The 81,740-nt window shown below is 66.5% G+C and carries 79 protein-coding genes and 2 tRNA genes; 50 read left to right on the plus strand and 31 right to left on the minus strand.

Annotation, left to right across the window (positions count from 1 at the left end):
* Window positions 1-154: 154 nt before the first annotated feature.
* The gene (locus tag ASE59_RS13905) at window positions 155-1,075 is read right to left on the minus strand and encodes an NAD(P)/FAD-dependent oxidoreductase (protein ID WP_235515780.1); all 921 of its coding nucleotides are present in this window, start codon (window positions 1,073-1,075) and stop codon (window positions 155-157) included.
* Between the two features lie 94 nt (window positions 1,076-1,169).
* Between ASE59_RS13905 and ASE59_RS19310 the strand changes: the two genes are divergently transcribed.
* Window positions 1,170-1,643: an Rrf2 family transcriptional regulator gene (locus ASE59_RS19310; RefSeq protein ID WP_082458461.1), complete on the plus strand. Its 474-nt coding sequence runs from the start codon at window positions 1,170-1,172 to the stop codon at window positions 1,641-1,643.
* Between the two features lie 90 nt (window positions 1,644-1,733).
* Here the strand turns inward: ASE59_RS19310 and ASE59_RS19315 are convergent, their stop codons facing one another.
* Both ASE59_RS19315 and ASE59_RS13925 read right to left on the minus strand, forming a co-directional pair.
* Entirely contained in the window at window positions 1,734-2,762 is a 1,029-nt protein-coding gene (locus tag ASE59_RS19315) for a serine hydrolase domain-containing protein (protein WP_082458474.1), read from the minus strand.
* Window positions 2,763-3,300: 538 nt separating this feature from the next.
* Window positions 3,301-4,179 carry a LysR family transcriptional regulator gene (locus tag ASE59_RS13925; protein WP_056457392.1) on the minus strand — a complete coding sequence of 293 codons (879 nt, stop codon included), beginning with the start codon at window positions 4,177-4,179 and terminating at the stop codon, window positions 3,301-3,303.
* A 202-nt stretch (window positions 4,180-4,381) separates the two neighbouring features.
* Here ASE59_RS13925 and ASE59_RS13930 point away from each other — a divergent pair, with 202 nt between their 5' ends.
* The 7 genes from ASE59_RS13930 to ASE59_RS13965 all read left to right on the plus strand — a co-directional run bounded on the left by ASE59_RS13930 (window position 4,382) and on the right by ASE59_RS13965 (window position 10,781).
* Window positions 4,382-5,077: a type 1 glutamine amidotransferase domain-containing protein gene (locus tag ASE59_RS13930; RefSeq protein ID WP_056457575.1), complete on the plus strand. Its 696-nt coding sequence runs from the start codon at window positions 4,382-4,384 to the stop codon at window positions 5,075-5,077.
* A 73-nt stretch (window positions 5,078-5,150) separates the two neighbouring features.
* A complete protein-coding gene (locus tag ASE59_RS13935) occupies window positions 5,151-6,257 on the plus strand; it encodes an NADH:flavin oxidoreductase/NADH oxidase (RefSeq protein ID WP_056457395.1) in 1,107 nt (368 codons plus the stop codon).
* Window positions 6,254-7,405 (plus strand): L-dopachrome tautomerase-related protein, encoded by a 1,152-nt coding sequence (locus tag ASE59_RS13940; protein ID WP_056457398.1) that lies wholly within the window; start codon window positions 6,254-6,256, stop codon window positions 7,403-7,405. Before ASE59_RS13935 ends, ASE59_RS13940 begins: the two co-directional genes overlap by 4 nt.
* Before the next feature lie 328 nt (window positions 7,406-7,733).
* On the plus strand, window positions 7,734-8,132 hold the full coding sequence (locus ASE59_RS13945) for a VOC family protein (RefSeq protein ID WP_056457400.1): 399 nt from the start codon (window positions 7,734-7,736) through the stop codon (window positions 8,130-8,132).
* A gap of 66 nt (window positions 8,133-8,198) precedes the next feature.
* Window positions 8,199-9,382 (plus strand): IS3 family transposase gene (locus ASE59_RS13955; RefSeq protein WP_414899190.1). Its coding sequence is split into 2 segments (ribosomal slippage): window positions 8,199-8,481 and window positions 8,481-9,382, totalling 1,185 coding nucleotides; the frame shifts between segments, so codons are not numbered across the junction.
* A 597-nt stretch (window positions 9,383-9,979) separates the two neighbouring features.
* Window positions 9,980-10,213, plus strand: coding sequence for a hypothetical protein (locus tag ASE59_RS13960; protein ID WP_056457406.1), 234 nt, complete (start codon window positions 9,980-9,982; stop codon window positions 10,211-10,213).
* A gap of 10 nt (window positions 10,214-10,223) precedes the next feature.
* Complete coding sequence (locus ASE59_RS13965) at window positions 10,224-10,781, plus strand: hypothetical protein (RefSeq protein ID WP_156360090.1); 558 nt, start codon at window positions 10,224-10,226, stop codon at window positions 10,779-10,781.
* Window positions 10,782-10,902: 121 nt separating this feature from the next.
* On the opposite strand, the gene ASE59_RS13970 is transcribed toward ASE59_RS13965, so the two are convergent.
* A tRNA-Gln gene (locus ASE59_RS13970) sits at window positions 10,903-10,976 on the minus strand.
* 164 nt (window positions 10,977-11,140) lie between these two features.
* Between ASE59_RS13970 and ASE59_RS13975 the strand changes: the two genes are divergently transcribed.
* Window positions 11,141-12,181: a Ppx/GppA phosphatase family protein gene (locus ASE59_RS13975; protein WP_082458462.1), complete on the plus strand. Its 1,041-nt coding sequence runs from the start codon at window positions 11,141-11,143 to the stop codon at window positions 12,179-12,181.
* Window positions 12,178-12,897, plus strand: coding sequence for an RlmE family RNA methyltransferase (locus tag ASE59_RS13980; RefSeq protein WP_056457411.1), 720 nt, complete (start codon window positions 12,178-12,180; stop codon window positions 12,895-12,897). The genes ASE59_RS13975 and ASE59_RS13980 overlap by 4 nt, the downstream gene beginning before the upstream one ends.
* Here ASE59_RS13980 and ASE59_RS13985 read toward each other — a convergent pair.
* Window positions 12,887-13,948, minus strand: a complete 1,062-nt coding sequence (locus tag ASE59_RS13985; protein WP_056457414.1) for an SDR family oxidoreductase — start codon at window positions 13,946-13,948, stop codon at window positions 12,887-12,889. The genes ASE59_RS13980 and ASE59_RS13985 overlap by 11 nt on opposite strands.
* A gap of 103 nt (window positions 13,949-14,051) precedes the next feature.
* Between ASE59_RS13985 and ASE59_RS13990 the strand changes: the two genes are divergently transcribed.
* A complete protein-coding gene (locus ASE59_RS13990) occupies window positions 14,052-14,432 on the plus strand; it encodes a winged helix-turn-helix transcriptional regulator (protein WP_056457417.1) in 381 nt (126 codons plus the stop codon).
* Between the two features lie 219 nt (window positions 14,433-14,651).
* Here ASE59_RS13990 and rpoZ read toward each other — a convergent pair whose 3' ends face one another.
* On the minus strand, window positions 14,652-14,996 hold the full coding sequence (gene rpoZ, locus ASE59_RS13995; protein WP_055758348.1) for a DNA-directed RNA polymerase subunit omega: 345 nt from the start codon (window positions 14,994-14,996) through the stop codon (window positions 14,652-14,654).
* Window positions 14,997-15,121: 125 nt separating this feature from the next.
* On the opposite strand from rpoZ, the gene ASE59_RS14000 reads away from it, so the two are divergent.
* From ASE59_RS14000 to ASE59_RS14010, 3 genes are read left to right on the plus strand one after another with little or no spacing between them, the layout of a single operon-like run.
* Complete coding sequence (locus ASE59_RS14000; RefSeq protein WP_056457420.1) at window positions 15,122-16,270, plus strand: phospholipase D-like domain-containing protein; 1,149 nt, start codon at window positions 15,122-15,124, stop codon at window positions 16,268-16,270.
* A 45-nt stretch (window positions 16,271-16,315) separates the two neighbouring features.
* Window positions 16,316-16,660 carry a hypothetical protein gene (locus tag ASE59_RS14005; RefSeq protein WP_056457423.1) on the plus strand — a complete coding sequence of 115 codons (345 nt, stop codon included), beginning with the start codon at window positions 16,316-16,318 and terminating at the stop codon, window positions 16,658-16,660.
* Between the two features lie 34 nt (window positions 16,661-16,694).
* A complete protein-coding gene (locus ASE59_RS14010; protein ID WP_056457426.1) occupies window positions 16,695-17,030 on the plus strand; it encodes a hypothetical protein in 336 nt (111 codons plus the stop codon).
* 112 nt (window positions 17,031-17,142) lie between these two features.
* On the opposite strand, the gene ASE59_RS14015 is transcribed toward ASE59_RS14010, so the two are convergent.
* Window positions 17,143-17,631 (minus strand): TlpA disulfide reductase family protein, encoded by a 489-nt coding sequence (locus ASE59_RS14015; protein WP_321163230.1) that lies wholly within the window; start codon window positions 17,629-17,631, stop codon window positions 17,143-17,145.
* Between the two features lie 121 nt (window positions 17,632-17,752).
* Between ASE59_RS14015 and argH the strand changes: the two genes are divergently transcribed.
* A complete protein-coding gene (gene argH, locus ASE59_RS14020; protein WP_056457432.1) occupies window positions 17,753-19,114 on the plus strand; it encodes an argininosuccinate lyase in 1,362 nt (453 codons plus the stop codon).
* The gene (locus ASE59_RS14025) at window positions 19,114-19,350 is read left to right on the plus strand and encodes a hypothetical protein (protein ID WP_056457435.1); all 237 of its coding nucleotides are present in this window, start codon (window positions 19,114-19,116) and stop codon (window positions 19,348-19,350) included. The genes argH and ASE59_RS14025 overlap by 1 nt, the downstream gene beginning before the upstream one ends.
* A 4-nt stretch (window positions 19,351-19,354) precedes the next feature.
* Here ASE59_RS14025 and gspN read toward each other — a convergent pair whose 3' ends face one another.
* The gene (gene gspN / locus ASE59_RS14030) at window positions 19,355-20,047 is read right to left on the minus strand and encodes a type II secretion system protein N (RefSeq protein WP_235515781.1); all 693 of its coding nucleotides are present in this window, start codon (window positions 20,045-20,047) and stop codon (window positions 19,355-19,357) included.
* 17 nt (window positions 20,048-20,064) lie between these two features.
* Between gspN and ASE59_RS14035 the strand changes: the two genes are divergently transcribed.
* The 4 genes from ASE59_RS14035 (at window position 20,065) to ASE59_RS14050 (ending at window position 23,134) form a co-directional block, all read left to right on the plus strand.
* The gene (locus tag ASE59_RS14035; RefSeq protein WP_056457438.1) at window positions 20,065-21,084 is read left to right on the plus strand and encodes a hypothetical protein; all 1,020 of its coding nucleotides are present in this window, start codon (window positions 20,065-20,067) and stop codon (window positions 21,082-21,084) included.
* Window positions 21,081-21,614 (plus strand): type II secretion system protein GspJ, encoded by a 534-nt coding sequence (locus tag ASE59_RS14040; RefSeq protein WP_056457441.1) that lies wholly within the window; start codon window positions 21,081-21,083, stop codon window positions 21,612-21,614. The genes ASE59_RS14035 and ASE59_RS14040 overlap by 4 nt, the downstream gene beginning before the upstream one ends.
* A complete protein-coding gene (locus ASE59_RS14045; RefSeq protein WP_056457444.1) occupies window positions 21,611-22,480 on the plus strand; it encodes a general secretion pathway protein GspK in 870 nt (289 codons plus the stop codon). The genes ASE59_RS14040 and ASE59_RS14045 overlap by 4 nt, the downstream gene beginning before the upstream one ends.
* A gap of 147 nt (window positions 22,481-22,627) precedes the next feature.
* Window positions 22,628-23,134: a hypothetical protein gene (locus tag ASE59_RS14050; RefSeq protein ID WP_056457447.1), complete on the plus strand. Its 507-nt coding sequence runs from the start codon at window positions 22,628-22,630 to the stop codon at window positions 23,132-23,134.
* A gap of 106 nt (window positions 23,135-23,240) precedes the next feature.
* Here ASE59_RS14050 and ASE59_RS14055 read toward each other — a convergent pair whose 3' ends face one another.
* The 5 genes from ASE59_RS14055 to ASE59_RS14075 all read right to left on the minus strand — a co-directional run bounded on the left by ASE59_RS14055 (window position 23,241) and on the right by ASE59_RS14075 (window position 29,335).
* On the minus strand, window positions 23,241-23,624 hold the full coding sequence (locus ASE59_RS14055) for a YraN family protein (RefSeq protein WP_056457583.1): 384 nt from the start codon (window positions 23,622-23,624) through the stop codon (window positions 23,241-23,243).
* Between the two features lie 37 nt (window positions 23,625-23,661).
* Window positions 23,662-24,777 carry an alpha/beta hydrolase family esterase gene (locus tag ASE59_RS14060; protein WP_082458464.1) on the minus strand — a complete coding sequence of 372 codons (1,116 nt, stop codon included), beginning with the start codon at window positions 24,775-24,777 and terminating at the stop codon, window positions 23,662-23,664.
* A 222-nt stretch (window positions 24,778-24,999) separates the two neighbouring features.
* A complete protein-coding gene (locus ASE59_RS14065; protein ID WP_056457451.1) occupies window positions 25,000-27,333 on the minus strand; it encodes a GH92 family glycosyl hydrolase in 2,334 nt (777 codons plus the stop codon).
* 17 nt (window positions 27,334-27,350) lie between these two features.
* Window positions 27,351-28,259: an ROK family protein gene (locus ASE59_RS14070; protein WP_235515786.1), complete on the minus strand. Its 909-nt coding sequence runs from the start codon at window positions 28,257-28,259 to the stop codon at window positions 27,351-27,353.
* Between the two features lie 86 nt (window positions 28,260-28,345).
* Window positions 28,346-29,335 (minus strand): LacI family DNA-binding transcriptional regulator, encoded by a 990-nt coding sequence (locus tag ASE59_RS14075; RefSeq protein WP_056457459.1) that lies wholly within the window; start codon window positions 29,333-29,335, stop codon window positions 28,346-28,348.
* A 202-nt stretch (window positions 29,336-29,537) separates the two neighbouring features.
* Between ASE59_RS14075 and ASE59_RS14080 the strand changes: the two genes are divergently transcribed.
* From ASE59_RS14080 to ASE59_RS14110, 7 genes are all read left to right on the plus strand, one after another.
* Window positions 29,538-31,424 carry a sodium:solute symporter family protein gene (locus ASE59_RS14080; RefSeq protein ID WP_200913294.1) on the plus strand — a complete coding sequence of 629 codons (1,887 nt, stop codon included), beginning with the start codon at window positions 29,538-29,540 and terminating at the stop codon, window positions 31,422-31,424.
* Window positions 31,421-34,417, plus strand: a complete 2,997-nt coding sequence (locus ASE59_RS14085) for a GH92 family glycosyl hydrolase (RefSeq protein ID WP_082458466.1) — start codon at window positions 31,421-31,423, stop codon at window positions 34,415-34,417. Before ASE59_RS14080 ends, ASE59_RS14085 begins: the two co-directional genes overlap by 4 nt.
* A complete protein-coding gene (locus ASE59_RS14090) occupies window positions 34,414-36,858 on the plus strand; it encodes a beta-mannosidase (protein ID WP_056457469.1) in 2,445 nt (814 codons plus the stop codon). The genes ASE59_RS14085 and ASE59_RS14090 overlap by 4 nt, the downstream gene beginning before the upstream one ends.
* The gene (locus ASE59_RS14095; protein WP_156360091.1) at window positions 36,855-38,489 is read left to right on the plus strand and encodes an endo-beta-N-acetylglucosaminidase; all 1,635 of its coding nucleotides are present in this window, start codon (window positions 36,855-36,857) and stop codon (window positions 38,487-38,489) included. Before ASE59_RS14090 ends, ASE59_RS14095 begins: the two co-directional genes overlap by 4 nt.
* A gap of 137 nt (window positions 38,490-38,626) precedes the next feature.
* Window positions 38,627-41,695 carry a TonB-dependent receptor gene (locus ASE59_RS14100; RefSeq protein ID WP_056457475.1) on the plus strand — a complete coding sequence of 1,023 codons (3,069 nt, stop codon included), beginning with the start codon at window positions 38,627-38,629 and terminating at the stop codon, window positions 41,693-41,695.
* 100 nt (window positions 41,696-41,795) lie between these two features.
* Complete coding sequence (locus tag ASE59_RS14105; protein ID WP_056457478.1) at window positions 41,796-43,304, plus strand: tryptophan halogenase family protein; 1,509 nt, start codon at window positions 41,796-41,798, stop codon at window positions 43,302-43,304.
* 34 nt (window positions 43,305-43,338) lie between these two features.
* Entirely contained in the window at window positions 43,339-44,814 is a 1,476-nt protein-coding gene (locus tag ASE59_RS14110) for a glycoside hydrolase family 125 protein (protein WP_056457481.1), read from the plus strand.
* A 348-nt stretch (window positions 44,815-45,162) separates the two neighbouring features.
* Here ASE59_RS14110 and ASE59_RS14115 read toward each other — a convergent pair.
* A tRNA-Pro gene (locus ASE59_RS14115) sits at window positions 45,163-45,239 on the minus strand.
* A 164-nt stretch (window positions 45,240-45,403) separates the two neighbouring features.
* On the opposite strand from ASE59_RS14115, the gene lepA reads away from it, so the two are divergent.
* The 7 genes from lepA to ASE59_RS14150 all read left to right on the plus strand — a co-directional run bounded on the left by lepA (window position 45,404) and on the right by ASE59_RS14150 (window position 51,088).
* On the plus strand, window positions 45,404-47,212 hold the full coding sequence (gene lepA, locus ASE59_RS14120; protein ID WP_056457587.1) for a translation elongation factor 4: 1,809 nt from the start codon (window positions 45,404-45,406) through the stop codon (window positions 47,210-47,212).
* 179 nt (window positions 47,213-47,391) lie between these two features.
* Window positions 47,392-47,649, plus strand: coding sequence for a hypothetical protein (locus ASE59_RS19915; RefSeq protein ID WP_156360092.1), 258 nt, complete (start codon window positions 47,392-47,394; stop codon window positions 47,647-47,649).
* Between the two features lie 187 nt (window positions 47,650-47,836).
* Complete coding sequence (locus tag ASE59_RS14130; protein ID WP_056457487.1) at window positions 47,837-48,172, plus strand: phasin family protein; 336 nt, start codon at window positions 47,837-47,839, stop codon at window positions 48,170-48,172.
* Between the two features lie 67 nt (window positions 48,173-48,239).
* Window positions 48,240-48,998, plus strand: a complete 759-nt coding sequence (modA, locus tag ASE59_RS14135; RefSeq protein WP_056457590.1) for a molybdate ABC transporter substrate-binding protein — start codon at window positions 48,240-48,242, stop codon at window positions 48,996-48,998.
* A 59-nt stretch (window positions 48,999-49,057) separates the two neighbouring features.
* Window positions 49,058-49,687: a molybdate ABC transporter permease subunit gene (gene modB, locus ASE59_RS14140; RefSeq protein ID WP_056457591.1), complete on the plus strand. Its 630-nt coding sequence runs from the start codon at window positions 49,058-49,060 to the stop codon at window positions 49,685-49,687.
* Entirely contained in the window at window positions 49,677-50,297 is a 621-nt protein-coding gene (locus ASE59_RS14145; RefSeq protein ID WP_056457490.1) for an ATP-binding cassette domain-containing protein, read from the plus strand. Before modB ends, ASE59_RS14145 begins: the two co-directional genes overlap by 11 nt.
* Window positions 50,298-50,386: 89 nt before the next feature.
* On the plus strand, window positions 50,387-51,088 hold the full coding sequence (locus ASE59_RS14150; protein WP_056457493.1) for a hypothetical protein: 702 nt from the start codon (window positions 50,387-50,389) through the stop codon (window positions 51,086-51,088).
* On the opposite strand, the gene ASE59_RS14155 is transcribed toward ASE59_RS14150, so the two are convergent.
* The 3 genes from ASE59_RS14155 to ASE59_RS14165 are packed head-to-tail and all read right to left on the minus strand — an operon-like array spanning window position 51,079 to window position 52,495.
* Window positions 51,079-51,498 (minus strand): hypothetical protein, encoded by a 420-nt coding sequence (locus ASE59_RS14155; RefSeq protein ID WP_056457496.1) that lies wholly within the window; start codon window positions 51,496-51,498, stop codon window positions 51,079-51,081. The two genes, ASE59_RS14150 and ASE59_RS14155, sit on opposite strands and share 10 nt — an antisense overlap.
* Window positions 51,486-51,935, minus strand: a complete 450-nt coding sequence (locus ASE59_RS14160) for a hypothetical protein (RefSeq protein ID WP_056457499.1) — start codon at window positions 51,933-51,935, stop codon at window positions 51,486-51,488. Before ASE59_RS14160 ends, ASE59_RS14155 begins: the two co-directional genes overlap by 13 nt.
* A complete protein-coding gene (locus ASE59_RS14165) occupies window positions 51,932-52,495 on the minus strand; it encodes a hypothetical protein (protein ID WP_056457502.1) in 564 nt (187 codons plus the stop codon). Before ASE59_RS14165 ends, ASE59_RS14160 begins: the two co-directional genes overlap by 4 nt.
* A 190-nt stretch (window positions 52,496-52,685) precedes the next feature.
* On the opposite strand from ASE59_RS14165, the gene ASE59_RS14170 reads away from it, so the two are divergent.
* Entirely contained in the window at window positions 52,686-55,211 is a 2,526-nt protein-coding gene (locus ASE59_RS14170; protein WP_056457504.1) for a PhoX family protein, read from the plus strand.
* A gap of 59 nt (window positions 55,212-55,270) precedes the next feature.
* On the opposite strand, the gene ASE59_RS14175 is transcribed toward ASE59_RS14170, so the two are convergent.
* The 6 genes from ASE59_RS14175 to gspG all read right to left on the minus strand — a co-directional run bounded on the left by ASE59_RS14175 (window position 55,271) and on the right by gspG (window position 61,965).
* The gene (locus tag ASE59_RS14175; RefSeq protein ID WP_200913296.1) at window positions 55,271-57,490 is read right to left on the minus strand and encodes a TonB-dependent receptor family protein; all 2,220 of its coding nucleotides are present in this window, start codon (window positions 57,488-57,490) and stop codon (window positions 55,271-55,273) included.
* Between the two features lie 132 nt (window positions 57,491-57,622).
* Window positions 57,623-59,668: a type II secretion system secretin GspD gene (gene gspD, locus ASE59_RS14180; protein WP_235515782.1), complete on the minus strand. Its 2,046-nt coding sequence runs from the start codon at window positions 59,666-59,668 to the stop codon at window positions 57,623-57,625.
* Window positions 59,669-59,676: 8 nt separating this feature from the next.
* Window positions 59,677-60,459, minus strand: coding sequence for a type II secretion system protein N (locus ASE59_RS14185; protein WP_056457511.1), 783 nt, complete (start codon window positions 60,457-60,459; stop codon window positions 59,677-59,679).
* Window positions 60,456-60,875, minus strand: coding sequence for a type II secretion system minor pseudopilin GspI (gene gspI, locus ASE59_RS19320; protein ID WP_414899191.1), 420 nt, complete (start codon window positions 60,873-60,875; stop codon window positions 60,456-60,458). Before gspI ends, ASE59_RS14185 begins: the two co-directional genes overlap by 4 nt.
* Window positions 60,876-60,949: 74 nt before the next feature.
* Window positions 60,950-61,405: a prepilin-type N-terminal cleavage/methylation domain-containing protein gene (locus tag ASE59_RS14195; RefSeq protein ID WP_056457514.1), complete on the minus strand. Its 456-nt coding sequence runs from the start codon at window positions 61,403-61,405 to the stop codon at window positions 60,950-60,952.
* 107 nt (window positions 61,406-61,512) lie between these two features.
* A complete protein-coding gene (gspG, locus tag ASE59_RS14200; protein ID WP_056457597.1) occupies window positions 61,513-61,965 on the minus strand; it encodes a type II secretion system major pseudopilin GspG in 453 nt (150 codons plus the stop codon).
* A gap of 67 nt (window positions 61,966-62,032) precedes the next feature.
* Here gspG and gspL point away from each other — a divergent pair, with 67 nt between their 5' ends.
* From gspL to glsA, 5 genes are all read left to right on the plus strand, one after another.
* Entirely contained in the window at window positions 62,033-63,118 is a 1,086-nt protein-coding gene (gene gspL, locus ASE59_RS14205; RefSeq protein ID WP_235515784.1) for a type II secretion system protein GspL, read from the plus strand.
* Window positions 63,115-63,609: a type II secretion system protein GspM gene (gspM, locus tag ASE59_RS14210; protein ID WP_056457516.1), complete on the plus strand. Its 495-nt coding sequence runs from the start codon at window positions 63,115-63,117 to the stop codon at window positions 63,607-63,609. Before gspL ends, gspM begins: the two co-directional genes overlap by 4 nt.
* Complete coding sequence (locus ASE59_RS14215) at window positions 63,606-65,087, plus strand: GspE/PulE family protein (RefSeq protein ID WP_268795287.1); 1,482 nt, start codon at window positions 63,606-63,608, stop codon at window positions 65,085-65,087. The genes gspM and ASE59_RS14215 overlap by 4 nt, the downstream gene beginning before the upstream one ends.
* Before the next feature lie 169 nt (window positions 65,088-65,256).
* Window positions 65,257-66,483: a type II secretion system F family protein gene (locus tag ASE59_RS14220; protein WP_056457519.1), complete on the plus strand. Its 1,227-nt coding sequence runs from the start codon at window positions 65,257-65,259 to the stop codon at window positions 66,481-66,483.
* A gap of 265 nt (window positions 66,484-66,748) precedes the next feature.
* A complete protein-coding gene (gene glsA, locus ASE59_RS14225; protein ID WP_082458472.1) occupies window positions 66,749-67,666 on the plus strand; it encodes a glutaminase A in 918 nt (305 codons plus the stop codon).
* 305 nt (window positions 67,667-67,971) lie between these two features.
* On the opposite strand, the gene ASE59_RS14230 is transcribed toward glsA, so the two are convergent.
* The 3 genes from ASE59_RS14230 to ASE59_RS14240 all read right to left on the minus strand — a co-directional run bounded on the left by ASE59_RS14230 (window position 67,972) and on the right by ASE59_RS14240 (window position 71,112).
* Entirely contained in the window at window positions 67,972-69,300 is a 1,329-nt protein-coding gene (locus tag ASE59_RS14230) for an amidohydrolase (protein WP_056457525.1), read from the minus strand.
* 64 nt (window positions 69,301-69,364) lie between these two features.
* The gene (gene queA, locus ASE59_RS14235; protein ID WP_056457528.1) at window positions 69,365-70,393 is read right to left on the minus strand and encodes a tRNA preQ1(34) S-adenosylmethionine ribosyltransferase-isomerase QueA; all 1,029 of its coding nucleotides are present in this window, start codon (window positions 70,391-70,393) and stop codon (window positions 69,365-69,367) included.
* Between the two features lie 23 nt (window positions 70,394-70,416).
* Window positions 70,417-71,112, minus strand: coding sequence for a peptidylprolyl isomerase (locus ASE59_RS14240; protein ID WP_056457530.1), 696 nt, complete (start codon window positions 71,110-71,112; stop codon window positions 70,417-70,419).
* A gap of 249 nt (window positions 71,113-71,361) precedes the next feature.
* Here ASE59_RS14240 and petA point away from each other — a divergent pair, with 249 nt between their 5' ends.
* Genes petA through ASE59_RS14260 form a run of 4 tightly spaced genes read left to right on the plus strand, consistent with a single transcriptional unit; the run spans window position 71,362 to window position 74,704 of the window.
* A complete protein-coding gene (petA, locus tag ASE59_RS14245) occupies window positions 71,362-71,946 on the plus strand; it encodes a ubiquinol-cytochrome c reductase iron-sulfur subunit (protein WP_056457532.1) in 585 nt (194 codons plus the stop codon).
* Between the two features lie 10 nt (window positions 71,947-71,956).
* Window positions 71,957-73,279, plus strand: a complete 1,323-nt coding sequence (locus ASE59_RS14250; protein ID WP_056457535.1) for a cytochrome b — start codon at window positions 71,957-71,959, stop codon at window positions 73,277-73,279.
* Between the two features lie 10 nt (window positions 73,280-73,289).
* Window positions 73,290-74,156, plus strand: coding sequence for a cytochrome c1 (locus tag ASE59_RS14255; protein WP_056457538.1), 867 nt, complete (start codon window positions 73,290-73,292; stop codon window positions 74,154-74,156).
* A complete protein-coding gene (locus ASE59_RS14260; RefSeq protein ID WP_056457541.1) occupies window positions 74,153-74,704 on the plus strand; it encodes an adenine phosphoribosyltransferase in 552 nt (183 codons plus the stop codon). The genes ASE59_RS14255 and ASE59_RS14260 overlap by 4 nt, the downstream gene beginning before the upstream one ends.
* A gap of 135 nt (window positions 74,705-74,839) precedes the next feature.
* Here ASE59_RS14260 and hisF read toward each other — a convergent pair whose 3' ends face one another.
* From hisF to hisB, 5 genes are read right to left on the minus strand one after another with little or no spacing between them, the layout of a single operon-like run.
* On the minus strand, window positions 74,840-75,610 hold the full coding sequence (gene hisF / locus ASE59_RS14265; protein ID WP_056457543.1) for an imidazole glycerol phosphate synthase subunit HisF: 771 nt from the start codon (window positions 75,608-75,610) through the stop codon (window positions 74,840-74,842).
* Window positions 75,607-76,335 carry a 1-(5-phosphoribosyl)-5-[(5-phosphoribosylamino)methylideneamino]imidazole-4-carboxamide isomerase gene (gene hisA, locus ASE59_RS14270; protein WP_056457546.1) on the minus strand — a complete coding sequence of 243 codons (729 nt, stop codon included), beginning with the start codon at window positions 76,333-76,335 and terminating at the stop codon, window positions 75,607-75,609. The genes hisF and hisA overlap by 4 nt, the downstream gene beginning before the upstream one ends.
* Window positions 76,323-76,922, minus strand: coding sequence for an imidazole glycerol phosphate synthase subunit HisH (gene hisH / locus ASE59_RS14275; protein ID WP_056457549.1), 600 nt, complete (start codon window positions 76,920-76,922; stop codon window positions 76,323-76,325). Before hisH ends, hisA begins: the two co-directional genes overlap by 13 nt.
* Window positions 76,919-77,224 (minus strand): YciI family protein, encoded by a 306-nt coding sequence (locus ASE59_RS14280; RefSeq protein WP_235515785.1) that lies wholly within the window; start codon window positions 77,222-77,224, stop codon window positions 76,919-76,921. The genes hisH and ASE59_RS14280 overlap by 4 nt, the downstream gene beginning before the upstream one ends.
* A gap of 1 nt (window position 77,225) precedes the next feature.
* Window positions 77,226-77,813 (minus strand): imidazoleglycerol-phosphate dehydratase HisB, encoded by a 588-nt coding sequence (hisB, locus tag ASE59_RS14285; RefSeq protein ID WP_056457605.1) that lies wholly within the window; start codon window positions 77,811-77,813, stop codon window positions 77,226-77,228.
* Between the two features lie 81 nt (window positions 77,814-77,894).
* On the opposite strand from hisB, the gene ASE59_RS14290 reads away from it, so the two are divergent.
* From ASE59_RS14290 to gmk, 6 genes are all read left to right on the plus strand, one after another.
* Window positions 77,895-78,377 carry an SspB family protein gene (locus ASE59_RS14290; protein WP_056457552.1) on the plus strand — a complete coding sequence of 161 codons (483 nt, stop codon included), beginning with the start codon at window positions 77,895-77,897 and terminating at the stop codon, window positions 78,375-78,377.
* A complete protein-coding gene (locus ASE59_RS14295) occupies window positions 78,374-78,790 on the plus strand; it encodes a GNAT family N-acetyltransferase (protein ID WP_056457557.1) in 417 nt (138 codons plus the stop codon). The genes ASE59_RS14290 and ASE59_RS14295 overlap by 4 nt, the downstream gene beginning before the upstream one ends.
* A 22-nt stretch (window positions 78,791-78,812) precedes the next feature.
* Window positions 78,813-80,198 (plus strand): class II fumarate hydratase, encoded by a 1,386-nt coding sequence (gene fumC, locus ASE59_RS14300; RefSeq protein ID WP_056457560.1) that lies wholly within the window; start codon window positions 78,813-78,815, stop codon window positions 80,196-80,198.
* 223 nt (window positions 80,199-80,421) lie between these two features.
* Complete coding sequence (locus ASE59_RS14305; RefSeq protein ID WP_056457562.1) at window positions 80,422-80,640, plus strand: hypothetical protein; 219 nt, start codon at window positions 80,422-80,424, stop codon at window positions 80,638-80,640.
* A complete protein-coding gene (locus ASE59_RS14310) occupies window positions 80,637-80,843 on the plus strand; it encodes a hypothetical protein (protein ID WP_056457565.1) in 207 nt (68 codons plus the stop codon). Before ASE59_RS14305 ends, ASE59_RS14310 begins: the two co-directional genes overlap by 4 nt.
* 149 nt (window positions 80,844-80,992) lie before the next feature.
* A complete protein-coding gene (gmk, locus tag ASE59_RS14315; protein ID WP_056457568.1) occupies window positions 80,993-81,655 on the plus strand; it encodes a guanylate kinase in 663 nt (220 codons plus the stop codon).
* Window positions 81,656-81,740 lie beyond the last annotated feature (85 nt).

Genomic DNA, 81,740 nt, shown 5'->3' on the forward strand with positions numbered 1-81,740 from the left:
AAGGCGACAAGCATCCTGACAGCCAGCGCTACCGCAAGGCGGCCTGCTGACCACGCTTACCTTTGGCCCAATCCAAGCGGTGAACGAACGTCCGGTTTTCTGGCAGGCGTCGCAGAGGGCTAGGTGGCGGATTGTGGGTCATCATCGCCCGATATCATCCACCCGTTGCGGATCGCACTCCAGCTTGATGGGCGCCAATACCGGCGAGCACTCCGGCGGCTGACGCAAGGGTAGCATTGTGCATGGGATTAGCAGAGTCACCGGCGGCCCATACGCCGGGCACCGAGGTCGCACCCCATGGGTCGACCTTAACGTACGGTCCGGTCGGGCCTTCCTCGTGCTCACAGCCTAGAAGCTCCGCCAACGGCGTTGCCGGTTTTGTCCGGGGGGCAGTGAACAAAGCCGCTACCTTTACGATCCGTCCGTCAGCCAGACGAACACCTTCCAGCGCTGGTGCGTCCCCTAGCAGCTCGACGACCGGTGTCCGCTCCACCGACACGCGCCGCGCCTCAAAAGCGAGCATGTCGGCGGCCTCAGGATCGTACTCGCCTTGCGTAAAGTACGTTGTCGGCCCCCAGTCAGGAATGAGCAGCACCTGATGCGGCGACATAGGATGCGCTGCGAGTACCCCGAGAGGCTCATCGCGAACCTCATAGCCATGGCAGTAAGGGCAGTGGAGTACGGTTGAACCCCACCGTTCTTGGATGCCCGGAACCGCCGGCAGGTCGTCCGCCACCCCGGTAGCCAGAACAAGCCGCCGCGCAAGCCGCTCACCGCCCGCTGCAAGGTGGAGGCTGAAGCCTCCAGCGACGGCTTGGGCACCCACGACTTGGCCAGACAGAATTTCAGCGGTGGAGTAGCGGCAAAGCTGATGGCGGGCGTCGCGCATGATTGCCGCCGGCGCGCGCCCGTCCTGACCCAAAAAGCCGTGTGCTTCATCTGCAAATCGATTTCGAGGCAGCCCGGCATCGATCACCAGCACATTCTGCCTTGCACGTGCCAACTGTAGGGCGGCCGACAGGCCTGCGAAGCTGCCACCGATTACGATCACATCGAACATGCCGCTACCTTTCATGATACATAGTATGTTACATGAGTAAACATTTGGTGTTTTGCAACAGCAAAAGTGGCGTGATAGGCTATCGAGGACGGTATGGAGGTCGGTATCCTTGGACGCGCGCTTATCGAGAATGCTGCACCTGCTGATCCACATGGCACGAGGCAAGGGACCGCTGACGTCAGACGCAGCTGCGGCTATGCTGAATACCAACCCGGTGGTGGTCCGCAGGACAATGGCTGGCTTGCGTGAGGCCGGGTATGTCACCTCTGTCAAAGGTCACGGAGGGGGGTGGTCGCTCACGCGCGGGCTTGAGAGCATTACGATGCTGGATGTTCACCGGGCGCTTGGAGAAAATCGGATTTTTGCTCTCGGCCCTGCCAATCCCGCGCCTGATTGCCTCGTAGAACAAGCGGTCAACGGATCGCTGGAGGACGCGTTGCGGCAGGCGGAGGCTGTGCTGCTGCGGCGTTTGAGCGAGGTAACGCTCGCTGAAATTGCAACGGACTTCGAGCGACGGATGGCAGGATTATCCTCCGAGAGAGCCGCGGACCGAGGACGTTCCCATCCGCAGGGCTCTGCCTGAACCAACGTCCGGTGTTGAGATGCGCACCGGGACGGCTGAATCACTGATTGTAGGTCTGAATGGTAGTTTCCAATTACGTGTTGGCCGACGTCACGGTTGCAACCAGGTAAAGGCGTCAAACTCGCGTCCGAACCGGACGCGGGCGGCTCGTTCGTAGACCCGCTGCCCCCCGGCGCCGTTCGTCAGCACGACCAGTCCGTTATTGCTGAGGAGGTCGAGAACGAACAGGTTCGCGACGCCGTCGTTAGCGCCCCAGTGCCAAGCAAAGCGGTCCGGCCCCGACTGTTCCAGTCCCCACCCCAAACCCCAGACCAGACTGCCTGCGATCGTGACGGTCGGGGTATTCATGGCCGGGTAGCGGCGCGCAAAGCGGGCGAAGCGGCCATAATCGCTCGCTGTCGTCCACAGTCCCGCCGCCATGTTCGGAGCCATGAAGATGGGCAGGGCCGGCTTGCCGAACGCCTTGGCTGCGGAAACTCGATCGTCCTGGGTCCATGTCTCGACGGACCGGCGAGGGCCGGCGTCCCGGCTCCTCCGGAACTGCGCGGGTCCCTTGTCCGCCATCAACTCGCCGCCGGCATCGTGCGCCCACGCCACCGGAGGTGATTGGCCGGCCAACCAGCCATAGCCGCTCCGGGTCATTCCCGCTGGTGTCAGAATCCGGGAACGGACGACCTCCGCTGCGGTCTGCCCCGTGACTATCTCGGCGAGGCGAGCGAGCAGGGTGTAGCCCTCTCCCGAATAGCGAAAGTCGGAGCCGGGCTTGAAGCTGCTCACCAGATCGCTGCCGGCCTCGGTCCGCCAATTTGGCAGACCACTTGAATGGGATAGCAGGTGACGAGGCGTCGTGGCCCGCGTCGCGACATCCATCGTGAAATCGATATGCTTGGCGACAGGCTCGTCGAGATTAACGCTGCCGTCGCGGACGAGATCGTGGATGGCAGCCGCCAGGACCGGCTTTGACAGGGAAGCGGCTTCGAACAACGTCTCCGTGGTTGCGTTCGCCGCGCCGGCTTTCGCGTATCCTGCTGCAGAGCCGACCGGCTCCGCTTCGCCGTCGAGTACGGCCCAGCTTGCCCCCGGCACTGACGCAAGCGCCAGCCATGACTGGACTGGCATCGCCGTACGCCTCTGGCTCCTGGCCGGCGCCGGCACGGAGGCACCGCAGGCAGCGACTGCAGTGCCGATCAAGATCGTTCGCCGTGTTTGGTTCATTCGGGCATTCGCAAGAAGGTCATCCCATTTCCGATAGTTCGGTGTGTTGTGCCTACAGTACGGTCCGTTATGCGAATTACAATCGACCTTCGTGCGAACCGGAAGAGTAAGCGTGCCTCCTCGGCGTACGGTGTCCTCAGCTCTCAATCTGCCACAGCCCGTGAATTTGGGATTGATGAACAAACGTGCACTTCGCAGCAGCGACGGTGTCGCTGTGAAACCCTCACTTCGAGCGTCAACATCGCCGTCTTCAATATCGGCAATGCGATCAGCGCCTCGGTAGGCGGCATCGCCCTATCGGCGTTCGGCATAGCGGCGATCACTTGGGTCGAGGTGGCCTTCCCGCTCGCGGCGATCGGTATCGCATAGATCGCCACGCATAGTCGCGAAAGAGTGGTTCCGGCATAGGGCGCCGCCCGCCGTCCTCGCCAGGGTAGGAGAGTTAAATTCGAAGCGCAGCAGTCAATGCATCGCGAGCAAGTGCAACACGGGGGTGGCGAAGCGACGATCGCGCCCAGACGAGGTAGAAGGTGTTGCGCGGCACGCTGATCGGCGCAGGTATCTCGATAAGCGTGCAGGCGGCACGCTCGGAATGGGTGAGGTAACCGGGCAGGACCGTCCACCCTAGCCCCGCACACAATCCAGATCGCAGCACGCGAAGGTCGGGTGCGGTCAGGGCGGGCTGACGGGCCAGTTCGATCCGGTTAGCCTCGAGCCAAGTGCGTACCAGCGGGCGGTCGAGGTCGTACGCCAGATGCGGTATGCGTGTCAGCGCGTCGGCCAGCGGCTGGCCCGCCATCCGCTCGGCCACCGCGGGCGACGCGACGGCGCGCAAATCCTCCTCGCCCAGTTCGTGGAAGGCAAGCCGGGCATCGTCAGGCTGCGATGCCGTCACGGCCAGATGCACCTTGTCTTCCAGCAACAGGCTGTACAGCGCGTCCCGCCCGCCGATGTGGAGGCGCAGGTCGAGGCCCGCGTCCAGCAGCGGCCCCAGCCGGGGGGCGATCATCTCGCCCAGCAGATCCGACGGCGCGGCGATATGCACCGTCCCGGACATCCGCGAGGATCGCGCCCGTGCCGTGGCGAGGGCCGTTTCTGCCGTATCGAGGCTGTCGCCGATCGCCGCAGCCAGGTCGTCGGCGATCGCCGTGGCGCGGACGCCGCGGGAATGGCGATCGAACAGGGGGTGGCCGAGCTGCGCCTCGAGCGAGGCGATATGCTGCGACGCGGCGGGCTGGGTGATACCGATTGCGCGGGCTGCGTCGCTCAGCGAGCGGCGGCGATAGACTTCGACAAAGGTGCGCAACTGCAACAGGGGCATTTGGTTTCCATAACCTGTCTTATGGCCGATCGCCATTCCGCTTGGATTTTCTGATGCCGGTGAAGGCCTATCTGAAGGGCACCAGGATGGAAACGAACGCCCGGTCGCCGCTGCCGGACCGCAGAGCCCTATGGCCTCGTTGTCGTGGGTGTGGCGGCGGGCATCCCGCGTTCGCGACGTCCACGCAGCAGGAGTTTTGACGATGACCCGTATCCTCATGGTGACTACGTCCGCCGACCGCATGACCCCGGGGACCGAACCGACCGGTATCTGGCTGGAAGAACTGACCACCCCCTATTACGTCTTCCGTGATGCCGGTGCCGGCGTGACGATCGCCTCGATCAAGGGCGGCGCGGTGCCGGTCGACCAGCGCAGCGTCAATGCGGACGGCGAGAACGATGCCTCGGTCGAACGCTATTTGAAGGACGAGGCGCTGAAGGCCGAGGTTGCCGATACGCCGGTGTTCACCAGCATCGACCCCAACGGCTATGACGCGCTGTTCCTGCCCGGCGGCCACGGGACCATGTTCGACTATCCCGGCAGCGCGGAACTGGCGCAGTTGGTGGAGCGGTTCGACCGCGCGGGCAAGATCGTCGCCGCCGTCTGCCATGGCCCGGCGGGGCTGGTCTCGGCCAAGAAGGCGGACGGCACGCCCTTCGTTGCCGGTCGACGTGTCGCGGGATTTACCGATAGCGAGGAACGCGCAATCGGACTGGACCAGGCCGTGCCCTTCCTGCTCGAAACCCGCCTCAAGGAACTTGACGGCCAGCATGAGGCAGGCCCGGATTTCGCCCCCTTCGCCCTGCGCGACGGCAATCTGGTGACGGGCCAGAACCCGGCGAGCGCGACCCGTACGGCGGAACTCGTGATGGACGCCCTGAAGGATCAGGCGGCGTGATCGTGCGGGATATCCGGACCATACCGCGCGCCGCCGATCCTGCGGCGTCGCTGCTCTCCACAGGAGACGCATAATGGCCCGACTGTTCGAACCGCTGACGCTCGGCGGACTCAACCTCGCCAACCGGATCGTCATCGCGCCGATGTGCCAATATTCCGCCGAGGACGGCGCGATGACCGACTGGCACCAGATTCATCTGGGCCAGCTCGCCATGGCGGGGGCGGGCGCCCTGACGATCGAAGCGACCGCAGTCAGCCCGGACGGGCGGATCACCTACGGCGATGTCGGTCTGTACGACGACCGTACCCAAGACGCGATGCTGCGCGTGATCGACAGTGTGCGCCGCTGGTCGGACGTGCCGCTCGTCGTCCAGCTGGCGCATGCCGGCCGGAAGGCGAGCTGCGCCAAGCCGTGGCATGGAGGCGCGCAGATCGCGCCGGATGCGGACAATGGCTGGCAGACGGTCGCACCGAGCGCGGTGCCCTATGCCGCGACAGATCATGCGCCCATCGCCCTAGACGAGGCGGGACTGGTGCGAATCCGCGATGCCTTTGCCGACGCCGCCCAGCGGGCAGCGCGGCTTGGGCTCGACGCGATCCAGATCCATGCCGCCCACGGCTATCTGCTGCACGAATTCCTCTCGCCTCTCTCCAATCATCGTGATGACGCCTACGGCGGCAGTCTTGCCAATCGCATGCGGTTCCCACTCGAGGTCTTCGATGCCGTGCGCGATGCGTTTCCCACCGACCGGCCTGTCACCGTTCGTGTGTCGGGGACCGATTGGATCGAGGGTGGCTGGACGGCGGACGATACCGCGCAATTCGCCGAAGTGCTGGAACGGCGCGGCTGTGCCGCCATCCACGTGTCGAGCGGTGGCCTCGATCCGCGCCAGCAGATCCCGGTCGGTCCCGGCTATCAGGTGCCGTTGGCACGGACGGTCAAGGACGCGGTCAAGATGCCCGTCATCGCGGTCGGCCTGATCACCGACCCGCACCAGGCCGAACAGATCCTGCAGGAGGGGCATGCGGACGCTATCGCTATCGCGCGCACCGCCTTGTGGGATCCGCGCTGGCCTTGGCACGCCGCGGCCGCACTGGGCGCCTCGGTCAAGGCACCGCCGCAATATCTCCGGTCCGAGCCGCACGAGGCGGGCCGTATCCTGAAGGAGATGGAGCGATGAAATCGCACGCCACATTGCTCCTCGCCACGATTGCCGTCGCTGCGGTCACGCCGGGCGCGATGGCCCGCGATGCGGCTCCGGCTCCCCGGATCGAGCGGGTTGCCGCGTTTGATGGCGCGATGCCGACCGGCGTGACCGTCGCGCCCAACGGCCGCATCTTCGTCAATTTCCCGCAATGGGGCGACCGGGCGCCGTTCACGGTCGCCGAGCTGGTCGACGGCAAGGCGGTGCCCTATCCCGACGCCGTGACCAATCGCCCTGATCCCGCCAACCCGGCCGGTCACTTCATCTCGGTGCAGAGCGTCGTCGCCGATGGCGCGAACCGCCTGTGGGTGCTCGACACGGCGGCGCCGAAATTCGCGCCGCCCCAGGCGGGTGGCGCGAAGCTGGTAGCGATCGACCTCGCGACTAACCGGGTGGTCAAGACGATCGTTCTGCCCCCAAGCGTCGTGCTGCCGACAACCTATCTCAACGACGTGCGCTTCGACCTGCGGCAGGGGGAGCAGGGCACCGCCTATATCACCGACAGCAGCAACGCGGGCGTCGGTGGCATCATCGTCGTCGACATCGCCACCGGGCGGGCAATCCGCCGCCTGTCCAGCCACGCGACGATCAACCCGGAGCCGGGCTTCACGCCGGTCGTCGACGGCGAGGTGCTGATGAACCGTCCGGCCAGCGGGCCCGCGACACCGGTCGCCATCGCCAGCGATGCGATCGCGCTGAGCGCCGATGGTAGCATGCTTTATTACGGGCCGCTTTCGGGCCGCATCTTGCATGCCGTGCCCACGGCACTGCTGCGCGATCCATCGGTTTCCGAGGAGGTACTGGCCCGCGCGGTTCGCAGCATGGGGCACAAGGGGGCGTCCGACGGCATTGCCGAGGACGATCGGGGGCGCGTTTTTGCCGGTGATTACGAACATAATGCGATCCGGGTGCTCGATCGCGGCCAGTGGTCGACCCTGGTCAGCGATCCGCGGATCAACTGGCCCGATACCCTGTCGGTCGGCCCCGATGGCTATCTCTATTTCACCGCGAACCAGCTCCATCGCCAGCCCGGATTTCATCGCGGCCGCGATCTGCGCCGGGAACCGTATGAACTGCTCCGCATCAGGGTCGGTAGCGGCCCGGTGCTTCTGACGCGGCGTTAATAAGGCCACTGCCGGGATGGTCGCGGGGCCGTTGGCGGAGAAAGCGGCCTGGCTCGTCGGGTTGCCATCAAGATGCGTGTCGGCACCGTAGCAGGGGCCGACAATAAATCCGAAACGGCCGCCCTCAGCATGGAACGAGCGGCTGGTCTCTGGACCGAGGGCATCGCCGCTGAACGGCCAGATGGGTGCCCAACCAGCGAGGAGAGGCTCGTTTGCTCGTGCCCAATTGCGGACATCCCGACGACCCGGGGGTGACCGCAGCCTATGGGCAGGTTAGGTGAGAAGGCTAGTGGGGATCGGAAGTCGATCAGCCTCAAGGAGAGTATGCATGCTTTTCCACACCATGGTGGGATCGAACGACATTGAGCGTTCCAAGCGCTTCTACGATACGGTGCTCGGTACCTTGGGTGCAGGGGAAGGGACGAGGAACGTAGCCGACAGCGGCCATATACGTCTGATCTACAATTACGGCGGCGGAACCAACTTCATTGTCAGCCAGCCGATCAACGACGAACCAGCGAGCGTTGCGAACGGGAGCACCGTTGCCTTTTCGTGCAACACGCCCGAACAAGTGAAGCAGCTTCATGATACCGCGGTCGCGAACGGTGGCACCTCGATCGAAGCCCCCCCTGGCCCGCGCAATACAGCATCGCTGGGGACAGTCGAACTTGCCTATTTTCGCGACCCTGACGGCAACAAACTATGTGGAATTCATTTTCCCGCCTGATCTGTCTGATCGTGCCCCGGTTTGACGGACACCGATGATAGGCTCTGCGGAGCCAGGAGGTGTATGATGGCAAGTACGACGAAGCGTCGGTTCACGGACGAGTTCAAGCGCGAGGCGGTGTTGTTGTGGGAGACGAGCGGTCGGCTGCAGACCGAGGTGGCAGCCGAGTTGGGGATCATGCCGACGATGCTGCGTCGCTGGCAGCGCAAGCAGCAGGAAAGCGGCACTCCGCCGGCAAGCCCGGCGGCAAAGCCGTCAGTATCGACGATGGCGTCGCCGGCGGATCGGGCGTCCGAGATCGCGCGGTTGCGTCGCGAACTGGACCGGGTGCGGATGGAGCGCGACATCCTAAAAAAAGCCGTCGGCATCTTTGCGGAGATGCCGCGATGAAGTTCGCTTTCATCGAGCAGCATGCGTCCACCTGGCCGGTGAACGTCATGTGCCGCATGCTCGACGTGTCGCGCAGCGGCTATTACGACTGGCGCGGTCGGGCACCGAGCGCACGGACGACGGCGAACCTGGCGCTGCTCAGCGACGTACCCCGTCTCCAGGCGCGACATCAGGGACGATACGGATCGCCCAGGATGCATGCTGCCCTGCGGGCGGAAGGCTGGCAATGCAGCCGTGGCCGCGTCGAACGACTGATGCGCCGTCATCGTATCCGCGCGCTGGCGGGGCGTCAGTTCCGGCCCTGCACGACCGACAGCCGTCACTATCTGCTGATCGCCCCGAACCTGCTGGCGCAGAACTTTGTGGCGACCGCGCCGAATACGATCTGGCTTGCCGATATCACCTACATCGCGACCGGCGAAGGCTGGCTGTATCTGGCCGCGGTGCTCGATCTGGCAACCCGCAAGATCGTCGGATGGGCGATGCGTGACCATATGCGAACCGAGTTGCCACTTGCTGCCATGATGATGGCCGCTCAGCGGCAGCGTCCAGCGCCCGGCCTCATCTGCCACTCGGATCGCGGGTCGCAATATGCCGCCGGTGCCTATGTGGATTACCTGTCGGCGATCCACGCCGCGCCCTCGATGAGCCGCACCGGCAATTGCTACGACAATGCCCCGATGGAGAGCTTCTTCCACACCCTCAAGGTCGAACTGGTCCATCAATGCCGGTGGGCGACCCAGGCGGAAGCCCGACAGGCGCTGTTCGGATACATCGAAGGCTATTACAACCGGCGCCGCATGCACTCGGCCCTCGGATATCTAACACCCGAGCAAGCCGAACAACGCATGACCGGCTAACCCAGTGTGTCCACCGAAACGGGGGACGATCAAGATCATCATCCTCAAACGAGTGCGCTCGGTTTCTGCCTCGTTCTGACGCCTGAGGTTTTCAGCAAATTGGGCTGCCATTTTAGGCGCGCGCCATGCGACCACCATGGCTGCTACAGCTGCGACCATTGTTAAGACGGCTGCACCCGCGCTTATCGTTTCAGGTGTCATACGGGCGGATGATTCGGGCGATCATGATTGCAACGTATCAGGATCGTTGACGCGCGAAAGCCTCCCCTTTGGCGAGGGAAGGGCTTGCGCAGCGATAATTTGATAGGCATCTAGGTCGGGAGTGTAGAAGCTCGGACCGAGATAGGCAGATTGACCCGTTGGCGCGGTGTCGATCGCCGAATTAGACAGCGTGGATTGGCGTCCGCGGCTGACCGGACTCTTATGTCCGGGAGTTGGACGCCATGCAATAGCCTTCGGGTAAAAACGTCCTACCGGTCTCTCGGCCGGCTTCTACCCTCCCGGCTTCCGGTCCGTCACCGGGAATGGCTGTAGAAGGCCAAACCGAGAGTACCAGCTATGCAACTCCTAGAGGTTTGCTCCACACCACATGCAGCGATGCCGACGCGCACGCCAAGCTCTGACAATCCTTATCTAGCATCCTACCGGAACCCCGTCCTGCAAGAGGTCGAGGCGTTCCTGAGTGCCACTGGCATGACGCCGGCCCGCTTCGGGATGGAGGCGCTCGGCGACCCCCGTGTCGTGTCCGACATGCGTAAGGGCCGCGACCCGCGCAGCAAGACCGTCGCCATGCTCCGCCAGTTCATCGCACGGGAGACGGCAAATGCTTGACCTCCGCATCATGGACAAGGGCCGTCCGATCCCGCTGGCGGACCTCCCGGCGATCGTTGGCCGCATGGTCGCCTATGGCGAGATAGGCGCACAGGTCGACGCCCTTATCGCCATGCTGGACGACATGGCCGGCGACCCCGACCTAGAGGACAATGGCGACCACGAAGGCAGCAACGGCGACGATCAGGACGTGTCATGGGTTGAGTGGCAGGGCCGCGCTACGCCTCCCATGCGCCCGGAATGGCGGCATAACGAAGACGACGAGGAAGACGACGACGACGCCTGCCTAGCCGGCGACGACGATCCGACGCGCGTTGGCGACCCGCACGACGAGGACAGCGATCGGGAGAACCTGACGTGGGAGTGTGGCGAGCGGCAGGGTGAGATTCTGACCAACCGCCAGTCGGACGATACGGAAGACTGCGGTGCTAAAACGCACCCGGCCCGCATCATCCACCGCGACCGCATTCGTGCGACCCGGTGTGTGGTGACGATGGCATGGGGGACGCCGCAGTACCGGCTCAAGCGCAACCGCGCGCCGCTGCCGATTCGCGCCAACGACCTCTAACGCCAGCCTGCCCGGTGCGATCGGGCAGGTACGCCGCCAACGCGAAAGGTGCACCTATGTGGGAGCCAAACGGCATGACTGCCGAGAACTACAATCAATACAGCATGTTAGGCTTGTTCGCTGGATGCCCCGTGAGGATTCGAACCTCAATTAACGGAGTCAGAGTCCGTAGTCTTACCTTTAGACGACAGGGCAGCGTCGCAGCGAGGGCGGTCCGATAGGCTGGACGGGCAAGCGTGTCAACGCCGAATCACACGATTCGTCGCAACCCTTGTCGATCGCGACCGGCTTCGCTAGGTTGATCGTCAGACACCGAGCGGCGTTCGGCCGTGACGGATAGAATATAAGCGAGTGACGGCATGGGGGATATGTCCGCCCGGTTGCCGCACCGGGGAGCGCGCAGCGCTTCCCGCCCGGCATCCAATACGCCAGCGCGTCCGCGCTGGCCGGGCGCGCGTCATTATGCCGCGCTCGACCTTGGCACCAACAACTGCCGGCTGTTGATCGCCCGGCCGCAGGGGGACGGCTTTGCCGTCGTCGATGCGTTCTCGCGGATCGTGCGACTGGGCGAGGGGCTGGCGGCGACCGGTCGCCTGTCCGACCTCGCGATGGATCGCACCGTCGCCGCGCTGAAGATCTGCGCGGAGAAGCTGAAGCGCCGCGACGTGACGCTGGCCCGGTCGGTCGCGACCGAGGCGTGCCGTCGTGCCAGCAACGGCCCGGCCTTTGTCGAGCGCGTATTGGCCGAAACCGGCATCCATCTCGACATCATCACCGCCGAGGAAGAAGCGCGGCTGGCGGTGCTCGGCTGCCATGCCCTGCTCGAACCTGGCACCGGGCCGGCACTGGTGTTCGACATCGGCGGCGGATCGACCGAACTGGTGCTGCTCGACGCCACCGGCCCGGTGCCGCGCGTGCTCGACTGGCATTCGGCGCCGTGGGGCGTGGTGTCGCTCACCGAAAGCCTAGGCGGCGGCCGTGCCGCGCCGATACCGTCGGGCGCCTATGCGCGGATGCGGGCGTGCGTCGAGGAGAGCTTCGCCCCCTTCGCCAAGCGGCTGCCGGATACCGACCAGCCGCGCCGCCTGCTTGGCACCAGCGGCACGGTGACGACGCTCGCCAGCGTCCATCTCGGCCTGCCTGCCTATGACCGGTCGCAGATCGACGGGCTGATCGTGCCGGCCGATGCGATGCTGGCGGTCAGCCAGCGGCTGGCGGGCATGGACTTGGCGCAACGTGGCACGGTGCCGTGCATCGGCAGCGAGCGCGCCGACCTGGTGGTTGCCGGCTGCGCGATCCTCGAATCGATTCTGGCGCTCTGGCCTGCCGAGCGGCTAGGGATCGCCGACCGTGGGATTCGCGAAGGAATCCTGCGTCGTTTGATGGCAGGAACCCGATGACCCGCGGAAGCCCCCCCGGCCGGCAGCGCGTGCGGACCGCACGCGCACGCTCGGCCCAGTCTACACGCTGGCTCGAACGCCAGCTGAACGACCCCTATGTGAAGAAGGCGCGCGCGGAGGGCTATCGCAGCCGCGCCGCGTACAAGCTGATCGAACTCGACGAACGCTTCAAGCTGCTGCGCGGGGTGAAGCGCGTCGTCGATCTCGGCATTGCGCCCGGCGGCTGGACGCAGGTCGTGCGCAAGGTGCGGCCGGAATGTACGGTGGTGGGCATCGACCTGTTGCCGGTCGACCCGATCGACGGCGTGACGATCCTGCAGATGGACTTTCTGGCCGATCACGCGCCCGACCGGCTGCGCGAGGAACTGGGGGGAGAGGCGGACCTCGTCCTGTCCGACATGGCGGCGAACACTGTCGGCCATCCGCAGACCGATCACCTGCGCACCATGGCGCTGGTCGAGGCGGCGGTGATGTTCGCCTGCGAAGTGCTGCGCCCCGGCGGCGATTTCGTGGCGAAGGTGCTGGCGGGCGGCGCCGACAACGCGCTGGTCGCCGAACTGAAGCGTAATTTCCAAGCGGTGAAGCATGCCAAGCCACCGGCGAGCCGCAAGGATTCGTCCGAATGGTATGTCATCGCCACCAACTTCAAGGGGCGGCGCGACACCGGGAGTGGGGCGGGGACGGACGAACCGTCCCCGGACGACATCACGGAATGATCCGGTCGGCGCGCAGCCGTTCGAACAAGGCGAAGAACGCGTCGTCGGTCGCGCGATAGCCGGTGAAGCCCAGCCGCCGGCTTTTCGACATGTCGGCAACCACTTCGATCGGGCGGCCGAGATCGGCGTCGGTGTGCCATGGCGAGGCCAGCCGGTTGAGATCGGTTTCAGCCAGGCCGTGGCGCTCGGCGATCGCTGCCCAGCGCGGTGCATCGCCGGCCATCTGATCTTCCAGCGGGCGCACCGTGCCGTCGAACGGTGCCGCCTCGACACCGAACCAGTCGGCGATGCGTTCCCACATCCATTGCCAGCGGAAGACGTCGCCATTGACGACGTTGAACGCCTGATCGTGTGCGGCGTCGGTCCGTGCGGTCCATAGCAGATGTTCGGCGAGCAGCTCGGCATCGGTCATGTCGGTCAGACCCTGCCACTGTGCCGCCGATCCGGGAAAGACGAACGGCCGCCCGGCGTCGCGGCACAGCGTGGCATAGGCCGCCAGCGTCGTGCCCATGTTCATCGCATTGCCGACCGCCTTGCCGATCACGGTGTGCGGGCGGTGGACGCTCCACGTAAAGCCGTCGCGTGCGGCGGCGGCGAACAGCTCGTCCTCCTGCGCGTAATAGAAATTGGCGATGTCGAGCCGCGGCTGATCCTCGCGGAACGGCGTCTGCGGTAGGGTGCCCTGCCCATAGGCTTCGAACGGCCCCAGATAATGTTTGAGACCGGTGACCAGCGCGACATGGCGCGGACGATCGGGCGCGGGCAGGGCGTCGAGCAGGTTGCGGACCATCGCCCCGTTGACGCGGATATTCTCCGCCTCGCTGTCCTGCCGCGCCCAGGTGGTAATGAACACCGCATGGGGGCGCAGGTCGGCTAGCGCCGTGCGCGTCGCCTGTGCATCGGAAAGGTCGGCGACGACTGGCCGCACGCCCTCCTGCGCGACCGGGCGGCGGGCGAGACCGTGCACGTCCCAGCCGTTTGCGTTCAGCAGCGTCGCGGTCGCGCTGCCGACGATTCCACTCGCCCCTACCACCAAAGCCGTCTTCGCCATGTCCGAACTTCCTTTAACGCATGAAGTCAGCCAGCTAGGCACGATCGCACCGGGGTTGAAGACGGCACCGGTCCCGCCCCCAGGCACCAGAAGGTACCCAGTCATGCAGCCCGGATCGGACGAAACCGAATGGCGCGAGGATTGCGCCCCGCGCCGCGTCCTGTCGCTGTTCGCGACCAAATGGACCAGCATGGTGCTGCACACGCTCCACGCCCGACACGGTGGCGCAGCGCGGACCGGCGTGTTGCTGCGCAGCCTGCCGGGTATATCCAAGAAGATGCTGACGCAGACGCTGCGCGAGATGGAGGCGATCGGCCTGATCGCGCGCGAGGTACAGGCGGTGATACCGCCTGCGGTCGAGTATCGGCTGACGGTGTTGGGGCAGCGCTTCGTCGAGCCGGTGACGCTGCTGTACGACTGGGGCCGGCGCAATGCCGACGCGCTTGACGCGCTAGGCAGTAGGCCGGGGGCGCGGCGGGATTGAAAGCGGGCCGAACCTGCTCCCCTCCCTGACAAGGGAGGGGCTGGGGGTGGGTTGGTTTGCGAGGAAGGGTGCAGTTCCCATAATGGGCCGACCCACCCCCGACCCCTCCCTTGTCAGGGAGGGGAGCAAGTTCATGCTACGATCGCCAGCGCGCAAAACTTCCAACAAAAAAGGGCGGCCCCGCAAGACCGCCCCTTTGATCGCATCGATCCGACAGCGTCAGCCGTCGTAATCGCCACCGACATTCTGGTTGCGCGGCGGCGCGGCGGCGGTGAGGCGCAGTGCCTCGGCCGACGCGGCCAGCGAACCCAGTTCGTCCGGTGCTTCTTCGTCGTCGATCTGCACCTTCTGCATCGACGTGATGACCGATTCGCGCAGGTGATCAGGGGTGATGTTCTCCTCGGCGATCTCGCGCAGCGCCACGACCGGATTCTTGTCGCGGTCGCGATCGAGAGTCAGTTCGGCACCGCCCGAAATCTGGCGGGCGCGCTGGGCGGCCATCAACACCAGGTCGAAACGGTTGGGGATCTTGTCGACGCAATCCTCGACGGTGACGCGCGCCATGAAACGCCTTCCTTGCAAGAACGGAGGGTATCGGAAAGCAGGCTGCCTACGCGGCACCGGTTCGAAAGTCAATGAAACTCGCCACCGCGCCGGCCGTTACGCCATGGCAACGGATGGGAGAGGGCATGGACGGCGCGGGCGAACCTGTTTTTACCGTGGCCGGAAACCGCCTGCAGTTGCTCACCGAAGGGCCGGCGCGGCTCGATGCGTTGCTGGCGATGATCGCCGGTGCGCGCCGCTCGCTGCGCATCCTGTTCTATATCTGGGAAGAGGACACGGCCGGTACTCGCGTCCGCGATGCGTTGGTCGCAGCGGCCAGGCGTGGGGTACGCGTCGCGCTGATCGTCGACGGGCTGGGCGCGGAGGCGGCGGCCAGTCGCGGCTTTTTCGGGCCGCTCAGGGAGGCGGGCGGCGATGTCTGTGTGTTCGTGCCGCGGATCGGGCGGCGCTATCTGTTGCGCAATCACCAGAAACTGGCGCTGGCCGACGAAGCGCGGGTCATCGTCGGCGGCTTCAACATTGAAGACGCCTATTTCGGCACGGTCGAGCAACAGGCGTGGCGCGATCTGGGCCTGCTGGTCGAGGGGCCGGCGGCGGGGCGGCTGGCCGGATATTTTGACGCGCTGAAGGCATGGACCGCGCTGTCCGGCGCACCCTTACGCAAATTGTCGCGGATGCTGCGGCAATGGAGCGAGGATAGCGGCCCGATCCGCTGGTTGCTCGGCGGTCCGTCACGGCGGCTGTCGCCCTGGGCGCGGACGGTGAAGCACGAAATCCGCACCAGCGAGCGTATCGACATGATCGCCGCCTATTTCGCGCCGGGGCCGCTGATGACCCGCCGGCTGGACAAGGCGGCGCAGCGCACCCGCCTGCGGATCGTCGTGCCGGCCAAGACCGACCACGCCATCGCCCTGCTCGCGGCGCGCTTTACCTATCGCAACCTGCTGCGCCACCGGATCGAAGTGTATGAATATCAGCCGACCAAGCTGCACACCAAACTCTTCCTCGCCGACGATGCGGTGCATATCGGATCGGCCAATTTCGACGTGCGCTCGATGTTCCTGAACATGGAACTGATGCTGCGGGTGGAAGATGCGGCGTTCGCGGCGCATCTGCGCGCCTATATGGACGGCGAGGTCGCCCATTCGCAGCGGATCACGCGCGAACTGCACCGCGAACGATCCGGCTGGTGGGCGCGCGTCAAGCAGGCCGGGGCGTATTTCATCATGTCGGTCCTCGACCCACAGGTCACCGCGCGGCTTAACCGGGATTAGCGCAAACCGCTTGTGACTCGCGGCCGTGCGGTCCATCGGGCGCGCATGGATATACCCGCACTCTACGCCCGGCTGATCCAGGCGATCGGCGACGGTACCGGTATGGCCGACAGCCTGCTCCATGTGCATGCCGGCATGGCGGTACTGCTGATCACCCGCATCGTCACCGGCTATCGCCTGTCGACTCCGGTGCCGCTGGCCGTGGTGGCGCTGGCCGAACTGGCCAATGAGGTGCTCGACCGGATCTATTGGGGATCGTGGCGGTGGGAGGATACGTCGCTCGACATTCTGAACACCATGTTCTGGCCGACGATGCTGTTCATCGGCCTGCGCCTGCGCGACCGGTTCGAACCGCGCGCCAAACCGCCGGTCGAAGGGAACGTCGCCTGATCGCAAGCGGTTATGTCGGCCAAGGAGAATTGCCATGGCCGACACCCCCGCGCATCCCGAGGTCGATCCCGAACGCACCGAACCGCTGAACGCCTTCGACCGGGCAGACGGTTATTCGGGGCAGGAATATGATCGCGAACGGCAGGCCGAACAGGCCGCAGCGGAACGCCGTCCCGCCAGCCCGACCCAAGCCGACGACGGCCGTGAAATCCCGCCGGAAGCCGGTAGACGTGCCTCGATCAGCGCCGATGGCGAAGTCCATGGCAGCGGCGCCAATGCCGGCGGCGGTGCGCAGGGCGAGAATTTTGACGACGACGTGCCCGGCGAAGGGGCCGGGGTGCCGCCAGCGGAAAGGGCGCCGGATCGATAATGCCTCGTCGTCACTCTCGCGAAGGCAGGGATCCATGGACGCTGACGTTTCGGCTAAATCCGTTACGATAGCGGCAATGGATTCCCCGCCTGCGCGTGGAATGACGAATTTGTCAGCCCCGTGCCTCGCCGATCAGCTTCGCTGCCTCGGCGCCGGCCCAGTCCATGCCGCCGGTCACCCGCCACACTTCCTTGCCCGCCGCATCGTAGAGGATCGTCGTCGGCAGGCTGACGCCCATGCCGGTCGAAAATTGCAGGTCGGGATCGCGATAGGCGATCAGATTCGTCAGCTTCCGCTCGGTCAGGAACGGCTGGACCTTGGCCGGCTCCATGTCCTGCGACACGGTCAGGACGTGCAACGACGCCTTCTCGCGCGCCGCCAGCGCGTCGAGCGTCGGCATTTCGTGCACGCACGGCGCGCACCACGTCGCCCACAGATTGACCAGCGCCGGCTTGCCGCGGAAATCGGCGAGCGTCACCGCCTTCCCCGCGCCATCCTGGAATGCATAGGCGGGCATCGCCTCGCCCTTGTGGCTGCGATCGACCTTTGCCGCCGCTTGCGGGGCGGCGGTGTCGTTGGCGGGGGCGGTGACGTCGGGCACGGTGCCGTCGCCTTCCGCAGCAGCTTGCTCCGGCGCGGCAGCTCGCTTATCGCAAGCGCCGACGAACAGGCTCAGTCCAAGGAGAAGCGCGATTACCGGGCGCATGGAAGGCTCCAACAGCATGTGGGGCGGGCGCTTCGCCGAAGGCCCGTCGGCGGTGATGCGTGAGATAAACGCATCGATCCCCTTCGACAAGCGGATGTGGCGACAGGATATCGCCGGGTCCAAGGCGCACGCAACGATGCTGGGCGCACAGGGGATCGTCGATGCGGCGGACGTAGCGAAGATCCTCGAAGGGCTGGAGGCCGTGGCGGCCGACTATGCCGAACAGGGCGTGCCCGACGACCTGACGCTCGAAGACATCCACATGCTGACCGAGGCGCGGTTGGCCGAGAAGATCGGCCCCGTCGCCGGGCGACTGCATACCGCACGCTCGCGCAACGATCAGGTCGCGACCGATTTCCGGCTGTGGACCCGCGACGCGATCGACGCGGTCGACGCGGCGCTCGGGCAGTTGCAGGCGGCGCTGCTGGTGCGCGCCGAGGAACATGCCGCCACCGTCATGCCCGGCTTCACGCACCTTCAGGTCGCGCAGCCGGTGACGCTCGGCCATCACCTGATGGCCTATCACACGATGATCGCGCGCGATCGCGGGCGCTTCGCCGATTGCCGGGCGCGGCTGAACTACAACCCGCTCGGATCGGCGGCGCTGGCCGGGACCGGCTTTCCGCTCGATCGCCATGCGACGGCGGCGGCGCTGGGCTTTGCCGGGCCGACGGTCAATTCGCTTGATTCGGTCAGCGACCGCGACTTCGCGATCGAATATCTGACCGCCGCCGTGCAATGCTCGCTGCACCTGTCGCGGCTGGCCGAGGAATTCGTGATCTGGGCGTCGCAGATGTTCGGCTTCGTGTCGCTCAGCGACCAATGGTCGACCGGCAGCTCGATTATGCCGCAAAAGCGCAACCCCGATGCCGCCGAACTGGTGCGCGGCCATTCGGGGCGGATCATGGGCTGCATGACGTCGCTGATGGTGACGATGAAGGGCCTGCCGCTCGCCTATTCGAAGGACATGCAGGACGACAAGCCGCCGGTGTTCGAGGCGACCGACCTGCTCGCGCTATCGATCGCGGCGATGACCGGCATGGTCGAAAGCGCGACCTTCCGCCCGGACCGGATGCGCGCGGCGGCGGAGACCGGCTTTTCGACCGCCACCGACCTTGCCGACTGGCTGGTCCGCGAAGCGGGCGTGCCGTTCCGCGAGGCGCATCACATCACCGGCCGCGCGGTCAAGCTGGCCGAGAAGAAGGGCTGCCGCCTCGACGGGCTGACCATCGACGACCTGACCGGTATCGACGACCGCATCCATGCCGGCATCTTCGACGTGCTGAGCGTCGATGCCTCGGTCGCCAGCCGCAAGAGCTTCGGCGGCACCGCACCCGAACGGGTCCGCGAAGCCATTGCCGTGGCGCGGGGGCAGTGATGCGTGCCGTCGCGCTCCTCGCCGTCGCAATGGCACTGGCCGGGTGCGGGCAGCGGCGCGACCTGCGCCCGCGCGAAAACGCGTCGCTGCCGCCCGCACCCTATGGCGCGACCGCGACGCCGACCTCGGCCGATCTGCTGAACCCGACGACGCAGCAACGCCCGTCGCGCAGCGACGAATTGCTGACCGAGTCGAAGGAACGCGGCGACGACCCCTTCGCCCTGCCGCCGCGCTAACTGGTCAGAAGCTGCCCTGGACGCTGGCGCCCGCGGGCAGGCCGGTAAAGGGCAGCATCGCCGCGCCGTCGCCGGTCATCGCGAAGCGCAGCGTCCCGTCCTCGTTGATCGTCGCGTCCATCAGCGTGCGGCGGCGTTGACCGTCGGGGACGAGGCGGATGCGCGACTGCTGGCCGATATGCTCGGCGGTCAGCAACACCGCCGGGGTCGGCGTCGCGACATTGCCCGGCCGCGTCACGCAACTGCCCGGTTCGATCGCGACGCGACCCTCGGCCATCGCCGACCCGGCGATCGTCGAGAGGACGGGGATGTCGACCTGCCACGGCATGTCGCAGGCAAAGGGGAGATTGGGTTGCAGCGCCGCCAGTAGCGACGCGTCGGCCGACCCCGTAACCCGGTCGAGCCGGACCCCGCCCGGCCGCATCAGCGCCTGCCCGCCCAGATCGGTGTCGGGACCGGTCGCGGTCCAGTCGACCGCGAAGCCAAGGCTGGTCAGGCTGCGAAGCGGCGCGAAATGCCATTCGAGGCGGCTGCCCCCGGCGATGCCGACTTCGCCGTTCCACACGGTGCCGCCGACCCCGCTGCGCCAGTCATTGTTGCCGATCATCAGGCTGGCGGGCAGCGTCGCGACGATCGCGACCACGAACGAGGCTATGCCGAGCGCGGCGAAGCGGATACTGTGCCGGCGTGCCTGCAACCTCGAAAGACTCGGTGATGCGATCGCGACGTTCGACGCTTGGGCTGTTCCGGGATGCGATGCTGCTGTCGTCCGCGGCATGGGCCGCCTCCCCCCTGTTGGCTGCACGCCGGGCCAAGCGCTCCGCCGCGTTGCTGGTTCCGCTGACCGGAGACCGAAGCGGTCTGGGGCTTAGCATAGCGAATGCGGCGAGGCTCGCCGAAACCGATGCCAGCGCGCTGTCGGTCGTCGATACCGGCGGCAGCGCGGCGGGCGCGGTGCGGGCGGCGCGGACGGCGGTGAAGGGCGGGGCGACGATGCTGCTGGGGCCGCTGTCCGCCGAAGAAACGCGCGCGGTGGCGGCTGCGGTGTCGGTGCCGGTCGTGGCGCTGACCAACGATGCGGCGGCGCGCGGCGGTGGGGCGTTCGTGTTCGGCATCACCCCGGCACAGGCGGCGTCGGCGATCCTTGGCTATGCCCGGTCGCGCGGGGTGCGCCGGGTGCTGGCGGTCGATGACGCCACGCCATGGGCGCGGGCATCGGTGGCGGCGGCCAAGGCGGCGGAGGCCGATCTGGGGCTTACCATCACCGTCGTGCCGCTGGCCAACGGCACGCTGCCGGCGGGGCTGGAAGCCGATGCGGCGTTCGTGCCGGGTGCGGCGGTGGCGCTGGCGCCCATGCTGAAGACTCGCGGGATGCAGTTGCTGGCGACGATGCAGGCGCTTGATTATCGCCCCGACGCGGTCGGCGCGCTGGAGGGGGCGTGGATCGCCAGCCCCGATCCCGAACGCTTCGCGACCTTCGCCACCGAATATGCCGCGCGCAACGGCGGCAGGCCCGGGGCGATCGCGGCGCTGGGCAACGACGCGGCGATGATCGCGAAGACGCTGCGCGAGGCCGATGCGATGACCCGCGAAGGGGTGTTGCGCGACGCCGGGTTCGACGGAGTGACCGGACGGGTCCGCTTCCGATCGGACGGGAGCTGCGCGCGCGACTTCGCGATCCTCGTCCCCACCAACGGCGTCTATCAGAAGGTGGCGGAGAGCCGCGGCGCATGACCCCACGGCGGTCGGGGGAAGCGGGCTTCACCCTGCTCGAACTGATGATCTCGCTGGGCCTGTTCGCGCTGATCGCGGTCGCCGGGCTGGCGCTGGTCGACAGCGTGATCGGCGTCGACGGGCGGACCGAGGCGCGGCTCGACCGGGTCGCCGATCTGCAACGTGCGATGGTGGTGATCTCCAGCGACCTCGACCAGATCGCGCCGGGGCCGCTGGGCGGCGATGCGGCGGGGCTGCGGTTCAGGCGCAGTGCGCCGGGGCTGGGCGGGCCGGCGATCAGGGTCGGCTACCGGGTGACAGACGGGCAGTTGCTGCGCGTGGTCGATGGCCGGGCGCAACTGGTGCTCGATCAGGTGACGGCGGCGCGCTGGCGCTATTTCGACGGCGGCTGGCTGGACAGCTGGCCGCCCGCGCCCGACCGCTCGCTCGACTGGCCGCGCGCGGTGGTGGTCGAGTTGCAGGTCGGCGGCCCCGGCGGCGGCAATTTGCGGCGGGTGGTGACGTTGCCGATCCCGGCCAAGGCCGCATGACCCGCCCGGTGCCCGATCGCGAGGCGGGCATGATCCTCGTCAACGTGCTGATGTTCGTGGCGATTGCCAGCGGCCTCGTCCTGCTGATGATCAACCGCGAGGAGGTGGCGCTCGACCGGTCGATCCGTTCGCGTGAGGCTGCGCGGGCGCTGGCGGTGGTGCGTGGCGGCGAACTGTCGGCATTGTCGGCGTTGCAGCGCGACGCGCGGGTCGCGCCCGAGGCGGACTATCCGGGCGAGCCATGGGGCGCGATCAGCGAGAACGGCATCGCGATCGAGGGTGGGCGGTTCGACCTTGCCATCGCCGATGCCGAGGGGCGCTTCAACGTCAATTCGGTGCGACGCGAACTGGACCCGATCCCGCAGCTGCTGTTCCTGCGCATCGCCCGCGCGGCGGGGATCGAGGAGGAGAAGGCGGTCGCGGCGATCGCGCTGATCCGCGAAAAGGGTCCGGTGCAGGACCTGCGGCCGCTCGCCGTCTTCCTGCCGGGCGAACAGGCGGCGCTGCTGGCGCGGATGGTGACCGCGCTGCCCGGCGATACCGCGATCAACCTGAATGCGGCGACGCCCGAATTGATGGCGGTGCTGTTCGATCCCGACAAGGCGCAGCGGCTGATCGCATTGCGCAACCGGCAAGGCTATCTGTCGAAGGACGATCTGGCGCGCGAGGATGTGACCGCACCGGGCGGCACGCGCTTCCAGTCCGACCACTACTGGGTCCGCACCCGCGCGACGATCGGCGGGACGGTGCAGCAGGGCGCGACGCTGATCCAGCGGGTCAAGACTGATCAGGGCGTGTCGACGGTGCCGGTCGAGCGCTGGCGCAACGCGGCCATTCCGCCGGAAGTGCCGGGATTTGGCGGGTAAATCGGCCAAAGTTCACAAAGTTCACACTTGCACGCAGTTGGTGCGCATGTCGTGTTTGGAGCGGCACAGCGGTGTCAAAGAGCGAGCGCGAATGGCGGCCAGCGGTGATGGTGGCAGGCTTGGCGGTTGTAGGAAAGGGGGGATGGTATGATCGGGTGGTTGGCGGACTTCCTGCCTTTGGTACAATATCGACAGATACGAGCGCTCCTTTTCCTCGTCGTTCTGGTGACGAGTGGGGCGGCCTCAGCCTCTCAGCCGACCGGAAAGACGTTTGGAGCGTGGCACGTTGTAAGCATCTCCAGCCTGTCCGGAACGGAAGGCAACGACCCTTCTGTGATTTTGCCGCAAGGCGATGCGCCAAACACTTTGCAAGCGAGCTGGACGCAGGGCGGCCCCGTCGTCATATCGTTCGATATCGAGAGATGTCTTGGCGAGAGCGACTTTCAAGCCTCCTACTCCGTGGAGGTAAAGCGATGGTTGCAGCTGTCCCGTCGTGCAGTCCAGAAGAGACTGCGCGCTGACGTAAATGCGTGGCTCGGACAGGCCAAACTCGCTTGCAGATCGACGCCGGCAATCAACACATTCAGGATCGACGGTTTGGACGCCGCAGTTTCCTACTTTACAGATCGGATGCGCTATTTCGTGGCCAATTGAACTTGCTTGTCGAGGATTGGTGCGGCTTTGTTTTCGGGGGCTAACCGAGCGACTGACGGCAGAGTTGTCGAACGTGCGTAAGGGGCGACAACTGCCCAAACGCAATTCAATACCCGATCCACGCATTCTCGATATGGCGCGGCGCGGTGCGTGGCGCGAGCAGGATGACGTCGATGCGGATGTCGCAGCCCTCGGCATAGGTCGGCGCCAGTATCTCCGCAGCTGCCGCCACGCGCGCCAGACGGCGTTCGTCGATCGCATGGTCGAGGTCGGCGGCGGTCGCTCGCGTCTTGACCTCGACGAAGGCAACGATCGATCCGCGTCGGGCGATCAGGTCGACCTCGCCTGCTTTCGTCCGCACGCGGCGGGCGAGGATGCGCCAGCCCTTCAGCCGCAGCCACCAGCCGGCGATGCGCTCACCGCGCCGTCCGGCATCGTCGGCGGCGACGCGCGAGGCGCGCGAACGGGGGCGGGGCGGGCGGGCGAGCACGTGGCCGGTTGTGCCGCGACCGACGCGGCGCGGCAAGTCAGCGCATCAGGCCGGCGGCACGCAATGCCTTTTCGATCGTCGCCTGCACCGTACCGGCGGCGTGGTCGGTAACGCCGGGTTCGGGCGTGAGGCGTTCGAGCTTCGCACCGCGCGGTGCGGGCGTGGAAGTGGGCGTGGCGGCGGGTTCGGCGGCGGCAGGCTGTTCGACGGCAGCGACCAGTCCCCAACTCCGCGCGATCTCGATCGTGCTCGACAGGCCGACGTCGAGCATGAACGGGCCGGCCGCGCCGATGCCGCTGGCGCTGTCGATCGGCACGCCGTGGCCCATCGCTAGCACCCGCCATTCCTCGACCAGCGGGGTGCCGGCCGCGTCGCTCCACACGCGGTGCTGCCAGCCAGGCTGGGCGCTGTGATGCGGCGTGGCGGCGGACAGGCCGTGGACGCCGCGCCATTGATCGATCAGCGCGTCCATATTGGCGACGACGACCGTCGTGTCGGCGGTGCCGTGCCAGACGGCGACGCGCGGCATCCGCGTCGGCCCCGCCACCGCGCGCACCGCAGCGGCGGCGCCGTCCGCGCTGGGCAAGCCCTGCCCGCGCATCCGCTCCAGCGCGGCGCGAACGCCGATCGCGGTGCCATAGGGCAGGCCGCCGATGATCGCGCCGGCGGCGAAGCGCTCGGGCCAGGTCGCCAGCAGTACCGCCGTCATCGCCCCGCCGGCCGACAGTCCGGTAATGAAGACCTTTGCCGGATCTATGCCGTGCGCCGCGACCGCCGCATCGATCATCGCCGCGATCGATTCGGCCTCGCCACCGATGCGCGCGATGTCGGCGGTCTCGAACCAGTTGAAGCACATATTGGCGTTGTTGGCGCGGCGCTGTTCGGGGAACAGCACGGCAAAGCCCTGCGCGTCGGCGAGCGTCGACCAACCGGTGCCATGGTCATAGACCGCCGCATCCTGCGTACAGCCATGGAGTGCCACGACCAGCGCCGCGCCGGGTTTCAGGCCCGAGGGTACGTACGTCCGCGCGCGCAGATTTCCGGGATCGGGGGCGAAGCCGGTCAGATCGTGCAGCCGGTCGGGTCCGCCCGGCCGCGCGCCTTGCTGTTGCATCCGCGACAGGCGGTCGATGGTGGTGGAGAGCGAAACCATGGTCGAAAGCCTTGCCGTCGCGGCACCCCGCTGGCCGCCCGGACAGGATATGGTCCTTATGCTGCATTGCACAATGGGAAAGCGAAATCCGACTGTTCCGGACCGAGGCGAATTGCCTTGGCCGGGCATTGTTAGCAGCGTGACGCGGGTATGGGTGCGCGACGCCACCGCGTACGGACCGATCTGTCCATTCGCCCGGTACCGATTTTCAGCCGCCCTGCATCACCGCGTCCGTTCGGTCGACATCGAATAGGGTACTGCGCCGGGTCCGGTGCCCCATGCCTTGTTCGGGATCGGGCCCATCACGAAGCGCAGCGTGCCGCCAGCCATGATCTCGTCTTGCGACAGCCATGTGCGGTCGAGCCTGCGGCCGTTCAGCGTCGCCGACTGGATATAGACGTTGGCGGTGCTGTTCGCAGGCGCCTCGACCACGAAACGCTTGCCGTTTTCCAGCGCCAGTTCGGCGTGGCGGAACAGCGGCGATCCGATGACATACTGGTTCGCGCCGGGCGTGACCGGATAGAAGCCGAGTGCACTGAACACATACCATGCCGATGTCTGGCCGTTATCCTCGTCGCCCGGATAGCCATCGGGCTGCGCGGCATAGAGGCGGCGCATGACGTTGCGGACATGCCACTGCGCCTTCCACGGTGCGCCGGCATAGTCGTAGAGATAGATCATGTGCTGGATCGGCTGATTGCCATGGGCGTAATTGCCCATGTTCACGATCTGCATCTCGCGGATTTCGTGGATGGTGAAGCCGTAATAGCTGTCGTCGAACTTGGGCGGACTGTCGAACACCTGATCGATCTTGGCGACGAAGGCACGGTCGCCACCCATCAGGTCGATCAGGCCGCGCACGTCCTGAAACACCGACCAACTGTAATGCATCGAATTGCCTTCGGTGAAGGCATCGCCCCATTTCAGCGGGTTGAACGGCGTCTGGAAGCTGCCGTCCTGATTGCGGCCGCGCATCCAGCCGACCGAAGCGTCGAACAGCTTGCGATAATTCTGCGCCCGTGCGCGGAACATCGCGGCGTCGTCCGACTTGCCCAGCGCTTCGGCGAGGCGAGCGATGGTGAAGTCGGCATAGGCATATTCGAGGGTACGGGCGGCGTTTTCCTTGATGCCGACGTCATAGGGGACGTAGCCGAGACGGTTGTAATATTCGACGCCCTCGCGCCCGACGGCGCTGATCGTCTTGCCATCGGCCGATTTGGGGCGGCCGACGCTGGTCGTCGCGTTCTTCTTGATCGCTTCGTACAGCGTTTCCATGTCGTAGCCGCGAATGCCCTTCAGATAGGCATCGGCGATGTTCACTGCCGAGTTGGACCCGATCATCACGTCGCGGTGGCCGGGGCTGGCCCATTCCGGCAGCCAGCCGGATTCGCGATAGGCGTTGGCAAGGCTCTGCATGATCTCGCCATCGAGCTTGCGCTCCATGATCGTGAACAGCGGGAAGACCGCGCGGAACGTGTCCCAGAAGCCGTTGTCGGTGAACATCGGCCCCGGCAGCACCTGCCCGTTATAGGGGCTGTAGTGCACCATTTTCCCGGCGCGGTCATATTCGTGGAAGCGACGGGGGAACAGCTGCGTGCGGTAGAGCGCCGAATAGAAGGTGCGGACATTGTCGAGATCGGGATCGTCGACCTTGTAGCGGTTCAGCAGCGACGACCATGTCGCGCGCGCTTTCTCCTTGGTGGTATCGAAACCGTCGCGACCGAGTTCGCGGGTCAGGTTCAACTGCGCCTGTTCGGCGCTGATGAACGAGGAGGCGACGCGGACGTTCACCTGTTCACCCTTGCGCGTCCGGAAGCCGATCAGCGCACCGACGCGCTTGCCCTCGGCCGTGGTCACGCCCGGCTGGCGTTTGAAGCCATCGCCGAAGGTGTCGGCGACGGTGAAGTCGCGGTCGAATTCGAGGACGAAGTAGTTCTTGAAATTGGCGGGCACGCCGCCACTGTTGTTGCGGGCATAGCCGATGATCCGACGCTGCTTGGGCAGGATGGTGACCGCCGATCCCTTGTCGAATGCATCGAGCAGGATCCAGCTCTGGTCGCTTTCAGGAAAGGTGAAGCGGAATTGCGCGGCGCGTTCGGTCGGGGCGATTTCGACGGTGGTGTCGTAATCGGCAAGGTAGGCGCTGTAATAATAGGGGCGCGCTACCTCCGCCTTGTGCGAATACCATGACGCGCGATCGGCCTCGGCCAGTTTCGGCGCGCCGGTCATCGCCATCAGCGAGAAGGCACCGTAATCGTTCATCCACGGGCTGGGCTGGTGGGTCTGCTTGAACCCCCACAGCTTGTTGTCGCGATAGCGGTACGCCCAGCCGTCACCCGCCTTGTTGGTGGTCGGCGTCCAGAAGTTCATGCCCCATGGCAGCGCGATCGCCGGATAGGTGTTGCCATAGGACAGTTCGTAGGTGGAATCGGTCCCCATCAACGGGTTGACCAGATCGACCGGGTCGGCACGGCGATCCTGCGCGGTGGCCGGAACGGTCGATCCGAGGATCAGCGCCAGGGCGGTGGCGGCGGTGGTCAGGCGGGGCAGGGCCATGGGGGCGGTCCTCTTTCTCAACGGGTCGGCAGATGGTGGCGGGCGCGGTCCCAGAAGCGGGCGTCGAACGTGGCGGCCGCACCGATGATCGCCGCATCCTCGGTATCGCTGTGCACGGCGATGCGGGTTCCGGGCAGGGCGTCGGACAATGTCGGGCCGAACAGGTCGAACGCGCCGCAGATGCGCCCGCCGAGCACGACCGCTTGCGCGCCGAACCGCGCGACCCAAGGCGACAATATCGTGCCGAGACTGGCGCCATATTCGGTAAAGATCGCCGCGGCATCGGTGTTGCCGGCGCGAGCCGCATCGGCACCGGCGACGATGGTGTCGATCCCGTCCAGCCGGTCGCGGACCTGCGCGGTCAGCCAGCGGGCGGAGACATGGTCGTCGGCAATGCTCTCCCCAAAGGGGAGGTGCCACAGCGACCCGTGCGCCGGGACGTCGTCCCCGTCGATCACCGGAATGCCATCGCGCAGGAATGCCGATCCCAAGCCGGTGCCCAGCGTAACGCCGACGACATTGCCGTGCACCGGAACTGCGCCGATCGCGACGCAGCCGACCGCGAAGGCGGTGGCGTCGTTCAGGAAGCGGACGGGCCGGGGAAAGCGTTGCCGGGCGGCGAGGGCCGCACCGATATCGACGCCGTTCAGCGCGGTGAACTTCGCATTGCCGGCAAAGTGGCCGACCCCGGTGACATAGTCGAACGGTCCGGGCATGGCGATGCCGATGCCGACGACCCGTTCGGCGCCGAGCGGGTCGATCACCGCATCGATCGCATCGGCCCATGCGGCGATCAGCGTGTCGCGATCGGCATCGGGGGTACAGGGGTCGTGCCGGAAACTGCCGGGCAGCAACGCGCCCGGCGCGTTGGCCGCCAGCGCCGCGGCTGCGACATGATGGCCCCCAATGTCGACCCCGACGATCATCGGCACGCGCTCTCCCCGTTGTGCTGCGCGGCCGGTTCGCCATCGCCTACGGTTCGTGTAATCCATTACATCGGCCGAAACCAAGCCTAAATCGTAGCGCTGCTCTGGCGGACGATCAGTGCGTGGGGCAGGACATGGACGGTATCGTCGGCCGATTTGCCCTCGATCCGGTCGATCAGGATCTCGCACGCCTTGGCGCCCATCGCCTCGGCCGGTTGGGCGATGGTGGTCAGCGACGGGGTGGAGTGGGCGGCGAAGCTGATATCGTCGAAGCCGGTGATCACCATGTCATGCGGCACGCGCAACGCGCGGGCGGTGGTGGCCTGGATCGCGCCGATCGCCATTTCATCGTTCATGCTGAACAACGCGGTCGGGCGTTGCGGCAGTGCCAGAAATTCGGACGCGGCGGCGTGGCCCGATGCCATCGTCCAGTCGCCGAACCGGACCAGCGCCGGATCGAAGACGATGCCGGCCGCGTCGAGCGCGCTTCGATACCCCTTCATCCGGTCGACCGCGTGCGGATTGGCGGGCGGTCCGCTGATCGTCGCGATCCGGCGGTGGCCGGCGGCGATCAGATGTTCGACCATTTCGCGCGCGGCACCGGCATTGTCGATCCGCACCGATGGCGCCTGGGTCAGTTCGCAGCCGCAGGCATGGACGATCGGATAGCTGGCGGCACGTTGCCGCGCATTGAACCCGTAGTCGGGCGACAGCTGGATGACGCCATCGGCGAGGCGGGTTTCGACCAGTTGTTCGTAATGCGCCTCCCGGTCTCGGGAATCGCGGGTGTCGCCCAGAAAAACCGAATAGCCGCGCCGCCACGCGATCGATTCGATGCCGGCGGTCACGTTGGCGAAGAACGGGTTGGCGATGCCCGGCACCAGCACCAGTACCGAAAAGGAGCGGTCGGAGCGCAGGTTGCGCGCCAGCAGGTTGGGGCGGTAATCGACCGCCGCGACCGCCGCCATTACCCGGGCACGGGTCGCCTCGGTCACTTTTTCGGGCGTACGCAGCGCGCGCGAGACGGTGGCCGTCGACAGGCCGGCCGCGTTGGCGACGTCGATGATACTGCTCATGCCCGGTACACCCCCGCCCGATCGTTCTGCCCACCGCCTGTCCCAAGTCAAGCGCGCCCCCGCCGGACCGGGCGGCCTTCCTGCATACGGTCAGTCCGCCATGTAATCCATTACATTATTTACTTGCCGTAAGTGGCGATGCTGCCCTACGCTTTGGGTAATGCAGTGGTCCGACAGCGGACCCGGAGGCGGGGAGGGCGGTTTGGCGCCGATCGACGGGCTGATTGTGCTCGCATATCTGGTGGCGACGCTGGCGATCGCGCTGAAGGTCCGCGCCCGCGCCGCCGAGAGCATCGACAGCTATTATCTCGGCAACAAGCGCATGCCCTGGTATCTGCTGTGCCTGTCGGATGCGTCGGGCATGTTCGATATTTCGGGCACGATGTGGCTGGCGACGCTGTTGTTCCTGTACGGGATGAAGAGCATCTGGCTGCCGTGGCTGTGGCCGGTGTTCAACCAGATTTTCCTGATGGCATACTTAGCCGTCTGGCTGCGGCGGTCGAACGTGCGGTCGGGAGCGGAATGGATATTGTTCCGGTTCGGCGACAATCGCGGCAGCCGGTTGTCGCATCTGTCGGTCGTGCTGTTCTCGGTCATCTGCGTCGTCGGCTTCCTCGTCTATGCGTTCGTCGGCATCGGCAAGTTCATGGAATTGTTCCTGCCATGGGAGGCGATCGGTCCGGCGCTGGGGTTGAGCCTGACGCCGGAGCAGGTGCCGGTCGCCTATGCGGTGTTCTTCACGACGCTGGTAACGATCTACGTCGTGCTGGGCGGGCTGCCCGGCATCGTGTGGACCGACGTGCTGCAATTCGCGATCATGACGCTGGCCGCCTTCTTCGTCGCGGGCATGGCGATGATGATGGTCACCCCCGAACAGATCGCGGCGGCGACGCCGGCGGGGTGGATGAGCCCCGCCTTCGGCTGGCATCTGGGATTGGACTGGAGCGCGATCCGGCCCGAGGCGGCGGCGAAGATCGCTGGCGACGGCTATGAACTGTTCACCGCGCTGATGATGATGATGCTGTTTTCCGGCATCCTGAAGAGCGCGGCCGGGCCGGCGCCGAGCTATGACATGCAGCGGGTGCTGGCGGCCCGATCCCCGCGCGACGCGGCGAAGGTGACCGGTTTCGTGTCGGTCGTGCTGATGCCGATCCGCTATCTGATGATCGCAGGGTTCACCGTGCTGGCGCTGGTGTTCGTCGATCGGCTCGACCTGGCATCGGGCGGCAAGGTCGATTTCGAGAATCTGCTGCCCGCCGCGATCCAGGCGTTCATGCCGGCCGGTGTCCGCGGGGTCATCGTCACCGGGCTGCTCGCGGCGTTCATGGCGACCTTTGCCTCCAGCCTGAACGCCGCGCCGCTCTACATCGTCAACGACGTCTATCGCCGGTACGTGAACCCGGATGCGTCGCAGCGGCTGCTGGTGCGGCTGAGCTATGCGGTGTCGGTCGCGGTCGTGTTGCTGGCAATGGGCATCGGGCTGTTCGTCGCGTCGATCAACGACGCGCTGCAATGGATCGTGTCGGGGCTGTGGGGCGGCTACACCGTGTCCAACGTCATCAAATGGTATTGGTGGCGCTTCAACGGCGAAGGCTATTTCGCGGGCATGGTCGCGGGTATCGCCTGTTCGCTGACGTTTCCGTTCCTGTTCGGGCCGCTGTTGCCGCACGCCGGGGCGATCCTGCCGCTCTATCTGTTCCCGCTCATCATCCTGGTGTCGGGGGCCGTCGCCATCGCCGCCAGCCTGATGACGAAGCCGACCGATCCGGCGGTGCTGCTAGGCTTTTACCGGCAGGTGCGGCCATGGGGTTTCTGGGGGCCGGTGCAGGCGTTGTTGCAGGCGGAGAACCCGGCGGCGCAGCCCAATCGCGATTTGCCGCGCAACGCCTTCAACATCGTCGTCGGCACGCTGATGCAGACCGCGCTGGTCGCGACGCCGGTGTTCCTGGTGGTCAAGAATTTCGTCGCCATGGCCGCGTGTCTGGTCGTGGTGACCCTGTGTGGAGGAATATTGTGGCGGACCTGGTATCGGCGCCTTGCCGACTGGCCCGAGGATATGGCCGACGGCCCGGCCGGGGTGCGGGCATGAGGATGCTGGCGGGGGCGATGCTGCTGGCGCTGGCGATTCCGGCCATGGCGCAGAACGGCGACGACCCGGTGCAGTGGGTCGATCCGATGATCGGTACCGATGGCGACGGCCATGTGTTTCCCGGCGCGACGCTGCCGTTCGGGATGGTGCAACTCAGCCCGTCCAACACCCGCGACGGGTGGAAATGGACGTCGGGCTATCATTATTCCGACACCGTCATCGACGGGTTCGCCCATACCCATATCAGCGGCGCGGGGCTGGGGGCGCTGGGCGACATATTGCTGATGCCGACGCGGGTGGCGGGCACGGCGGCGGGTGCGCTCGACCGGCCGGGCAGCGGCTATCGATCGCGCTTCTCGCATAATCGGGAACGGGCGCAGGCGGGCTATTACCGCGTCCATCTCGACGACGCCGATGTCGATGTCGAACTGACGACGACGCTGCGCACCGGTTTCCACCGCTATCGCTTCAACGGCGCGGCCGATCGCTATGTGGTGATCGATCCGATCCATGCGGTGGGTGACGACCATGCGCTGGAGGCAGGGCTGGAGGTCGTGTCCGACCGCGAAATTCGCGGCTGGCGGCGGACGGTCGGCTCGTCGGCGGGCAGGCGCACCGTCTATTTCGTGGCGCGCTTCTCCCAGCCGTTCGTGGCCGCGCAACTCACCGAAACCGACCGGCCGGTCGCGGGCGTTCAGGGCGAGGGGGCGGCCCGCCGCGCCTATGTCCGTTTCGGAAAGGACGTGGGACAGGTCGAGGTGGCGGTGGCGATCTCGCATGCCTCGGCGGAAGGTGCGCTCGCCAACTTCCGGGCGGAAGCCGAGGGCAAGGATTTCGATACCGTCCGCCGCGCGGCGCAGGGTGCGTGGAGCCGGCGGCTGTCGGCGATCCGCATCGACGAACCCGACCCCTCGAAAAAGCGCGTCTTCTACACCGCCGGCTATCACGCCGCGATCGCGCCCAATCTGGTGTCCGACGTGACCGGCGACTACCGGGTCGAAGGGCGCGTGCTGCGCTCCGCCATCCCGCAGTTCAGCAATTTTTCCAACTGGGACACCTATCGCGCGGTCCATCCGCTGCTGACGATCGTCGATCCCGATCAGGCGGGGTCGATCGTCGCGAGCATGGTGTCGCGCCACCGCGATGCCGGGCTGGTCCTGCCGAGCTGGGAAGCGGTCGGGCATGATAACCGGGTGATGATCGGCTATCCGATCGTGTCGATCATCGCCGATGCGGTCATAAAGGGGCTGCCGGGCGTCGATCCGGCCAGCGCCTATGCCGCGATCCGGGCGAGCGCGTTCGACCGGACCAAGCACAGCAACGTCTATGACCTGAACGGCATGGACGGCTATCTGCGCTATGGCTTCGTGCCTGCCGACGTCGCCAGTTCGGTGTCGAAGACGACCGAGCAGAATTACGAGGACTGGACGATCGGGCAGGTCGCGGCGAAGCTGGGTCGCACCGCCGATGCCGAATTGTTCGCGACGCGGGCGACGGGTTGGCGACAGTTGTTCGATCCTGCCAGCGGGTGGTTGCTGCCGCGACTGGCCGATGGTCGTCCGGCACCGATGCGGCGCGACGACTGGGGCGATTTTAACCGCCATTACGTGTCGGGCAATATCTGGGCCTATTCGGCCTATACCCCCCATGACATGGCAGCGGCGATCCGGCTGCACGGTGGGCGGGCGGCCTATGGCGACTGGCTCGACCGGATCTTCCGCGACACGACCCCGATCGGCGGCGAACAGCATGTCGACCTGTCGGGGTTCGTCGGCCGCTATGGTCATGGCGACGAACCGGGGCATCAGATGCCCTATCTGTTCAACCTCGCCGGACAGCCCGGGCGCACGCAATATTACGTCAACCGCGTGCTGCGCGAGATGTATTCGGACCGGCCCGGCGGCCTCGTCAACAATGACGACCTCGGCCAAATGTCGGCATGGTATGTGTTCAGCACGCTCGGCCTCTACCCGGTCGCGCCCGGTGATCTGACCTATCAGATCGGTGCGCCCTATCACCGTCGCGCGACGGTGACGCTGCCGGGCGGGCGACGTTTCACGATCGAGGCGGACGGGCTGTCGCCGCGCAACATCTATGTCCGGTCGGCGACGCTGAACGGGCAGACACTGACCAAAAGCTATCTGACCCATGCGCAGTTGCTTGCCGGGGGTACGTTGCGGTTCGTGATGGGAGACACGCCGTCGCGCTGGGGCACGGGGGCGGCGGACAGCAGTCTTGGCGCGTTCGATGACAAGGCGCCGGTGCCGATCGTGCAGCGTGCGCCCTGGGCACCCTATGACCCGGTCGACGATCCGCGCTTCGCGGTCACGCGCGACGTGACGCTGCAGGCGGCGGGAAGGACGATCCGCACGACGCGCGATAGCGGCGAACCGACCGGGCAGTCGCCGCGCTATACCACGCCGGTGCGGATCGATCGCGACACGGTGCTGCGCGCCGCGGCGTTCGACGCGCGGGGGCGCAGCACGACGCTCGAACGCCATTATGTCCGCAGCCTGCTGAAAGGATCGGCACCCGGCTTCCCGCGTATCGCGGTCGCCGAAGACGGGATCGGCTATGGGGCAAAGGACGGCGCGATGCTGATTGACGGCATCACCGGCGGTCCGGCCTATGGCGACAGGAAATGGACCGGGCGGGTCGGCGACATGACCGCAACGATCGATCTGGGCAGGGCGAGACCGGCGCGGACGCTGACGATCGGCTATCTCGACGATGCTATGAACGGCATCCTGCCGCCGCGCCGGATCGAGGTGCTGGCCGGCGACGATCCCGACCACATGGTGCCGATCGGCCAGCACGCACTCGGTCCGTGGCGGGGCGTGGTGCAGAAGGTCGAACGGATCGCGATACCGCTGCCCGGGCGACCCTATCGCTATTACCGGGTGGCCGCGACCGCCGGGGGCGATATGCCGCCCTCGCTCAAAGCACCGGGCAAGCCGGCCTGGCTGTTCCTCGACGAGATCAATCTGCAATGACGCCTGCCACGACCCGCCGCGCGATCGACAGCGGCTGGACCTTTCGTCAGTTCGGGCAGGACGACTGGCTGCCGGCGCAGGTGCCGGGGTCGAACTTCACCGACCTGTGGCGTGCCAAGCTGATCGAGGATCCTTATTTCGGCGACGTCGAACCGCGGCTCGAATGGATCGAACGGGCCGATTGGGAATATCGCTGCACCTTCGACGTGACCGCTGACGAACTGGCCGGCGATGGTGCGGCATTGGTGTTCGACGGGCTGGACACGTTGTGCGACGTGCGGCTGAACGACGCGGCGCTGTTGTCGGCCGACAATATGTTCCGCACCTATCGCATCGACGTGCGCGACCGGTTGCGGATCGGTGCCAACGAACTGGCGCTGCATTTCCGCTCGCCCGTGCGCTATGGCGAGGCGCGCCGGGCGGCGGACGGGTTCTGCTACCCGGCGGAAAACGACAAGACCGTCGCGCGAGCCAGCGTCCATGTCCGCAAGGCCCCCTATCATTTCGGCTGGGACTGGGGCCCGAAATATATCACCGCCGGGGTGTGGCGCCCGGTGTGGCTGGACGTCGTGCGGCGCGGCCGGATCGTCGATCTTCAGTACCGCATCGATGCGCTCGACGATGCGCAGGCGGTCGTGACGTTCGATGTCGAACTGGATGGCAGCGGCACCGTCGAGATCGCCTGCGACGTGGCCGGGGTCGCGCCGGTGCGGGTCGCGGCTGGGGCGGGCAAGGCGACCGCGCGGGTCGTCATCGCTGCGCCGCGTCGCTGGTGGCCGAACGGCTTGGGCGATCCGTTCCTCTATCGCTTCACCGCGACGCTGTCCGACGACGCCGGCGTGATCGATCGTGCGACGACGCGCGTCGGCTTGCGCACCATCCGGGTCCGCAACGAACCCGATGCGATCGGCGAATGTTTCGAGATCGAGGTGAACGGCCGCCGCACCTTCATGAAGGGCGCGAACTATATCCCGTCGGACAGCTTCCTCGAACGGGTGACGCCCGGGCGATATCGGCAGCTGTTCCGCGACGCGGTCGACGCCAATATGAACATGCTGCGCGTCTGGGGCGGCGGCACCTATGAAAGCGACCTGTTCCACGATCTGGCCGACGAACACGGCATCCTGATCTGGCAGGATTTCATGTTCAGCTGCACGCTCTATCCCTTCGATCCGGCGTTCCTCGCCAATGTCGCCGAAGAGGCGCGGCAGCAGATCCGGCGGCTGCGACGGCATCCCTCGCTGGCGCTGTGGTGCGGCAACAACGAAGTGGCGCTGGGCGTCGCGCACTGGAACTGGCCGACGACCTTTGCCTATCCGGACGGGCTGTTCGACCGGCTGGTCGCGGGCAATCGCGACCTGTTCGAACGGGTGCTGCGCGATCTGGTCGCCGACCATGATCCCGACCGGTTCTACATGGCATCGTCGCCGATCGGTTTCTGGAACGATCCCGCCGACGATGTGCGCGGCGACAGCCACTATTGGGGCGTCTGGCATGGCGAGGAACCGCTCGACGCCTATGCGAAGCGCATTCCACGCTTCATGAGCGAATATGGCTTCCAGTCCTATCCCGACATCGCGTCGGTCGAACGCTTCACCGACCCCGCCGACCGGGTGGTGGGGTCCGACGTGCTGGCGCTGCACCAGAAGCATCCGCGCGGCGATGCGATCATCGGCCGGTTCCTGCGCGAACATTATGGCCAACCGCGCGACTTCGCCGCCTTCTGTACGCTCAGCCAGCTGACCCAGGCAGATGGGCTGCGCATCGCGTTCGAGGCGCACCGGCGGGCGATGCCCTATTGCATGGGTTCGCTCTATTGGCAGTTCAACGACTGTTTCCCGGCGATATCGTGGTCGAGCATCGACTATTATGGCCGGTGGAAAGCGCTGCACTATCAGGCGGCACGCTCGTTCGCGCCGCTGATCCTGTCGGCGGAGGCGGTCGCCGACGGGTTCGACATCCATATCATATCGGACCGGGTCGATACGGTCGATGCCGAGCTGCTGCTCGAAGTGATCGATTACGACGGTGTGGCGACGTGGCGGTGGCAGGCGCCGGTGACGATCACCGGCAACCACGCCGCCGTCTTCGCACGCGTTCCCGCAGCTGCCGCCAGCGATGCGAAGCTGCTGATCGGCCGGGTCGTCAGCGACGGGCAAGAGCTTGCGCGATACGTCCGAATGCTGGCCGATCCCGTAAACTGCCGATTACCCGATCCGGCCCTGCATGCATGGGTCGAGGATGGCGCGGTCGTCGTCCGCGCCGAACGGTTCGCCCGCGCGGTTCGGATCGTCGTCGATGCCGGACATGGCAACCTTGCCGACAATTATTTCGACCTGCTGCCGGGGGAGGAGCGTCATGTTCCGCTACGCCACGGGCTGCTGCCGGCCGATGCGCCGGTATCGGTTTCCAGTATGGTCGACTGGATCGAACCGGCATGAGGGCGTTGGCCGCGATGTTTGCCCTATTGGCGAGCGCGCCGGCGGTCGCACAGGGCGCGCCGTTGGCGCTCGGCGTCGACGAACTGCTCCGCTGGGCCCCGGACGGGCCGACCGCCGATCCGGGGCAGGTCGCGCGGGTGCCGCTTGCGCAGCGCTTCCGCGTGGCGCCGATCGGGCGAAACCGGGCGATCGATCCGCAGGTGCGGGTGTTGTATGCACCCGACGGGATGAACGTGCTGGGCGGACAGCCGACGGCTGGCGCGCGCTTCAACGGCTATACCTTCAGCCATTGGCCGCAGATCGACCTGTTCGCATGGTTCGCCGGCACCGCCGATCGCGGGATCAACCTGCCGGCGCGCGGCTGGGTGGAGGCGGCGCATCGCAACGGGGTGCCGGTGATCGGTACGGTGTTCTTCGCACCGGTCGCATGGGGCGGGTCGCCGAACACCGTCGCGTCGTTCCTGCGCCGCGATGCACGGGGACATTTTCCGGCGGCGACGCAACTCGTGCGGATCGCACGCCATTACCGATTCGACGGCTGGTTCGTGAATGCCGAAACCGATGGCGCCGACGGGCAGGCGATGATCGATTTCATGGCCGAATTGCGCGCGATCGCTCCGCCGACGATGACGATCCACTGGTATGATGCATTGCTGCCCGATGGCCGTGTCGTCTGGCAGAATGCGCTGACCCACGCCAATCTGCGGTTCCTGCAGGACGGTGCGCGGCGAACGGCGGACGCGATGTTCCTGAATTACGACTGGACGCGGCAGGGGCTGATCGACGGCGCGACCCTCGCGGAACGGTCGGGGCGCAGCCGCCACGACCTGTTCATCGGTGCCGATCTATGGCCCGCGCGCAATGCCCAGCCGGCGTTCCGGAATACCGCATGGCTCGATGCGCTGCGTGAACGGCCGGGTGGGCGGGCGCTCGGATCGATCGCGCTGTTCGCCCCTCATTTCGGGTATGATTTCCCGGGGGATGCACGCACGCCGCGCTTCAGCAATTTCGATCACGACCCGCGCGACGTCGCGCGCTTCTACGATGCCGAACGGCGGCTGTTCGCCGGCGACACCCGCAACATGGCCGACCCGGCACGCATCGGCTGGACGGGCGTATCGTCGCTGGCGCCGACCCATGGTATCGTGCCGACCCTGCCGTTCACCACCAGCTTCAACACCGGCCATGGCCGTATCGACGCCCGCGAGGGTAAGGTGGTCGGCGGAGCGTGGCATGACATGGCGCGGCAGGACGTATTGCCGACATGGCAATTCGCGACGATCGGCAACCGACCGGCGGTAACCGACTATGATTTTGATCGTCCCTTTGACGGCGGGTCGTCGCTGCGGATCGCCCCCGACGGATCGGGCAGCCGGACGTCGGTGCCGCTATATGCGTTGCGCCTGCCGCGAACGGTCAGGATCACCGCGGTTTCCCGTGGTGGAACCGGTTACGCCTTACGCGTGGGCAACCATATGCGCGCCTTGCCTGTGTCGACCGAATGGCAGGCAACAAGCTGGTGTGTTCGCGCACCCACGGCGGAAGCGCGTGTCTCGCTGAACATCGGACGCGCCGCGCATCAGCCGATCAACATCGGCCGAATTACGATCGAGGCGGGCTGCGGCGATTAGAAAGACGCTTGACATAATCGCCGGACGCCATGCATGTAATCGATTACATCATGCGGCGGTACGAATCGACGGAAGATCGATCGCGGCGGCGGCAACATGCGCGGCGCAGGGGTCGCACCATGCAAAGGGAGGGACGGATGAAGGCGTTTTCATTTGGCGGAACCGGTCGTGCCCGGCTGATGGCCGGGGTCGCGGTCGCGGCAGTCGTCGGCTTTGCCGGCATGGCACAGGCGCAAACGACCACCGGCGCCAATCCGGTCGGCACCGACGCGCCCGTCACCACGGCGGAGGCGACGCAGGGTGAGGGCGACGGCGAAATCCTCGTCACCGGTTATCGTTCGTCGATCGACCGCAACCTGCGCGACAAGCGCAATTCGGCCGCAGTGGTCGAAGTCATCACCGCCGAAGACATCAGCAAATTCCCCGACCGCAACGTCGCCGACGCGCTGCAACGTGTGCCGGGCGTTGTCATCACCCGCGATGGCGGCGAAGGACGCACCGTCAGTGTCCGCGGCCTGCAACCCGACCTGACGCTGACGCTGCTCAACGGCAACTATATCGCGACGTCGGAAACCAACAGCGAAGCGACCCGCTCGTTCAACTTCCTGCTGATGCCCTCCAACCTGTTGGGCAAGGCCGAGTTGTTCAAATCGTCCGAAGCCCGCATCGACGAAGGCGGCATCGGCGGCACGGTGATCCTGCACACCCGCCGCCCGCTCGACCTGCCGGCCTGGTCGGGGTTCGTGACGGCCGAAGGCACCTATGCCGACACGACCGAGCGCGTCGATCCGCAGCTGTCGGGTCAGCTGTCGTGGAAGAACAAGGACGAGACGTTCGGCGTACTGGTCAGCGGCACTTGGCAGAAGCGCCAGACGCGCACGATGAGCGCCACGACCGAAGACTGGCTGTGGTACGATCAGAACGGCGCGCGCAGCGGCGTCGACGTCAACGGTACGCCGTTTTCGCCGCAGCCGAGCGAATGGTGGGGTCAGTCGGGGTTCAACGACCAGAATGGTCGGCTCTATTCGGGCTTCTTCATGCCGACCGCGGTCAATTTCGGCATCCGCGACGAAAATCGTGAGCGATTGGGCATTCAGGCGACGGCACAGTGGCGGCCGACCGACGGCCTGACGCTGACCGCCAATTACTTCCGGTTCAACCTGACCGGCGATTACGTAAATAATTCGCTGAAGGTGCCCGAGTGGAACATCGCCCGCTTCAACGGCGACGGCAACTGGGCGGGCGGTCGGTTGCTCGACAAGCTGAACTTCGATCCCAGCGGCACGGTCGTGACCGGCGCCCAGTTCAGCCTGCAACAGGGCAAGACCTATTATTGCAGCGAAGCGCAGGCCGCGGCCGGCGGGCAGCGCCCCGGCGGCTGGGGTCCCGACGACTGCACCGTCCCGACGCCGCAGCTGACCGGTGGCTATAGCCGCGAAGAAGCGCTGTCGCAGACCGCCGATTTCGAGGCGGAATACAAGAGCGACAACTTCGTCGGCGTGGTGAAGCTCGGCCGCACCTGGTCCGAAGGCGGTCCGTCGATCAACTTCCGCATGTCGGCCAAGCCGCGCGTGGCGATCAACGGCCAGTATCAGCCGGGTAACCGCTTTACGTCGTGGGACCTGACCGGCACGCCGACGATGACTTTCTCCCCCGATTTGCAGGACCGCATCCTCGGCGGCTTCTCCGAAATCGACGTCGGGTCGACCGATTCATCGTGGATCAACACCCGCATCTCGCAATATTACGGCCAGGCGGACGGCACCTGGATGGTGTCGAACGGCGCGTTCGACACGTTGCAGTTCGGCGTGAAGTATCGCGACGGATCGGTGCATCGCAACACCGGCAACACCATCTGGAACTGCCCCGGCACCACCACCCGCTACCAGCAGTGCGACACGACCGCGAGCACCGCGCGGCCCGAATTCTTCCTGTCGGACCCGATCACCAACATCCCCGGCGGCTTCAGCGCCAACGTGTTCCCCGGCATCAACTTCACCAATTACCTCAGCTATCTCGACGATCGCTATGGCGGGTCGGTGCGGTTCGAGGAGCCGGACTTCATCTACAATGTCGGCGAAAAGATCTGGTCGGGCTATGTCCAGGCGAACTTCAAGACCGATCGCCTGCGCGGTAACTGGGGCGTGCGGGTTGTGCATACCAAGCAGCGCGCGGAGTCGACCGACGCGGTCGAACGCTTCCTCGACTATTTCGCCGATGGTCCCGATGGTCGCCCGCTGGCCTGTACCCCGGGTGCCGCGAACCAGATATGCGAAAGCGGGTTCGTGCGGGCCGAGGTGCGCGAGAAGACGTTCGAACTGAACACGCTGGACAAGACCTATACCGACGTCCTGCCCAGCCTGAACGTCGCATTCGACGTCACCCCCAGCCTCGTCGCGCGTGGTGCGGTGGCCAAGGTGATCGCACGGCCGGCCTTCACCAACCTCGCCTTCCCCGGCGCGCTGAACTTCGTGTCGGAGGAATATAGCAGCGACCGCGTCGCAGGCGGCGGCACCAGCCAGCCGGGCTGGACCGGCAGCGGCAGCAACAAGGACCTCGAAGCGTTCCAGGCATGGCAGTATGACCTCGGCCTCGAATGGTATTATCATCGCGGGTCGGTGATCGGCGTCGGCCTGTTCCGCAAGGACGTGAAGAACTTCGTCGTGCCGGTGTCGCAGGATCAGGCGGTGACGATCGGGGGTGAGACGGTCAACGTCCGCAACTTCTCGACCCAGGCCAATGGCCAGAACGGCGTGTCGCAGGGCATCGAATTCTATGCACAGCACACGTTTGACTTCGGCGTCGGCTATCAGGCCAACCTGACGTTCAACGACACCAACACCGCCGCCGTCGTGCTGGCCGGGCGCGAGATCGCCGAATCGCCGCTGGTCGGCAGCGCCGAGAACCAGGCGAACTTCACGCTGTTCTACGAGAATGACCGGTTCCTCGCCCGCGCCTCGTACAACCGGCGTGGCGAGGTGGTGAACGGCACCCACAACCAGCTGACCATCTATACCGAGCCGTATGAGCAGGTGGACCTGAACGTCGCGTTCAACATCACGCCGCAACTGGTGCTGTCGGCATCGGTGCTGAACCTGACCAAGTCCGAACTGCGCCAGCATCTGGGCAACGATACCAAGGCCCGGTTCTGGACCAACGGCTATTCGGGCCGGATTGCGTTTGCCGGCGCGACGTTCAAGTTCTGAACGGACGACCCCGTGCGTCGGTGGCGCGCGGGGTCGATATCGCCGATAGGGGCGCGCAGGCGTCCAGTCGCACGGACACGCGTGAACGGAGCCGAGCCGCATGACCGACAACCGCATTCGCCAGATCGTCGTGCTGGGCGGCGGTAGCGCGGGATGGATGGCGGCGGCGGCACTCGCCACCTATCTGGGGCGCAGCGTATCGGTCCGGCTGGTCGAATCCGAGGAAGTCGGCATCGTCGGCGTGGGGGAATCGAGCGTCCCCCATATGAAGACGTTCAACAGCGAAACGCTGGGCATCGACGAGCGCGACTTCGTCACCCGCACCAACAGCACATTCAAGCTCGGCATCCGCTTCATCGATTGGGGCCGGGTCGGTGACGATTATATCCACGGGTTCGGCACCATCGGCCGCGGTCTCGGCCCGTTGCCGTTCCACCAGCTCTGGCTGAAACGCTTCCTTGCCGGGCGTGCCGGTCCGCTCGGCGATTATTCGTTGCAGACGGTCGCGGCGCCCGCCGGGAAATTCCAGTGGAGTGGTCCGCCCGGCACGCCGCTGTCCGACATCGCCTATGCCTATCACCTCGATGCCGTGCTCTATGCCCGGTTCCTGCGCGAACTGGCCGAGCGGCGCGGCGTCGAGCGGATCGAGGGCAAGGTCGTCCGCGTCGAACAGGATGGCGACAGCGGTAACGTACAAGCGATCGTGCTGGACGACGGCCGGCGGATCGACGGCGAATTCTTCATCGACTGTTCGGGGTTCCGCGGCCTGCTGATCGAACAGACGCTGCGGACCGGCTATCTCGACTGGCGGCACTGGTTGCCGTGCGACCGGGCGTTCGCGGTTCCGTCGGCCTCGGTCGGACCGCCCATGCCCTATACCGAAGCGGCCGCCCGTCCGGCGGGCTGGCAATGGCGCATTCCGCTCCAGCACCGGGTCGGCAACGGCTATGTCTATTCCAGCGCGCATATCGACGACGATGCGGCTGCAGCGACGCTGCTGGATACGCTCGACGGCGAACCGCTCGATACGCCCCGACAGCTGCGCTTCACCGCCGGGCGGCGGGCGAAGGCATGGAACGGGAATGTCGTGGCGCTGGGACTGGCCGCCGGATTTCTGGAGCCGCTGGAATCGACCGGCATCTATCTGGCGCAGGCCGGCATCCGGCGGCTGTTGGGACTGTTTCCCGCGCGCGACATCGATCCGGCGCTGGCAGATCGGTTCAATCGCGAGACCGCGTTCGAATATGAACGCACGCGGGATTTCCTCGTGCTGCATTATCACGCGACCCGTCGCGACGACACGCCATTCTGGAACGACTGCCGGACGATGGACGTACCCGATCCGCTGAAGGAAGCGATCGCGCTGTTCCGCGCCGATGGCCGCTATTTCCGCAACGGCGAGGATTTCTTTGCGCTGCCGAGCTGGGTGCAGGTGATGATCGGGCAGGGGATTATCCCGGCCGATTACCACCCGATCGTCGACGCCATGCCCGACGCCCATCTCGACCAGTATCTCACGCGGATTCGCGGCGAGATCGCGAGCGCCGTTGCCACGATGCCGATGCATCGGCACTTCATCGACCGCCATTGCAAGGCAGAGGTCGCCTGACCCCGCCAAGCTTCAGGATAACGGAGACTGTCCCATGCTTACCGACCGCCGCACGTTGATGACGCAGGGTGCCCTGCTGGGCGCAGGACTGGCCTCCGGCGCGCTCGCCCCGATCGCTGGCGCGCAGACCGGCGCCAAGCCGGCCGGCGGCTATGTCAGCAAGCGTCCCGCCCCCGCCGACCGCTGGTTCGTCAGCAAGGCGGTCGAGCGGGAGATTGCGCGGGTCAGCCGGATGATCGCCGATCCCGAGGTCGCGTGGCTGTTCGCCAACTGCTATCCCAACACGCTCGACACGACGGTGCGGATGGGGACGGTCGACGGCAAGCCCGACAGCTTCGTCATCACCGGCGACATTCCCTGCCTGTGGCTGCGCGATTCCGCCGCGCAGGTGAAATCCTATCTGCATCTGGCGAAGCAGGATGCGAAGTTGCGCGAGCTGTTCCGCGGGCTGATCGCCCGCCATGCGCGCAGCGTGCTGATCGATCCATATGCCAATGCCTTCATGGAAGACCCGACCGCCAAGACCAATCTCAAATGGGCGCAGGTCGATGAGACCGAGATGAAGCCGGGCGTCGCCGAGCGGAAGTGGGAGATCGATTCGCTGTGCTATTCGATGCGGCTGTCGCACGGTTACTGGACCGCGACCCGCGATCCCGCTCCGTTCGACGCGCAGTGGGCGGACGCGATGCGCGCGATCGTGCGCACCTTCCGCGAACAGCAGCGTAAGGACGGGCCGGGGCCGTACACGTTCCAGCGCGCCAGCCGCCAGCCGACCGAGACGATGCTCGCCGGCTATGGCGCGCCGACCCGCAAGAACGGCATGATCCATTCGGGCTTCCGCCCCTCCGACGATGCCTGCCAGTACCTACTGTTCGTGCCTGCCAACCTGTTCGCGGTGACGACGCTGCGCGAAATGGCGCGGGTCGCCAGCGAAGCCCGGGGCGACAGCGCGCTCGCGCGCGATGCTACCGCCCTTGCCGATGAAGTCGCGGCGGCGGTCGCGCAGCACGGCACGATGCGGCTGCCCGATGGCAACGACGTCTGGGCCTATGAGGTCGATGGCTATGGCAATGCGATCTTCATGGACGACGCCAATGTGCCCTCGCTGTCGAGCCTGGCATGGCTCGGCTGCGTTCCCGCCAATGATGCGCGCTGGCAGCGCACCGCGAAGGCGGCGTGGAGCGAGGCCAATCCGTGGTTCTTCAAGGGTACGGCGGGCGAAGGCATTGGCGGCCCGCATCAGGGCATGAACTATATCTGGCCGATGTCGCTGATCGTCCGCGCGCTCAGCGCGACCGACGATGCGACGATCCTAAAATGCCTCGCCACGCTCAAGCGGACGCATGCCGGCACCGGCTTCATGCACGAGGCGTTCGAAAAGGACGATGCGGCTAAGTTCAGTCGCGACTGGTTCGCCTGGGCCAACGGCCTGTTCGGCGAGCTGATCCTGCACATCGCCGCGACCCGCCCGCAACTGCTGAGAGCACCGCTCGACACGATCCGGATTTAGGGCCAATCGACATTCAGTGGCGATCGTGAATTTTCGTCATTCCCGCGCAAGCGGGAATCCATATCCGCTGACGTTTCGGCTGGATTCGTGACGCTGGCGCATATGGCCTCCCGCCTCGGCGGGAGTGACGATAGCAGATAGAGCAGTAGTCCCGCGTCCAGCGAACTGAATGTCGATCGGCCTAGCCGGCAGCGTCGCCCCAGCGAAGGCTGGGGCCTCGTGCGGCTCCTGTCTCGTGCCATCACCGGGAGATCCCAGCCTGCGCTGGGATGAAGTCTAATTCGGTTCAGATCGATCGAGCGCACGGAGCACGCCCGGCGGACCGATGCATGTATCGAAGACGTCCAATGGTCGGGGAGAGAGGATTCGAACCTCCGGCCCCTGCCTCCCGAAGGCAGTGCTCTACCAGGCTGAGCTACTCCCCGACGGAGTATCGGCGGGCCGCTGAAGGGCGCCTGCCGTTGCTTGGAGGCGCGCCTATAGCGGGCGGTTCGGGGGTCCGCAAGCGGGATTCGTACGGCTGCTGTTTGGCTTTGGCGGGGAAACTGCTAGGGCGCTTGCCACTATCCCTTCTATCGAATGTGTGACCGTGGCCACTCCGCTCGACAAACTGCGTAATTTCTCGATCATCGCCCATATCGACCATGGCAAGTCGACGCTTGCCGACCGGCTGATCCAGCGGACCGGCGGCCTCGCCGAGCGCGAGATGTCGGCGCAGGTGCTCGACAATATGGAGATCGAGAAGGAGCGCGGCATCACCATTAAGGCGCAGACCGTGCGCCTCGAATGGAAGGGCCATGTCCTGAACCTGATGGACACGCCGGGCCATGTCGACTTCGCGTACGAAGTGTCGCGGAGCCTTGCGGCGTGCGAGGGCGCGTTGCTGGTGGTCGACGCGGCGCAGGGGGTGGAGGCGCAGACGCTGGCCAACGTCTATCAGTCGATCGAGCATGACCATGAGATCATTCCGGTCATCAACAAGATCGACCTGCCCGCCGCCGAACCGGAAAAGGTGAAGAGCGAGATCGAGGATCTGATCGGCCTCGACACCAGCCGCGCGGTGCTGGCGTCGGCCAAGGCGGGGATCGGCATCGACGACATCCTCGACGCCATCGTCGAGCAGATCCCGCCGCCCAAGGGCGATGCGAGCGCACCGTTGAAGGCGATGCTGGTCGACAGTTGGTACGACCCGTATCTGGGCGTCGTTATCCTGATCCGGGTGATCGACGGGTCGATCCGCAAGGGTCAGCAGATCAAGTTCATGAACGCCGACACGACGCACCTCGTCGATCGGGTCGGCGCCTTCCGGCCGAAGATCGAGCAGCTACCGGACCTTGGCCCCGGCGAGATCGGCTTCATCACCGCGCAGATCAAGGAAGTGGCGCAGACGATGGTCGGCGACACGATCACCGATGCCAAGCGCCCGACCGCCGAACCGCTGCCGGGGTTCAAGGAAGTGCAGTCGGTGGTGTTCTGCGGCTTATTTCCCGTCGATGCCGCCGATTTCGACAAGCTGCGCGAATCGATCAGCAAGCTGCGCCTGAACGATGCCAGCTTCACTTTCGAGATGGAAAGCTCGGCGGCGTTGGGCTTCGGCTTCCGCTGCGGGTTCCTGGGGCTGCTGCATCTGGAGATCATCCAGGAGCGGCTGACCCGCGAATATGATCTGGATCTGATCACCACCGCGCCGTCGGTGGTCTACCAGATCGAACTGACCCATCCCGACCCGGCCGGGATTACCGAGATCGACCTGCACAATCCGGCCGACATGCCCGATGTCAACAAGATCAAGACGATCAGCGAGCCGTGGATCAAGGCGACGATCTATGTCCCCGACGAATATCTGGGCGGCATCTTGAAGCTGTGTCAGGACCGGCGCGGCATCCAGCTGAACCTGACCTATGTCAGTGGGCGGGCGCAGGCGACGTACGAACTGCCGCTCAACGAAGTGGTGTTCGATTTCTACGACCGGCTGAAGTCGCTGTCGAAGGGCTATGCCAGCTTCGACTATGAACAGATCGGCTATCGCGAGGGTGACCTCGTCAAGATGAGCATCCTGGTCAACGAAGAGCCGGTCGATGCGCTGTCGATGATCGTCCATCGCGGGACCGCCGAAGTCCGCGGGCGCGGCATGGTCGAGCGGCTGAAGGAACTGATCCCGCGGCACCTGTTCAAGATCCCGATCCAGGCGGCGATCGGCGGCAAGGTGATTGCGCGCGAGACGATCAGCGCGATGCGCAAGGACGTGACCGCCAAATGCTATGGCGGCGACGCCAGCCGCAAGCGCAAGCTGCTCGACAAGCAGAAGAAGGGCAAGGCGAAGATGCGTGAATACGGGTCGGTCAGCATTCCGCAGGAAGCGTTCATCGCGGCGCTGCGTATGGGCGACGAAAACTGACACCGTGCCCCGGCCGTGGCCGGGGCGCCCTTGTCTCTATCGCGCACAAACGAAAGCGGCCGGCGCCTCAAAGGCACCGGCCGCTTTTCGTTGGTCGTCCGGGCAGTTATGCCAGAACGCGCAGAACCATCTGAACGGTCAGTGCGACCCCGGCCCAGCCGATCGCTGCCATACCTACCATGGTGGCGATGGTCGTCCGCCCGGAATATTTGGTGTGCATCCTCGCCCTCCTTGTTCTTGTCTGGGACAAGTTGTGCGATTCCGGCGACGATTGCAAATTTGTGATGGTCATCCATTCGGCTAAAACTGCGCCTACGCCGCCGCTTTTGCCGCGCCGCACAATGAAATTTTTGCAGCGCAAAATCGGCGATCCGGCCCGACGTGCCAAAACGGAACGATTTTTCGGTCGTCCTTTCGCAGTTGCGATGTGTGATTAACGCGCTGCGGCAGCCCTAAAATTTTTTTTCGAGGCGGTTTGCCGCAGGGAAATTAGCGGGGTTAGACCTGCAAACGTTTCCAGTACGTTCCCTGACCAGTCGTTCGAATCGAAATTTAGCCGGGAACCTTTCCCCGATTCGAACGTCGGCGGAACGCCGGTTTCGGCACGACGACAGGGAGAGCGACATGACCGATACCGACCGTCCGTTCGATGCGGCGAAGCAGGCGACCGACCAGATGAAGGCCGCTGGCGAACGCATGCAGGCGGCCGGCACGCAGATGACCGAACAGGGATCGCAACTCGGTCTGACCATCCTCTCACAGGCGGAGTCCAATACGCAGGAAGCGTTCAAGGCGATGCGCGCCGCCGCACAGGCCCGCGACCTGAACGAAGTGATGAAGATCCAGTCGGACTATATGCGCGAACAGGGATCGCGGTCGATGTCGCAGGCGCGCGAGGTCGGCGAGATGATCGCCCAGTTCGGACGCAGTGCCATCGGGCAGATGACCGGGCGCGACTGATCGCGCTATGCCGACGATCCGGCGCGGCACGATGCTGCGAGGGATCGGTCGTGCATCTGGGGGTATCATGAAACGTTGGTTGCTGTGGCTGTTCGCCCTGCTGACGCTGGCAGGGACCGCAACGGCGCAATCGAAGCCGCCGGTGGTGCTGGCGGCCGCCAGCCTGCAGGAATCGATGAACGCCGCGGCGGATGCCTGGGCGAAGCGCGGTCATGTCCGGCCGACCCTGTCCTTCGCTGCCAGTTCGGCGCTGGCGCGGCAGGTGGCAGCGGGTGCTCCGGCCGATCTGTTCGTATCGGCCGATGTCGAATGGATGGACGATCTCTACCGGCGCGGGCTGCTCGCGCCGGGTAGTCGCACGAACCTGCTCGGCAACCGGCTGGTGCTGGTTGCGCCGGTCGACAGCAAAATACGCGTCGCGCTGCGGCCGGGTGTCGATCTGTCACGCGCGCTGAATGGTGGACGCCTGGCGATGGCCGATCCCGATGCGGTGCCGGCCGGGCGCTATGGCAAGGCGGCACTGACCCGGCTGGGTGCTTGGGACCGCGTTGCGCCATCGGTCGTGCGGGCCGAGAATGTCCGTGCGGCACTGGCGCTGGTCGAACGCGGGGCGGCGCCGATGGGCATCGTCTACGCGACCGATGCGAAGGCGTCGGCCAAGGTGCGCGTCGTCGGTATCTTTCCAGCGGCAAGCCACCCGCCGATCGTCTATCCCATCGCGCGGCTGAAGGCGTCACGGAATGTCGACGGCGAGCGGTTCCGCCGGTTCCTGACCAGCCCGGCGGGCAAGGCGATCTTCGTACGCTACGGCTTTTCCACGCGTTGACGTTGGACGGGGGCGAATGGGCGATCGTCCTGCTGTCGCTGAAGATTGGCGGCGTGGCGATGCTGGCGGCGCTGCCGGTCGCCTATGCGCTGGCATGGGTGCTGGCGCGGGCGCGGTTTCCGGGAAAGGTGCTGCTCGACGGGGTCATTCATCTGCCGCTCGTGCTGCCGCCGGTGGTGACCGGGTGGCTGTTGCTGCTCGCCTTCGCGCCGAGCGGACCGATCGGGGAATGGCTGGAGGCGTGGCTCGGGGTCAGCGTGCTGTTCCGCTGGACCGGTGCGGCGATCGCGGCGGCGGTGATGGCGCTACCGCTGATGGTGCGCGCGATCCGGCTGTCGATCGAGGGTGTCGATCGGCGGTTGGAAAGCGTTGCGCGGACCTTGGGCGCAGGGCGCGCGCGCGTATTCTGGACGGTGACCGCGCCGCTCAGCCTGCCGGGGGTACTGGCGGGCATGGTGCTGGGCTTCGCACGCGCGCTGGGCGAGTTCGGGGCGACGATCACCTTCGTATCGAACGTGCCGGGCGAGACCGCGACGCTGCCGATCGCGATCTATAGCGCGTTGCAGATGCCTGGCGGCGAGACCAGCGTCGTGCGGCTTGCCGGCATGTCGGTGGCACTGTCGCTGATCGCGCTGGTCCTGTCCGAATGGCTGGCACGCCGCAGCGGCCGGGGTGGCCATGTCCTTTGACATCGACGTGACCGTCCGGCTGGGCGAGGCGGTGGTCGGTGCCGTAGTACCCGACGACGGAAAGGGCAGCGGTCTGACGGTGTTGTTCGGCCCGTCGGGCGTCGGCAAGTCGAGCGTACTCAACATGGTCGCCGGATTGCTGCGACCGGCGGCGGGGCATGTCCGCGTCGGCGGACTGACGTTGTTCGACAGTAGCACGGGAATCGATGTCGCGGTGCCGGATCGCCGCTGCGGCTATGTGTTTCAGGAGCCGCGCCTGTTTCCGCACCGGCGGGTCGCGGCCAATTTGCGCTACGGCATGGGGCGGGGGACGCCGCCGATCGGCTATGACGACATGGTCGCGCTGCTGGGGCTGGAACATCTGCTCGACCGGTGGCCGGCAACCCTGTCGGGCGGGGAGGCGAAGCGGGTCGCGATCGGGCGGGCGCTGCTGTCGGGCGCCCGGTTCCTGCTGATGGACGAACCGCTCGCCTCGCTCGATCGCGGGCGGCGTGAGGAGGTGATGGTGGCGATCGAGCGGCTGCGCGACACGCTCCGGCTGCCGATCCTGTATGTCACCCACGACGCGGCGGAGGCGGAGCGGCTGGCGACGCGCATCGTCGCAATGTGACCACTTGCGACGCCCTCGTCGCGATCCGAACATCATGCCGCCGCAATCCGCGGGTGATGTCGCATCCGAAACGATCTGGAGTTCGGGTTATGCGCATGGTTGCTCTGGTATCGGCAACGATCGTGGCGGCGCCGGTCATGGCGCAGGACGTCGAACCCGATGGTCCCGATATCGTCGTCGTTGCGGGCAAGCCGTTGCGCGTCGATGCAAAGCTGCTGCGCGCGGCCCAGCGGCGCTTTGCCGAGGATCGTCCGAGCTATGCGCCGCAGGGAACGCTGCGGTTCGAATTGTGGCGGGGCGCAAGCCGGGTATCGGCGAGCGGCGCCGGATTGGCGCTGACCGACGAGGGGGGGCGGCAATTGCCGGTGACGGTCGATGGCGATGGTCGAGTGGCGTTCGCGGCGTTGCCCGCCGGTCGCTGGTTCCTGACCGCACCTGCCCAGTCGCAGGGAATGCACCTGCGCCCGATCATATTGTCGAGCGGGACCAGTATCGAGGATCGGCGGCTGGGCGACCTGCGCGCACAATGTCGGGTGCTGGTGTCGATGGCAAAGGCGGATGCGTCGCTGCTGGCGGTGCCGTTGATCGGAATGTTCGATGCGATTGGCGGATGTTTGAGCAGACGCTTCGGTTTCTATCACTTGGTTGAACATCCGCTGGCCAGCGCCACCGCGACGGGCGCGGGCGTCACGCGGACGCTACGGCTGTCGGCGAAACGGACCTCGTACGAAGCGCCGCTGTCCGATCGCACACTGACCAACGAAGCTCGGGTGCGGCTCGCCTATCGCTGATCGTCGCTGCCGGGCATCGGTACGCGCGCCGTCTGTCCGCCGCGGGTGAAATAGGCGGCGTCGATGGCGAGGCTGCGAAGTTGCCAGCCGTCGACGCTGTCGCCTGGTGACAGGGTGCGCGTGCCCTCCGCGCCGCGTACCATCGCGACGGCGTCGCGGCCGAGCCGCCCGACCACGCCCAGCAGGACCGGCGCGTCCCCGGGCAGCGCATCGGCGGTGGGTGGCGCAAACAGCGTTCGGGCGAAGGCGGCGCGCAGCGGCGGCGGAGTGGCGGGGGCGGCGAGCGGCCTGTCGGCGGGAACTGCGGCCTCGCTGGAACGGGTGTCGCGTAGTAGCCATGGCGGCAGGACCAGCGCCACCAGCACCGCCGCCGCGATCAGCCCATGATCGCGCAGGCTCAACCTCGCCATGGTGCGATCAGCCGCGCATCGAGCCGCACTCCGCCCGCTGCCGAAGTGAGTCGCCACACCGCCATCCGCACCGGCGGGCCACCCCGTTCGAGCTGGTCGGCGAACGCCACCACCGCCTTTTCACTGCCCGATGCGCGCAGGGTCAGGATGGCGAGCGGGGCAGGGGCGGCGGGATCGGCGGCGAGGCTTTCGATCAGCACCCCGCCGCGCGCGGCATCGGCGCGGATGCGCGTGGCGAGGCGGCGGGCGGCGTCACCGGCATCATCGGCAGGGAAGGCCGCCGCCGCGACGGTGACCGGCGCGGGGGTGGCGGCAGCGTCGGCCCGGGCGGCGGCGCGATCGGCACGGGCGTTCGCCAGATCGTCGAGCGCGCCGACGGTCGGGACGGCGAGCAGCCCAGCCAGCCCGAGCGCGATCAGTGGCAGATGTGGCTTCATCGCGGCTGTTCCAGTGTGACGCGCATCCGCCCGTCGCCGTCCGCCCGGCTCTGCGCAACGGCGCGCAGCCCGCCAAGCGCCGGATCGCGACGCAACGCGGACAGGGCACGATCGGGATCGGGGGCGGCAATGTCGATCGTCAGCGGTCCGACGCTCCGTTCGACGCGCAGCAGCGCGGCGTCCTCCGGCAGGGCGCGGGCAATCGCCTCCAGCGTCGCGCCGAGTGTCGGGCCGTTCCATGTGGCGGCGAGGGCGGCACGCGCACGTTCCTGACCGGCACGCGCCGCAATTGCCGGTGCCGACCGTTCGGTCAGCGCCTGCGTCTCGCGGCGAGCCTGCCCAGCCATCAGCGTCGCCCCAGCCAGCGTCAGCAACGGTGTGGCGACGATCGCCAGCGCGAGGAAGATCGCCGCGCGGTCCGGGCGGGGCCGCTCGGTCGGCTGCGACGGCGGGTCGGGAGGTGCCGCCACGCGCGGTGCCGGCCGCGCCGCGCCCAGTGCCCGGTCGAACAGGCTGGGCCGGACAGGCGCGCTGTCATTGGCGGGACGGGGGTCGGCCATGCCTGCTCCTACGCCCGGCGTCGCCAGTGGCACAAGCGGGGATCGGCTTCGGTCGCTGTCGTCATCGAACCGTCTTCATTCCGCCATGCGATCGTCTTCGATCCGCAATCGCCGTGTCGCAGCTTTGCGCCAACGCGGATCGGGGAGGGACGCCGGCCGGGCCGGCTTCCGGAATTTTTGCGGGGATTTCATGGCGAACAGCGACCTCATCATCGATTACGACGACGGCGATATCGAAACAAACCCGAGCACGGGGCCGAGCCTTCAGGACCTGGTCGACCAGCGTTACTCGCGGCGACAGGCGCTGCGCGGCGGTGCGTCGACCGCGGCGGTCGCGGTGTTCGGCGGCTCGCTGCTCGCCGCCTGCGACGACAAGGTGCAGGGCATCGACAACACCCCGCCGGTCGTCGGCGGTACGTCGAGCGGGGCGACCGCCGGTGGTCGCGTCGTCACGCTGACCGGCACCGCGACCGACGACAATGCGATCGTCACCCAGGCGTTCACGCAGGTGTCGGGGCCGACCGTCGCACTGTCCAACGCCAATACCGGCACCGCGACCTTCATCGCGCCAGCGGTTGCCAGCAACACCAACCTCGTCTTCCGCTATGCCGCGACCGATGTGAAGGGCGCGACCAGCACCACCGACATCACCGTTACCGTGGCGCCGCCGTCGCTGAACTTCCAGGCGGTCGGCCGCAGCCTTGCCGACACCGTGGTGGTACCGTCGGGCTATACCGCCAGCGTTATCTACAAGCTGGGCGATCCGCTCACCGCCGCGACCCCGGCCTTTGCCAATGACGGTACCGACAGCGGCTATTCTAACCGTGCGGGCGACCATCATGACGGCATGAGCTATTTCGGCCTCGCCGCCAGCGGCAATACCCGCGACGCCAACAATTCGACGCGCGGCCTGCTGGTGATGAATCACGAGAACATCACCCGCACCTATCTGCACCCGAACGGCCCGACCACCACCAACGGTGTCCGTCCGACCGCCGAAGTCGTGAAGGAAATCGAGTGCCACGGTGTGTCGGTGGTCGAGGTGACCCGCGCGTCGACCGGGGGATGGAGCTATGTCCAGTCGTCGGCGCTGAACCGTCGCATCACCCCGTTCACGCCGACCACGATCAGCGGTCCGGTGCGTGGCAATGCGCTGCTGTTCACCGCCTATTCGCCCGACGGTACCAACGGACGCGGCACGATCAACAACTGCGCCAACGGCCATATGCCGTGGGGCACCTACATGACCTGCGAAGAGAATTGGGCAGGGTATTATCGGCGCGATGCCGGCGACAATGCGCGGCGCAGCGCGGCGCTGGGCGCGAAATCGGTGCAGGCGTTCGCCCGCTATGGCCTGAACACGTCGAGCGGCGATACGCTGCGCGCCGGCAACCATAGCTGGACGACCGCGGCCGAAGTGACCGCCGGCCAGACGCTGATCCGCAAGTTCAACGCGACCGTCGATCCGACCCAGCCGGCGAACGGCACCGGCGACTTTCGCAACGAACCGAACCAATATGGCTGGTGTGTCGAGATCGATCCCTATGATCCGACCTCGACTCCGCGCAAGCGTACCGCGCTCGGCCGCATGAACCATGAGGGCTGCTGCCCCGGCCGCGTCATCGCCGGCGTCAAGCCCGCCTTCTACATGGGGGACGATGCGCAGAACGAGTATATCTTCAAATTCGTGTCGAACACCGCATGGGTCGCGGCCGATGCGACCCAGTCGAACCGGTTGGCGATCGGCGACAAATATCTCGACAACGGTACGCTGTATGTCGCCAAGTTCAACGCCGACGGGTCGGGTGAATGGATCGCGCTGGTGTTCGGGCAGAACGGCCTGACCCCGGCGAACACGCTCTACTCTTTCGCGGATCAGGCCGATGTACTGACCCATTGCCGTCTGGCGGGCGATGCGGTCGGTGCGACGCGGATGGACCGTCCCGAATGGACCGCGGTCAATCCGGCGACCGGCGAGATGTATTGCACGCTGACCAACAATTCGTCGCGCACGCCGGCCAATGTCGATGCCGCCAACCCACGGTCGTATATCGACCCGCAGACCAACGGCTTCCGTTCGACCGGCAATGCCAACGGCCATATCGTCCGCCTGCGCGAAGCCGGCGACACGACCGAGGCGACGCGCTTCACCTGGGATGTGTATGCCTTCGGATCGGGGGCCGATCTCGATGCCACCAACATCAACCTGTCGGGGCTGGACGCGACCAACGACTTCTCCAGCCCGGACGGTCTGTGGTTCAGCGCGCCGACCAATGCGGCGGGTCAGGTCACGCCGGTGCTGTGGATCCAGACCGACGACGGTGCCTATACCGATGTCACCAACTGCATGATGCTGGCGGCGATGCCGGGCACGGTCGGCGATGGCGGCACGCGCACCATCACCAATACCGGCGTGTCGGCGACCAGCACCGTGACGACGCGCGTCGGCAAGGCGCCGGGCACGACCATGCGCCGCTTCCTCGTCGGGCCGGTCGATTGCGAGATCACCGGTATTGAATCGACGCCGGACGGCCGGTCGCTGTTCGTGAACATCCAGCATCCGGGTGAGGGCGGGCGTTTCGACGCGCCGACCAGCAACTGGCCGCCGGTCGCGACCGGCGCCACCGCCGCCAACGGCGCGCTGACCAAGGGTACCCGTCCGCGTTCGGCAACGGTCGTGATTACCAAGGACGATGGCGGCGTAATCGCACTGTAACGCCGTATCTATCGATGTCCGAGCGGGGCGGGGGCCGCATGGTCCCCGCCCCGTTTCGTTCAGAACCGCGCGCGCAGACCCGCCAGCGCCAGTCGCGGCGCGCCCGGCCGCGCCCCGGCGGGGGAGAAGGCGACATTGTAGGTGGTGTCGAACAGGTTCTGCACCGTCGCATAGGCGCTTAGCGACGGCAGGATGTCGACCTCGCCCGAAAGGTCGACCAGCGTGCGCCCGTTGATCCGCTCGGCAGCCGGGATCGTCCCCGATCCAGCGAAGCCGCGCGTTTCCGTCACATAGTTTACGCTGGCGTTGACCCGGGCGTGGCCGGCATCGATCCCGCCGGTCAGCGTCAACTGGTGCGGCGGCAGATAGGGCAGGCGGTCGCCGCGCGTCACGTCGCCGAAAAAGGCGCTGACGAACGACGTGCCGAACCGCGCATCGGTGTAGGTGTAAGCGAGCGACAGCGGCGCCCGCCACGTCGCGCCCAGCGGCACGATATAGCCGCCCGATACTTCCACCCCCTTCGCGCGCGCCCTGCCGCCATCGAACTGCTCGCCCAGATCGCAGGTGACGCCGGTCGAGGCGGTACAGGTGCCGACCAGATTGCGATAGTCGTTGAGGAAGCCGATCGCCTCCAGCCGCCAGTCGCCGTCGCCCAGCCGCACCCCGGCTTCGTAATTCCACGACGTTTCGGGATCGATCGTCGATCCGGGCGCCGGCGCCGCGAAGCCGCGATGCGCGCCCCCGACCAGCCGGACCTGATCAGCGACGCGCAGCACCGCGCCGACGCCGGGGATCAGCACGTCGACGCGCCGCGTCGCCTGCGCGGTCGGGGTGGTGCGGGCGACATCGCCCAGCGCCCAGCGGGTCTGTTGCAGCTCGATCGTTTCATAGCGCAGGCCCGGGGTCAGGGTAAGCAGCCCCGCCTCGATCCGGTCCTGGACGAAGAACGCCCATGCCCGCGCATCGCCGCGACGATTGTCCTGCGTCCCGCGCGCGCCGGCGCTGGTCAGCACCATCCGCCCGTCGACCATGCGATAGCGGTCTTCCTGTTGCAGCCGGTCCTCGTAATCCTCGTGATAGCGCGCCGATACCTCCAGCCGATGGGTCAGGCCGCCGGTCGCGAAGTCGGCGCCCAGTACCGACTGGATGCCGGTGGTTCGATAGACGCGGTCGTTGGCGCGTACCCGCAACGCACCCGCCCGGCCGGTGACGCCGGGCGCCCCGACCAGATCGGCGAATTGCAGGGGATAGCTGCCCGGATCGGCAAGCACGTCGGCAAGCGCGGACCAGCCGGTATTGGCGGTGTTGCGCACGTCCTGCAGCTTGTACCAGACGCGCGCGGTATCGGTACGATAGGCGGTGGTCGTCAGGTCGACCGCATCGCCGATCATCGAGCGCCACGTCAGCTGATAGGTGCTGTGGCCGACGGTCATCCGGTCACGCTGGCTGGCATTGTAGCGGCGGTTCGGGTTCGCCACGAAGTCGGAGAGCGTCAGGCCGAGATAGGTCTCGTCGCTTCGTTCGTCATAGCTTTGATATTTGAACGCGACGATATGGCGGTCGTCGCTGCTGCGCAGGCCGACCTTTGCCACCATGTCGCGGATCGCGAAGCCTGTCGGGCCGCCGCTGTCGATGCGCTTGAAGCCGTCGGACTGTTCGTACAGCCCCTCGATCATCGCGCCGACTTCGATACCGCCGCCCAACGACTGCCAGCCGCCGACCGCGCCATGGACGCGGCGACCGCCATAATTGCCGGCCAGCAAGGTGCCCTGCGCCGATAATTGGCCGACGTCCTTGGTCGAGATCGGCGTGGAGGACAGGTTGATCGCACCGCCGATCGTCGACGGGCCGTATTTGATCGCAGCCGGTCCCTTGGCGACCTCGATCGCCGAGATGCGCGCCATGCGCGGGAAATAATAGGCGGCGGGGGCGGCATAGGGCGCGGGGGCGGCGAGGATGCCGTCCTCCATCACCACCACGCGCGCGCTGCGATCGGTACCCGAGCCGCGAATGCCGATATTGGGGCGCAGGCCGAACCCGTCCTCTTCCTGCAGGGCGACGCCGGGAATGGCACGCAGCACGCGGTTGACGTCCGAATAGGCAAAGGTGCGCAGTCGCTCGGCATCGAGCCGCTGGACCGAACCGCCGGTATGCTGCGCATCGTCGGGCGAGCCGGTGACGATGATCGCGTCGAGCAGGTCGTCGTCCGGCTGCGAAGCAATGGGCTGCGCAAAGGCCAGGCTGGCCGGAAGCGTGCCGCCGACGATGGTCGTAGCCAACAGAATTTTGCGAATGATGTGCATTAACGGATCCCCTTTCGGCGACCCGCTAAGTCAGATGATAATCAGTATCAATAGCGTCATTGTATCAAGATATTTCCGTATGGAGCGCATTATTTCATACGGTTGAAATCAATAGATTCCGTCGATCTCCATCGTCAGGCGCGGGGCCGGCGGATTGAGCAACAGGCTGCGTTTGTCGCCCTGCAACACTTCGTCCTGCCGCAACCGATCGTAGCGATTGCGTGCTGCGGCCGCTGCGTCGGCACCATCGCGCAGGATCGTCGGCTTCAGGAACACGAACAGCGTGCGCTTTTGCCGGCTTTCCTGGCGGCTCTTGAACAATTCGCCGACGATCGGAATGCTGCCAAGGATTGGTACCTGACTGCGCAGCCGCTGATAGTCGTCGCTGGTCAGGCCACCCAGCACGATCGTCTGACCGTTGTCGGCGAGGACGGTGGTGTTGGCCGAACGTTTGTTGGTGATGATATCGGCAGCGCCGCTGACCTGGGTCGGGGCGATCGACGAGGCTTCCTGACTGACCTCCAGCCGGATCGTGTCACCGGCATTGATGCGCGGCAGGACGCGCAGGGTAATGCCGACGTCCTTGCGCTCGATGGTTGTGTAGGGATTGGCGGTGCCGTTACCGGTCAGGATGGATCCGGTGACGAACGGCACTTCCTGCGCAACGACGAACTCGCCGAGCTTGTTGTCGAGCACGGTGATCTGCGGCGTCGAAAGCAGGTTGGCCTTTTGCGAGGTGCTGAGCGCCTGCAACAGTATCGAGAAATCATCCCCGACGCTAAAATTGCCGACAACGCCGCCTCCCGCGAGCAGGCCGGCAGCGGGCACGCCCAAGGCACTCAATATTCCGGCCAGCGATGTGCCGCCATTGTTGAACGATGTGCCGACACCATTCACCCGGGTCAGGGCAGCGCCGGCTGTCCCGATCTGTACCGACAGCCGCTCTGCATCCTCACCGGTAATTTCCGCGATCGCAGCTTCGATCAGCACCTGCGGACGGCGGACGTCGAGGTCGGGGATCAGGCGTTCGATCTGGGCGATGGCGGTCGGGGTGCCGCGTACGACGACGGCATTGATGTCGGGGGCAGGCTGGACCGTGATGTCGGGAGTGGTGAAGCCCTGCGCCGGGGTGGTGGACTGGTTCTGGCCGACGGTGCTGATGCTGCCGCCCGTGCCCGTGCCGACGCCGCTTGCTGCGGCGATGCCTGCCGCGCTCGCCCCGCCATTGGCGATCAGGCCCGACAGCGCCGCACCGGCATTGTTGCGCTGGCTGGTGGTCGAGAGACTCCGCGCGACCGGGTTCGACGCCGATTGTTGCTGGCCGAGAATGCCGCGCAGCACCTCGGTCACACTTTCGGCATCGGCGTAGTTCAGCCGGAACACGCGGGTCGAGGGCGTAGTGCCGCTACCGCGCGCGTCGAGCGACTGGGCGATGCGCCGCGCCTCGGCGACGCCTGCCGGGGTGCCGCGTACGAGGATGGTGTTGCTGCGCGCGTCGCCCGCGACCCGCGCGCCGCCTTCGCCCAGCACCGCCTGCATCGCCGTCGCGATATCGGCGGCGTTGCCGTTCTGGAGCGTGATGGTGGCGAAGGTCGATCCGCCGCCGCCGTCCAGGGAGCGGGCCAGCGCCTCGATCCGGCGGACATTGTCGGCATAGTCGGTGACGACGATCGCGTTAGGCTGGGTCAGCGGTTCGACGCTGCCGAAGCTCGCGACCAGCGGGCGCACGATCCGCGCGGCATCGGCCGAGGGGACGTTCGACAGGCGCACCATGCGCGTGGTCAGTTCCTGCCCGCCGACACCGCGCCCGCGCACGCCGCCGTCGCGCACCGCATTGGCTTGCGGAATGATCCGCCATGCCGAGCCCGACCGGACCGCCGCGAAGCCGTTGGCGCGCAGCACCGACTGGAACAGCTCCCACACGCCACCGGGCGACAGCGGTTCGGCGGAGGTGACCGTCACCTGCCCCTTGACCGTCGGGTCGAGGATCAGCGTGCGGCCGGTGATGCGGCTGATCTGATCGGCCACGTCGGCGATCTCGACGCCGCGCATGTTGACGACGATGTCGGCAGGCTGCGTCTGCGCGGCGACCGGCGACAGGATGGTCGCGGCGAGCGTGAGGGACAGGAAGGCGGAGGCGAAGCGGTGGCGCACGGGGAACCCTAACGGATGGGGATGGAGACGGTGGTCGGCTTGCCGTCGCGAAGGATGGTGACTTGTGCCTGCCCCGATGCGGCGGCGCTGGCGATGGCGGCGTTGACTGCCGACTGGTCGGTCATGGCCGCGCCGTTGACCGACTGGATGACGTCGCCCGCGCGCATACCGGGCGGCGGGTTCGCGCCGATCGCATAACCGCCCGCGACCGGCGTGGCGTTCAGCCGCGACAGCACCGCCTGCGCGGTGGGCGGGGGGGCGACCACCGGAGCGGCGGGGGCGGGGGCGGTCTGGCCGATGACGGGGGCGGGGGCGGGCTGGCCGGGGGTCGGCGTCACCCGCCCGAACGGATCGGGGAAGGCGAGATATTCGAGCCGCCCGCCATTGTTCAGGATGATGCGGTCGCGGCGGATCTCGGTCACCTGCGCGCCGGCCAGCGCGTCGCCCACCTTGTACGGCTTGGCCGGTTCGCTGCCGATCGCCACGAACGAAATCGACAGTTCGGCGGGGCGGGCAAAGACCACGCCCTTCAGTACAGCCTGGATACCGGTCGGGCTGGTCGCGTCGGCGGCGGTCGGGCTGCCGAAGGGCTGCCACGCGACCGCCGGGCCGGTGTCGACGGTGACCGCGCGGGTGCGTGCCTCGCTCGGCACGGTGATCGCGCCGGTGCCGGCATGGCCCGCCATCCGCCAGACGAGACCGGCGAGCGCGAACGCGACCGACACGATCGCGGCGGCGGCGAGCCAGTCGACCCAGCGTTCGCGGGCGGCGAGGCGCCTGACGACGATCACAGCGCGTCCTTGCGCAGAAAGCCGTCGAGCCGGGCCATCGCCGCCGCCTCACCCGCCGGGGCGACGGTGATCGTCACCCGGTCGAGCGCGGGATCGCTGGTCGCGGTCCGGCTCACCGCCACGCTCCATTGCCGTCCCAGCATGTCGACCGATCCCGCATTCGCCTCCGGTGTCCCCACTTCCAAATCGGCCAGCCGGTTTTCGGCCACCCACATCGCGATCGCGCGGCGTTCGACGCCGCGGGTCGAATCGATATGCTGCTCGACCGCGCCGATCAGCCCTACCGTGGCGATCGCCAATACCGCCAGCGCCACCATCGCCTCGATCAAAGAAAAGCCGGCTTGTCCCAAATCCTCCCCGCCCGCGGGGAGGGGGACCGTCCGCGAAGCGGATGGTGGAGGGGGAGCGCGGCGCAACGCAACGGCAGCGTGTGCGGCGACGCCCCTCCACCAGCCTATGGCTGGTCCCCCTCCCCATGTTATGGGGAGGATCATTGCGTCACCTTCGTCGCGCGGGCGGTGATGCCGTCATATTGCACGCGCCACGTCTGGTCCCCGCCGCTGATCGTCGCGCCCAGCGGTTGCCCGGTCCCGTCGACGCCGAGGATCACCGGCGGCGCGGTGTCGAGCGTCATCACCATGCCGCCGGGCAGGGTGTGGAACGCCAGCGGTCCTTCGGTCTGCGGGGTCAGCCCTTTCGCCCCGACGCGGGCAAAGCCATAGCCATGGGTTTCGGTGGTCAGCGCGATCAGCTGGTCGCCGAGCATCGCATCGTCGGCCGCCGCCTGCAGCCGCACGGCGAAGCGCCGTGCCTCCGCCTCGACGTTGGGCGCGCGGGTGGCGGCGCCGATGCCGAGGCTGACCGCCCCCGCCGCCACGCCGATGATGGCGAGGACGATCAGCATCTCGATCAGGGTCATGCCGGATTGGGCATGCCCCTTCGTCATTCCCGCGCAGGCGGGAATCCATTGCCGCCGATGGTCGCGATGGATTCGCGGCGTCGGCGTATATGGACCCCCGCCTGCGCGGGGGCGACGAAAGAGCGTGCTGTCGCTCAGCGCGCCGTCCCGTCGATATCGGCGTCCAGCCCCTCGCCACCGGGCTTGCCGTCCTTGCCGAGCGACTTGATCGCAAAGCGCCCGCCGGTCGATTCGTAGACATAGGGATTGCCCCAAGGGTCCTGCGGCATTTGCGACAGATAGCCATCGGGCGGATAGGCGCCGGGAACGGGCGGCTGGGTCGGTTTCTCGACCAGCGCCTTCAGTCCCTGCGTCGTCGTCGGGTAGTCGCCATTGTCCAGTCGGTACATTTTCAGCGCGGCGGAGATCGATTTGATGTCGGTGCCGGCGGTCGTCACCCGCGCCTGATCGGGGCGGTTGATGACGTTCGGCACGATCAGCGCCGCGACCAGCGCGATGATCGCCAGCACGACGATCATTTCGACCAATGTCAGCCCCGCCTCATGGGTTGGGACAGAAACCTTGCGGGCGGCGGGGTTCGCGGCCAAGGTGTCACGAAACTTTCGGAATAAGATGCGCATCAACGCCCCAATGCGTCCACACGATGAAGCCATTGTGACAATCGAACCCGCCCCCGCCGGTCCGGCCGCCGGCGTGTGGGCTGTCGCGGGCGGCAAAGCCATATTAGTCGATGCGACGGTCGCGGCAACAACCTTGCTCGTCCCGTCCGAATCGGTCCTTCTGCTCGCCGTCGACCTGCCGCTGCCGAACCGCGCGAAGCGGCTGGCGGCACTGCCCTTCGCGGTCGAGGACCGGATCGCCGATCCGATCGACGCGGTCCACCTCGCGCTCGGCGATGCGATCGGCGACCGGCGTTATCTGGTCGCGGTGGTGCGGCACGGCGTCATGTCCGAATGGGTGGCGATCGCGGACGCCGCCGGGATCGGGGCGGCGGCGTTCGTGCCCGACGCGCTGATGCTGCCGGCACCGGTCGACGGGTGGAGCGTCGAGGTGAGCGGCGGACGCGCGCTGGTCCGCGCCGCCGGCGGCACCGGCTTCGCCATCCCGCTGCCGATGCTGGTCGCCGCGTGGGAGGCGGCGGGGCGGCCGGTGGTGCAGGCACTGGGCGAACCGCTGCCGGAGGCGATGGCGGGCGACGGTGCCGCCTTCCCACCCGCGCCTTTCAGCGACCGCATCGCTGCCGCGCCGATCGATCTGCGGCAAGGCGTATATGCCCGCCGCCGGACGGCGTGGCCGAGCACGACGCGCAAGGTGGCGATGATCCTTGGGTTGGCCGCGCTGGCGCATGGGGTGATCGCGGTCGCCGACACGCTGATGCTCGAGCGAATCGCCGCGCGGCGGCAGGCGGCGTTGCAGCAACTGGTGGCGACGACCGCGCCGTCGGTGCCGACTGGCGGCGATGATTTCATGGTACGAGTCGCCGACTTGCTGCCGCGTCCGACCGGCAGCAACCGTTTCGTGCCGTTGCTGTCGCGCGTCGCAGGGGCGCTGTCGCCGATCGGCCCGGCATTGGTGGTCAACCGCATGGATTTCGAAGGAAATGCACTGACGCTCGACTGCCAGTCGCCCGAAACCGGCATGGCCGACCGGCTGCGCGCGGCATTTTCGGCGGCGGGCGTCGCGGCACAGGTCAGCGCCGCGCCCGGCGGCACCCTGCGCATCGTGGCGCGCGGGGCATGATCGTCGTGCGGAAAATCGCCCGGATCGAGGCGGCCCTCGCCCGGTTCGACGGCTGGTGGCAGGGGTTGACCACGCGTGAGCGGGTGCTGGTCGGCGTGCTGGCGGCGCTGCTTGCCGGGGTGGTGCTGGTCTATGGCGTGGTCAAGCCGGTGCAGGCGGCAAGGGCACAGGCACGCGCCGATATCCGTCAGGCCGAGACGCTGATGGCCCGCGTACGCGCTGCCGGACGGCTCGACAGCGCGCCCCAGACGACCGCTGCCGGACCGCCGCAAAGCGTGATCGCGTCGGCCGCCGCCACCGCCGGGTTGCAGCCGACCGTGGCGGAGGCGAATGGCGGCGTCACCGCGACGCTGACCGACGCGCCCTATCCGGCGGTGGTGACGTGGCTAAGTTCGGTCGCATCGACCAGCACGATCGGCGTGCGGCGGGTGACGATGCAGCGGGGGGGCACCTCCGGCCGGGTCAATGCGACCGTGGAGTTCCAGCCGTGACCGACACGCTGCTCCATGCCGAACCGGTCCGTCTGCCCTACGGCTATGCCCGCAAGGGCGGCGTGTTGATCCGGCTGGGCGCGCAAGGCATGGAATGTGTCCACCGCAGCGATGCGACGCTGGACGCGATGCTGGAGGTGCAGCGGGTCGCGCCGGGCATCCCGTTCGTGGCGCTGGACGACGCCGCGTTCGATGCCGCGTTGCAGGCCAGCTATGGCGGCAGCGCTTCGACCGCTGCCGATATCGAACTCGCCGAAACCGATCTGGCGGCGTTGGCCGACAGCGCGGCGGCGGTCGACGACCTGCTCGACGCGCGCGACGATTCGCCGGTCATCCGCCTGATCAACGCGCTGCTGCTGGAGGCGATCAAGGAAGGCGCGTCCGACGTCCATGTCGAAACGCAGGAAAAGCGGCTGGTCGTCCGCTTCCGCATCGATGGCGTCTTGCGCGACATCGTCGAGCCGCCGCGCGCGCTCGCGCCGCTGCTGGTCAGCCGGATCAAGGTCATGGCGAAGCTGGACATCGCCGAGCGCCGCACGCCGCAGGACGGGCGCGTGACGCTGCGCATCGGCGGGCATGATGTCGATGCGCGCGTATCGACCATGCCGACCCAGCATGGCGAGCGGGTGGTGCTGCGCCTGCTCGAACGCGGCGGCATGATGCTCGATCTGGCGGGCCTCGGCATGTCGGAGCGCGACGAAGCGGTGTTCGGGCGGTTGCTGGAGCGGCCGCACGGGCTGTTGCTGGTCACCGGGCCGACCGGTTCGGGCAAGACGACGACGCTCTATACCGCGCTGACCCGGCTGAACGATCGCCGTCGCAACGTGATGACGGTCGAGGATCCGATCGAATATGAGCTGGCCGGCATCGCCCAGACGCAGGTCAATCCGCGCACCGACATGACCTTTGCGCGGGGACTGCGCGCGATTTTGCGGCAGGACCCCGACGTCATCATGGTCGGCGAAATCCGCGATCAGGAAACGGCGCAGACGGCGGTGCGATCGTCGATGACCGGGCATTTCGTGCTCTCCACGCTGCACACCAACACCGCGATCGGATCGGTCACGCGGCTGATCGACATGGGGGTCGAACGCTATCTGCTGGCGCCGATGCTGGTCGGGCTGGTCGCACAGCGGCTGGTGCGGCGGTTGTGTGTGCACTGCCGCTGGCAGGACCGCGCGACCGAGGCCGATAGCGTGCTGGTGGGCGGGGCGATCAAGCCGGGCAAGAAATTGTGGCGCAAGGGCGGATGCGAGGCGTGCCACGACGAGGGCTATCGCGGACGCGCCGGATTGTACGAGGTCGTCGCCGTCGACGACCGGTTGCAGGCGATGATCCATAATGGCGTGGCCGAGGCGGAGCTGGAGCGCGCGGCGCGGGTCGACAATCCGGCGCTGCTCGACGACGGGGTGGCGAAGGTGAAGGCCGGGGTGACGACGGTCGAGGAGGTCGCGCGGGTCGTGCGGGACGAGGGGTGATTACCCTTTGTCCTAAATTCCTCCGTTCGGTTCGAGCAGCTTCGAGCTTGTCGAGAAGGGTCCGTCGAGAACTCCCGCCCAGCGGAACCCCGTTCTCGATACGCGCTCTCGACAAGCTCGATCGCTACTCGAACCGAACGGAGTGGGTTGGGTTGGGGTGGATGCTGCAATGACCGCCTACACCTATCGCGCCGCGTCCCGCACCGGTGCGACCGTCAAGGGCGTGATCGAAGCCTCCAGCCCCGCCGCCGCGCGCGCCATGCTGCGCGAACGCGGCGAACTCCCGCTCTCGGTCGAGGAAGCCGCGGAACGCGGCCCCAAGCTCGGCAGCATCCAGCTTCCCCGCCTGTTCCGGCGCGGCGTGTCGGCCAAGGCGCTGGCGACGCTCACCCGACAGATCGCGACGCTGGTCGGATCGGACATCTCGATCGAGGAATCGCTGCGCATCGTCGCCGGGCAGGCGGACAATGCGGCGGTCAACGCGCTGCTGCTCGACGTGCGCGCCGCGATCCTCGACGGGCGCAGCTTCGCGCAGGGGCTGGCGCGGCATCCCAAGGCATTTCCCGAATTCTACCGCGCGTCGGTCGCGTCGGGGGAGCAATCGGGGCGGCTGCCCGACGTGCTCAACCACCTCGCCAATTTCGTCGAGACGCGGCAGGCCAATGGCCAGAAGATGCAGTTGGCGCTGCTCTATCCGGCGCTGCTGGCGACGGTCAGCTTCGGCATGATGGTGCTGTTGATGGTCTATGTCGTGCCCGACATCGTTCGCGTGTTCGTGTCGCGCGGGGCGGAATTGCCGTTTCTCACACGCGCGCTGATCGCGCTGTCGGCGTTCATCCAGAATTACGGGCTGGTCGTCGCGGTCGCGGCGCTGATCCTGTTCCTCGTCGGTGCGCGCTGGCTGAAAGTGCCGGGCAACCGGCTGGCGGTCGACCGGCGGCTGGCGACGCGCGCGCCGTTCCGTCGCTTTAGTCGCCAGCATAATGCCGCGCGCTTCGCCGGCAGCCTTGCGACATTGGTCGGCAGTGCGGTGCCGCTGGTCGAGGCGTTGCACGCCGCCGCCGCCGTCACCCCCAACCGCTTCGTGCGCGACAAGGCGCTGACCGTCGCGGCGCGGGTGCGCGAGGGACTGTCGCTGCGTGCGGCGATGGCAGAGGCGGAAATCTTCCCCTCGATGCTGGTCGCGATCGTCGCGTCGGGCGAGACGTCGGGGCGGCTGGCGCCTGCGCTCGACCGGGCGTCGGGCGAACTGGAGCGCGAACTCGATGCACTGGTCGCGACGCTGGTCGCGCTGGTCGAGCCGATGGTGTTGTTGCTCATGGGCGGATTGGTGCTGATGATGGTGCTGGCGATCCTGCTGCCGATCATCAACCTGAACAATCTGGTGCAGATTTAGGGCCGATCGACATTCGAAGATCCGTTCGACCTTTCCCCTCCCTGAAAGGGAGGGGTCGGGGGTGGGTTGGCCGGTTGGCGGGCGTGACCTTCCCTCGCGGGCCAACCCACCCCCAGCTCCTCCCTTTCAGGGAGGGGAGTAACTTTGTTGCCCTGCGTTTGCATGTCGACCTGTTCTGAAGACCATATCTCCGCCTGCGCCGTGGTACGGTTCGAATCTTCGGTCCGCCATGCTATTGCAACCTGCCTCTTTCCAAGGAATTGCCATGACCGACCTCGCCCGCATCGTCGCCGAGGTGACGGAGGAAATCACCGCCAACGCCGCCGAGATCGAGCGCGCGGCCGATGCGGGACACGACTATCCGCCCGACTGGTTCGGCATGGCGGTGGCGACGCCCGATGGTGGCCTGTTCCACGGCGGATATTCCCACATCCGCTTCCCGCTGCAGAGCATCGCCAAGGTGTTCGCGCTCGAACTCGCGCTCGAGGCGTGCGGCGACAAGGTGTTCAAGCGGGTCGGCCGCGAGCCGTCGGGCGATCCGTTCAACTCGATCGTCGACCTCGAACGCAACAAGGGCATCCCCCGCAACCCGTTCATCAACGCCGGGGCGCTGGTGGTGTGCGACATTCTGGTCGAGCATAAGGGCGACGATGCGTCGGCGCGCGCCGTGGTCGAATTCGTCCGCGAACAGGCGCGGCTGGCCGACGTCATCCTCAACGACGACGTGCTGGAAAGCGGGCGCAAGGGCGGCGATCTGAACCGCGCGATGATGAGCTTCGCCAAGCATCACGGCAATCTGCACTGTGATATCGACGAGGTGATGGAAGCCTATGTCCATCAATGCGCGATCGAGATCGATGCGAAGTCGCTGGCCAGGACCGGCCTGTTCCTGACCCGCACCGCGCGGACCGGCGACGCGGAGGGCGACAAGCGGGCCAAGCGGACGCGGCGGTTGCTGTCGCTGATGACGACCAGCGGGCAATATGACGGGTCGGGCGACTTCGCCTATCGTGTCGGGTTGCCGGCCAAGAGCGGGGTAGGCGGCGGCATCCTCGCCATCGTGCCACAGGTCGCGTCGATCGCGGTGTGGTCGAACAATCTCGACCGGCAGGGGAATTCGATCCTTGGCGTGCGCGCGCTGGAGTTGCTGGCGGACAAGGCGGATTGGTCGGTGTTCGGGTAGGGTGGTCCTATCCGCACGCGCAAACCGTTTGTGCTGAGTAGGGGCTGAGCTTGTCGAAGACCCGTATCGAAGCATCTGCCCCAAGCGGTCCTTTGATACGCCCCTTCGACAAGCTCAGTGGCTACCCAGGATGAACGGATTGGAGGCGGTCTCGGCTACGCTCACACCCCCGTTCGCTTCGAGCGGAGGTTCGAGCTTGTCGAGAACCGTAGTCGAGAAGGGGGTGTCCCAAGCGACCCGTTCTCGACGGACGTTTCTCGACAAGCTCGAAACTGCTCGAACCAAACGGGATGGAAACGGGTAGGTCAGCTTCCCGAAGCCGGCCCCAGCAGATCCAGCACCGCCGCCGTCATCGCAATCGTCCCCGTCACGATCGAAGGCTCCGGCGCGATCTTGAACAGCGGCGAGTGGTGCGACGGGACCGGCGGCCCGCCATTCTTCGCAGCGGTAATGTCCGCCATCGGCGTGCCGCCGACCGCGAAATAATAGCCCTTCACCCGTGAATCGGGTTGGACCAGATAGGCGAAGTCCTCCGCGCCCATGCCGGTCTGTTCGAACGGCACGACGTTCTTCGGCCCCAGCGTGGTCGCCATGACGGCGTTGAGACGCCGGGCGAGCGGCGCGTCGTTGATCGTCGTCGGCGTGCCTTCGATCACCTTCACTACCGGCATCTTGTCGGCCGGCATGCCGTTCAGCGTGCCGATGCCGCCCGCAACGCGCTTGATTCCGTCGAGCAGCTGCTTGCGCGTGCCCTCGTCATTGGCGCGGACCGTCACCTGCAATTTCGCCATGTCGGTGATGATGTTGTGCTTCAGCCCCGAATGGAACGATCCGACGGTGATGACGCCGGGGTCGAGCGGCTGGCGCTCGCGGCTGATCAGGCCCTGCAACGCGATCACCAGTTGCGACGCCATATAGACCGGGTCCTTGCCGGCATGCGGGCTGGCACCGTGCGCGCCGATACCCGGCACGTCGATATCGACCGAGTCCGACGACGAATATTGGATGCCCTCCGATGCCGACACCATGCCCGCCGGCAGCCCGGCCGCGACGTGGAAGGCCAGCGCATAGTCGGGCTTGGGGAAGCGGCTATAGAGCCCGTCGGCCAGCATCGCCTTCGCCCCGCCGACGCGTTCCTCGGCGGGCTGGACGATGAACACGATCGTGCCCTTCCACCGGTCTTTCAGCGCGGCCAGCCGGCGGGCGGTACCTACCATCGCCGTGATGTGCGTGTCGTGGCCACAGGCGTGCATCACCGGTGCCTCGACCCCGTCGACGCCGACCTGCCGTGCCTTGCTGGCATTGGGCAGGCCCGATTTCTCCTCCACCGGCAGCCCGTCCATATCGGCGCGGACCAGCACGGTCGGCCCGGACCCGTTCTTCAGCACGCCGACGACGCCGGTACCGCCGATGCCGGTGGTGACCTGCATGCCCGGCACGGCGCGCAGTTCGGTCGCCATGCGTTCGGCGGTCTTCACCTCCTTGAACGACAATTCGGGGTTGCGATGGAACCAGTCCCACATGCTTCCCAGCGACGCCTTGTAGTCGGCGCGGACGGCAGGTGCCCAATCGGGTTCGGCCATGGCCGGCGTCGCGGCGAACAGGCAGGCGGCGGTGGCGATCAGCTTGCGCATTGTCGAAGGTCCCCTTTGGGACACCAAGCTATCGGCTTTGGGGCGGGTGTCGAGGGGTTTCGGATTACGGGAGCAGCAGCGAAGCATCCCCGTAGGAATAGAACCGATAGCCATGCTCGATGGCATAAGCGTAAGCGGCTTTCATCCGCTCCCGCCCCATCAATGCCGATACCAGCATGAACAACGTCGATTTGGGCAAATGGAAGTTGGTCATCAGCCCGTCGATGCCGCGGAACCGGTACCCCGGCGTGATGAAGATCGCGGTGTCGCCCTCGAACGGCTGGACCTGTCCGGTATCGTCGCAGGCGCTTTCGATCAGGCGCAGGCTGGTGGTGCCGACCGCGATCACGCGGCCCCCGGCGGCGCGGACGGCGTTCAGTCGCTCGGCGGTCGCGGCGTCGATGCGGCCCCATTCGGCGTGCATCCGGTGGTCGTCGGTATCCTCCGCCTTGACCGGCAGGAAGGTGCCAGCACCGACATGTAGCGTCAGCGTGGCGTGGCCGATCCCGGCCGCTTCCAGCGCCGCCATCAATTCGGGCGTGAAGTGCAGCGCCGCGGTGGGCGCAGCAACGGCGCCCGCCTCGCGCGCGAACAGCGTCTGGTAATCCTCGGCATCGCGGGCATCGGCGCCACCGCGCTTGGCGGCGATATAGGGCGGCAACGGCATGCGCCCGGCACGATCCAGCAGCAGCTCGACCGGTTCGTCGCCGGCAAAGTCGAGCGCGAAGCTGCCATCCTCCCCCCGGTCACCGGCGATCGCAGTCACGCCCGCGCCGAAATTGATCGTGTCGCCGTCGCGCAGGCGCCGGCCGTTGCGCACAAACGCGCGCCAGCGGCGTGGCCCCTCGCGCTTGTGCAGCGTCGCGCCGATCGTCGCGTCGCCGCGCCGCCCCTCCAGTTGCGCAGGGATTACGCGGGTGTCGTTGAACACCAGCAGGTCGCCCGGCCGCAGGCAGTTGGGCAGGTCGCGCACACCGCGGTCGAGCGTGGCGTCGCCGTCAAGCAACAGCATCCGCGCCGTATCGCGCGGGGCGGCGGGGCGCAGCGCGATCCGGTCGGCGTGCAGCTCGAAATCGAACAGGTCGACATGCATCGGACGCGAACTACGGCTGAAGGTTAGCGAGCAGGCTTGGGCTGGGCCCGCTTCGGTGCGGCGGCGGTCGGCTTGGCGCGCGGCGTCGTCGCAGGCAGCGGCGCGACCGTCTCGGGCAGGGCGACCGGCGCTACCGCCTGATAGGGCGGCGGATTGTCGCTGCCGACATAGGCATGGACGATGCGCGACGGGTTGGCTGGCGGTTCGCCCTTCTCGATCGCGTCGACATATTGCATGCCGTCGATCACGCGGCCGAACACCGTGTATTTTTTGTCCAGCGAGAGGCGCGGGGCGAGCATGATGTAGAACTGGCTGTTCGCACTGTTCTCGTCATTGGCACGCGCCGCCGCCACCGCGCCGCGAACGTGCGGCAGGTAGTTGAACTCCTTTTCGACGTTCGGCAGCTTCGACCCGCCGGTACCGTCGCCATCGGGATCGCCGCCCTGTGCCATGAAACCGTCGATCACGCGGTGGAAGGCCAGGCCGTCGTAGAATTTTTCGCGCGTCAGCGTCTTGATCCGCGACACCATCTTCGGTGCGACGTCGGGACGCAGCCAGATCGTGACCCGCCCGCCGGTCGACAGGTCGAGGATCCACAGGTTGCGTGTGTCCGTCGTCGATGGCGGCGGGGCGCGTCCCGGCACGTCCATGACCTGCGCCATGGCAGGCAGCGCGAGGAACGAGGCGAGAAAGGCGAACAGAAGGGCGATACGACGCATGGAGTTCCCGGAACACGCGAGGGATATTGGGTCAGGCAGCGGCGCATAGACCATGTCGTCGCTTGCGCCAATCTGAACATCAGTTCGGCCGTGACCGTGCGGTTTCGGCAAAAGGGATTGGCAAACGGTCGAACGCCCGGCTATCACCCCATGCGACTGGACGGAGAACCGATCGGTCCGGCGTCGCTTCCACGAAAGCGACCGGAGAGGGGCAGGGCGCAAAATGCGCTCGACGACAAGGGCTGTTGAATGGCGACTGACGACGATCAGCACGTACCCGCAGGCGGCGCAACCGCGCTGGACGGCGGGCCGGACAACCCCCGCAGGCGCGACTATCTGTCGATCGGCGCGGTGGCATTTGCCGGGGTCGGCGCGGGCGTGATCGCGCTGCCGCTCATCAACCAGATGTCGCCCGCCGCCGACACGCTGGCGCTGTCGACGACCGAAATCGACCTGTCGGCGATCGAGCCGGGACAGGCGATCAAGGCGACGTTCCGCAAGCAGCCGTTGTTCGTGCGCAACCTGACGCCGAAGGAAATTGCCGAGGCCGATGCGGTCCCGCTGAGCGAACTGCGCGATCCGCAGACGCTGGAAGAGCGGACCAAGACCGGCAAGAACAACTGGCTCATTACGCTCGGCGTCTGCACCCATCTCGGCTGCGTGCCGCTGGGCGCGGGCGAGGGCGAGAACAAGGGTCCGTTCGGCGGCTATTTCTGCCCGTGCCACGGGTCGGCCTACGACACCGCCGGGCGCATCCGCTCGGGGCCTGCGCCGCAGAACCTGCACGTTCCCGAATATGCATTCACGTCCGACACCGTCGTGACGGTCGGCTGAGGAGAGAGTCATGAGCTTCCCCTGGGCCAAGCATTACGAACCGAAACAGCCGCTGATGCGCTGGCTGGACGAGAAGCTGCCGCTTCCCCGGTTGGTCTATAACGCGGTCGGTGCCGGTTACCCGGTGCCGCGCAACCTCAACTATTTCTGGAATTTTGGCGTGCTGGCCGGTGCCGCGCTGGCGGTGCAGATCATCACCGGCATCGTGCTGGCGATGCATTATGCCGCCAACGGCGCGGTGGCGTTCGATTCGGTCGAACGCATCATGCGCGACGTGCCGTCGGGCTGGTTCCTGCGCTATGCCCACGCCAACGGCGCGTCGATGTTCTTCATCGTCGTCTACACACACATCGCCCGCGGCATCTATTACGGGTCGTACAAGGCGCCGCGCGAGATGGTGTGGCTCTTGGGCGTGGTCATCTTCCTGCTGATGATGGCGACCGCGTTCATGGGCTATGTCCTCCCCTGGGGGCAGATGAGCTTCTGGGGTGCGCAGGTCATCACCGGCTTCTTCTCGGCAATACCGGGGGTGGGCGAGACGATCCGCATCTGGCTGCTGGGCGGCTATGCGCCGGACAATGCCGCGCTCAACCGCTTCTTCTCGCTCCACTATCTGCTGCCGTTCGTGATCGCGGGCGTCATCATCCTGCACATCTGGGCGTTGCATATCCCCGGCTCGAACAACCCGACCGGCGTCGAGGTGAAGGGGCCGCAGGATACCGTGCCCTTCCACCCCTATTACACCGCAAAGGACGGGTTCGGCCTCGGCGTATTCCTGATCGTGTTCGCGTCGCTGATCTTCTTCGCGCCGAACCTCCTGGGTCACCCCGACAATTACATCCCGGCCAACCCGCTTTCCACGCCGGCGCATATCGTCCCCGAATGGTATTTCCTGCCGTTCTACGCGATCCTGAAGGCGTTCACCGTCGACTTCATTTTTCCCGCAAAGCTGTGGGGGGTGCTGGCGATGTTCGGCTCGATCCTGCTGCTGTTCTTCCTCCCGTGGCTCGACAAGTCGCCGGTGAAGTCGGCCAATTATCGTCCGACCTATCGCCTGTTCCTGATCGTGCTACTGGTCGACGTGCTGGTGCTCGGCTATCTGGGCGGGGCGGAGGCGACGCCGATCACGGTGCTGCTCAGCCAGATCGCGGCGGGATATTATTTCGCGCATTTCCTGGTCGTGCTGCCGATCGTGTCGGCGATGGAGCGTCCACGCCCGCTGCCCAATTCGATCACCGAAGCGGTGCTGAAGGGCGAGGGCGGCACCTCGCCCGCACAGACCGCCGCCCACGGGTCCGTCCTTCCGGGGCATAACCCGGCTGCGGCCGAGTAAGGGAACCACGATGCTCTCCTTCGCTTCCCGTTTTCTCGCCCGCAACCTCAACCTCGTTGTCGGCGCAGGCTTCCTGTTCGCGCTGCTGCTCGGTGTGTTTTCGACCGTCAGCGGCATGATCCATGACGAGCCGGTCCATTCCGCCGAGCATGAATTCCACCTGAAGCCGCGCGACGCCGGGCTGCAATCGGCGGGGCTGTTCGGCACCTTCGACAACCAGCAGCTCCAGCGCGGTTTCCAGGTGTACAAGGAAGTCTGCTCGGCGTGCCATTCGCTGCGGCTGGTGTCGTTCCGCGATCTGGCTGCGCTCGGCTATGACGAAGGGCAGATCAAGACGATCGCCACCGACTGGGCGATCGAACAGCCGAGCGTGAACCCGGAAACGGGTGAAGCCGCGACGCGCAAGAACCTGCCGTCCGATCGTTTCCCGCTGGTCTTCGCCAACGATGTCGCCGCGCGCGCCGCCAACAACAATGCGGTGCCGCCCGACCTGTCGCTGATGACCAAGGCGCGCGACGACGGTTCCGATTACGTCTATTCGCTGCTGACCGGATACAGCGCGCAGCCGGCCGAGCTGCTGCGCAAGTTCCCCGAAGCAAAGACGCCCGAGGGGCTGCACTTCAACCGCTATTTCTCGACGCTCAACCTCGCCATGGCGCCGCCGCTGACCGGGACCGATCAGGTCCAGTATCAGGACGGCACCCGCGCGACCGTCGACCAGATGGCGAAGGACGTAGCGGCGTTCCTGACCTGGACCGCCGAGCCGAACCTGCAGAAGCGTCATACCTGGGGTGTCGCCGCGGTGATCTTCCTGCTGATCTTCACCGGCCTCGCCTTCGGTGCCTATCGCAATATCTGGCGGGGCATGAAGCATTGAGTGGACCGGATGCCGCCGGGTCGGTCGAGATCGCCCGGCGCATCCGTACCATTCCCGACTTTCCGAAGCCGGGCATCCAGTTCCGCGACATCACGACGCTGATCCTCGACCCGGAAGGGTTGCGATTGGCGGTCGATGCGATGGTGGCGGCCGTCGAGGGGCCGATCGATCTGGTTGCCGGGATCGAGGCACGCGGTTTCGTCTTCGCGCCTGCGGTTGCGCTGGCGCTGGGCGCGGGGGTGTTGCTGATCCGCAAGGACGGCAAATTGCCCGGCGCGACGATCGCCGAGGATTATGCGCTGGAATATGGCACCGACCGGATCGCGATTCATGCCGATGCCTGTGCACCGGGCGCGCGGGTGTTGCTGGTCGACGACCTGATCGCGACCGGCGGCACGGCGCGGGCAGCGGTGCGGTTGTTGCGCAAGGCCGGTGCGACGGTCGAGCAGGCGGTGTTCGCGATCGATCTGCCCAATCTGGGCGGGGCGGAGTCGCTTCGCGCGGAAGGGATCGCGGTGTCGGCGCTGGTGGCGTTTCCGGGGGACTAGCAGCAGCGAAACGCATGTCACCCTCACCCTTCCCACCCAGCTTTGCCGGGCGGGCCCCTCCCTCTCCCGCCGGGAGAGGGAGGGAGCGGCGAAGTCGCGGAAGGGTGAGGGTGATTTCGTTCAGTAGCTGACGATTTACCCCTGAGCCGGTGACCGAACCGGCACTCCCGCCGCCGCCAGCGCGAGATGCGCATCCGCCACCGACGCCTCGCCAAAATGGAAGATCGACGCTGCCAGCACCGCGCTGGCATGACCCTGCGTGATCCCGGCGACCAGATGGTCGAGCGTGCCCACCCCGCCCGACGCCACCACCGGCACCGCCACCGCATCGGCGATGGTGCGGATCAGGTCGAGGTCATAGCCATCACGCGTCCCGTCGCGGTCCATCGAGGTGACCAGCAACTCGCCGGCACCGAGTTCGGCAAGGCGAAGCGCATGTTCGATCGCATCGATTCCCGTTGCCCGCCGGCCGCCATGGGTGAAGACTTCCCAACGCCCGTCGCTACGCCGCGCATCGACCGAGGCGGTGACGCACTGGCTGCCGAAGCGGTCGGCGATATCGGCGACCAGTTCGGGCCGAGCGACGGCCGCCGAATTGACCGCGACCTTGTCCGCCCCCGCCAGCAGCAGCGCCCGCGCATCGTCGGGCGATCGCACCCCGCCGCCGACGGTCAGCGGCATGAAGCATACCTCCGCCGTCCGCCGCACGACGTCGATGATCGTGTCGCGCCCCTCATGGCTGGCACCAATGTCGAGGAAAGTGAGTTCGTCGGCACCGGCCGCGTCATAGGCGCGGGCCTGTTCGACCGGATCGCCGGCATCGCGCAGTTCGACGAAGTTTACGCCCTTCACCACCCGCCCGGCATGGACGTCGAGACAGGGGATGACGCGCGCACGCACCGTCATGCGGCGGCGACCCGGATCGCCTCGGCCAGGTCGAGGCGGCCGTCATACAGCGCGCGGCCGGTGATGACGCCCTCGATCCCGGCCTTGCCCTTCAGCGCATGGATATCCTCGATTCCCGCCACCCCGCCGCTGGCGATGACCGGGATGGAGACGGCAGCGGCCAGCGCGGCGGTCGCCTCGACATTGCAGCCCTTCAGCATGCCGTCGCGGCCGACATCGGTGAACAGCAACGCGGCGACGCCGGCATCCTCGAACCGGCGGGCGAGGTCGGTGACCGAGACGCTCGACACATCGGCCCAGCCGCGCGTCGCGACCATGCCGTCCCAGGCGTCGACGGCGACGACGACCTGGCCGGGACAGGCGGCGGCGGCTTCACGGACGAAATCAGGGTCTTCGAGTGCGGCGGTGCCGATCACGACCCGCGCGACGCCGAGGTCGATCCAGCGATCGACATTGGCGCGGTTGCGGATACCGCCGCCCAGCTGCACCCGCCCCGGAAACGCCTTCAGGATCGCGGCAACCGCATCGCCGTTGACCGACTCACCTGCAAACGCGCCATCGAGGTCCACGACGTGCAGGTGATCCGCCCCGGCATCGGCGAACAGCCGCGCCTGATGCGCCGGATCGTCGCCATAGACGGTAGCGCGGTCCATATCGCCCTCGGCCAGCCGGACGATCTGCCCACCCTTCAGGTCAATGGCGGGAAATATGGTCAGGGACGCCATTCGAGAAACCTTTCCAGCAGCGCGATGCCATAGCGCTGGCTCTTTTCGGGGTGGAACTGCACGCCCAGCAGATTGTCGCGACCGATCGCCGCCGTCACCGGGCCGCCATGGTCGGTGGTGGCGAGCACCTGATCGCCATCGAACGCATAGCTGTGCAGGAAATAAGCCTCGCCCGGCACCAGCAGCGGATGCTCGACGTTCGGCACGACATCGTTCCACCCCATATGCGGGACGGTGACGCCGGGCGCGGCGGGCAGGCGGCGGACGCTGCCGTGGATCCAGCCAAGCCCGGCATGAACCCCGAACTCCTCGCCGGTCGTGGCGAGCAACTGCATCCCCACGCACACGCCGAGGAACGGCACACCGCCGTCAAGCGCCCGTTCGCGCATCGCCTCGACCATGCCGGGGATCGCGCGCAGGCCGTTCATGCAGGCGGCGAACGCACCGACGCCGGGCAGGACGATGCGATCGGCGCGCCGTACCGCCTCCGGGTCGGCGGTGATCGACAAGTCCTGCGCACCCGCCGCCTTCAGCGCATTGGCGACCGAATGGAGATTGCCTGCGCCGTAATCGATCAGTGCGATCAAAACAGCTCGCCGATCTGGTCCATCGCCAGCGTCATGGTGAAGGCGACGATCTCGACCGTCGCGACGCCGTTTACGACGAACGGGTCGGTTTCCGCAACCGCGCGCACCGCGTCCTCCTCACCCCGGAACAGCAGCACGCCGCCGGTCGGCGGATTGCGGCGGCCGGCGAGCAGCATGATACCCTGTTCCATCGCCTGTTTGATCCACGCGACATGCGCCTCACGGTGTAGATCGACCTCTTCAAGCGGCTTCACATAGGTGAGCATCGCGAGGCTCATCGGCTGCATCGGACGGGCTACCATGTCACAATACTCCCTTGGTCGACGGGATGGCGTCACTCTTACGCGGGTCGATCTCGGTCGCGGTACGCAAGGAGCGGGCCAGCCCCTTGAAAATGCTCTCGGCGATATGATGGTTGTTGGTGCCGTACAGCGTCTCGACGTGCAGCGTGATGCCGGCGGCCTGCGCGAAGCTGTGGCAGAAATGGCCGAACATCTCGGTATCCATCGTGCCGAGCTTCGCCTGCGTGAAGTTCACCTTCCACACCAGCCATGGCCGCCCCGAAATGTCCAATGCGACGCGGGTCAGCGTCTCGTCCATCGGCGACAGCGCGTCGCCGTACCGGCGGATGCCGCGCTTGTCGCCCAGCGCCTTGGCAAACGCCTCCCCAATGGCGATGCCGGTATCCTCGACGGTGTGGTGCGCGTCGATATGCAGGTCGCCGACGGTGCGGACGGTCAGGTCGATCAGCGAATGGCGGCTGAGTTGTTCGAGCATGTGGTCGAAAAAGCCGACGCCGGTCGACACGTCATAGGTGCCGGTGCCGTCGAGATTGACCGTGACGTCGATCGACGTCTCGCTGGTCTTGCGGGCGATAGTGGCGGTGCGCATGGCCGTGTCCATAGCGCCTGTGGTGTCCCATGCAACGCAACGAATCTTGACGGGCGGGCAAACGTCGCTAACCCAAGGCCCATGAACCAGCCCGTCGCCGACAGCCTGATCCCGTATGACGAGATCGTCCAGGAAGCTCTGCGCGCCGTCGTCGGACGCGTGCTCGGGCAGGTCTCCGCCACCGGTGCGCTGCCCGGCGAGCATCACTTCTACATCACCTTCAAGACGCAGGCCCCCGGCGTCGACATCCCCAAGCGACTGATCGAACGCTTCCCGGACGAGATGACGATCGTCATCCAGCACCGTTTCTGGGATCTGACCGTCGATGCCGAACGCTTTTCGGTCGGCTTGAGCTTCGGCGGCATCCCGTCGACGCTGGTCATCCCCTTTGCCGCGATCACCGGTTTCCATGATCCGGCGGTCAATTTCGAACTTCGCTTTCAGGCGAACGACGAGCCGGGCGATGAACCCGAACCGCATGATCCGCCCGAAAACGACGCGCCCATCGCGACAAGCGAGGACGGGTCGAACGTCGTCGCCGTGGATTTCAAGCGCAAGAAGTGACGGTCGAGGTCGTCGCGAACCCCGGTGAGGGCGAGCGTGAGGCGATCCTGCGCATCCTGTCGGCGCATAACGATGCGGCAGTCGGCTCGACCGAACGGCGACAGGTGGCGATCGTCGTCCGCGAAGAAACGGGTACGATCACCGGCGGGCTGTGGGGCAAGATCGGCTATCGCTGGCTGTTCGTGGAGTTCCTGGCGGTGTCGCCCGAGCGGAAACGGCAGGGGATCGGCCGCGACCTGATGCAGCGTGCCGAGGCGTTGGCGCGGGAGGCAGGCTGTATCGGCATCTGGCTCGACACGTTCAGCTTTCAGGCGCGCGGTTTCTACGAAAAGCTGGGCTTCGCACATTTCGGGACGATCGATGATTTCCCGCCGGGCCATTCCCGCTTCTTCTTGTCGAAACGGATCGACTGACGCGGCCACGGGTTTTCGTCGCATGACCGATACCCGTACCGAAACCGACTCGATCGGCGCGATCGAGGTTCCCGCGAAGGCCTATTGGGGCGCGCAGACCGAGCGATCGATCGAGAATTTCCCCTTCCCCCAGTCCGAACGGATGCCGACCGGCATCGTCCATGCGCTGGCGATCGTGAAGCAGGCGGCGGCGCGGGTGAACCGCGCCCATGGCCTCGACGCTCGAATCGCCGATGCGATCGAAGCGGCGGCAGGCGAGGTGATCGCCGGCAAGCTCGACGATCAATTCCCGCTGGTCATATGGCAGACCGGCAGCGGCACCCAGTCGAACATGAACGCCAACGAAGTGATCGCCGGACGCGCCAACGAAGCGCTGAACGGAACGCGCGGCGGCAAGACGCCGGTGCATCCCAACGATCACGTCAACAAGGGCCAGTCGTCCAACGACAGCTTCCCGACCGCGCTGCATGTCGCGGCGGTCGTCGCGCTGAACCGCGACCTGCTTCCCGCGCTCGACCGGCTGGCGGGCTCGCTGGAGGCGAAGGCACAGGACTGGGCCGATATCGTCAAGATCGGCCGCACCCATTTGCAGGATGCGACGCCGCTGACGCTGGGGCAGGAATTCTCGGGCTATGTCGCGCAGTTGCGCGACGCGAAGCGGCGGTTGCAGGCAGCCGAAGGCGACCTGTTACGGTTGGCGCAGGGCGGCACGGCGGTCGGCACCGGGCTGAACGCCGCGCCCGGCTTTGCTGAGGCGGTTGCAGCGGAGATCGCGACGATCACCGGTCACGCCTTCGTCACGGCGCCAAACAAGTTCGAGGCGCTGGCGTCGAACGATCCGCTGGTCCAGCTGTCTGGCACGCTCAACACGCTGGCAGTCGCGCTGACCAAGATCGCCAACGACATCCGCTTGCTGGGATCGGGGCCGCGTTCGGGGCTGGGCGAGATCGACCTGCCCGCCAACGAGCCGGGCAGTTCGATCATGCCGGGAAAGGTCAATCCGACCCAGTGCGAAATGCTGACGATGGTCGCAGCACAGGTGATGGGCAATCACCTGTCGGTAACGGTCGGCGGGATGCAGGGGCATCTGGAACTCAACGTCTTCAAGCCGTTGATCGGCGCGGCGGTGTTGCGCTCGATCGACCTGCTGTCGATCGGCATGGTCAGTTTCGCGGAGCGCTGCATCGACGGGATCGAGCCGAACCGGGCGCGGATCGCCGATCTGGTCGAACGCTCGCTGATGCTGGTCACCGCGCTGGCGCCCGAGATCGGCTATGACAATGCCGCGAACATCGCCAAGCACGCGCACCATGAGGGGCTGACGCTGCGCGAAGCCGGGCTGGCGCTGGGACTGGTCGACGAAGCGACGTTCGACCGGCTGGTACGGCCGGAGACGATGGTCGGATAGGCGCGATCACTGTCCTACAGGGCGTGTCTGTGCGATGTTGCTGTTCGGGCCTCGCCGCCTTGGCTTTTTGACGCAGCGGTTCGATGATCGCGCGCGATGCTTGCAAGCTGCACGAGTGTGAACTTCGTGAACTTTGGCTTGGGCGGGTGGTCGGCAGGTGATGGTCGCAGGGAACATACCGGCCCGTCCCGCGCTGTATCCGTATAATGTTAGCGAGGAAGATATGGGTGCAACGACGATAGGCGCACTGGTCGGTGCCGCCATCGACAAGATGAGCGGCGACGATGATTCGAGCTTCGATGGGGCCATTAAGGGTGCGGTCGTTGCCAATGTGCTGAAAGTCGTCGTGCCCATGGCAATTACCTATGCCGTCGGCTGGGCCGTCTTGCGCGGTGCCGGCGAACTAAAGGCGCAACTGTTCGAAACGGAGGATGCAGCATGATCGGACGGATTATCGGCGCACTGGTCGGACGCGAGGTGGATCGCCGCGACGGGCGCGGCGGGGCCAAGGGTGCTGCGATGGGCTGGCTGGCCGGCAGCGCGATGCGGCGCATGGGGCCGCTCGGTATGATCCTAGGCGGCGGCTATGTGGCCAAGAAGGCCTATGATCGCCGCAAGCTCGACAAGATGCGACGCGGCTACTGAAAGGTTCGCGGTTCCCGCCGATGGTGGGAACCGCACCCGCCCGGTCGATCGGGACGGCACTCGATCCGCGCAATCGGATTACCGCAAGGGGCGACGGGTTGCCGTCGCCCCTTGACGCCGTGCCGTGCCCCGCGCGATGAGGCCCGGTCATGAGCCATCTGCCAGACCCCGACCTTCACGGCTTCAAGCGCCGGGGGGTGTTGTTCGTACTGTCCTCTCCGTCCGGTGCCGGCAAATCGACGATCGCACGCAAGTTGCTGGCTGCCGAAAACGACCTGTCGATGTCGGTATCCGCCACCACCCGTGGCGCGCGCGAAGGGGAAGTCGACGGCAAGGACTATCATTTCGTCGATCTCGAGGAATTCCGGCGCATGGTGTCGGATCACGAATTCCTCGAATGGGCGCATGTGTTCGGCAACCGCTACGGCACGCCGCGCGCGCCGGTCGAAGCGATGCTGAGCGCGGGCAAGGACGTGCTGTTCGATATCGACTGGCAGGGCGCGCAGCAGCTGTTCCAGATCGCCGGCGGCGATGTCGTCCGCGTCTTCATCCTGCCGCCGTCGATGGCCGAACTGCGCCAGCGGCTGGTGTCGCGCAACACCGACAGTGTCGAGGTGATCGACGCTCGCATGGCGCGTGCCGCGGCAGAGGTCAGCCATTGGGACAGCTATGACTATGTTCTGGTCAACGACGATGTCGAGGATTGCTTCCGCAAGGTGCAGACGATCCTCGCCGCCGAACGCCTGCGCCGGTCGCGCCAGACCGGGTTGATCGGCTTCATCCGTAAATTGCTGCGCGCGCCCGGCGAGTGACGTTCATTCCCCTCCCTGGAAGGGGGGAGTGTTCACCTCGGACTCAACAGGCGTTTTCTGGCGAGGAATATGTCGAGGGTGATCT

This window comes from Sphingomonas sp. Leaf10 (assembly GCF_001421245.1).
Classification (GTDB): Bacteria; Pseudomonadota; Alphaproteobacteria; order Sphingomonadales; family Sphingomonadaceae; genus Sphingomonas.

Excerpts from the sequence above, each read along its gene's own strand:
- ASE59_RS13905 (WP_235515780.1), bottom strand. The coding sequence starts at position 1,075 with ATGAAAGGTAGCGGCATGTTCGATGTGATCGTAATCGGTGGCAGCTTC.
- ASE59_RS19315 (WP_082458474.1), bottom strand. The coding sequence starts at position 2,762 with ATGCCAGTCCAGTCATGGCTGGCGCTTGCGTCAGTGCCGGGGGCAAGC.
- ASE59_RS13925 (WP_056457392.1), bottom strand. The coding sequence starts at position 4,179 with ATGCCCCTGTTGCAGTTGCGCACCTTTGTCGAAGTCTATCGCCGCCGC.
- ASE59_RS13930 (WP_056457575.1), top strand. The coding sequence starts at position 4,382 with ATGACCCGTATCCTCATGGTGACTACGTCCGCCGACCGCATGACCCCG.
- ASE59_RS13935 (WP_056457395.1), top strand. The coding sequence starts at position 5,151 with ATGGCCCGACTGTTCGAACCGCTGACGCTCGGCGGACTCAACCTCGCC.
- ASE59_RS13940 (WP_056457398.1), top strand. The coding sequence starts at position 6,254 with ATGAAATCGCACGCCACATTGCTCCTCGCCACGATTGCCGTCGCTGCG.
- ASE59_RS13945 (WP_056457400.1), top strand. The coding sequence starts at position 7,734 with ATGCTTTTCCACACCATGGTGGGATCGAACGACATTGAGCGTTCCAAG.
- ASE59_RS13960 (WP_056457406.1), top strand. The coding sequence starts at position 9,980 with ATGCCGACGCGCACGCCAAGCTCTGACAATCCTTATCTAGCATCCTAC.
- ASE59_RS13965 (WP_156360090.1), top strand. The coding sequence starts at position 10,224 with ATGGACAAGGGCCGTCCGATCCCGCTGGCGGACCTCCCGGCGATCGTT.
- ASE59_RS13975 (WP_082458462.1), top strand. The coding sequence starts at position 11,141 with ATGGGGGATATGTCCGCCCGGTTGCCGCACCGGGGAGCGCGCAGCGCT.
- ASE59_RS13980 (WP_056457411.1), top strand. The coding sequence starts at position 12,178 with ATGACCCGCGGAAGCCCCCCCGGCCGGCAGCGCGTGCGGACCGCACGC.
- ASE59_RS13985 (WP_056457414.1), bottom strand. The coding sequence starts at position 13,948 with ATGGCGAAGACGGCTTTGGTGGTAGGGGCGAGTGGAATCGTCGGCAGC.
- ASE59_RS13990 (WP_056457417.1), top strand. The coding sequence starts at position 14,052 with ATGCAGCCCGGATCGGACGAAACCGAATGGCGCGAGGATTGCGCCCCG.
- rpoZ (WP_055758348.1), bottom strand. The coding sequence starts at position 14,996 with ATGGCGCGCGTCACCGTCGAGGATTGCGTCGACAAGATCCCCAACCGT.
- ASE59_RS14000 (WP_056457420.1), top strand. The coding sequence starts at position 15,122 with ATGGACGGCGCGGGCGAACCTGTTTTTACCGTGGCCGGAAACCGCCTG.
- ASE59_RS14005 (WP_056457423.1), top strand. The coding sequence starts at position 16,316 with ATGGATATACCCGCACTCTACGCCCGGCTGATCCAGGCGATCGGCGAC.
- ASE59_RS14010 (WP_056457426.1), top strand. The coding sequence starts at position 16,695 with ATGGCCGACACCCCCGCGCATCCCGAGGTCGATCCCGAACGCACCGAA.
- argH (WP_056457432.1), top strand. The coding sequence starts at position 17,753 with ATGTGGGGCGGGCGCTTCGCCGAAGGCCCGTCGGCGGTGATGCGTGAG.
- ASE59_RS14025 (WP_056457435.1), top strand. The coding sequence starts at position 19,114 with ATGCGTGCCGTCGCGCTCCTCGCCGTCGCAATGGCACTGGCCGGGTGC.
- ASE59_RS14035 (WP_056457438.1), top strand. The coding sequence starts at position 20,065 with ATGCGATCGCGACGTTCGACGCTTGGGCTGTTCCGGGATGCGATGCTG.
- ASE59_RS14040 (WP_056457441.1), top strand. The coding sequence starts at position 21,081 with ATGACCCCACGGCGGTCGGGGGAAGCGGGCTTCACCCTGCTCGAACTG.
- ASE59_RS14045 (WP_056457444.1), top strand. The coding sequence starts at position 21,611 with ATGACCCGCCCGGTGCCCGATCGCGAGGCGGGCATGATCCTCGTCAAC.
- ASE59_RS14050 (WP_056457447.1), top strand. The coding sequence starts at position 22,628 with ATGATCGGGTGGTTGGCGGACTTCCTGCCTTTGGTACAATATCGACAG.
- ASE59_RS14060 (WP_082458464.1), bottom strand. The coding sequence starts at position 24,777 with ATGGTTTCGCTCTCCACCACCATCGACCGCCTGTCGCGGATGCAACAG.
- ASE59_RS14065 (WP_056457451.1), bottom strand. The coding sequence starts at position 27,333 with ATGGCCCTGCCCCGCCTGACCACCGCCGCCACCGCCCTGGCGCTGATC.
- ASE59_RS14070 (WP_235515786.1), bottom strand. The coding sequence starts at position 28,259 with ATGATCGTCGGGGTCGACATTGGGGGCCATCATGTCGCAGCCGCGGCG.
- ASE59_RS14075 (WP_056457459.1), bottom strand. The coding sequence starts at position 29,335 with ATGAGCAGTATCATCGACGTCGCCAACGCGGCCGGCCTGTCGACGGCC.
- ASE59_RS14085 (WP_082458466.1), top strand. The coding sequence starts at position 31,421 with ATGAGGATGCTGGCGGGGGCGATGCTGCTGGCGCTGGCGATTCCGGCC.
- ASE59_RS14090 (WP_056457469.1), top strand. The coding sequence starts at position 34,414 with ATGACGCCTGCCACGACCCGCCGCGCGATCGACAGCGGCTGGACCTTT.
- ASE59_RS14095 (WP_156360091.1), top strand. The coding sequence starts at position 36,855 with ATGAGGGCGTTGGCCGCGATGTTTGCCCTATTGGCGAGCGCGCCGGCG.
- ASE59_RS14100 (WP_056457475.1), top strand. The coding sequence starts at position 38,627 with ATGAAGGCGTTTTCATTTGGCGGAACCGGTCGTGCCCGGCTGATGGCC.
- ASE59_RS14105 (WP_056457478.1), top strand. The coding sequence starts at position 41,796 with ATGACCGACAACCGCATTCGCCAGATCGTCGTGCTGGGCGGCGGTAGC.
- ASE59_RS14110 (WP_056457481.1), top strand. The coding sequence starts at position 43,339 with ATGCTTACCGACCGCCGCACGTTGATGACGCAGGGTGCCCTGCTGGGC.
- ASE59_RS19915 (WP_156360092.1), top strand. The coding sequence starts at position 47,392 with ATGGTGGCGATGGTCGTCCGCCCGGAATATTTGGTGTGCATCCTCGCC.
- ASE59_RS14130 (WP_056457487.1), top strand. The coding sequence starts at position 47,837 with ATGACCGATACCGACCGTCCGTTCGATGCGGCGAAGCAGGCGACCGAC.
- modA (WP_056457590.1), top strand. The coding sequence starts at position 48,240 with ATGAAACGTTGGTTGCTGTGGCTGTTCGCCCTGCTGACGCTGGCAGGG.
- modB (WP_056457591.1), top strand. The coding sequence starts at position 49,058 with ATGCTGGCGGCGCTGCCGGTCGCCTATGCGCTGGCATGGGTGCTGGCG.
- ASE59_RS14145 (WP_056457490.1), top strand. The coding sequence starts at position 49,677 with ATGTCCTTTGACATCGACGTGACCGTCCGGCTGGGCGAGGCGGTGGTC.
- ASE59_RS14150 (WP_056457493.1), top strand. The coding sequence starts at position 50,387 with ATGCGCATGGTTGCTCTGGTATCGGCAACGATCGTGGCGGCGCCGGTC.
- ASE59_RS14155 (WP_056457496.1), bottom strand. The coding sequence starts at position 51,498 with ATGGCGAGGTTGAGCCTGCGCGATCATGGGCTGATCGCGGCGGCGGTG.
- ASE59_RS14160 (WP_056457499.1), bottom strand. The coding sequence starts at position 51,935 with ATGAAGCCACATCTGCCACTGATCGCGCTCGGGCTGGCTGGGCTGCTC.
- ASE59_RS14165 (WP_056457502.1), bottom strand. The coding sequence starts at position 52,495 with ATGGCCGACCCCCGTCCCGCCAATGACAGCGCGCCTGTCCGGCCCAGC.
- ASE59_RS14170 (WP_056457504.1), top strand. The coding sequence starts at position 52,686 with ATGGCGAACAGCGACCTCATCATCGATTACGACGACGGCGATATCGAA.
- ASE59_RS14195 (WP_056457514.1), bottom strand. The coding sequence starts at position 61,405 with ATGACGAAGGGGCATGCCCAATCCGGCATGACCCTGATCGAGATGCTG.
- gspM (WP_056457516.1), top strand. The coding sequence starts at position 63,115 with ATGATCGTCGTGCGGAAAATCGCCCGGATCGAGGCGGCCCTCGCCCGG.
- ASE59_RS14220 (WP_056457519.1), top strand. The coding sequence starts at position 65,257 with ATGACCGCCTACACCTATCGCGCCGCGTCCCGCACCGGTGCGACCGTC.
- glsA (WP_082458472.1), top strand. The coding sequence starts at position 66,749 with ATGACCGACCTCGCCCGCATCGTCGCCGAGGTGACGGAGGAAATCACC.
- ASE59_RS14230 (WP_056457525.1), bottom strand. The coding sequence starts at position 69,300 with ATGCGCAAGCTGATCGCCACCGCCGCCTGCCTGTTCGCCGCGACGCCG.
- queA (WP_056457528.1), bottom strand. The coding sequence starts at position 70,393 with ATGCATGTCGACCTGTTCGATTTCGAGCTGCACGCCGACCGGATCGCG.
- ASE59_RS14240 (WP_056457530.1), bottom strand. The coding sequence starts at position 71,112 with ATGCGTCGTATCGCCCTTCTGTTCGCCTTTCTCGCCTCGTTCCTCGCG.
- petA (WP_056457532.1), top strand. The coding sequence starts at position 71,362 with ATGGCGACTGACGACGATCAGCACGTACCCGCAGGCGGCGCAACCGCG.
- ASE59_RS14250 (WP_056457535.1), top strand. The coding sequence starts at position 71,957 with ATGAGCTTCCCCTGGGCCAAGCATTACGAACCGAAACAGCCGCTGATG.
- ASE59_RS14255 (WP_056457538.1), top strand. The coding sequence starts at position 73,290 with ATGCTCTCCTTCGCTTCCCGTTTTCTCGCCCGCAACCTCAACCTCGTT.
- hisF (WP_056457543.1), bottom strand. The coding sequence starts at position 75,610 with ATGACGGTGCGTGCGCGCGTCATCCCCTGTCTCGACGTCCATGCCGGG.
- hisA (WP_056457546.1), bottom strand. The coding sequence starts at position 76,335 with ATGGCGTCCCTGACCATATTTCCCGCCATTGACCTGAAGGGTGGGCAG.
- ASE59_RS14280 (WP_235515785.1), bottom strand. The coding sequence starts at position 77,224 with ATGGTAGCCCGTCCGATGCAGCCGATGAGCCTCGCGATGCTCACCTAT.
- hisB (WP_056457605.1), bottom strand. The coding sequence starts at position 77,813 with ATGCGCACCGCCACTATCGCCCGCAAGACCAGCGAGACGTCGATCGAC.
- ASE59_RS14290 (WP_056457552.1), top strand. The coding sequence starts at position 77,895 with ATGAACCAGCCCGTCGCCGACAGCCTGATCCCGTATGACGAGATCGTC.
- fumC (WP_056457560.1), top strand. The coding sequence starts at position 78,813 with ATGACCGATACCCGTACCGAAACCGACTCGATCGGCGCGATCGAGGTT.
- ASE59_RS14305 (WP_056457562.1), top strand. The coding sequence starts at position 80,422 with ATGGGTGCAACGACGATAGGCGCACTGGTCGGTGCCGCCATCGACAAG.
- ASE59_RS14310 (WP_056457565.1), top strand. The coding sequence starts at position 80,637 with ATGATCGGACGGATTATCGGCGCACTGGTCGGACGCGAGGTGGATCGC.
- gmk (WP_056457568.1), top strand. The coding sequence starts at position 80,993 with ATGAGCCATCTGCCAGACCCCGACCTTCACGGCTTCAAGCGCCGGGGG.